The organism is Pseudomonas sp. JAI120 (genome assembly GCF_014207255.1).
In the GTDB taxonomy this organism is placed as follows: domain Bacteria; phylum Pseudomonadota; class Gammaproteobacteria; order Pseudomonadales; family Pseudomonadaceae; genus Aquipseudomonas.
In genome coordinates, this window is the sequence record NZ_JACHCZ010000009.1 from 1 (window position 1) to 113,061 (window position 113,061).

At 61.3% G+C, this 113,061-nt stretch carries 104 protein-coding genes, 1 tRNA gene and 5 pseudogenes (1 of these 110 only partly in view); 54 read left to right on the forward strand and 56 right to left on the reverse strand.

What is annotated here, in order from left to right; translation table 11 throughout:
• Together HDC32_RS30025 and HDC32_RS30030 are read right to left on the reverse strand one after the other, a co-directional pair.
• Positions 1-747: pseudogene (locus HDC32_RS30025) on the reverse strand (type IV secretion protein Rhs); the annotation flags it as partial.
• A gap of 199 nt (positions 748-946) precedes the next feature.
• The gene (locus tag HDC32_RS30030; protein WP_184746465.1) at positions 947-1,561 is read right to left on the reverse strand and encodes a LysE family translocator; all 615 of its coding nucleotides are present in this window, start codon (positions 1,559-1,561) and stop codon (positions 947-949) included.
• 144 nt (positions 1,562-1,705) lie between these two features.
• Between HDC32_RS30030 and HDC32_RS30035 the strand changes: the two genes are divergently transcribed.
• Entirely contained in the window at positions 1,706-2,791 is a 1,086-nt protein-coding gene (locus tag HDC32_RS30035; RefSeq protein WP_184746467.1) for a DUF1615 domain-containing protein, read from the forward strand.
• On the opposite strand, the gene HDC32_RS30040 is transcribed toward HDC32_RS30035, so the two are convergent.
• The gene (locus tag HDC32_RS30040; RefSeq protein ID WP_145337092.1) at positions 2,792-3,586 is read right to left on the reverse strand and encodes a DUF4349 domain-containing protein; all 795 of its coding nucleotides are present in this window, start codon (positions 3,584-3,586) and stop codon (positions 2,792-2,794) included.
• 157 nt (positions 3,587-3,743) lie between these two features.
• On the opposite strand from HDC32_RS30040, the gene HDC32_RS30045 reads away from it, so the two are divergent.
• Entirely contained in the window at positions 3,744-4,163 is a 420-nt protein-coding gene (locus HDC32_RS30045) for a PaaI family thioesterase (protein ID WP_167656649.1), read from the forward strand.
• 102 nt (positions 4,164-4,265) lie between these two features.
• Here HDC32_RS30045 and HDC32_RS30050 read toward each other — a convergent pair whose 3' ends face one another.
• From HDC32_RS30050 to HDC32_RS30060, 3 genes are read right to left on the reverse strand one after another with little or no spacing between them, the layout of a single operon-like run.
• Positions 4,266-5,447 carry an acetyl-CoA C-acetyltransferase gene (locus HDC32_RS30050; RefSeq protein WP_145337094.1) on the reverse strand — a complete coding sequence of 394 codons (1,182 nt, stop codon included), beginning with the start codon at positions 5,445-5,447 and terminating at the stop codon, positions 4,266-4,268.
• A gap of 11 nt (positions 5,448-5,458) precedes the next feature.
• On the reverse strand, positions 5,459-6,118 hold the full coding sequence (locus HDC32_RS30055; RefSeq protein ID WP_027603173.1) for a CoA transferase subunit B: 660 nt from the start codon (positions 6,116-6,118) through the stop codon (positions 5,459-5,461).
• 34 nt (positions 6,119-6,152) lie between these two features.
• Positions 6,153-6,851: a CoA transferase subunit A gene (locus HDC32_RS30060; protein ID WP_131699992.1), complete on the reverse strand. Its 699-nt coding sequence runs from the start codon at positions 6,849-6,851 to the stop codon at positions 6,153-6,155.
• Positions 6,852-6,984: 133 nt separating this feature from the next.
• Here HDC32_RS30060 and HDC32_RS30065 point away from each other — a divergent pair, with 133 nt between their 5' ends.
• On the forward strand, positions 6,985-7,890 hold the full coding sequence (locus HDC32_RS30065) for a LysR family transcriptional regulator (protein WP_145337095.1): 906 nt from the start codon (positions 6,985-6,987) through the stop codon (positions 7,888-7,890).
• A gap of 62 nt (positions 7,891-7,952) precedes the next feature.
• Here the strand turns inward: HDC32_RS30065 and HDC32_RS30070 are convergent, their stop codons facing one another.
• The 6 genes from HDC32_RS30070 to HDC32_RS30095 all read right to left on the reverse strand — a co-directional run bounded on the left by HDC32_RS30070 (position 7,953) and on the right by HDC32_RS30095 (position 15,706).
• Positions 7,953-8,282 carry a hypothetical protein gene (locus HDC32_RS30070; RefSeq protein WP_131699990.1) on the reverse strand — a complete coding sequence of 110 codons (330 nt, stop codon included), beginning with the start codon at positions 8,280-8,282 and terminating at the stop codon, positions 7,953-7,955.
• A gap of 464 nt (positions 8,283-8,746) precedes the next feature.
• On the reverse strand, positions 8,747-9,610 hold the full coding sequence (locus HDC32_RS30075; protein ID WP_184746470.1) for an NAD-dependent protein deacetylase: 864 nt from the start codon (positions 9,608-9,610) through the stop codon (positions 8,747-8,749).
• Between the two features lie 8 nt (positions 9,611-9,618).
• Positions 9,619-10,059 carry a CBS domain-containing protein gene (locus tag HDC32_RS30080; RefSeq protein WP_131699988.1) on the reverse strand — a complete coding sequence of 147 codons (441 nt, stop codon included), beginning with the start codon at positions 10,057-10,059 and terminating at the stop codon, positions 9,619-9,621.
• A gap of 133 nt (positions 10,060-10,192) precedes the next feature.
• The gene (locus HDC32_RS30085) at positions 10,193-12,142 is read right to left on the reverse strand and encodes a DNA topoisomerase III (protein ID WP_184746472.1); all 1,950 of its coding nucleotides are present in this window, start codon (positions 12,140-12,142) and stop codon (positions 10,193-10,195) included.
• A 229-nt stretch (positions 12,143-12,371) separates the two neighbouring features.
• Positions 12,372-13,994, reverse strand: coding sequence for an MFS transporter (locus HDC32_RS30090; protein WP_131699987.1), 1,623 nt, complete (start codon positions 13,992-13,994; stop codon positions 12,372-12,374).
• A gap of 65 nt (positions 13,995-14,059) precedes the next feature.
• On the reverse strand, positions 14,060-15,706 hold the full coding sequence (locus HDC32_RS30095) for a GMC family oxidoreductase (RefSeq protein ID WP_184746474.1): 1,647 nt from the start codon (positions 15,704-15,706) through the stop codon (positions 14,060-14,062).
• 130 nt (positions 15,707-15,836) lie between these two features.
• Between HDC32_RS30095 and HDC32_RS30100 the strand changes: the two genes are divergently transcribed.
• Positions 15,837-16,733, forward strand: coding sequence for a LysR family transcriptional regulator (locus tag HDC32_RS30100; protein WP_184746476.1), 897 nt, complete (start codon positions 15,837-15,839; stop codon positions 16,731-16,733).
• A 39-nt stretch (positions 16,734-16,772) separates the two neighbouring features.
• Here the strand turns inward: HDC32_RS30100 and HDC32_RS30105 are convergent, their stop codons facing one another.
• Genes HDC32_RS30105 through HDC32_RS30115 form a run of 3 tightly spaced genes read right to left on the reverse strand, consistent with a single transcriptional unit; the run spans position 16,773 to position 19,799 of the window.
• Positions 16,773-17,870, reverse strand: a complete 1,098-nt coding sequence (locus HDC32_RS30105) for a DNA alkylation repair protein (RefSeq protein ID WP_184746478.1) — start codon at positions 17,868-17,870, stop codon at positions 16,773-16,775.
• A 13-nt stretch (positions 17,871-17,883) separates the two neighbouring features.
• Positions 17,884-19,230 carry a glutamine synthetase family protein gene (locus HDC32_RS30110; protein ID WP_145337101.1) on the reverse strand — a complete coding sequence of 449 codons (1,347 nt, stop codon included), beginning with the start codon at positions 19,228-19,230 and terminating at the stop codon, positions 17,884-17,886.
• An 11-nt stretch (positions 19,231-19,241) separates the two neighbouring features.
• A complete protein-coding gene (locus HDC32_RS30115; protein WP_131699982.1) occupies positions 19,242-19,799 on the reverse strand; it encodes a helix-turn-helix domain-containing protein in 558 nt (185 codons plus the stop codon).
• A 212-nt stretch (positions 19,800-20,011) separates the two neighbouring features.
• On the opposite strand from HDC32_RS30115, the gene HDC32_RS30120 reads away from it, so the two are divergent.
• Positions 20,012-20,320: an RcnB family protein gene (locus HDC32_RS30120; protein ID WP_167656655.1), complete on the forward strand. Its 309-nt coding sequence runs from the start codon at positions 20,012-20,014 to the stop codon at positions 20,318-20,320.
• Positions 20,321-20,396: 76 nt separating this feature from the next.
• The gene (locus tag HDC32_RS30125) at positions 20,397-21,590 is read left to right on the forward strand and encodes an MFS transporter (RefSeq protein WP_131699980.1); all 1,194 of its coding nucleotides are present in this window, start codon (positions 20,397-20,399) and stop codon (positions 21,588-21,590) included.
• On the opposite strand, the gene HDC32_RS30130 is transcribed toward HDC32_RS30125, so the two are convergent.
• The 5 genes from HDC32_RS30130 to HDC32_RS30150 all read right to left on the reverse strand — a co-directional run bounded on the left by HDC32_RS30130 (position 21,553) and on the right by HDC32_RS30150 (position 26,314).
• The gene (locus tag HDC32_RS30130) at positions 21,553-21,825 is read right to left on the reverse strand and encodes a DUF1652 domain-containing protein (RefSeq protein ID WP_184746480.1); all 273 of its coding nucleotides are present in this window, start codon (positions 21,823-21,825) and stop codon (positions 21,553-21,555) included. The genes HDC32_RS30125 and HDC32_RS30130 overlap by 38 nt on opposite strands.
• A 132-nt stretch (positions 21,826-21,957) precedes the next feature.
• Positions 21,958-23,454, reverse strand: a complete 1,497-nt coding sequence (locus tag HDC32_RS30135) for a PAS domain S-box protein (RefSeq protein ID WP_184746482.1) — start codon at positions 23,452-23,454, stop codon at positions 21,958-21,960.
• A gap of 292 nt (positions 23,455-23,746) precedes the next feature.
• Positions 23,747-24,916, reverse strand: coding sequence for a hypothetical protein (locus HDC32_RS30140; protein WP_184746484.1), 1,170 nt, complete (start codon positions 24,914-24,916; stop codon positions 23,747-23,749).
• A 14-nt stretch (positions 24,917-24,930) separates the two neighbouring features.
• On the reverse strand, positions 24,931-25,818 hold the full coding sequence (locus HDC32_RS30145) for a nitrilase family protein (RefSeq protein ID WP_184746486.1): 888 nt from the start codon (positions 25,816-25,818) through the stop codon (positions 24,931-24,933).
• Positions 25,819-26,068: 250 nt separating this feature from the next.
• Positions 26,069-26,314: a DUF6124 family protein gene (locus tag HDC32_RS30150; protein WP_184746488.1), complete on the reverse strand. Its 246-nt coding sequence runs from the start codon at positions 26,312-26,314 to the stop codon at positions 26,069-26,071.
• Between the two features lie 398 nt (positions 26,315-26,712).
• On the opposite strand from HDC32_RS30150, the gene HDC32_RS30155 reads away from it, so the two are divergent.
• The 8 genes from HDC32_RS30155 (at position 26,713) to HDC32_RS30190 (ending at position 37,168) form a co-directional block, all read left to right on the forward strand.
• On the forward strand, positions 26,713-27,057 hold the full coding sequence (locus HDC32_RS30155; RefSeq protein ID WP_065926228.1) for an FKBP-type peptidyl-prolyl cis-trans isomerase: 345 nt from the start codon (positions 26,713-26,715) through the stop codon (positions 27,055-27,057).
• A 24-nt stretch (positions 27,058-27,081) separates the two neighbouring features.
• Entirely contained in the window at positions 27,082-27,519 is a 438-nt protein-coding gene (locus tag HDC32_RS30160) for a T6SS immunity protein Tdi1 domain-containing protein (RefSeq protein WP_184746490.1), read from the forward strand.
• A 22-nt stretch (positions 27,520-27,541) separates the two neighbouring features.
• A complete protein-coding gene (locus HDC32_RS30165; protein WP_145337115.1) occupies positions 27,542-28,144 on the forward strand; it encodes a GNAT family N-acetyltransferase in 603 nt (200 codons plus the stop codon).
• 514 nt (positions 28,145-28,658) lie between these two features.
• Entirely contained in the window at positions 28,659-31,364 is a 2,706-nt protein-coding gene (gene mgtA / locus HDC32_RS30170) for a magnesium-translocating P-type ATPase (protein WP_167655032.1), read from the forward strand.
• Positions 31,365-31,380: 16 nt separating this feature from the next.
• The gene (locus HDC32_RS30175) at positions 31,381-32,097 is read left to right on the forward strand and encodes an MgtC/SapB family protein (RefSeq protein ID WP_131699973.1); all 717 of its coding nucleotides are present in this window, start codon (positions 31,381-31,383) and stop codon (positions 32,095-32,097) included.
• 268 nt (positions 32,098-32,365) lie between these two features.
• Positions 32,366-32,995 carry a response regulator transcription factor gene (locus tag HDC32_RS30180; protein WP_131698893.1) on the forward strand — a complete coding sequence of 210 codons (630 nt, stop codon included), beginning with the start codon at positions 32,366-32,368 and terminating at the stop codon, positions 32,993-32,995.
• A gap of 1 nt (position 32,996) precedes the next feature.
• Positions 32,997-36,611 (forward strand): transporter substrate-binding domain-containing protein, encoded by a 3,615-nt coding sequence (locus HDC32_RS30185; protein WP_184746492.1) that lies wholly within the window; start codon positions 32,997-32,999, stop codon positions 36,609-36,611.
• 134 nt (positions 36,612-36,745) lie between these two features.
• Positions 36,746-37,168, forward strand: a complete 423-nt coding sequence (locus HDC32_RS30190; RefSeq protein WP_131698891.1) for a chemotaxis protein CheY — start codon at positions 36,746-36,748, stop codon at positions 37,166-37,168.
• 164 nt (positions 37,169-37,332) lie between these two features.
• Here the strand turns inward: HDC32_RS30190 and HDC32_RS30195 are convergent, their stop codons facing one another.
• Positions 37,333-38,409, reverse strand: coding sequence for a 3-deoxy-7-phosphoheptulonate synthase (locus tag HDC32_RS30195; RefSeq protein ID WP_167655030.1), 1,077 nt, complete (start codon positions 38,407-38,409; stop codon positions 37,333-37,335).
• A 624-nt stretch (positions 38,410-39,033) separates the two neighbouring features.
• Here HDC32_RS30195 and HDC32_RS30200 point away from each other — a divergent pair.
• Both HDC32_RS30200 and HDC32_RS30205 read left to right on the forward strand, forming a co-directional pair.
• Positions 39,034-39,783, forward strand: a complete 750-nt coding sequence (locus tag HDC32_RS30200) for a carbon-nitrogen hydrolase family protein (protein WP_184746494.1) — start codon at positions 39,034-39,036, stop codon at positions 39,781-39,783.
• A complete protein-coding gene (locus HDC32_RS30205) occupies positions 39,784-40,215 on the forward strand; it encodes a GNAT family N-acetyltransferase (RefSeq protein ID WP_131698888.1) in 432 nt (143 codons plus the stop codon).
• 35 nt (positions 40,216-40,250) lie between these two features.
• On the opposite strand, the gene HDC32_RS30210 is transcribed toward HDC32_RS30205, so the two are convergent.
• Entirely contained in the window at positions 40,251-40,487 is a 237-nt protein-coding gene (locus tag HDC32_RS30210; protein ID WP_131698887.1) for a DNA-binding protein, read from the reverse strand.
• Positions 40,488-40,569: 82 nt separating this feature from the next.
• On the opposite strand from HDC32_RS30210, the gene HDC32_RS30215 reads away from it, so the two are divergent.
• The 6 genes and pseudogenes from HDC32_RS30215 to HDC32_RS30240 form a co-directional block, all read left to right on the forward strand.
• Entirely contained in the window at positions 40,570-40,935 is a 366-nt protein-coding gene (locus HDC32_RS30215; RefSeq protein ID WP_131698886.1) for a helix-turn-helix domain-containing protein, read from the forward strand.
• A 150-nt stretch (positions 40,936-41,085) separates the two neighbouring features.
• The gene (uvrY, locus tag HDC32_RS30220) at positions 41,086-41,727 is read left to right on the forward strand and encodes a UvrY/SirA/GacA family response regulator transcription factor (RefSeq protein WP_010566015.1); all 642 of its coding nucleotides are present in this window, start codon (positions 41,086-41,088) and stop codon (positions 41,725-41,727) included.
• Position 41,728: 1 nt separating this feature from the next.
• Entirely contained in the window at positions 41,729-43,552 is a 1,824-nt protein-coding gene (gene uvrC / locus HDC32_RS30225) for an excinuclease ABC subunit UvrC (protein ID WP_184746496.1), read from the forward strand.
• Positions 43,553-43,584: 32 nt separating this feature from the next.
• Entirely contained in the window at positions 43,585-44,145 is a 561-nt protein-coding gene (gene pgsA / locus HDC32_RS30230; protein WP_027603207.1) for a CDP-diacylglycerol--glycerol-3-phosphate 3-phosphatidyltransferase, read from the forward strand.
• 60 nt (positions 44,146-44,205) lie between these two features.
• Positions 44,206-44,281 (forward strand) — tRNA-Gly (locus HDC32_RS30235).
• A gap of 235 nt (positions 44,282-44,516) precedes the next feature.
• A pseudogene (locus tag HDC32_RS30240) lies at positions 44,517-45,753 on the forward strand (tyrosine-type recombinase/integrase); the annotation flags it as partial.
• Between the two features lie 161 nt (positions 45,754-45,914).
• On the opposite strand, the pseudogene HDC32_RS30245 reads toward HDC32_RS30240, so the two are convergent.
• Positions 45,915-46,529: pseudogene (locus tag HDC32_RS30245) on the reverse strand (alpha/beta hydrolase family protein); the annotation flags it as partial.
• 15 nt (positions 46,530-46,544) lie between these two features.
• The gene (locus tag HDC32_RS30250; RefSeq protein ID WP_131698884.1) at positions 46,545-47,054 is read right to left on the reverse strand and encodes an Lrp/AsnC family transcriptional regulator; all 510 of its coding nucleotides are present in this window, start codon (positions 47,052-47,054) and stop codon (positions 46,545-46,547) included.
• A 198-nt stretch (positions 47,055-47,252) separates the two neighbouring features.
• Between HDC32_RS30250 and HDC32_RS30255 the strand changes: the two genes are divergently transcribed.
• The 3 genes from HDC32_RS30255 to HDC32_RS30265 all read left to right on the forward strand — a co-directional run bounded on the left by HDC32_RS30255 (position 47,253) and on the right by HDC32_RS30265 (position 49,331).
• Positions 47,253-48,269 carry a 1-aminocyclopropane-1-carboxylate deaminase gene (locus HDC32_RS30255; RefSeq protein ID WP_145337121.1) on the forward strand — a complete coding sequence of 339 codons (1,017 nt, stop codon included), beginning with the start codon at positions 47,253-47,255 and terminating at the stop codon, positions 48,267-48,269.
• Between the two features lie 127 nt (positions 48,270-48,396).
• Positions 48,397-48,861, forward strand: coding sequence for a transketolase (locus HDC32_RS30260; protein ID WP_131698882.1), 465 nt, complete (start codon positions 48,397-48,399; stop codon positions 48,859-48,861).
• A 47-nt stretch (positions 48,862-48,908) separates the two neighbouring features.
• A complete protein-coding gene (locus HDC32_RS30265) occupies positions 48,909-49,331 on the forward strand; it encodes a hypothetical protein (RefSeq protein ID WP_131698881.1) in 423 nt (140 codons plus the stop codon).
• A 46-nt stretch (positions 49,332-49,377) separates the two neighbouring features.
• Here HDC32_RS30265 and HDC32_RS30270 read toward each other — a convergent pair whose 3' ends face one another.
• The 7 genes from HDC32_RS30270 to HDC32_RS30300 all read right to left on the reverse strand — a co-directional run bounded on the left by HDC32_RS30270 (position 49,378) and on the right by HDC32_RS30300 (position 57,416).
• The gene (locus tag HDC32_RS30270; RefSeq protein ID WP_184746498.1) at positions 49,378-50,532 is read right to left on the reverse strand and encodes a M20 family metallopeptidase; all 1,155 of its coding nucleotides are present in this window, start codon (positions 50,530-50,532) and stop codon (positions 49,378-49,380) included.
• Entirely contained in the window at positions 50,529-51,953 is a 1,425-nt protein-coding gene (locus tag HDC32_RS30275) for a M20 family metallopeptidase (RefSeq protein ID WP_184746500.1), read from the reverse strand. The genes HDC32_RS30270 and HDC32_RS30275 overlap by 4 nt, the downstream gene beginning before the upstream one ends.
• The gene (locus HDC32_RS30280; protein ID WP_184746502.1) at positions 51,950-52,939 is read right to left on the reverse strand and encodes an ABC transporter ATP-binding protein; all 990 of its coding nucleotides are present in this window, start codon (positions 52,937-52,939) and stop codon (positions 51,950-51,952) included. The genes HDC32_RS30275 and HDC32_RS30280 overlap by 4 nt, the downstream gene beginning before the upstream one ends.
• Positions 52,936-53,952, reverse strand: a complete 1,017-nt coding sequence (locus tag HDC32_RS30285; RefSeq protein WP_145337125.1) for an ABC transporter ATP-binding protein — start codon at positions 53,950-53,952, stop codon at positions 52,936-52,938. The genes HDC32_RS30280 and HDC32_RS30285 overlap by 4 nt, the downstream gene beginning before the upstream one ends.
• 32 nt (positions 53,953-53,984) lie before the next feature.
• Complete coding sequence (locus HDC32_RS30290; RefSeq protein WP_131698876.1) at positions 53,985-54,887, reverse strand: ABC transporter permease; 903 nt, start codon at positions 54,885-54,887, stop codon at positions 53,985-53,987.
• 9 nt (positions 54,888-54,896) lie between these two features.
• Positions 54,897-55,814 carry an ABC transporter permease gene (locus tag HDC32_RS30295; RefSeq protein WP_131698875.1) on the reverse strand — a complete coding sequence of 306 codons (918 nt, stop codon included), beginning with the start codon at positions 55,812-55,814 and terminating at the stop codon, positions 54,897-54,899.
• Between the two features lie 81 nt (positions 55,815-55,895).
• Positions 55,896-57,416, reverse strand: a complete 1,521-nt coding sequence (locus HDC32_RS30300; RefSeq protein ID WP_184746504.1) for an ABC transporter substrate-binding protein — start codon at positions 57,414-57,416, stop codon at positions 55,896-55,898.
• 186 nt (positions 57,417-57,602) lie between these two features.
• Here HDC32_RS30300 and HDC32_RS30305 point away from each other — a divergent pair, with 186 nt between their 5' ends.
• Together HDC32_RS30305 and HDC32_RS30310 are read left to right on the forward strand one after the other, a co-directional pair.
• Positions 57,603-58,520 carry a LysR substrate-binding domain-containing protein gene (locus HDC32_RS30305; protein ID WP_145337127.1) on the forward strand — a complete coding sequence of 306 codons (918 nt, stop codon included), beginning with the start codon at positions 57,603-57,605 and terminating at the stop codon, positions 58,518-58,520.
• Between the two features lie 99 nt (positions 58,521-58,619).
• Positions 58,620-58,841: pseudogene (locus HDC32_RS30310) on the forward strand (TetR/AcrR family transcriptional regulator); the annotation flags it as partial.
• On the opposite strand, the pseudogene HDC32_RS32180 reads toward HDC32_RS30310, so the two are convergent.
• Positions 58,761-58,937: pseudogene (locus HDC32_RS32180) on the reverse strand (type II secretion system protein GspJ); the annotation flags it as partial. The pseudogenes HDC32_RS30310 and HDC32_RS32180 overlap by 81 nt on opposite strands.
• Before the next feature lie 288 nt (positions 58,938-59,225).
• Entirely contained in the window at positions 59,226-60,983 is a 1,758-nt protein-coding gene (locus HDC32_RS30320) for a sigma-54-dependent Fis family transcriptional regulator (RefSeq protein ID WP_167654959.1), read from the reverse strand.
• A 270-nt stretch (positions 60,984-61,253) separates the two neighbouring features.
• Between HDC32_RS30320 and HDC32_RS30325 the strand changes: the two genes are divergently transcribed.
• The 3 genes from HDC32_RS30325 to HDC32_RS30335 all read left to right on the forward strand — a co-directional run bounded on the left by HDC32_RS30325 (position 61,254) and on the right by HDC32_RS30335 (position 64,583).
• On the forward strand, positions 61,254-62,729 hold the full coding sequence (locus HDC32_RS30325; RefSeq protein WP_131698871.1) for a benzaldehyde dehydrogenase: 1,476 nt from the start codon (positions 61,254-61,256) through the stop codon (positions 62,727-62,729).
• A gap of 57 nt (positions 62,730-62,786) precedes the next feature.
• Complete coding sequence (locus HDC32_RS30330; RefSeq protein ID WP_184746507.1) at positions 62,787-63,554, forward strand: coniferyl-alcohol dehydrogenase; 768 nt, start codon at positions 62,787-62,789, stop codon at positions 63,552-63,554.
• Between the two features lie 81 nt (positions 63,555-63,635).
• The gene (locus HDC32_RS30335; RefSeq protein ID WP_145337152.1) at positions 63,636-64,583 is read left to right on the forward strand and encodes a transporter; all 948 of its coding nucleotides are present in this window, start codon (positions 63,636-63,638) and stop codon (positions 64,581-64,583) included.
• On the opposite strand, the gene mhpT is transcribed toward HDC32_RS30335, so the two are convergent.
• Positions 64,561-65,769, reverse strand: coding sequence for a 3-(3-hydroxy-phenyl)propionate transporter MhpT (mhpT, locus tag HDC32_RS30340; RefSeq protein WP_131698868.1), 1,209 nt, complete (start codon positions 65,767-65,769; stop codon positions 64,561-64,563). The genes HDC32_RS30335 and mhpT overlap by 23 nt on opposite strands.
• 307 nt (positions 65,770-66,076) lie before the next feature.
• Here mhpT and HDC32_RS30345 point away from each other — a divergent pair, with 307 nt between their 5' ends.
• Positions 66,077-67,402: an OprD family porin gene (locus HDC32_RS30345; protein ID WP_184746509.1), complete on the forward strand. Its 1,326-nt coding sequence runs from the start codon at positions 66,077-66,079 to the stop codon at positions 67,400-67,402.
• 5 nt (positions 67,403-67,407) lie between these two features.
• Here HDC32_RS30345 and HDC32_RS30350 read toward each other — a convergent pair whose 3' ends face one another.
• Positions 67,408-67,896, reverse strand: a complete 489-nt coding sequence (locus tag HDC32_RS30350) for a MarR family winged helix-turn-helix transcriptional regulator (protein ID WP_184746511.1) — start codon at positions 67,894-67,896, stop codon at positions 67,408-67,410.
• A 214-nt stretch (positions 67,897-68,110) separates the two neighbouring features.
• Here HDC32_RS30350 and HDC32_RS30355 point away from each other — a divergent pair, with 214 nt between their 5' ends.
• The 6 genes from HDC32_RS30355 to HDC32_RS30380 all read left to right on the forward strand — a co-directional run bounded on the left by HDC32_RS30355 (position 68,111) and on the right by HDC32_RS30380 (position 76,180).
• The gene (locus HDC32_RS30355; protein ID WP_010567568.1) at positions 68,111-68,941 is read left to right on the forward strand and encodes a p-hydroxycinnamoyl CoA hydratase/lyase; all 831 of its coding nucleotides are present in this window, start codon (positions 68,111-68,113) and stop codon (positions 68,939-68,941) included.
• A gap of 76 nt (positions 68,942-69,017) precedes the next feature.
• Positions 69,018-70,466, forward strand: a complete 1,449-nt coding sequence (locus HDC32_RS30360; RefSeq protein WP_131698867.1) for an aldehyde dehydrogenase — start codon at positions 69,018-69,020, stop codon at positions 70,464-70,466.
• 61 nt (positions 70,467-70,527) lie between these two features.
• The gene (locus HDC32_RS30365) at positions 70,528-72,402 is read left to right on the forward strand and encodes a feruloyl-CoA synthase (protein ID WP_184746513.1); all 1,875 of its coding nucleotides are present in this window, start codon (positions 70,528-70,530) and stop codon (positions 72,400-72,402) included.
• Positions 72,399-73,640, forward strand: a complete 1,242-nt coding sequence (locus HDC32_RS30370; RefSeq protein WP_167654955.1) for a thiolase family protein — start codon at positions 72,399-72,401, stop codon at positions 73,638-73,640. Before HDC32_RS30365 ends, HDC32_RS30370 begins: the two co-directional genes overlap by 4 nt.
• A gap of 28 nt (positions 73,641-73,668) precedes the next feature.
• Positions 73,669-75,411, forward strand: a complete 1,743-nt coding sequence (locus HDC32_RS30375; RefSeq protein WP_184746515.1) for an acyl-CoA dehydrogenase — start codon at positions 73,669-73,671, stop codon at positions 75,409-75,411.
• A gap of 55 nt (positions 75,412-75,466) precedes the next feature.
• A complete protein-coding gene (locus HDC32_RS30380; protein ID WP_184746516.1) occupies positions 75,467-76,180 on the forward strand; it encodes a GntR family transcriptional regulator in 714 nt (237 codons plus the stop codon).
• A 6-nt stretch (positions 76,181-76,186) separates the two neighbouring features.
• On the opposite strand, the gene HDC32_RS30385 is transcribed toward HDC32_RS30380, so the two are convergent.
• The 3 genes from HDC32_RS30385 to HDC32_RS30395 form a co-directional block, all read right to left on the reverse strand.
• Positions 76,187-77,137, reverse strand: a complete 951-nt coding sequence (locus HDC32_RS30385) for a PDR/VanB family oxidoreductase (protein ID WP_184746518.1) — start codon at positions 77,135-77,137, stop codon at positions 76,187-76,189.
• Positions 77,138-77,166: 29 nt separating this feature from the next.
• Entirely contained in the window at positions 77,167-78,228 is a 1,062-nt protein-coding gene (locus HDC32_RS30390) for an aromatic ring-hydroxylating oxygenase subunit alpha (protein ID WP_131698862.1), read from the reverse strand.
• Positions 78,229-78,365: 137 nt separating this feature from the next.
• Positions 78,366-79,853 (reverse strand): aldehyde dehydrogenase family protein, encoded by a 1,488-nt coding sequence (locus HDC32_RS30395; RefSeq protein ID WP_184746520.1) that lies wholly within the window; start codon positions 79,851-79,853, stop codon positions 78,366-78,368.
• Positions 79,854-80,116: 263 nt separating this feature from the next.
• On the opposite strand from HDC32_RS30395, the gene HDC32_RS30400 reads away from it, so the two are divergent.
• The 3 genes from HDC32_RS30400 to HDC32_RS30410 are packed head-to-tail and all read left to right on the forward strand — an operon-like array spanning position 80,117 to position 82,422.
• Positions 80,117-81,286 (forward strand): p-hydroxyphenylacetate 3-hydroxylase oxygenase component, encoded by a 1,170-nt coding sequence (locus tag HDC32_RS30400; RefSeq protein WP_184746522.1) that lies wholly within the window; start codon positions 80,117-80,119, stop codon positions 81,284-81,286.
• A gap of 56 nt (positions 81,287-81,342) precedes the next feature.
• Entirely contained in the window at positions 81,343-82,275 is a 933-nt protein-coding gene (locus HDC32_RS30405; RefSeq protein WP_145337158.1) for a p-hydroxyphenylacetate 3-hydroxylase reductase component, read from the forward strand.
• 24 nt (positions 82,276-82,299) lie between these two features.
• A complete protein-coding gene (locus HDC32_RS30410) occupies positions 82,300-82,422 on the forward strand; it encodes a methyl-accepting chemotaxis protein (RefSeq protein WP_131698858.1) in 123 nt (40 codons plus the stop codon).
• A 6-nt stretch (positions 82,423-82,428) separates the two neighbouring features.
• On the opposite strand, the gene HDC32_RS30415 is transcribed toward HDC32_RS30410, so the two are convergent.
• Positions 82,429-83,757, reverse strand: a complete 1,329-nt coding sequence (locus HDC32_RS30415) for a hypothetical protein (RefSeq protein ID WP_131698857.1) — start codon at positions 83,755-83,757, stop codon at positions 82,429-82,431.
• Between the two features lie 291 nt (positions 83,758-84,048).
• On the opposite strand from HDC32_RS30415, the gene HDC32_RS30420 reads away from it, so the two are divergent.
• The 4 genes from HDC32_RS30420 (at position 84,049) to HDC32_RS30435 (ending at position 87,855) form a co-directional block, all read left to right on the forward strand.
• On the forward strand, positions 84,049-85,548 hold the full coding sequence (locus HDC32_RS30420) for an APC family permease (RefSeq protein WP_167654951.1): 1,500 nt from the start codon (positions 84,049-84,051) through the stop codon (positions 85,546-85,548).
• Positions 85,493-86,113, forward strand: coding sequence for a DUF3156 family protein (locus HDC32_RS30425; RefSeq protein WP_131698855.1), 621 nt, complete (start codon positions 85,493-85,495; stop codon positions 86,111-86,113). Before HDC32_RS30420 ends, HDC32_RS30425 begins: the two co-directional genes overlap by 56 nt.
• Positions 86,114-86,229: 116 nt before the next feature.
• Positions 86,230-87,192, forward strand: a complete 963-nt coding sequence (gene feaR, locus HDC32_RS30430; protein ID WP_131698854.1) for a transcriptional regulator FeaR — start codon at positions 86,230-86,232, stop codon at positions 87,190-87,192.
• A 15-nt stretch (positions 87,193-87,207) separates the two neighbouring features.
• A complete protein-coding gene (locus tag HDC32_RS30435) occupies positions 87,208-87,855 on the forward strand; it encodes a TetR/AcrR family transcriptional regulator (RefSeq protein WP_131698853.1) in 648 nt (215 codons plus the stop codon).
• Positions 87,856-87,861: 6 nt separating this feature from the next.
• On the opposite strand, the gene HDC32_RS30440 is transcribed toward HDC32_RS30435, so the two are convergent.
• The 6 genes from HDC32_RS30440 to HDC32_RS30465 form a co-directional block, all read right to left on the reverse strand.
• Positions 87,862-88,632, reverse strand: coding sequence for an SDR family oxidoreductase (locus HDC32_RS30440; protein WP_145337162.1), 771 nt, complete (start codon positions 88,630-88,632; stop codon positions 87,862-87,864).
• Positions 88,625-89,425, reverse strand: a complete 801-nt coding sequence (locus HDC32_RS30445; RefSeq protein WP_184746524.1) for an SDR family NAD(P)-dependent oxidoreductase — start codon at positions 89,423-89,425, stop codon at positions 88,625-88,627. The genes HDC32_RS30440 and HDC32_RS30445 overlap by 8 nt, the downstream gene beginning before the upstream one ends.
• A complete protein-coding gene (locus tag HDC32_RS30450) occupies positions 89,418-90,239 on the reverse strand; it encodes a molybdenum cofactor biosynthesis F family protein (RefSeq protein WP_131698850.1) in 822 nt (273 codons plus the stop codon). Before HDC32_RS30450 ends, HDC32_RS30445 begins: the two co-directional genes overlap by 8 nt.
• 85 nt (positions 90,240-90,324) lie before the next feature.
• Complete coding sequence (locus HDC32_RS30455) at positions 90,325-90,984, reverse strand: helix-turn-helix transcriptional regulator (protein WP_184746526.1); 660 nt, start codon at positions 90,982-90,984, stop codon at positions 90,325-90,327.
• Positions 90,985-91,041: 57 nt separating this feature from the next.
• Positions 91,042-91,407: a cupin domain-containing protein gene (locus HDC32_RS30460; RefSeq protein ID WP_065923953.1), complete on the reverse strand. Its 366-nt coding sequence runs from the start codon at positions 91,405-91,407 to the stop codon at positions 91,042-91,044.
• Between the two features lie 31 nt (positions 91,408-91,438).
• A complete protein-coding gene (locus HDC32_RS30465) occupies positions 91,439-92,737 on the reverse strand; it encodes an FAD-binding oxidoreductase (RefSeq protein WP_184746528.1) in 1,299 nt (432 codons plus the stop codon).
• Positions 92,738-92,976: 239 nt separating this feature from the next.
• On the opposite strand from HDC32_RS30465, the gene hpaR (HDC32_RS30470) reads away from it, so the two are divergent.
• Positions 92,977-93,399, forward strand: a complete 423-nt coding sequence (hpaR, locus tag HDC32_RS30470) for a homoprotocatechuate degradation operon regulator HpaR (protein ID WP_053139663.1) — start codon at positions 92,977-92,979, stop codon at positions 93,397-93,399.
• Positions 93,400-93,478: 79 nt separating this feature from the next.
• Here hpaR (HDC32_RS30470) and hpaI read toward each other — a convergent pair whose 3' ends face one another.
• From hpaI to HDC32_RS30510, 8 genes are read right to left on the reverse strand one after another with little or no spacing between them, the layout of a single operon-like run.
• A complete protein-coding gene (gene hpaI / locus HDC32_RS30475; RefSeq protein ID WP_167654949.1) occupies positions 93,479-94,282 on the reverse strand; it encodes a 4-hydroxy-2-oxoheptanedioate aldolase in 804 nt (267 codons plus the stop codon).
• A 13-nt stretch (positions 94,283-94,295) separates the two neighbouring features.
• Positions 94,296-95,099, reverse strand: coding sequence for a 2-oxo-hept-4-ene-1,7-dioate hydratase (hpaH, locus tag HDC32_RS30480; RefSeq protein WP_184746530.1), 804 nt, complete (start codon positions 95,097-95,099; stop codon positions 94,296-94,298).
• Between the two features lie 12 nt (positions 95,100-95,111).
• Positions 95,112-96,416, reverse strand: a complete 1,305-nt coding sequence (locus HDC32_RS30485) for an MFS transporter (RefSeq protein ID WP_184746532.1) — start codon at positions 96,414-96,416, stop codon at positions 95,112-95,114.
• A gap of 51 nt (positions 96,417-96,467) precedes the next feature.
• Positions 96,468-96,860 (reverse strand): 5-carboxymethyl-2-hydroxymuconate Delta-isomerase, encoded by a 393-nt coding sequence (locus HDC32_RS30490; RefSeq protein ID WP_131698845.1) that lies wholly within the window; start codon positions 96,858-96,860, stop codon positions 96,468-96,470.
• A 45-nt stretch (positions 96,861-96,905) separates the two neighbouring features.
• On the reverse strand, positions 96,906-97,763 hold the full coding sequence (gene hpaD, locus HDC32_RS30495; RefSeq protein ID WP_184746534.1) for a 3,4-dihydroxyphenylacetate 2,3-dioxygenase: 858 nt from the start codon (positions 97,761-97,763) through the stop codon (positions 96,906-96,908).
• Between the two features lie 50 nt (positions 97,764-97,813).
• Entirely contained in the window at positions 97,814-99,274 is a 1,461-nt protein-coding gene (gene hpaE / locus HDC32_RS30500; RefSeq protein WP_145337168.1) for a 5-carboxymethyl-2-hydroxymuconate semialdehyde dehydrogenase, read from the reverse strand.
• A 5-nt stretch (positions 99,275-99,279) separates the two neighbouring features.
• The gene (locus HDC32_RS30505) at positions 99,280-100,050 is read right to left on the reverse strand and encodes a fumarylacetoacetate hydrolase family protein (protein WP_092488325.1); all 771 of its coding nucleotides are present in this window, start codon (positions 100,048-100,050) and stop codon (positions 99,280-99,282) included.
• A complete protein-coding gene (locus tag HDC32_RS30510; RefSeq protein ID WP_053139649.1) occupies positions 100,047-100,715 on the reverse strand; it encodes a fumarylacetoacetate hydrolase family protein in 669 nt (222 codons plus the stop codon). Before HDC32_RS30510 ends, HDC32_RS30505 begins: the two co-directional genes overlap by 4 nt.
• A 179-nt stretch (positions 100,716-100,894) precedes the next feature.
• Here HDC32_RS30510 and hpaA point away from each other — a divergent pair, with 179 nt between their 5' ends.
• From hpaA to HDC32_RS30540, 6 genes are all read left to right on the forward strand, one after another.
• Positions 100,895-101,800: a 4-hydroxyphenylacetate catabolism regulatory protein HpaA gene (hpaA, locus tag HDC32_RS30515; protein WP_131698843.1), complete on the forward strand. Its 906-nt coding sequence runs from the start codon at positions 100,895-100,897 to the stop codon at positions 101,798-101,800.
• Between the two features lie 183 nt (positions 101,801-101,983).
• Positions 101,984-102,406, forward strand: coding sequence for a homoprotocatechuate degradation operon regulator HpaR (gene hpaR / locus HDC32_RS30520; protein WP_074845908.1), 423 nt, complete (start codon positions 101,984-101,986; stop codon positions 102,404-102,406).
• Positions 102,407-102,574: 168 nt separating this feature from the next.
• The gene (locus HDC32_RS30525) at positions 102,575-103,567 is read left to right on the forward strand and encodes a helix-turn-helix domain-containing protein (RefSeq protein WP_184746536.1); all 993 of its coding nucleotides are present in this window, start codon (positions 102,575-102,577) and stop codon (positions 103,565-103,567) included.
• Between the two features lie 68 nt (positions 103,568-103,635).
• A complete protein-coding gene (locus HDC32_RS30530) occupies positions 103,636-104,568 on the forward strand; it encodes a transporter (RefSeq protein WP_131698841.1) in 933 nt (310 codons plus the stop codon).
• Positions 104,569-104,578: 10 nt separating this feature from the next.
• Positions 104,579-105,814 carry an MFS transporter gene (locus tag HDC32_RS30535; protein WP_131698840.1) on the forward strand — a complete coding sequence of 412 codons (1,236 nt, stop codon included), beginning with the start codon at positions 104,579-104,581 and terminating at the stop codon, positions 105,812-105,814.
• A gap of 16 nt (positions 105,815-105,830) precedes the next feature.
• A complete protein-coding gene (locus HDC32_RS30540; protein ID WP_184746538.1) occupies positions 105,831-107,279 on the forward strand; it encodes an amidase in 1,449 nt (482 codons plus the stop codon).
• 62 nt (positions 107,280-107,341) lie between these two features.
• On the opposite strand, the gene HDC32_RS30545 is transcribed toward HDC32_RS30540, so the two are convergent.
• Complete coding sequence (locus tag HDC32_RS30545) at positions 107,342-108,205, reverse strand: sensor domain-containing diguanylate cyclase (RefSeq protein WP_184746540.1); 864 nt, start codon at positions 108,203-108,205, stop codon at positions 107,342-107,344.
• A gap of 220 nt (positions 108,206-108,425) precedes the next feature.
• On the opposite strand from HDC32_RS30545, the gene HDC32_RS30550 reads away from it, so the two are divergent.
• Positions 108,426-109,205 (forward strand): FadR/GntR family transcriptional regulator, encoded by a 780-nt coding sequence (locus HDC32_RS30550; protein WP_131698837.1) that lies wholly within the window; start codon positions 108,426-108,428, stop codon positions 109,203-109,205.
• Here HDC32_RS30550 and HDC32_RS30555 read toward each other — a convergent pair.
• Both HDC32_RS30555 and HDC32_RS30560 read right to left on the reverse strand, forming a co-directional pair.
• Positions 109,145-109,978: an NAD(P)-dependent oxidoreductase gene (locus HDC32_RS30555; RefSeq protein ID WP_184746542.1), complete on the reverse strand. Its 834-nt coding sequence runs from the start codon at positions 109,976-109,978 to the stop codon at positions 109,145-109,147. The two genes, HDC32_RS30550 and HDC32_RS30555, sit on opposite strands and share 61 nt — an antisense overlap.
• Before the next feature lie 81 nt (positions 109,979-110,059).
• Positions 110,060-110,785 carry an oligogalacturonate-specific porin KdgM family protein gene (locus HDC32_RS30560; RefSeq protein WP_131698835.1) on the reverse strand — a complete coding sequence of 242 codons (726 nt, stop codon included), beginning with the start codon at positions 110,783-110,785 and terminating at the stop codon, positions 110,060-110,062.
• Positions 110,786-111,144: 359 nt separating this feature from the next.
• Between HDC32_RS30560 and HDC32_RS30565 the strand changes: the two genes are divergently transcribed.
• Together HDC32_RS30565 and HDC32_RS30570 are read left to right on the forward strand one after the other, a co-directional pair.
• Positions 111,145-112,299 (forward strand): mandelate racemase family protein, encoded by a 1,155-nt coding sequence (locus tag HDC32_RS30565; RefSeq protein WP_131698834.1) that lies wholly within the window; start codon positions 111,145-111,147, stop codon positions 112,297-112,299.
• A gap of 72 nt (positions 112,300-112,371) precedes the next feature.
• Positions 112,372-113,061, forward strand: the beginning of a protein-coding gene (locus tag HDC32_RS30570) for an ABC transporter substrate-binding protein (RefSeq protein WP_145337174.1). It continues 921 nt past the right edge of the window; 690 of the gene's 1,611 nt are visible here — the first part of the coding sequence; it begins with the start codon at positions 112,372-112,374; its stop codon lies beyond the right edge, outside the window.

Below are 113,061 nucleotides of genomic sequence, written 5' to 3' on the forward strand. Positions count from 1 at the left end.
GAGCACAAGCAAACCGTTGGCAATGGTGTCTTTGCCGAGCTTCAACAGTTCATCGAGTTCGGCCTGGGAGATGTAGGCCAACAGCTTTTCGCTGTCGGGCTTGAGATCCGCCAACAGGTCATACAGCTGCGTAACGTTGTCCCACACATTGAAGAGGGCTTTTCCAAGGCCGCTGAAAAACGCTGCTTCCAGCATTCGGCGCCGATCGAGCGGCTTGGCTTCGGCATAGTCTTTCCACTGATCCTGGAAAGTGCCGGCCCACTCTTCACGCAGGCGAGCCTCCAACCCCAGGATCACCGACTGATAAGACCCATACAGCGCCTTGACGTGATCCTTGGAAACGTTGGGGTAGAAACTGATTCGGTACTGCTGGTTGCGATCACACTCGGTGATTTCGAGGATACCGCTGGGGCCGATGGTCTTGTGGATCGGCTCGCCCAACGGGCCGCCATTGGGATCGACGCGTTGCAGCATCACCGGCGTGTTGCCAATGGGCACGGACCGCGTGCTCTGGAACATATGCACCAGGGTCAGGGTGCCATTGGCGGAGCACGTGGCGACGGTGCTGCTGGGGGTGATTGAGCGATTGATCGGCGCGACCAGCGCCACCTCATCGCCGACCTTGAAGACCTGCTCGACCTCCAGTGCCGAGAAGCTCCAGAAGCTTTGCGCCCAGTCATCGAACGTATTCAGGCATTCGCGAAAGTCACGGAAGACGCTTTCAACGTCGACCGTTTTCACATCCATCGGGGTCAGGGCCAGCCTGCCAATGGCCGGGTTCAAGACGCAGCCCCATGAACCAGGGCTTTAACGAAAACAACCATCTGCAATCCCTCGCACTGTGTATTCAGGCGAGGGACTTTGCAGAGGTTTTCAGGCTGGGGCTGTAGAGCTTATCTTGCCGTTACGTGGGATCTTTCAGCGGCTATCGTCCTATCAAAAGCCTTCAGCGCTGTGCAAACGCCAGGTTCAACCCCAGCCCCGCAAACGCCGCCGCAAAACTGCGGCGCAGCCAGTTCTGCACCCGTGGCGACTCGATCACCGCGCGGCGAAACCCGTTGGCCAGCAAGCCGTAGATCACAAACACCGCGAACGTCATCGCCATGAACACCGCGCTCAGCACCAGCATTTGCACGGCAGGTGCCGTGCTGCCTGGCGCCACGAACTGGGGCAGGAAAGCCAGGAAGAAAATGGTCAGCTTGGGGTTGAGAATATTCAGCAGGAAGCCGCGCAGCATCAAACTGCGCGCGGTGGCGACTGTCGGTGCGTCATTCATGGCGAAGGCCGAGCGATCACGCCAGGTGACATACGCCAGATACAACAGATAGGCGACGCCAGCGTATTTCAGGACTTCGAAGGCCAGCGCGCTGGTATGCAGCAGTGCGGAAAGGCCGAGCACGGATGCCAGCAGATGCGGGAGGATACCGGCCGTACAACCCAGCGCGGCGAACACACTGGCGCGCTTGCCGGCGGTGAGGCCCGTGGACACGGTAAAGATCACGCCGGTACCGGGGATCAGTACGACAATCAGGCAGGTGACGAGGAAGTTCAGGCTGAGCATGGCATTCAAACTCCGTGTACGAATGAGGGATGACAGATCCTGTCACGTTCGGCCTGGGTTGGCGAGAAGGCGAGTTGGCGAACCCGCGTTAGACTTACCGGTCCATATCCGCAACGCCTGGCCCATCGTCCTCAAGGAAGCCCCATGTCCCCACGCTGCCTGATCCTCTGCCTTGCCTCCTTGCTGGTGCTGGCCGGCTGTTCCACGTCACGCGGCCCGCAGCAACCAGAGCGCAGCGAAGCCGAGGTGAAGGCCGAGATCGTGCGCCTGCTCCCGGCTAAGGTTCCAGACCGCAACGGCTGGGCCCAGGACATCTACACCGCCTTTGATACTCAAAAGATCTACCCCAGTACCGAGAATATCTGTGCCGTATTGGCGGTAACCGAGCAGGAATCCACCTTTCAGGTCGACCCGCCCGTACCCAACATGGGCAAGATCGCCCAGGATGAAATCCTGCGCCGTGCCGCCAAGGTGCATGTACCGGCGTTTGTGGTGCGCAGCGCCCTGCAACTGCGCTCGCCCACCGGCAAGTCCTACGCCGACCGCTTGAATGCCGCGCGCACGGAGAAGGACCTGAGCGGCATCTTCGATGACTTCATCAGCATGGTGCCCCTGGGCAACACCCTGTTTGGCGGCTTCAACCCGGTGCACACCGCCGGCCCCATGCAGGTCAGTATCGACTTCGCGCAGAAACAGGCGCGGGGTTATCCCTACACGGCGGATGGCACGATTCGTCGGGAAGTCTTCACCCGGCGCGGCGGCATGTACTTCGGTATCGCCCATTTGCTTGGTTACCCGGTGAGCTATGAACAGCCGCTGTACCGTTTTGCCGACTTCAATGCGGGGTGGTACGCCAGCCGTAATGCGGCGTTCCAGGCGGCGGTCAGCCGCGCGTCGGGCACTGAGTTGGCGCTGGATGGGGATCTGATTCGCTACGGCTCATTGCTGCCCGGTACCACCGAACTGGCGGTGCGCTCATTGGGCGCGAAGCTGGACATGCGCAACCCCAGCATTCGCAGCCAGCTGGAACAGGGCGAGCAGCTGGATTTTGAAGACACCACCCTCTACAAACGCGTGTTTGCGCTGGCCGATAAGGCCGCCGGCAAGCCGCTGCCCCGTGCGATCCTGCCGGGCATCGTGCTCAAAAGCCCGAAGATCACCCGCAACCTGACCACGGCGTGGTTTGCCAAGCGCGTAGATGAGCGGTACCAGCGCTGCATGAAGCGCTGATCAGCTGCGGCGCCTGACAAATTTGCGCCACAGCCACACCCACAACCACACCACCGGAAACGCCAGGATCACGAACGGCAGCACATAGCTTGCGCGCTCCAGGGCGTCTGCGGTGCCGTCCACCAGGTTAGTGCCCAGGTTGCTGAACATCCGGCTGAAGCGTGACGGTTGGTTGGCGCCGTCGGAAGAGCGGAAGTTGAGGGTGACGCGGTTGGTATCCAGGCGACGCTGCTGGCCGGCGGCAACCTGGGCGAGCTCCTGCAGTTCGTTTTCAATGCCCGCCTGCTCCTTGCTCAAGGCGATCAGGTCGCTGACGCTGATGTCCTTGCGCTTGGCCAGTTCATCGAGGCGCTGTTGCTGGGCTTGCAGGCGATCCTGGCGGCGGCGTACATCGGCGACCGCGTCGGCCAGGTCTTCGGCGGTGGTGATGCGCTGGCCGAGTTTGCCGCCTTCAGCGGCCATGGCGACCATTGGTTCGACGCCGGTGGGCGCGATCCGCAGGATGATCTCGCCGCCGTTGCTGTCCTCGGTGATGCCAAGGATATTGCACGCGCCAAACCGCGCCGATTCACAAGCCTCGCGGGTCGCCTGCATGCGCGGCGCGAGCAGGGCGCCGGGCAGGGCCAGGGTCAGTTCGTGCTCATAGGCCAGTTGCGCGCCGGCCCGGCCTTGTTCGCCATTGATCACCGTGGCGCGGGAGTGGTCCTTGGGTGAGCAGCCGACGAGAGCCAGACCGGCCAGCAGGATCAACAGGGGCGCGCGAAGCGATTGAAGGTTGCCGTCCGGATGGCGCATTGCAGTTCCTTGAGGTGTGCGGGGGATATTGGCGGCGATTAAAGCGGGTCCGGCGAATTAACGCAAAGTATCGTGCAAGATTTGCAGGGCTGATGGTGATGGCTGCCGTTGGGCGTGTGGCGTACATCTCAAATCCGCCCCCCAAGGAATACTCGCCATGATTGCTCACGCCGTGCCCGAAGGTTTTGTCCCGCTGCCGCGCAGCAGCCCGTTGCTGGATTTGCTTGGCCCGGCGTATTGCCGAGGTGACGGCCTGCAACTGGAGATCGGCCTGCGCGCCGACAATCGCCATGCCAATGGGCGTGGGACTGTGCACGGCGGGGTGTTGGCGACCCTGGCGGATGTCGGCATGGGCTATGCCATGGCGTTTTCCAGTGAGCCGCCGTTGCCGTTGATTACGGCGAGCATGACCGTGGATTACCTAGGGACGGTGCAGGTGGGGGAGTGGATTACGGTGCGCTTGGAACATCACAAGCGAGGGCGACAGATGGCGTTTGCCACGGTGAGCCTGCAGGTGGCGGAGAAGGTGGTGGCGCGGGCGAATGCGGTGTTTGCCGTGCCTCAAGCTGACAGGTAATGAAGATCTGATGTGGGAGGGGGCTGTGTTTCTTCAGGGAAACCGCATAAAGAAAAGGCCTGGCTTTTCGTGGAGCCGGGCCTTTTCCGTGTTGCTCTTTTATCAGTGGCGTTCGAGGGCGAGGGCTACGCCTTGGCCGCCACCGATGCACAGGGTCGCCAGGCCTTTCCTGGCATCGCGCTTGATCATTTCGTGCAGCAGGGTGACCAGCACGCGGCAGCCTGAGGCGCCGATGGGGTGGCCGATGGCGATGGCGCCGCCGTTGACGTTGACCTTGTCCGCATCCCACTCCAGCTCTTTACCTACCGCCAGGGATTGCGCGGCAAAGGCTTCGTTGGCTTCGATCAGGTCCAGGTCGCCCAGGCTCCAACCGGCTTTGTCCAGGCAGCGGCGGGTGGCCGAGACCGGGCCGATGCCCATGATCGCCGGATCGACGCCCGCGTTGGCGTAGCTGGCGATACGCGCCAATACCGGCAAGCCCAGGGCCTTGGCCTTGTCGGCACTCATCAGCAGCACCGCAGCGGCGCCGTCATTCAGGCTGGAGGCGTTGCCGGCGGTGACGCTGCCGTCTTTCTTGAACGCAGGCTTGAGCTTGGCCAGGGATTCGGCGGTGGTGCCGGCGCGAGGCTGCTCATCCACGGCGAAGGCAATCGGGTCGCCCTTGCGCTGGGGAATCAGGATGGGTGTGATCTCGTCGACAAACCTGCCCGCTTCGATAGCGGCGGTGGCTTTTTGCTGGGAGGCGGCGGCGAAAGCATCCTGGGCTTCACGGCTGATGCCGTATTTGTCCACGAGGTTCTCGGCGGTGATGCCCATGTGGTAGTCGTTGAATGCATCCCAGAGGCCGTCGGTGATCATGCTGTCGATCATCTTGGCATGGCCCATGCGCAAGCCCGTGCGCGCAGCAGGCAGTACGTAGGGTGCCAGGCTCATGTTCTCCATGCCGCCGGCGATGATGACCTCGGCGTCACCGCAACGTATGGCCTGGGCGCCCAAGTGCAGGGCTTTCAGGCCTGAGCCGCAGACCTTGTTGAGGGTCAGGCTCGGCACGGCGTGGGGCAGGCCGGCGAGGATCGAGGCCTGGCGTGCAGGGTTCTGGCCGGAACCCGCGGTGAGTACCTGGCCGAGGATGACTTCATCCACTTCGGCCGGGTCCAGACCGGTTTGCTCCAGCAGGCGACGGATCACGGCGGCGCCCAGCTCCGGTGCCGGAATGCTTGCCAGCGAACCTTGAAAGCTGCCCACGGCGGTGCGGGTGGCAGCAACAATCACGACGTCTTGCATGGAATCTGTCCTCACTGGAAGTGCATTTCTGGAACGTGGTCCGGGACGATCAGTTTACCGGCGGTCTTGCTCACAATCTCTTCAACGCTGACGCCAGGTGCGCGTTCCTTGAGGACAAAAGCGCCATTTTCGATTTCCAGGTACGCCAGGTCCGTCAGCACACGCTTGATGCAGTTGGCTCCGGTCAGCGGCAGGCTGCATTGGCTGAGCAACTTGGACTCACCGTCCTTGGAGGCGTGGGTCATGATCACGATGATGTTTTCCGCACCGGCCACCAGGTCCATGGCGCCGCCCATGCCCTTGACCAGTTTGCCGGGGATCATCCACGAGGCGATGTTGCCGTGTACGTCCACTTCAAAGGCACCGAGTACGGTGAGGTCGACGTGGCCGCCGCGAATCATCGCGAAGGATTCGGCGGAGGAGAAGATCGAGGCGCCGATGCGCGCCGTCACGGTTTGCTTGCCGGCGTTGATCATGTCGGCATCGATGGTGTCTTCGGTAGGAAACGGGCCCATGCCCAGCAGGCCGTTTTCCGATTGCAGCATCACTTCCATGCCTTCGGGAATGTAGTTGGCCACCAGGGTCGGAATGCCGATGCCCAGGTTGACGTAGAAACCATCCTGCATTTCGCGGGCGACGCGTTGAGCCATTTGTTCGCGGGTAAGAGCCATTTTAGGAGTCCTTATTGTTCGGGCTGGGGGCGGATTATTTGCGCACGGTGCGCTGTTCGATGCGCTTCTCGAACGTGCCGCAGATGATCCGGTCGACGTAGATGCCAGGGGTGTGGATCTGCGCCGGGTCCAGCTCGCCCGGTTCGACGATTTCCTCGACTTCGACCACGGTGATCTTGCCGGCGGTGGCGGCCAGCGGGTTGAAGTTCTGGGCGGTGTGGCGATAGATGACGTTGCCGAAGTGGTCGGCTTTCCAGCCTTTGACGATGGCGAAGTCGCCGGTAATGGATTCTTCCATCAGGTACGGTCGACCGTTGAATTCGCGGGTTTCCTTGCCTTCGGCGACCGGGGTGCCGACGCCGGTGGCGGTGAAGAAGGCCGGGATACCGGCGCCGCCTGCGCGCATTTTTTCCGCCAGGGTGCCTTGGGGGGTCAGCACCACTTCGATTTCGCCGCTGAGCAATTGCTTCTCGAACAGGGCGTTTTCACCGACGTAGGAGGCGATCACCTTGCTGATCTGCTTTTCTTCCAGCAGCACGCCGAGGCCAAAACCATCGACGCCGCAGTTATTGGAAACCACGGTGAGGTCACGGGTGCCTTTGCGCTTGATCTCGGCGATGAGGTTTTCCGGAATTCCGCACAGGCCGAAACCACCGGCGAGCACGGTCATGCCGTCTTCCAGGCCTGCCAGTGCTTCTTCGTAGGACGCCACGCGTTTATCGAAACCTGCCATATGCACCTCTTTTATTGTTTGTGGGCCAGCCAATAGATCGAGTGTTGCGCCGGCGGATTGATTTGTTAAGTTGTTTTTTAAGGTTGATTGATTTAGAAAACAGCATAGTCGACCCGCCGCCCGGAGTAGCGCCATGACCGTTAAACAGATGCGTGCCTTTCTTGCCGTGGCCCAAAGCCTGAGTTTTGCCGCTGCCTGTGAGCGTCTGCACCTTTCTCAATCGGCGCTGAGCCTGACCATCAAGGGCTTGGAAGAAGGGCTGGGCGGGCGCTTGTTCAGCCGTAATACGCGCAATGTGGCCCTCACGCCCGAGGGCGAATCCCTGCTGCCGCTGGCCCGTCGGCTGATGGCCGATTGGGACAATACCGAGGACGAACTGCGTCAGCTGTTCACCCTGCAACGCGGTCGGGTCACCGTGGCGGCGATGCCGTCGTTTGCCGGCAACCTGCTGCCGCCGATCCTGAAGATATTCCGCGCGCGTTACCCCCAGGTGAACGTGACGGTGCATGACTTGATCAATGAGCAAGTGCTGGAGATGGTTCGCGACCGCCATGTGGAACTGGGCGTGGCGTTTGAACCCTCGGAGGGTTCGTCGCTGGCCTTTACGCCGTTGTACCTGGACCGTTTCATTGCGGTGGTGCCCGGTGATTCACGGCTGGCGCAGTGTGCCGAGGTCGACTGGAAAACCTTGCTGGAGCACCCGTTCATCACGTTACAGCGGCCTTCCACGGTGCGAGTGATGTTGGAAGAGCATCTGGGGGCCTTGAAGATGAAGTTGCCGGTGGCGTTGGAAAGCCATCAATTGGCAACCGTGGGCAAGATGGTCGCCAGCGGCCTGGGTGTCAGCGCCGTACCGGCCTTGTGTGCGCAGCAGATGCAGGAGGCGGGGGCGCACTGCATCACCTTGACCGATCCGGTGATCGAGCGGCCGATTGGCGTGTTGACCAAGCCCGGGCATGAACTGTCGGCGGCGGCGCAGGTGTTGTTTGATATTTTTCGGGATGAGGCGGGGAAGGGCAGGTTCCCGGCGGTGTTATAAAAGAGGTATTAAAAAGCCCGCTCGAATAAACGAACGGGCTTAAATTTAAAGGTGCACTGTTATCAGCAGTATCTATCAATCACTTTAACTTGCGATTGGTCTTTGAGGTTCTGCCATTCGGTATTAAGTGTGTGGAACACTTGCTCGATAAAGTTGCGGTCGGCCGCGGCTTTCTTACCGACATAACCCTGGCCACGGCGGTACATCTTCAGGCGCGCCGCCAGTTCACGGTTATTGCGGTCGAACTCGGCTTCTTCGGTATGGGGCGCCAGGCAGTCAATTTGCACTTCGCCCGATTTGCCAATCCACAGGATATGGTCGTCGAGTGTGTCTTTCTGCGCTGCGAACATCTCAGCCAATTCATCGATAGTTGGTTGGTTGTTCAGATTCATGTGTAAGCCCCTTGACCAGTTGGCGATCTATCAGTTGATTCCGTTAAAACTGCTTAGTTGTCTCCGGCTTGGAAAACCGGGCGTCAGTGACGGTCTGCCGAATACGGGCAGGGTCTTGAACCTGATGCATGTAGTCTTGCTGATGAACTGCTACGCAATGGTTTCATAACGAAGACAAGTCGCGTTTGAGCGCCTTGTACCGATCCTTGCGGGCCGGTCAGCTTCATCAATCTGCCTTGTGGGCAGTGCACATCCGGAAAAAACAGCTCGGCGGTCAGACGAGCTTGTTCAAAACGCTTGTTACCAACGCTCCCGATCCGGGAGACGTCTAGATCATGCAAGGACAAAAAGGTTACGTCAACGGTTATGTAGTGATTATTTTTGATCACTACATAATTCGCCGTAGGTATGGGGAGATACGGCAGGTGCGTGACTTGAGCGTCATTTTTTGCGCTGGACGGTCGCTATGGCTGAGGAGGAGTTGACTGCAGGCGCTCTGCCAGCAAGGGCAGAAGCTGCTCGCACGAGGTTTCGATCTTTACCTGCAACAACTCATCACCCCGGGTCTTGCCCAAGTTGATGGCGATCACCGGCTTGCCCTGTTCGACCATCGCCTTGCACAGGCGAAATGCGGAGTAAGCCATCAGCGACGAACCCACCACCAGCAACCCATCGGCATGCGCTACCGCCGCCATCGCCCTGGCAGCCGTCGCTGGCGCGACGTTCTCGCCAAAAAACACCACGTCCGGCTTCAGTCGTTCACCCTCGCAATGGGGGCAGTGGGGGACCTGGAAGCGCTCTTCAAACGCGGGGTCGAGCAAGGTGTCACCATCAGGTGCCTGTACCGCATGGACTTGCGCCAGGTACGGGTTATCGACTTCCATCTGCCGCTGGATCACATCGCGCGTGCTGTGCAGCTGGCAATCCAGGCACAGTACCCGGTGCAGGCTGCCGTGTAGTTCGATCACATCGTGACTGCCGGCCTGGTCATGCAAGGTGTCGACGTTCTGCGTGATCAGGCCGGTGATGTGCTGGCGCTGTTGCAGGGTCGCCAGTGCCCGGTGAGCATTGTTCGGCTGCGCGATACGTACCCTCGGCCAGCCCAGCATCGCCCGTGCCCAATAGCGGCGCCGCGCCTGCGCGGTGGCGAGGAATTCCTGATACATCATCGGCGCCTTGCCCCGGCGCACGCCTTCGCTGTCGCGGTAGTCGGGGATCCCCGACGACGTGCTGATGCCTGCACCGGTCAACACCAGGAAGCGCCGTTCGGCCATGGCGCGGTGCAGGGTATCGAGGTGATCTTCCTGATGTTCCAGCGTGTCGAGCATGGTGTCTCCTATTCGCCGCGGATGTACTGCTCCAACTGCCTGATCAGGTCAGCCTGTTCGGCAATGGCTTCCTTGACCAGGTCACCGATGGACAGCAGGCCAAGCAGCTTGCCGTCTTCGACCACGGGCAGGTGGCGCAGGTGGCTGTCGGTCATGATGTTCATGCACTCTTCGACACTTTTGTGGGTATCGACGGTGATAACAGGGGAACTCATCACCTCGTGGACCTTTGTGGTGACCGACGACAGCCCCTTGAGCATGATTTTGCGTGCGTAATCGCGTTCGCTGATGATCCCCACGACCGCGCCTTCCTTGACCACCGGCAAGGCCCCGACGTTTTTCTCCGACATCCGGACCAGCGCTTCAAACACAGTGTGGTCCCATTGGATGGTGTGAACGTCCTGGTTTTTCTGGTCCTTGGCTTTGAGCAATTGTGCAACGGTCTTCATGGCGGCCACTCCGGTGTTGTTGTTAGGAAGTCAGCAAGTTCCCTACAGAATCCTAGACGGGCTGCGGCGCTGCAAGGACCAAAGCGGCGTTAAACCCGTCGAAAAACGTCATTCACAGGGTTTTTTTCACTTTTCATCCTGCATTCGCCGGCTTTTTGGCGCGTTTGGTCGTGCCGGCTGCCTTGCGGGGGGCGGCCTTGCGTTTCTTTTTCCACGGCGCAGCACCTCGACCCGCCGGGCTGGCCGGCCCGGTGATGGTCATGCGCATGCCGTTGCAACGCGCCACTTGCTTGCTCATCCACGCCGCCTGCTTGGCAACGAATTCTTCCAGGCTCATCTCGCCGCTTTGCACCATGTCCAGCGCCTGCTCCCAGATCGCGGTGGTGCCAGGGTCGGCGATGGCACGGGGCACCGCGTCGATCAGGCTGAAGGCTGCCGGGGTCGCCGACAGCGCCTTGCCGTTCTTCACCAGGTAACCGCGGTCGAGCAGGCCCTGGATAATCCCGGCGCGGGTGGCCTCGGTGCCGATGCCGGTGGTGTCCTTGAGCTTTTGCTTGAGCAGCGGGTCTTCCACCAGCTTGGCGACGTTTTTCATCGCCTTGATCAGGTCACCTTCGGTAAAGGGCTTGGGCGGTTGGGTCCACAGGTCCTTGAGGTTGACCTTGGCCACCGCGTAATCCTGGCCTTGCACCAGTGTCGGCAAGGCCTGGGGTGCCGGTGCTTCGCGGCTCTTTGCCGGTGCCAGGGCTTCGGGCAAGGCACGTTTCCAGCCCGGCTCGATCACCACTTTGCCCACCGCGCGCAACGCCTGGCCCGCACAGTCGAAGTCCGCCTGGGTGCGATCGTATTCATGGTTGGGCAGGAACTGCGCCAGGTAGCGCGCGCGAACCAGGGTGTAGACCGCACGGTGCTTGCCGGTGAGTTGGCCAACGTCCTTGCCGGCGCCGGTGGGAATGATGCCGTGGTGCGCGCTGACCTTGGCATCGTTCCAGGCCCGTGAGCGGCGCAGGGGATCGATATGCGGCATCAACTCATTGACTGCCGCATCCGCACGGCCCAATGCGGCGAGGATCTTCGGCGCCTCACTGTGCTGGCTCAACGGCAAGTAGCCACAGTCACTGCGCGGGTAGGTGATGACCTTGTGGGTTTCGTACAGGGACTGGGCGATATCCAGGGTTTCCTGGGCACCGAGGCCGAGTTTCTTCGAGCAGATTTCCTGCAGGGTGCCGAGGTCGAAGGGCAGGGGCGCCACCTCGCGCATGCGTTCGGTGCGCAGCTTGATCAGCCGCGCGCTGGCGGCGTTGGTCATGGCGTCGGCAGCGTCCCGGGCCAACTGCGGGTCAAGGCAGCGGCCCTGGTCGTCACAGGCATCCTCGGTCGCGCGCCATTGTGCGGTAAACGTCATGGATGGGTGGCGCAGGTCCACATCAATGGCCCAGTAAGCCACGGGTACGAAGTCGGCGATGCTGCGGTCGCGGTCCACCACCAGGCGCAAGGTCGGTGTTTGCACCCGGCCTACCGGCAGCACGCCCTGATACCCCGACTGACGCCCCAGCAGGGTAAACAGGCGACTCATGTTCATGCCGATCAGCCAGTCGGCGCGGGAGCGGCCCAGGGCCGAGTGGTACAGGCTGAAGGTTTCGGCGCCTGGCTTGAGTGCCGCCAGGGCCTTGCGGATGGAGGCATCGTCCAGTGCCGACAGCCATAACCGCTGGATCGGCCCGCGATAGCGACAATGCTCGACCAGTTCGCGGGCGATCATCTCGCCCTCACGGTCGGCGTCGGTGGCAATCACCAGTTCCTGGGCTTCCCCCAGCAGGCGCTTGACGGCCTTGAACTGGCTGGCGGTCTTGGGCTTGACCAGCATCTTCCATTTTTCCGGGACGATCGGCAGGTCGGCCAGTACCCAGCGTTTGTATTTGGCGTCGTAGGCGTCGGGCGGGGCGGTTTCCAGCAGGTGGCCGATGCACCAGGTGACGGTGACCCCATTGCCCAACCAGCAACCGTCGCCGCGGCGACTGGCGCCGAGCACGGCCGCAATGTCCTTGGCCTGGGAGGGTTTTTCACAGAGGTACAGCCGCATGGTCATCACATCAGATCGGGTTGATGCTTTGCAGGATGCTCAGTCAGAGGGATTTGAGCAACTGTTATCTGTATGGATGTACAGCAATTCGTGTAAGCGTTGCCGGAATAAATGTGGGAAGGGGATTGCTCCCGATAGCGCCATATCAGTCAACGCAGCTGTGACTGAACCACCGCTATCGGGAGCAAGCCCCCTCCCACAAGGGATCTCCTGTGTTCAGGAGATCGGTTTAATTGTTGTCGAGATCCACATGCCGCGTTTCTTTAAGGCAGAACAATCCGACAATCAGGCTCACCCCCGTCACCACCACCGGGTACCACAAGCCATAGAAGATATCCCCGGTGTACACCACCAGCGCAAACGACACGGTCGGCAGGAACCCGCCAAACCAGCCGTTACCGATGTGGTAGGGCAGGGACATCGAGGTGTAGCGAATACGCGTCGGAAACAGCTCCACCATCAGTGCCGCCAGCGGGCCGTAGCACATGGCGGCGATCAGGATCAGCACCACGATCAGCACTACCACCATGACCTTGTTGACCTGGGCCACATCCGCAGAAGTCGGGTAGCCGGCCAGGGTCACTGCACCGCGCAGCGCGGCCTCGTCGAAGCCGTCGATGCGCACTTCACCCACGCTGACCTGCACCGGGCTGCCGGCCGGGGCGGCGGCGCTGCTGTACGGCAGGCCTTGCTTGACCAGGAAGGTCTTGACCTTGTCGCACGGGCTGTCAAATTTCGCCTTGCCTACCGGATCGAACTGGAAGGTACAGGTGGCCGGGTCGGCCAGCACGGTGATCGGTGCCTGGCGGCTGGCCTGGTCCATCGCCGGGTTGGTGTAGTGCGCCAGGCCCTTGAAGATCGGGAAGTACAGCGCGGTGGCCAGCAGCAGGCCGAGCATCAGCACCGGTTTGCGCCCGACCTTGTCCGACAGCCAGCCAAAGAAGACGAAGAACGGCGCGCCAATCACCACGCTGATGATCAGCAGCATATTGGCCAGGGCCGGGTCCATCTTCAGGAACTGCGTGAGGAAAAACAGCACATAGAACTGCGACGCGTAGAACGTCACCGCTTGCCCACCGTTGATGCTGAACAGCGCGATCAGCACCACCTTGAGGTTTTCCCATTTACCGAAGGACTCACGGATCGGCGCCTTGCTGGACTTACCTTCCTCTTTCATTTTCAGGAATGCCGGCGACTCGTGCAGGCTCATGCGGATCCAGGTGGAAATACCCAGCAGCACAATGGAAAACAGGAACGGAATACGCCAGCCCCAGACTTCGAACTGATCGCCGGTGAAGTACCGGCATGCCAGCACCACCAGCAACGACAGCAGCAAACCGAGGGTCGCGGTGGATTGAATCCAGCTGGTGTTGAGGCCGCGTTTGCCGGCCGGTGCATGCTCGGCCACATAAGTGGCTGCGCCGCCGTATTCACCACCCAAGGCCAGGCCTTGCAGCATGCGCAGTACGATCAGGATGATCGGTGCCGCGATACCGATGCTGGCGTAGGTCGGCAACAGGCCGACGCAAAAGGTCGCCACGCCCATCAAAATGATGGTCACCAGAAAGGTGTACTTGCGCCCGATCATGTCGCCCAGGCGGCCGAACACCAGCGCGCCGAAGGGCCGCACCACAAAGCCGGCCGCAAAGGCCATCAAGGCAAAGATAAACGCCGTGGTGTCGTTGACCCCGGCAAAGAACTGTTTGCTGATCACCGCCGCCAGGGCGCCGTAGAGGAAAAAGTCATACCACTCGAACACCGTCCCCAGGGACGAGGCGAAGATGACTTTTCTTGATTCGTTACCGGTGCTCGCGTTGGTCGCCGAGCCCAGGGGTTGAGCATGTTCTGACATCGGGAAGCCCTCACAGTGATTATTTATTGTTGTTCCACTGTCGGCGCCAGGGTTGGCGCCGCTATTCAGATTGCATGAACCAGTTCTTTCTCCGGGGCGAGACTCCTTGTGTTCGGCGAAAGGATCAGCTGCGCGGCTTTTTCCGCGATCATCAGCGTGGGTGAACAGGTATTGCCGGAGGTAATGCGCGGCATGACCGAGGCATCGGCGATACGCAGGCCGGGCACGCCATGCACGCACAACTGGGCGTCGACCACCGCGTCTTTATCGCTGCCCATGCGGCAGGTGCCGACCGGATGGAAGATCGTCGTGCCGATACGCGCGGCGGCTTCATGCAGTTGCTCTTCGGTTTGCAGCGCGTCGCCGGGCAGGTATTCCACCGGTTTGAACTGGCTCAGGGCCGGTGCGGCGACGATGCGTCGGGTCAGGCGAATGGCGTCGGCGGCCACCCGCAAGTCTTTTGGATGGCTGAGGTAATTGGGCCGGATCAGCGGCGCATCCGCCGGGTTGGCCGAGCGGATATCGATGCGGCCACGGCTTTGCGGGCGCAGGTCGCAGACCGAGGCGGTAAACGCCGGGAACCCGTGCAGCGGTTCGCCAAAGCGCTCCAGGGACAGCGGCTGCACGTGATATTCAAGGTTGGCCGAGGTCTGTTCCGGGCCCGAGCGGGCAAACGCGCCGAGCTGGCTGGGCGCCATCGACAGCGGGCCGCTGCGGTCGTACAGGTAGCGCAGGCCCATGCCCATCTTGCCCCATACGGTGCCGGCGATCTGGTTCAGGGTGCGGGCGTTTTCCAGCTTGTAGATCAGCCGCAATTGCAGATGATCCTGCAGGTTGCCGCCGACGCCCGGCAGTTCATGCAGCACATCGATGCCCAACGGCTTGAGCACGCTGGCCGGGCCGATCCCCGAGCGTTGCAGGATGCCCGGCGAGCCCACGGAGCCGGCGCACAGCACGATTTCCTTGCGCGCCTTCCAGCGCACTTGCTGGCCGTTTTGACGCCCGATCACGGCCGAGGCGCGGCCGTTTTCCAGCACCACGCGGTCCACCTCGACTTCGGTCAGCACGGTGAGATTGGGTCGCTGGCGGATCGGTTTGAGAAATGCCTTGGCCGCATTCCAGCGCACTCCAGCCTTTTGGTTGACCTGGAAGTAGCCGCAGCCTTCGTTATCGCCCTGGTTGAAGTCGCTGATCGTGGCAATGCCGCTTTGCGCTGCGGCGTCCCGAAAGGCGTCCAGGATCGGCCAATGCAGCCGCTGCTGCTCGACTCGCCATTCGCCGCCGTCATTGTGGAATTCCGAGCTGCCGGCAAAGTGGTTTTCGCTCTGCTTGAACAGCGGCAGCACGTCTTTCCAGGCCCAGCCATCGTTGCCTGCCGCCGCCCAGCCATCGTAGTCCTGGGCCTGGCCGCGCATGTAGATCATGCCGTTGATGGAGGAGCAGCCACCGAGCACCTTGCCCCGTGGGTAACTCAGCGCACGGCCTTGCAGGCCTTCCTGGGCCTCGGTCTTGAAGCACCAGTCGGTGCGTGGGTTACCGATGCAGAACAGGTAGCCGACGGGAATATGGATCCAGGGGTAGTTGTCGCGGCCACCGGCTTCGAGCAGCAGAACGCGGTGGGAAGGGTTGGCGGACAGTCGATTGGCGAGCAGGCAGCCTGCGGGGCCGGCGCCTACTACCACATAATCGTATTCAGCAGCTGCAATGGGCATCTGAGGTCTCGCTTGTTTTTCTTATTGGCTCCATCCTAGTTGTTAGTTTTCGTCTTAAAAATGTTAGTTTTTACCCAGCTGCTGTGCGTTTTTAAACAGCGCTGCCTGGGGCTCATGCAATGGAGGCGACATGTTCGACTGGAATGACCTGCGGTATTTTCTTGAGTTGCAGCGCAGCGGTCGCCTGCTCACCGCCGCGCAGCGCCTGAAAACCACGCATGCCACCGTGGCCCGGCATATCGAAGCCATCGAGAAGAGCCTCGGCACCGCGCTGTTCGTGCAGCACGCCCAGGGTTACGAACTGACCCCTGCCGGCGAAGCCCTGCTCAAACACGCCGAAGCCATGGAAAACGTCGCGCTGCTGGCCGAGGACGAACTGACCCACTCCGCTGCGCCCCTGGGCAAGATCCGCCTCGGGGTGGCCGAAGGGTTGGGGGTGATGTTCCTCGCCGGGCGCATGGGCGGGCTGTTCGACCGCTACCCCGGATTGGAAGTGGAACTGGTGGCGGTGCCTCGCTTCGTCAGCATCCTCAACCGCGAAGCGGAAATCAGCATCCACCTCGAACGCCCCAGCGTCGGTCAATTGGTCACGCGTAAACTCACCGATTACCGCCTGGCACTCTATGCCAGCCGCGCCTACCTGGCGCGCACCCCACCGATTGAAAAACGCGAAGATCTCGCGGCCCATTCATGGATCGATTACGTCGACGACCTGCTGTTCAGCCAGGAATTGAAGTTCCTCAGCAGTTTCTGCCGTAACCCCAAGGTGGTGTTCCACAGCACCAGCGTCATCGCCCAACACCAGGCCGCGCGCTCCGGTTTGGGGATTGCGGTGTTGCCGTGCTTCATGGCGTCGGGCGACCCGGAGCTGGTGCCGTTGCTGCCGGCGGAGGGGATCCAGCGCAGTTACTGGATCAGCTCGCGCCGGGAACTGCACAAGTCGGTGCGATTGCGGGTGTTGTGGGATTACGTGGTGGAGTTGTGCGCGCGGGAGCAGCCACTGTTGCTCGGCGAATCCAACGGATAAAACCCTCCCACAGTGATCTGTGGTGTGGGTGACATCGGGTTAATCGCGCAATTCGAATTGCGCACTGCCCAATCGCTCCCCGTTCACCAACACATGCACCGTATGCCTGCCGGGATAGTGCTTGCGCGTGGTCAACGCGCGAATATGCTGCTCGCGGCGCAGGCTGTGCTGTTCACCTGCGCCGAGCGTAAACGCCTTGAGCTTGAACACCTTGGCCGCGCTGTGCCCGGCGCTTTTGACGTAGTCGATGGCGTAGTCCACCACCAGTTTTTGCGCTGTGGCAGCGGTGGATTCCAGGTTGAACGACAGGGTGATCCGCTCGCCCAGGGTGATCACCGCCGGGGTCACGCTCAGGTCATGGAGCTTCACCTCGGCCTTGGCGCCGGCGCCCATGATGGTCAGCGCGCGGGTGTTGCCCTGCTTGATCAGGCTGCGCAGCGCATGGCGGGCGATCCAGGCGGTGTACGGGTTATCCAGGTTCCAGCCTTCGATCAGGCTGAGTACCCAATCCGGGTGGTCCTTGGTGATGTCATTGAGGTGGTTGGCCACGGATTTGCGTACGTAGAGGCTGCTGTCGGCCTTGAGGTTGTCGAGGATCGACGCACACAGCTCGGGGTTGGCCTGCACCGCGGCCAGGCGAAACGACCACGGCAGGCGCGGGCGCGAGCCTTCGCTGGCGAGGCGGCGCACGTGTTCGTTGTCATCCAGCGACCACGTTTGCATGATCGCCAGGGTGCGTTCGAAGTCGTGGAGCAAGAAGTGTCTTATGGCGAATTCAGCCGAGCCAAAGGTGGTGAAGTATTTGAGCGCGGCCATGGAGCGCTTGAAGTCATCCAGGCCGTAGCTCGCCACGTAGTGCGGCAGGCATAGGCTGACAAACCCGCTGTTCAGGCGCGGTGCCAGGGCGTAAAGCAGCTTGAGGCTCTGGGCATAGTCCAGCGGGATCACCGCGTGCAGGCTTTCGCTGACCCGCGCCATACGCTGCATCACCGACAACTCGGCCAGCCCGGCCTTGGCATGCTTGAGAAACCCCTTGGCGTCGAACGCCGGGTACACCGCCGTCATTTCGCTGGCGATGTGTTGCAGGCGTTCGACGTTAAAGATTTCCTTGAGGGCCGGGGCGCTTTGTTCGGTCATCGTTATTCCAGGGTTAGAGAAACCAGCGGTATTCCCGCGCGTTGATTTCTTGTTGAAAGGCCAGGTGGTCCTGGCGTTTGTTTTCGCAGTACACGTCGATAAATTCAGCGCCCAGCTTATCGCGCAATACCGGCTGATGCTGCATGGCGCGCACGGCATCGAGCATTTCCACGGGAAAGTCGGTGCCGCTGCTGCGGTCCTCGTTCAGTGGCGCGATAGGTTCGCGCTTGGCTTCAAGGCCATGCTCAAGGCCGACCAGGATCGCCGCCAGCACCAGATACGGGTTGGCGTCGGCACTGGCCAGGCGATGTTCGATCCTCAGGTTGCGCGGGTCGGAATCGGGGATGCGCACGCACGCATCGCGGTCTTCAAACCCCCAACTGGCGCGGGTCGCGGCGTTGACCGTACCGCCCAGGCGACGGAAGGCGTTGTGGTTGGGCGAGAAGATCGGCATGCAATGGGGCAACAATTCCAGGCAACCGGCCACGGCGTGGCGCAGCGGTTGCTGCTGGTGCGCCGCGAGCACATTGTTGCCCGCGCCGTCATACAGGCTGACATGCACATGCATGCCGCTGCCGGGAAATTGCAGGTAAGGCTTGGCCATGAAACTGGCGCGGTAGCCGTGTTTCAGCGCCACGCCGCGGGTGCTGCGGCAGAACAGGGCCGCCCAGTCGGCGGCGCGCAGGCCGTCGTCTAGGTGACCGAAATTGATCTCGAACTGACCGGGGCCGAGTTCGGCGGTGATCACGGTGATGTCGATGCCCTGGTCCTTGGCGGTCTGCGCCATATCGTCCAGCACCTCGCTGAAGCGCGACAGCCGTTCGATATGCAGGTTGGGCTGGTCGTCGGTGTCATTGCTCAGCGGGTCGCGGGCGAATTGCGGCAGGCCGTTGTCGAGTTTTTTGTCGAACAGGTAGAACTCCAGTTCGAAGGCCACCACCGGGTGAATGCCTTTGTGGTGCAGGCGTTCCAGCACCTTGGCCAGGACTTCGCGAGGTTCGAATTCGATCGGCGCTTCGGTGCCGTCCGAGGTGATCAACATCTGCCCCAACGGCTGCGACTCCCAGCTCACCGGCTTGAGCGTGCCGGGCACCAGGCGACGGTTGGCATCCGGGTCGCCGTCGTGGAAGCAGTAGTCGCCGATCTTGAACAGCCCGCCCTGAACCCCCAGCAGCACGGCGTTTTGCGGCAGCTTCAAGGGGCTGCCGGCGGCGACCTTTTCGAGCATCTCGATGGGGTAGCGCTTGCCGTAGAAATGCCCGGGGATGTCCAGGGCGATCAGGTCGACATAACGCACGTCGGGATGGTTCTGGCGAAAGGTCCGTACTTCGGCCAGTAACGTGGAGGCTTGGCTTTTCACGGGTGTTGCTCCTAGTTGTAAACCCACAGCACGCGGGCGGGCAGGTCGGTCAGGTTGGCGTAGCGGCAGTGGGCGAAACTGGCCAGGTGGAAGCTGTCACCGGGGCCGAGGGTGACCGAATCGGCCTCACCCTCTACCCACAGCGTCAATTCGCCTTCCAGTACAAATCCGGCCTGCTCGGCGCGGTCGCTCATGGTCTGTTCACCGCTGTTGGCACCGGGTGCCAGCAGGCTGTCGAGCATCGAGAAGGCACCCTTCATGCTGGGGGAAACCAGGATGTCGGTGATGCCGTTGGCGTAATACACCGTGCGACGTTCGTTGGGGCGGGTGACCCAACTCACGGCCTTGGGTTTGGACAGGCTGTAGAAATAGGTGGTGGGCACATCGAGGGCATGGCTGATGGCGGTGAGATCCGCCACGGTCGGACGCGACAAGCCGCGTTCCACCTGGGACAGAAAGCCCACCGAACGCTCGATCTTCTGTGCGAGTTGGGCGAGGGTGAGCTTCTTGTGCTTGCGCAGGTCGTGGATCAGGATCGCGAGGGCGTCGAGTTCTTCTTGCTGGTTCATGAAATTTATATCTAATAATTTCATGAAAAATTACAGGATTTATTTCATGGTGGCAATGGGCGGGGCGCGTAAGCCACAGGGAGATTTGTCAGGGGCTGAAAAGTTGTGAAGATACCGATGCTCATCACAGGGGATCAAGGTTCAGAAGGCTGAATGATTTCATGCGCCCGCGGTCGGAACCTGGGTACGCATCATTCATTGAAGGAGCACCCATGAAGTCCAAAACCCTAGCCGCCTGTGTCCTGGCCGCCGCCAGCCTGTCCACCGCCAGTTTTGCCGTGCAGGCCGGCGATACCCCCCAGGAAACCGTGCAGCCTTCGAACATCAATACCCGTGATTTGAAAGAAGGCGACCGTGCCCCGGACATCCTGATGCGCGAGGAGTCGGCGGTCAGCGACTGGAAGAAACGCGGTCTCAAGCAGCCTGAAGCCGACAGCCAGTGGGCCCGTGTGGGCGATAAGTTCGTGCTGCTCAAAACCACCAACGGCACCATCCTGGAGATCACGCCCGTCAAGAAATGACCCGCGTTTTTTTTCGGCTCTTGCGTTAAGGTAACCGGCCATCAAGACCGTGTTACCTTCAAAGAAAGAGAGCAGGATGCTTGCCACAATAAGAAACTACCCCCGCGCCGTGAACCTGTTGTTGTCCGCCACGTTGCTGCTGACGCTGGCCAAGGCCATTACCTTTCCTTACCTGGTGATCTACCTCACCCGCCACTTTGCCCTCGACATCACCCAGGTTGGGCTGGTGATCGGCAGCTCGTTGATCGTCGGCTCGCTGCTCAGCGTGTATGGCGGTTTTCTGGTCGACCGCATCAACAGTTATCGGTTGTTGCTGGGGTTGAGCGTGCTGTTTGGGCTGGGGTTTATCGGTACGGTGTTGGCGCAGAACATCTGGGCGTTCTACAGCTGTCTGATCCTGATCAACCTGGCCTACGCGGTCATCGATATTGCGGTAAAGGCCGGTTTTGCCAGCTTGCTGCCGGAGGATGCGCGCAGCGAAGTGTTTTCCATCAAGTACACACTGACCAATATCGGCTATGCCGCGGGGCCGTTCTTTGGGGCGATGGTGGCCAAGCTGGACATCAGCCTGCCGTTCATCTTGTCGGCGCTGTTGGGGGCGGGGTTTTTCCTGCTGTACTGGCGTTGGGGCGATCGCACCCTGGCGACCGTCGATGTCACGCAAAAGCCGGTGCCGTTCCTGGCCGTTGGTCGCGTGCTGCTGCGTGACCATCGCCTGGTGTGCTTCACCCTCGGGGGTGTGCTCAGCGCCGTGGTGTTCGGCCAGTTCACCGCCTACCTCTCGCAGTACCTGGTCACCACCACCAGTGCTGAATACACCTACACCGTTATCAGCGCCGTGCTCACCACCAACGCCGTGCTGGTGATCGCCTTGCAGTACGTGATTGGCCGACGTATTTCCCACCGCTACCTCAGCCAATGGCTGATCGCAGGCCTGGGCATGTTCATGTTGGGCTTGATCGGTTTTGCACTGTCCACCAACGTGCTGTGGTGGGTGCTGGCGATGGCGGTATTTACCGTGGGGGAAATCATCGTGTTCCCGGCCGAATACATGTTTATCGACCGGATCGCCCCGGACCACTTACGCGGCATGTATTACGGGGCGCAGAACCTGTCCAACCTGGGGGCTGCGCTGGGGCCGGTGTTGTGCGGGCTGGTGCTGGCCAGCCTGCCGGCCCACTACATGTTCTACATGTTAGGCGCGTTCATCGTCGCGGGCGGGGTGTTCTATTTCATTGGTTCGTCGTTGAAGGCGCGTCTTCCCGCGTGACGTTGCCCATGTTGTTGCTTTGCAGTTCGTAGCGCAGTTCTTCCACCATCTTTTCCACGTCTTGCGGGGTCTGCAGCCGGTTGGTGCTGATCCCCGTCACCACCAGGTCCACCCGGCCGGTGTCGGCGTCGTAGACCTTGAGGGTCAGCGACGCATCCCGGCACAGGGTGAACTCGCATGTCAGCGGCGCGAGGCCTTCTTCGATGCAATTTCGCAGTTGAGAGAGTGTAAACATGTGGGTTCCTTCAAGGTGTCGTTTTTACGACGGCACAGGTTAAAAGCCCTGTACTCACACCCTGAAGGTTAGGGATTGCGACTGCGCTGGATAAGGCGAATTCGCACTAACTGTACTAGTGCATTTGCACTTTTATCGGCTTTTCTTAACCCGCAGTTCACCGGCAAACAGTCCGCGTTCACGAGCCCAGACGATCGCTGCGCTACGGCTATGCACCCCCAGTTTCGAGTACACCGTAGCCACATGGTTACGCACGGTATTGGGCGCCAATTTCAGGCGTGAGGCGATCTCCTTGTCGGCCAGGCCCTCGCAGATCAGACCGAGTACATCACGCTCACGGGCGGTCAGGTCGGTGAAGGCCACGTTCGGCAGGTTGGGGCTGTTGACGCTCTTGGCATTGGCCAGTTTCTCGATCAGGGTCTGGCTGAACCAGGACGCGTCCTGCATCACTTCCTCGATGGCCGCCACCAACTCCAGTTCCGAGCGCTTGCGTTCGGTGATGTTCATCATCACCAGCAGATAGCAGGGCACATCTTGAATGATGACCGTGTCGGCCGAGACCACGCAGTCGATGACCTCGTTGCCTTTCTTGCGCACCCTGAGGTCCTGGCCATCGAGGTTGCCGGCTTTCTCCAGGGTGGCGAACAACTGGGCGGCTGTCTCCTGGCTGTCAATGAAGTTGATGTCTTCGGTGGATTTACCGATCAGCTCTTCACTGGTGTACCCGGTCATGGCCATGAATGCTTCGTTGACATCCACCACCTGCCGATTGTCGGCGCTGCACACCAATGTGGGCACCGGCGTCAGGCGAAACGACTTGGCGAAGCGCTCTTCACTCTGGCGCAGAGCGATTTCGGCCTTGCGGCGTGGCTCCAGGTCGGTGAAGGAAAACAGCATGCAGTCTTCTTCGTTCATGTCCAGCGGCTGGCCGGCGACAATCACCAGTTTGCTGCCGCCTCCGGGCAGTTTCAGCTCGGCCTGCATCTGCGGGATGGTCGCGCCTTCACCGAGGCGCTGAACGGCCAGGTCCCTGCGCTCGGCATGCTCCAGCACGTCCAGCTCATACACTGAGCGGCCGATCACCTGGTCACGGTTGTAGCCGGTCATCTCCAGGAAGCCCTGGTTCACTTTGATATAGCGCAGGTCGCTGAGGCGGCAGATCACCGCCGGCGCCGGGTTGGCGTTGAAGGTTTTTTCGAAGCGCTGTTCGGCGCTGGCCCATTCGGTGGCGTCGCTGAGGATCAGCACCAGCAATTCAGGCGTGCCATGGGAGTCGCTGATGACCAGGCTGCGCAGGCGATGCACCCAGGTTTTTTCTTCATCGGAGGTGGGCATGACCTCCACCACCACGTCGCTGAATTCATCGCCTGCCGCCGCGCGGGCGAGGGGGTAATTCTCCAGGGGCAAGGGATGATTATTGCGATAGCGCAGGGCGAAGCGTTCGGCGTATTCCCGGGTATTGCTGCCCAGTGCCGCGACCTCATTCACCCCGTGCATGGTCAGCGCGGCTTCATTGGCCCAGAGGATGGTCTGGTCGACCTCGGCCAGGATTATCCCGTCGGACAGCCCGGAGATGATCTGCTGCAGTTGGCGGCGGTTGGTTTCTTTGGCAAGGACATCCTGGGTCATGATTTCTCCGGGTTTCAGGCGCATGGAAGTACGACAGCCCGGTGTCAGGATAGTGCGGAGCAATTGGCCGGCATGGGGTGCGAATGCATCAGATGGCGTAGTGCATTTGTGCGAGGACGAGGAGCTGAAGCCACAGGCCGAGCAGGGATCCCGTGAGGTGACGCCCAAGCAGCTGTCGCGTGCGGCGTTGAGTTTCTTTGTGGGTCGAGTGGCGCTGACGATGCGTCGGGTAACGTTGGCTTGATCGGTTGATGTGTTCAAAGGTGGTTAGGGGGGGCCCTAACCACACCTTTCAAGTTGCCAGCCAACCTATGATCGGCACAATCATCAACGTACTCAAGGCCATTGAAACTACATTGCCAATGTATGGATGAAAATGGGCAGGCAGTCTCGCTGCAATTGCACAGGCCAACGGCGGTGCGACCAGTGCGCCCAGCAATGCACTTGAAGTCACCACCATCCAACTGCCACCGTGGGTCAACACCGCTGCCGGTACCACAGATACCAACGGTACATAGGTGGGATACCAACCCCGCTTTATCCATTGATGGCGCCAGATCACTACGCCAAAAGCCGACGTCAGTGCCTGCGCTCCTACCATGTGCAAAAGCAGGCCGGAGCCATAAGCCGGGCTCATGGGGTTGAGGGCATAGGCAAGTAACACGCCTGCCAACAGTCCGAGACTGGCCAACTCATTTCCAAAAAAGGGGGCTTCGGAAAAGTCCGCCAGCACTCGGCGCAGGCTCCAGAACACTCCGTAACTGGGCGGGGTAACAGGTATCGGTCGGTCTGGAGCGATAGCGTCCGAACGCACCAGCGAGGGCACCCGACGACACAGTGCAAATGCGATGACGCTTCCGATAGCCATGCCCAGCACATTACCGACCACGGCTGGTAAACCCAGTGGCACACACACCAGATTGACGATCAACAAGCACAATGGAGTAACCAGCAATGCTCCCAGCACTGCACCATTGAGGGCGACCTTCCAACCGCTGCCAAACATGAGCACTATCGCTGCTGGCAATGAAACAAACGCCGCAAACGTAGGCTGCCAGGTTTCGGCGGTAACGCTCCAACCCCACAGCAGGTTGCTCAGCAACAGCCCGATCAACGAACTGGTCACCACCCAAGGCCATAATCCGGTGCCATAGCAAATGGAAAAGCCCTGCCAGGCTTTGCCGCGCTTGCTCGCCCACCAAGCCAGATAGGCACCACTCAATAGGCCCAGTGACGCGAGTTCATGCTTGTAGAAGGCAACTTCGCTGATATCTCCCACTACCCACCGCAACCAGGCGGCGGGGTGGGGTAGGGCCGTCACCATCTCACTGTATCCTGGCCACGAACCCCGATGACTGGCTACAACCCATACCGCGAGCAAGGCTGCGACCAGTCCCAGTGCAACCACTGTGATATCCACCCGTGAGCAGATCGGTGTTTTCTTGGTAAATAACCTTTCCATAATGTGCCCTCCTCTCAGCGAGGCAGGGCAGGGTGTTGGGAATACCCGAGCATCTGATCATAAAGATCATTGCGGCGGTCCCGCTGCAGATCATTGAGGCTGTTCCAGATCGGCGCGCTGCGGGCGCTGGTGATGTCAATGTCGGCGAACAGGATCTCCTGGCGATTGGCCGAAGCCACGGCACCGATTGGCCAGCCATTTGTCCCCGCAATTAGGGAGCAGCCTAGATAGCGGGCGTCTCGCTCTTCACCAATGCGGCTCGCGGCCGCGATAAATACGTTGTTCACATGTGCAGCTGTCATCGTCAGGTACGACGCCATGCACTTTCCTGCCTCATCGAACAACGGTGGGGGTGTCCACACCCAATTGTTCAAGCTGCAAATGATATCGGCGCCTTGCTGGCTCAAAATGCGCGGCACCTCCGGGAACCAGATGTCCCAGCAGATCAGCAGGCCGATACGACCGATCGGCGTTTCAAACACTGGAAAGCCAGTATCCCCCGGCGTGAACCAAAGCTTTTCCAAGTTCCATAAATGGGCTTTGCGGTATTTGCCTATGAACCCGTTGGGCCCCAGCAACACGGCTGTGTTGAACAACTGCATACCATCGATTTCGCTAAGACCGGCGACCAGATACACCTGATGCTTGCAGGCAAAGTCGATCCATTCCCGCACACTCGGTCCGTTCGGCACTGCCTCTGCATGATCAAACGCGTCCTGGCGGCTGCTGAAGAAATAGCCGCAGTTGGAAAGCTCCGGCAGCACGATCAGATTGGCGCCGCCGTTTACTGCTTCAGTCGCCAGTAGAAGACTTTGACGCAGGTTGTCGCTTCGGTTGGCTATACCGACCTGTGGGTTGAACTGAATGACGGCGACGCGGGCAGGGCTTGTTGGTTCGTTCATGGGGGTGACCTCTTATTGTTATGCAACCAGGGTTGGTTGGATGTTTATAAGAGGTGACGAGATGTTCGAAGAGAAGTCGGACGGTTCCTGCTGCGTTGTAGTTAAGTTCTCTAACGCTGCGTTAGCTGTTTGTGCTGAAACACCATGCCGAGCAGTGGGGCCCTTAGGTTAGAGAGGTCGTTGCTAAGCAATGGGCTGCTGCGCAGCCCAGCGGGAGCAAGCCCCCTCGCCACAGAGACCCACTGTGCTTTTAGCGTGGCTGCACACACTCCAGTGACCGGTCAACCATCACACTGGCCATGTCCACCAGGTGCATGACCGACAGCACCTGCGTGCGTGAAGGGCCGTCCAGTTGATCCCCCGCCGTCTGTGCGGCAACGGCGGCGCAACGTAGCACACTGCTGGCGTGGGCCAGGGCGTCTTCGAAGCTGAGGTCTGGGGTGGTGGTGAAGAATTGCAGTGCTGGGGCGGGTGGGGCGGGGACGAGTTTGTCCATGGGTTCAACTCCTAATCTAAATTGGAATGTCACCACCATCGCTACCAAACGATGTTTAGGGTGGTGACCGTACGCAGATTGGTAGACCGGTGATTAGGACCCGGTGCACCCGAAGGTGCCCTGCGCACGGCCACCATAACGCAGGGCCGAAAAAAAGCGCCTTGCAGAAGGGGGCGCTTAGCGCCTAATCACTCGTGGTCTACCAAACCCCGAGTCACTGAATTGGCAGTGACCGCCGAAGACTAGCCACGTGATTTGAGCGGCGCAAGCGCTTGGGATTCTCTCGGAAACGTCCTGCAAGTTAAAGGGAAATGTCACGGCTGCGACTGTTCCTACACTTGCCAAACCCCACCGATTCTGGGAAAACCCCAGCCTTTACGCCTTCAACGAGAACTACCATGAGCCCCGACGAACTCCAGATCACCGACACTCGCCCAGGCACCGGCAAAGCCGTGGTCAAGGGCGCGCTGATCACCACCCAATACACCGGCACCCTGGAAGACGGTACGGTCTTCGATTCGTCCTGGGAGCGGGGCAAGCCGTTCCAGTGTGTGATCGGCACCGGGCGGGTGATCAAGGGCTGGGACCAGGGATTGATGGGCATGCAGGTCGGCGGGGTGCGCAGGTTGTTTGTGCCGGCGCACCTGGCCTATGGCGAACGGTCTATGGGCGCGCATATCAAGCCCAACAGCAATCTGCGCTTTGAGATTGAGTTGTTGGAAGTGCTGACGCGGGATGATTGAGTCGTTTCGACGCAAGGAGGCTGCATGAACATACTTCACGCAATACGCGACAGCTGGGGTTGGGCGGGCATTGACCCTGTTGAGGTCGTAGGCGCTACGGCGTTTGGCAATTTGATGGTCGAGGACGAACAGGGTAGCTACTGGCGAGTGTGCCCCGAGGCACTTTCCTGCGAAGTGATCGCCCAGACCCGTGAAGCCTTGGAGGAGGTCTCCAGGGATCAGGCCTTTCTGCACGACTGGTACCTGCAATCGATGGTGGATCAGGCCGAGGAGATGCTGGGGCCGTTAGCGCAGGGCAAGGTTTACCATTTCGTTATTTCGCCGGTGCTGGGCGGCGAGTACGCCATCGACAATGTGCGTCAACTTGATCATATCGAGCAGCTTCGGTTCTGCGGTGATCTGGCGCGTGAGATCAAGGATTTGCCCGACGGCGCGCAAGTGAAACTCAAGATTATGGATTAGTCGCTTGTAAGGACAGCCCCTCATGGATGTGGATTGCATGACTCAACTTCCTCTGAACACCTTCCCCGATATTCGAGTCGTGGCGCTTACCCTGGCTGACGAAGTTGAGCTACAGCAGTTTTTTGAGCACGCGCCGGATTACTTCATCGCGGTCAACGGCGAGCCTGCCACGCTGACCGAAGCGTGCGACGAATTGCAGGTGCAATTGCCGGCGGGGTGGGCGTGCAGTCGGATGCACTGGCTGGGTTATCGCGGTACGGACGAGACGCTGGTCGCCGTGGTGAATATCGCGGCGGATCTGCTGGCTGATGGGGTGTGGCATATCGGTTTGCTGCTGGTCGATTCGCGCTGGCATGGCACCGGGCTTGCCCAGCAGCTGCATTCAGACCTTGAACGTTGGGCGTTGGAAAATGGCGCCCAGTGGCTGCGGCTGTCGGTGGTGGTCGGCAATACCAAAGCCGAACGCTTCTGGCCCAAGCTTGGGTATGTATCCGTGCGCACGCGGGACGGGATCACGATGGGGCGGCAGGTGAACAGGGTGTCGATTCAGGTTAAGGCGTTGGCGGGTGGACAGGTTAAGGATTACCTGGCGTTGGTTGAGCGGGATCGACCCTGTACACCGTAAGTGTGGGAGGCCCCGCTCACCACAGGAATGCGCTCGACTGAAATGGCTTACCCTCCTTTGATCTTCGCCAGGTTCAGGATGACCGCTTCCTGAACCCTCCCTGAAGAATCTTCTTATTCACCATATGGAAACTTTCCTACGGTTTACTCTCCTTAAATCGGGGCGTAAGCTTCGCGCGTTTTCATCAATAGCGGAGACCCTCAGTGGGTACTTGTTCGAGTGACAGTTGTCGGCCGGTCTCGGTAACCGGCACATACTTGGCAAGATAACGCGCATTTTTTCGATGCCGTTGTCTCGCCACCTAGCGAGAAGCGGCATCCCGGCAGCGGCCAGTCCTGGCTGTTGTCCGATCCCTCTCATCGACGCTGACCAGCACCCGGTTAACCTCGGGATGCTACGGACGCGCCTGCCTTTTACGGCGGGCGGGCCGGGCTGACTGTGCCTATGAAACGGGCGCGGTGGGACAGGCGGTACCTGCACGACGGTTTTTTTCCTCGCGCAGGAGTAACACACCATGAACCTCACTCTGTTGAAAGAGTTCTTCGCCGGCTTTCTGCGGACCCGGCATATCGCCCGGCATTTCCGTCGCCTGGCGATGCTCGAAACCGTGACCGATGCCAGCGTCAGCCGCGAAGTGCCGCCCACTCTGGCGCAAACCCTGGTGGTCGCGGCCAATAGCAGTGCCGTGCAATTGCTCGGCACGTTGGGCAGCCATACCGAGGGCTTGAACAGCCTGGAAGCCGACGCCCTGCGCGTGCAATACGGCCTCAATGAAGTCGAGCACGAGCAGCCGCTGCCGTGGTGGGTGCACCTGTGGCACTGCTATAAAAATCCGTTCAACCTGCTGCTGACCTTGCTGGCGGTGATTTCCTGGCTGACCGAAGACATGAAAGCCGCCACGGTGATTTTCTCCATGGTGGTGCTCTCGACCCTGCTGCGCTTCTGGCAGGAGGCCAAGTCCAACAAGGCCGCCGATGCCTTGAAAGCCATGGTGAGCAACACCGCCACGGTACTGCGCCGGGATGATGCCAAGCGCGTCGAATTGCCGATCAAACAGCTGGTGCCAGGTGACCTGATCGTGCTCTCGGCCGGTGACATGATCCCCGCCGACTGCCGCGTGCTCAGTGCCAAGGACCTGTTCGTCAGCCAGGCGGCGATGACCGGTGAGTCGATGCCGGTGGAGAAGTTCGCCCAGCAGCAGGACGCCAGCACCCGCAACCCGCTGGACCTGGAGAACATCCTGTTCATGGGCACGAACGTGGTGTCCGGCGCCGCGACGGCGGTGATTTTGACCACCGGTAACAGCACCTATTTCGGTGCGCTGGCCCAACGTGTGACTGCCACCGACCGTGCAACCACCTCGTTCCAGCAGGGCGTCAACAAGGTCAGCTGGCTGCTGATCCGCTTTATGTTCGTGATGGCGCCGCTGGTGTTGTTCATCAACGGTTTCACCAAGGGCGACTGGACCGAAGCGCTGCTGTTCGCGCTGTCGATTGCCGTGGGCCTGACCCCGGAAATGCTGCCGATGATTGTCACATCCACGCTGGCCAAGGGCGCGGTATTCCTGTCGCGCAAGAAGGTTATCGTCAAGCGCCTGGATGCGATCCAGAACTTTGGCGCGATGGATGTGCTGTGCACCGACAAGACCGGCACCCTGACCCAGGACCGGATTTTCCTGGCGCGTCACGTGGACGTGTGGGGCGAAGAGTCTGACGATGTGCTGGAGATGGCTTACCTCAACAGCTACTACCAGACCGGCCTGAAAAACCTGCTGGATGTGGCGGTGCTGGAGCATGTGGAGGTGCATCGCGAGCTGAAGGTCGGCACCGCGTTCCAGAAGATCGATGAGATCCCGTTCGACTTCAACCGCCGTCGCATGTCGGTGGTGGTGGCGGAGCAGGGCCAACCGCATTTGCTGATCTGCAAAGGCGCGGTGGAGGAGATCCTCTCGGTGTGCAACAGCGTGCGCCATGGCGAGGTCAACGAAGCGCTGACCGACGACTTGCTGGCGCGCATTCGCCAGGTCACTGCCGCGTTCAACGAAGAAGGCCTGCGGGTGGTGGCGGTGGCCGCGCAACCCATGATGCCGGGGCGCGATACCTACAGCCTGGCGGATGAAAACAACCTCACGCTGATCGGCTACGTCGCCTTCCTCGATCCACCCAAGGAAAGCACCGCGCCCGCTCTCAAGGCGCTGAAAGCCCATGGTGTGGCGGTCAAGGTGCTGACCGGCGACAACGAGCTGGTCACCGCCAAAATCTGCCGCGAAGTGGGCCTGGAGCAACAGGGCCTGTTGATGGGCAACGACATCGAGGACATGACCGACGCCGAGCTGGCCAAGGCCGTGGAAACCACCAATGTGTTCGCCCGCCTGACGCCAAGCCACAAGGAGCGCATCGTGCGTTTGCTCAAGGCCAACGGGCATGTGGTGGGCTTTATGGGCGACGGCATCAATGACGCGCCGGCGCTGCGTACGGCCGACATTGGTATCTCGGTGGACAGCGCGGTGGACATCGCCAAGGAAGCCGCCGATATCATCCTGTTGGAAAAGAGCCTGATGATCCTGGAGGAGGGCGTGCTGGAGGGCCGGCGCACCTTCGCCAATATGCTCAAGTACATCAAGATGACGGCCAGCTCCAACTTCGGCAACGTGTTCTCGGTGTTGGTGGCCAGTGCGTTTATCCCGTTCCTGCCAATGCTGCCGATGCACCTGCTGGTGCAAAACCTGCTGTATGACATTTCGCAGATCGCGATCCCGTTCGATAACGTCGACGAGGACATGCTCGCCAAGCCACAACGCTGGCAGCCGGGGGACGTGGGGCGGTTCATGCTGTTTTTCGGGCCGATCAGTTCGATCTTCGACATCACCACGTTCGCACTCATGTGGTACGTCTTCGATGCCAATACGCCTGACCACCAGACCCTGTTCCAGTCCGGCTGGTTCGTGGTGGGCCTGCTGACCCAGACGTTGATCGTACACATGATCCGCACCCCGAAAATCCCCTTCCTGCAAAGTCGCGCGGCGATGCCGTTGATGGTGATGACCGGCGTGATCATGGCCGTGGGGATCTTCCTGCCTATGGGGCCGCTGGCGCATTACTTCAAATTGCAGGCGCTGCCGTCGCTGTACTTTGTGTTCCTGCCGGTGATCCTGCTGGCGTACATGGCGCTGACCCAGGCGGTGAAGGGCTACTACATCCGTAAATTTGGCTGGCAATGAACAGGGACGGTTTCCCATGCAAGCAATCAACAACATCAACCTCAACGCCCTGATCGACACCCTGGTCAGCCTTACCGCCGCGTTTATCCTCGGTGGCCTGATCGGCTTCGAACGCCAGTACCGCCAACGCACGGCGGGCCTGCGCACCAACGTACTGGTGGCGGTGGGGGCGGCGATTTTTGTCGACATGGCCAACCGCCTCGGCGGTGCGGAAGGCGCGGTGCGGGTGGTGGCGTATGTGGTGTCGGGCATCGGCTTTCTGGGGGCCGGTGTGATCATGCGCGAGGAAGGCAATGTGCGCGGTCTCAACACCGCCGCCACGCTCTGGGCGTCGGCGGCGGTGGGGGCATGCGCGGGGGCCGACCTGGTCCTCGAAGCGTTGCTGGGCACGCTGTTTGTGCTGGCGGCCAATACGCTGCTGCGGCCCATCGTCAATAACATCAACCGCCAACCGCTGGATGTGGTGTCGGCGGAGGTCACCAACATCCTCTATGTGATTGCCCGGCGTACCCAGCAAACCGCGGTATTGGCGTTGCTGGAAGCTGAACTGGCGCGCTGTAACTACCCGGCCAGCGATGTCGATGTACGACCGTTCGGCGCCGAGGAGGTTGAAATCGAAGCCACACTGGCAGTGACCTCGGTAGATGGTGACGAGTTGGACGCCCTGGTGGCGCGAATTTCCAGGTCGACCCTGGTGGTACAGGCCTTCTGGAGCCCCAGCACCACCGAGTAGCTCCTGGAGGACTCTGAGGAAAGGTCCTACATTTAGTCGAGATTATCCCTTCATTGGAAAAAGCACGCGGTTGCTAAGGTTGCGCGCTTGCGCCTGTTCAGGAATCAAGGCGTGGCTGCACATGTTTACTGTGTTTTGCAAAAGGAGGGGCCTTACTGCCTGAGGTGTTGTACGGAGTATTCAGTACCGCTTGTCGGAACTGTTACTTTTCACAGGTAGTGAGGTCTCGCGTGATATGTAAGCGTACTGATCTTCCCAGGGGAGTCTTATGAGCAACAAAGCTTTAATCGTGGATGATCACCCTTTTATACGCGCCACCGTGAAGTATCTGTTGAAGCAGGAAGGCTTCGATACCATCTACGAAGCGGGTAATGGCGCTGACGCCATGCAGATTGCTCGCGAAGAACGTCCGGACCTGGTCGTTCTCGACCTGGCGATGCCCAAGCTCGGTGGGTTGGAGGTGATCAGCCGGATCAAGGCGCTGGAGTTGCCCTGCAGGATCCTGGTGCTGACCTCGTATCTGGCGGTGTTCTTTTCCACTCGTTGCATGCGCGCCGGGGCGATGGGGTTTGTCGCCAAGACCGGTGAACTGGATGAGCTGCAAAAGGCGATCAGGGCGATCAGGTCCGGCTACAGTTGCTTCCCCAGCCTGCCCACCAGTTCGGTGCGTCGCGACGACCTGCAATCGACCGAGCAGGAGTTGGTGGGGGCGCTATCCGATCGCGAATTGACCGTCCTGCAAAAGCTGGCCCTGGGCCTGGGCAACAAGGAAATTGCCGAGGACATGCTGTTGAGCCACAAGACCATCAGCACCTACAAGACGCGGCTCAAGGAGAAGTTGAGTATGTCGTCGGTGGTGCATCTGTCCAAGTTTGCCCAGCGCAATCATCTGATCTGAAATGATCACCTCCCGGCGGGTGAAATGCGCGGCCATCCTGCTGATGGGGCTGTTGCCCTGGGTGGTGATGGCCTTGGAGGAACCGCACGATCTGAAACTTCTGGGCCACTCCACCCTTGAGAACCCTTCCCTGGTATTGGACGAAGCCGACTGGCGCTGGTTGCGCGAGCGCCGCACGCTGTCGATGGGGGTGTCGGCTCCCGACTACGCGCCCTTTGACCTGAGCAACAACGAGGAGCTTGAAGGCATCACGGCAGATTATGCGGCGTTGGTCGCCCAGGCGCTGAATATCACGATCGACGTGAAGCGCTATGACACCCGCGATGAGGTAATCGATGCCCTCAAGGCCGGCGCAGTGGATTTTGTGGGGTCGGCCAATGGGTTTGAGGCAGCCGACCCGAAGCTGGTGCTGTCCCGTTCCTACGCCAATGACCAACCCGCGCTGGTGACGCGCGCAGGGGAGAACCATGCGCTGAAGGCTGACCTTGCGGGCAAGCGCGTGGCGATGCTCTATCACTACATGCAGCCCGAGGCTGTCCAGGCCTTTTACCCCGATGCGCAATTGCTCTTGTTTGCCTCGACCTTCGAAGCCATTGGTGCCGTTGCGTTCGGCCAGGCGGATGTGTACCTGGGTGACGCCATCAGCACCCGCTACCTGATCAACAAGAACCATCTTAATAACGTGCGTATGGCGAATTTTTCCGCGTTGGAGGTCAACCCGTTCGGGTTCGCATTCGCCAAGGACAATACCCGCCTGTTGGGCATCATCAATACCGCGCTGGCCGCCGTTCCGGCCAACCAGCAGATGGAAATCCTGCGCCGTTGGAGTGCCGGCGGCAGCGGATTTCTGGAGGCCGAGCAACTGCGTTTGAGCGAACGTGAGCAGCGCTGGCTGGAGAAGCACCCACGAGTGAAAGTGGCGGTGCTCGACAAGTTTGTGCCGTTGTCTTTTTTCAACGAACACGCGCAATTCGAAGGGTTGAGCTCCGAGGTGCTGTCGCGCATCAGTTTGCGCACAGGCTTGAAATTTGATGTGGAGCGGGGCAGTTCGCTGCCTCAGCAAATTGACCAGGCCAGTGTCGGTCGCGTGGACATGCTGGCGGTCGTCACCCCAAGTGACGAGCGGTCAGAAAAAATCCGGTTTACCCGACCTTATTTGTCCAGCCCCTACGTATTGGTGGTACGCGCCGACGATGAGCATCTGGTGACCCTGGAAGATATGCCAGGCAAGCGCATGGCGATTATTCGCGGCAACAGCCTGGCCGCGCAAATCAGCCGGGACTACCCAAACATCGGGTTTGTCGATGTGGAGAACCCAGAGCAGGCCATGGAATTGGTGGCCAAGGGCAGCGTCGATGCGACGGCGGTTTCACTGATCAGCGCGCGCTACATGATCGCCCGCAATTACCGCAAGCGCCTGCGCATCACCAGCACCGTCGGGAGTGAGCCAGCTCGCATTACCTTCGGGGTCAACCGCAGCCAACTGGAGCTGTACTCGATCCTCGACAAGGCCTTGTTGAGCATTACCCCTGAAGAAATGGACGAGCTGACCAACCATTGGCGCAGCGAGATCATCATCGAAGACAACTATTGGATGCGTCACCGCAACATCATCCTCCAGGGGTTTGGCTTGGCCGCGCTGCTGCTGCTGGTCACGCTGGGATGGGTGTTCTACCTGCGTAGCCTGATTCGCAAGCGCGCCCAGGCCGAGCGTGCCTTGAGCGACCAGATGCGTTTTATGAGCGTGCTGATCGATGGCACGCCGCACCCGATCTATGTGCGCGATCGCCTGGGCCGCCTGATGGCCTGCAATAACGCCTACCTGGATGTGTTCGGCTTCAAGTTGGAAGACGTTATCGGTAAGACCGTGGTGGAAACCGACACGGGTAACCCGCCCCAGGCCCAGTCGTTCCATGCCGATTATTTGCGTTTGATGGAGTTGGGCGAGCCGCAGGTTCATGACCGTGTGCTCAAGGCGCCCGGCGGCGAGGTGTTGACCATCTACCAATGGATGCTCCCGTACCGTGATAGCAATGGCAACGTTGTGGGTATGATCGCCGGCTGGGTGGATGTCAGCGAGCGCCAGCGCTTGCTGGGGCAGTTGCAGGAAGCCAAGGACGAGGCCGACGCCGCAAACCGTGCCAAGACCACCTTCCTGGCGACCATGAGCCACGAGATTCGCACTCCCATGAATGCGGTGATCGGCATGATCGAACTGGCCCTGAAGAATGCCGAGCAGGGCGTGGCTGACCGCGATGCGCTGGAGGTTGCGTCGGTGGCGTCCCGGAGCATGCTGGAGTTGATCGGCGATATTCTCGACATTGCGCGAATCGAATCCGGCCACCTGTCCCTGAGCCTGGAACCGGCCAATCTGTACGAACTGCTGGCCTCAGTGGCTCGGGTGTTCGAGGGGCTGGCGCGGGACAAGGGCCTGGTGTTGCAGGTGGAGCTCGACCCATTGATCGATCGGCCGGTGCTGGTTGATCCGCTGCGCTTCAAGCAGGTGGTGTCCAATGTGTTGGGTAACGCGATCAAGTTCACCACCTCCGGCCAGGTGCGCCTGGGTGCCCGGGGGGCGCCGGTGTTGACCGACGACCAGTTGCACCTGCGGTTGTGGGTGGAGGACACGGGTATTGGCATCAGTGCCGAAGATCAGCAGCGTTTGTTCAACCCGTTTATTCAGGGCAGCAACAACGAACAGCCAGCGCGAAGCGGATCGGGCCTGGGGTTGGTGATCAGTCGTAACCTGTGCGAGATGATGGGCGGTCAATTGCACTTGAGCAGTGTGCTGGGTAAGGGCACGCGGGTGGATGTGACATTGACGCTGGCGCTGACAACGGCGGCGCCGGTCAGTGTCCCGGTCCCGCACATTCCGCCAGCACGCGGGTTGAACATTCTGGTGGTGGATGACTACCCGGCCAACCGCTTGTTACTGGCGCGACAGCTGAGTTTCCTGGGGCATCGCATCACTTTGGCCGAGGACGGCGCCCAAGGATTTTCACTGTGGCAGGTCGGGCATTTTGACGGCGTGATCACCGATTGCAATATGCCCTTCAAAGACGGTTACGCGTTGGCGCGTGATATTCGCGCACAGGAACGCCAGCGTGGGCTGGCGCCGTGCCTGATCCTCGGGTTCACCGCCAATGCCTTGTCGCAGGAAGCCGAACGCTGCCGGCAAGCAGGCATGGACGGTTGCCTGTTCAAGCCGACCGGGCTTGAGGACCTGCGCCTGGCCCTGGCATCACGGACCGCTGGTGCGCTAACGGATGAAGTGGAAGTGGCGTTTGATTTAAGTTCACTGATCGTGCTGACGCAGGGCGATAAGGATGCCCTCAACGAGCTGCTGACGCCGTTGCTCAGTAGCCTCGAAGAAGACCGTGCGCTGTTGCCGCGCCTGAAATCGCCGGCTGATTTCGCCAGGCTCCATGACCTGGCTCATCGCGTCAAAGGGGGCGCGCGCATGGTCAAGGCCCAGGTGTTGATCACGTGCTGCGAAACATTGGAGAGCGTGTGTGAGCGGCATGACAGCGATGCAGCGGGCGCTGCGGTAGAGGCGATGGACGTGGCCATCGAACAGTTGCATCACAGCTTGAGCCGCTACGGCAATCAGGCTTGACTGCGGGAGTTGGCCATTCGGTTGATTTGGGAGAACTCCTACACGAAGGGGGAACATGCCTGATTTTGTCTTCGGGATATGTCTGGACAATGGGCCTCGCTCACTGACGAGCGCTGCCTGCCCAGGGGTTTGCCATGCCGAACAAAGCACTGACCATCCTGATTGCTGATGAACAACACCTGCAACGGTTGTACATCGAAAAAATGCTCAATCAGTTGGGGTACCACCGGATCGTGCCGGTGCAAACCTTCGAAGAAATCCAGATTCTCACCGCCATCCCGGCCGAACCCTTCGACGTGCTGATCATCAATGCGGGACTGACGGCCCATGCCTGTGGGCCTCAGCCCCAGGTGCGCCATGTATTGGTCTACGATCACCTGGATATCGGCGCACCCCCCGGCGTAACGCCGGCGGTGCTGGTGCGGCTGCCCGGTGTGCCGGACAACGTCAATCTCGAACATTTCATGGACATCATCGACCCACCCGCGGCCACTGCCGGCCTGCGGGTGTTGCCGTGGCTGCGCGAGTTATCCCGCGCACCGGTGGCCGGGGCTTAGTCCCACTTCGGCGCAATACCCTTGGGGCTGGTCGAGCGCTGGCCCCGCTCCGAAACACCGTCGAATCCGAAAAGGACTCTTGACTGCACGTCACGAATGGCCAGTGTGCCGGACGCTGTCATGAGGCGCCGTACCTGCGGCAGCAGCGCCTTGATCGATCAGCCTTAAGCGCGCAGGCGCTCGGCAGCCGCACGCAACAACTGCTCGGTGGCGGTCCAGCCCAGGCAGCCATCTGTCACCGACACGCCGTATTTCATCGACGGGCTCAACGGCTGGCAGCCTTCGAACAAATGGCTTTCGAGCATCATGCCGATCAGCGAGGTGTCACCCTGCAAGCGTTGCTCCAGCACATCGTTGAACACCGCCGGTTGGCGCAACGGGTCCTTGCCGCTGTTGGCATGGCTGCAGTCGACCATGATCCGAGGGGTGACCTTGGACTTGGCCAGGTCGTGTCTTACCCGCGCCACGCTCTGCGCATCGTAGTTCGGTCCACGGTGACCGCCACGCAGTACCAGGTGGGTGTCGGGGTTGCCTGGGGTCTGGATGATTGCCGGGTGGCCTTGGCTGTCGACGCCGAAGTGGCGGTGTGGGTGGGACGCCGAGCGCATGGCGTCACAGGCAATCGCGACACCGCCATCGGTGCCGTTCTTGAAGCCCACGGGCATGCCCAGGCCGCTGGCCATCTCGCGGTGGATCTGCGACTCCGTGGTGCGCGCGCCAATCGCCACCCAACTGAGCAGGTCATCGAAGTAGCCGGCGGCCATGGGTTGCAGCAGCTCGGTGGCGACCGGCAGGCCCAGGCGCAGCATTTCGCGCATCAGCTCGCGGGACAGGGTCAGGCCGGCGGCCATGTCATCGCTGCCATCCAGGCGGGGGTCGTAGGCCAGGCCTTTCCAACCGACAGTCGTGCGTGGTTTTTCGACGTAGGCGCGGATGACCAGCAGCATCTGGTCGCTGACTTCCAGGGCCAGCTTCTTCAGGTTACGGGCGTATTCCATGGCCGACTCCGGGTCATGGATGGAGCACGGACCGACAATGACCAGCAAGCGTGAATCTTCGCCATTGAGGATGGCGCGCACGGCTTGGCGATGGGCGTGGATCTGCTCGTTGAGGAACGGGCTGAGGGGCAACTGGTGCTTGAGCTCAAGTGAGCTGGGCAGGCGCTGGGTCAGGGCTTCATTGGCGCTGGCCAGGGCGCTGTTCAAGGCAGAGAGGGGCAGGGCGGCGACGGAGGAGTTCATATTCAAGGCTTCCTGGGCAAGCGGCGGGCTATTCCCGCACGCTTGGCCTACTGGGGTGTTCGACAATTCGCCGTATCGGCTACGTGTGTTGGTTTGCCACCGATAGGTGACCGATCGGAGGCGGCAGGCTGTCCCGAGCGGAGCTTGCTAAATCGCCATGCAGTGCAGGTGTCGTAGCGGTAATAGGTGGTGTAGTTCATGTCGTGATTCCTTTAAGTGTTCTTGATCAAGCTGAAAAGTTTATGGAGACCTGAAAAAACAAAACCCCCGGTCGGGGAGCCGACCGGGGGTTAGATTTCTCTGGAAGGCGACCCCTTGAGTAGTGGGCGCCGATTTCAGGTATCAGGCGCGCCAGTGGCTAAACCAATACCCAAAATAAAAGCTGGCCAGTGCGCTCGAACCGTTCACACGGGTAGCCGACACCGAGCGCTGGGCGCTGGCAGCAGGGCAAACCTGAGTGTGGGTGAGTTGCAACATGGTGTGTCTCCAAATGTATGGGGGGAGCTTACTCGAGCCACGCAGGGAGATTCAATCAGTAATTTCTATTGCGGTGGGGGACTTACGGCTATGGGGTGAGTGCCGATATGCTGTTTGCACTTTGATACTGATTGCTTGGACGCGACCATGACTGCCCTCACCCTTGCTGCTGCTCAATCCATTTCCATCGCGGGCGATGTCCCAGCCAATATTGAACGGCACCTCGCATTTATGCGCACGGCGGCGGAACAGGGTGTGCAATTACTGGTGTTCCCCGAGTTGTCGTTGACAGGGTATGAGCCGTCGCTGGCCGCTGAATTGGCGATTGCGCCAGAGGACAAGGTGCTGGCGCCCCTGCGCGAGATGGCGCGTGAGCTGCAACTGACGGCGGTGGTGGGAATGCCGATCCGACTGACGCCCGAGGCGGGTGTGCTGATCGGTGCGTTGGTGCTGGGAGCGGAGGGTTCCCTGGCGGTCTACACCAAGCAGCATCTGCATGCCGGCGAAGAGGCTGTGTTCGTTGCAGGGCAGGGCGGTGCGGCCCTTGAGTGGGGGGATGAGCGGGTTGCGCTGGCGGTGTGCGCAGACTTTTCCCATGCCAGTCATCCTCGTGCCGCGGCGCGAGCGGGCGCCACGGTGTATGCCGCCGGCGTGTTGATCAGTGAGGGCGGCTACGCCACAGACAGTGCGCTGCTCCAAGGTTATGCCGCTGAACATGGCCTGCTGGTGTTGATGGCCAACCATGGTGGTCCTTCGGGTGGCTGGGCCTGCGCCGGTCGCAGTGCGATCTGGGCCGCCGATGGCAGTTTGCTTGCCGCGGTACCTGGCGTGGGCGATGCGTTGCTGATTGCTCGCCGCGATGGCGGGCGTTGGGCTAGCCAAGTGATGGCTCTGTAAATGGCGTTTCACCTGCGCGCGGCAACGGACCAGGACCTTCCATTTGCCCGGAAGCTGACCCACGAGGCCATGGCTCGCTACTATGTGGAGTATGGGTTGTGGTGGTCTAACGAAGGTTTCGATACGGCCTGGGCCGGCCGGGAAAACTGGCTGATTTGCCGGGACGACAGTGTCTTCGGCTTTATCAGTCTGAGCCGCGACAGTCGGGCCCTCTATATTCGCGAGTTACATATGCTGGAGGCGTATCGCGGATCAGGCGCGGGTAGCTGGGTGTTGGAGCAGATGGCGCTCAAGGCGCAGGTGCTGGGACTGTTGCGTTTGACCGTATTCAAGACTAACCCGGCCAGAAGCCTCTATCAGCGCATGGGGTTCAGTATCGTTGGTGAAGACGACTGCTTCTGGCGTATGGAGCGTGTTTGTCGCTCAAGCTAAAACGTGCACCTATTCCTTAGAAGCGCATACTGGTCTCAGTCGATTTCATGATCGTTGTTCAGGCCTGCAGTCTCAGCAAGGATGATCCCTTCTTTCATGCCCAAAAGGACCGCTACCTTATGGGCCTCCCCACGCCGTCCCTTTTTGCGCCCAGCGAGCACTTGATAGGTGGTTGCCGGATCAACGCCATGTTCACGGGCGAACGCTTGAACTGACTTTCCCTGATGTTCCAGCCAGGCCTTGGCTTGTGCAGCGGTACGGATTCCGGGCATAGTTCAAAACCGTTCAAGTTTGTTTAATAAAGAGATGAGCGTGTCACCTCTCGGGGTGTGCCAAATAGGATCATACATCCAAATGAGTGGAATCGGTTCGCGTTTAAGGCAAGAAAGAGAGCGGCTTGGCTTGTCGCAAAAAGTGTTTGGTGAGATCGGGGGTGTTGAAGCCAACGCACAAGGTAAATACGAAAGTGGAGGGCGTGCACCTAAGGCCGATTACTTGTCTCGTGTCGCCGAAAGAGGTGTGGATGTGTTGTACGTATTGACTGGCGCAGCCACGCCCATTCAATGGGAGAATTTGAGTCAGATCGAAGAGAAAGTTCTCGGGGACTATCGCGCAATGTTCAAGGAGGACCAGGCTGCAATCCGTCGCCTGACCTCAACGTTGGCTGAACACTCGATTGCGATGAATGGAAAAGCCAAGCCACAGCCCCAGGATTCCTGACGCCTTGCCCAGCAATTGAGCCATCCGCCGCTCGGCGGATGGCTATCGCTCAATCAATCTCTCTCTATATGACGCGTGCTATTAGGTCTGCGCCTTGGTTTTTTGCTAAGGTGTTCAGCAACCTATAAGACCATTTCGCGAGGTGTCTGCTTGATTAGGGTGCTAGTAGTCGATGACCATGATCTCGTTCGTACAGGTATTACACGAATGCTGGCTGACATCGATGGCCTGCAAGTAGTCGGTCAGGCCGAGTCAGGTGAGGAATCCCTGATCAAGGCCCGGGAGTTGAAACCCGATGTGGTGTTGATGGACGTCAAGATGCCTGGGATCGGCGGTCTTGGCGCTACTACCAAATTGCTACGCAGCCATCCGGACATCAAGGTCGTGGTGGTGACCGTGTGCGAGGAAGATCCGTTTCCGACACGCTTGCTGCAGGCCGGCGCTGCGGGATACCTCACCAAAGGTGCGGGCTTGGCGGAAATGGTCCAGGCCATTCGCCTGGTGTTTGCCGGCCAGCGCTATATCAGCCCGCAGATCGCCCAGCAATTGGCTATCAAGTCCTTCCAACCCACCAGCGACTCACCGTTTGATGCGCTGTCGGAGCGGGAAATCCAGATTGCCTTGATGATTGTCGGTTGCCAGAAGGTGCAGGCGATCTCCGACAAGCTGTGCCTGTCGCCCAAGACCGTCAACACCTACCGTTATCGCATTTTCGAGAAGCTCGCCATCAGCAGTGATGTCGAATTGACCTTGCTCGCGGTGCGCCACGGCATGGTGGACGCCAGCGCCTGACATGACCACACCTTTTGATCCGAGTGCCTTCCTTTCAACCTGCAGTGGCCGCCCTGGCGTGTACCGCATGTTCGACAGCGAGGCGCGCCTGCTTTACGTCGGTAAAGCCAAAAACCTCAAGAGTCGTCTGGCGAGTTACTTTCGCAAGACCGGTCTCGCGCCGAAAACCGCCGCCCTGGTGGCGCGTATCGCCCAGGTCGAAACCACCATCACCGCCAACGAAACCGAAGCGCTGCTGCTTGAGCAGACGCTGATCAAGGAATGGCGGCCGCCCTACAACATTCTGCTGCGTGACGATAAATCCTATCCCTATGTGTTTTTATCCGACGGTAACTTCCCACGCCTGAGCATTCACCGTGGGGCGAAGAAGGCGAAGGGCAAGTACTTTGGGCCTTATCCCAGCGCCGGGGCCATTCGTGAAAGCCTGAGCCTGCTGCAAAAAACCTTTTTTGTGCGCCAGTGCGAAGACAGTTTCTATAAGAACCGTACCCGGCCCTGCCTCCAGTACCAGATCAAGCGCTGCAAGGCGCCCTGTGTGGGGTTGGTTGAGCCGGCGGAGTACGCCGAGGATGTGCGCCATTCGGTGATGTTTCTCGAGGGACGCAGCAATGCGCTCACCGATGAGCTTTCCACAGCCATGGAGCAGGCGGCCAGTACCCTGGATTTTGAACGGGCCGCCGAGCTGCGCGACCAGATTTCGCTGCTGCGCCGTGTTCAGGACCAGCAAAGCATGGAAGGCGGCACCGGCGACGTCGATGTGATCGCGGCCTTCGTCAACCCGGGCGGTGCCTGTGTGCACCTGATCAGCGTGCGCGGCGGGCGGGTGCTGGGCAGCAAGAACTTCTTTCCGCAGACCGGTATTGACGAGGAGGTCGCCGAAGTCATGGCTGCTTTCCTGGGCCAGTATTACGTGAGCAGCCCCGAGCGCGACCTGCCGTCGGAGTTGATCGTCAATGTGGTCCACGAAGACTTCCCCGCGTTGATCGAAGCGATCCACGAACTGCGCGGCCGCGAGCTGGACATCAGCCACCGTGTACGCGGGACCCGCGCGCGCTGGCAGCAACTGGCGGTGACCAACGCCGAGCAAGCCCTGAGCGCGCGCCTGGCTAACCGGCAGCACGTCGCCGCCCGCTTTGACGCCCTGGCTGAAGTCCTTAACCTGGAAGAGCCGCCCCAGCGCCTGGAGTGCTACGACATCAGCCACTCCAGTGGCGAGGCCACGGTGGCGTCCTGCGTGGTGTTCGGACCGGAAGGGCCGATCAAGTCCGATTACCGGCGCTACAACATCGAAAGCGTCACCGCTGGCGATGACTACGCCGCCATGCACCAGGCCCTCACGCGCCGCTTCAGTAAGTTGAAGGACGGGGAGGGCAAGTTGCCGGATATCCTCCTGGTCGACGGCGGCAAGGGCCAGTTGTCGATGGCCCGTGATGTGCTCAACGAGCTGGCGGTGCCGGACCTGATCCTGCTGGGCGTGGCCAAGGGCGCGACGCGCAAGGCGGGTTTCGAGACGTTGTACTTGAATGATGCCGCCCATGAGTTCACTTTGAAGGGCGACTCACCCGCGTTGCATTTGATTCAACAGATTCGCGACGAAGCCCACCGTTTCGCCATTACCGGCCACCGCGCCCGTCGTGGCAAAACCCGGCGAACCTCAACCCTGGAAGGGGTGGCAGGGGTAGGGCCGACGCGGCGTCGCGACTTGCTTAAACATTTTGGTGGCTTGCAGGAGCTGTCCCGTGCCAGCATTGACGAGATAGCCAAAGCACCCGGTATCAGTAAAAAGCTCGCTGAGCTGATTTATGCGAATCTGCATAGCGAATAGAATGCCTTTCCACCTCGTAGCCAGTTGTGCCGATGAATATCCCTAATCTGATTACCGTTCTACGTGTCCTGCTCATCCCGATTTTCATTTTGTTGTTCTATTTACCGTACGAATGGAGTTATCTGGCCTCCAGTTCAGTGTTTGCCTTTGCGGCCGCCACCGACTGGCTCGACGGTTACCTGGCGCGCCGCCTGGAGCAGAGCACGCCCTTCGGCGCGTTCCTCGACCCTGTGGCTGACAAGCTGATGGTGGCCGTCGCCCTGGTCCTGCTGGTGCAGGAGCACGGGAACCTGTGGCTGACCCTGCCGGCCGCCGTGATCATCGGCCGCGAGATCGTCGTGTCGGCCCTGCGCGAATGGATGGCCGAAATCGGCGCCCGTGCCCACGTGGCCGTGTCCAACATGGGCAAATGGAAAACCGCCGCGCAAATGCTGGCGCTGGTCATCCTGCTGGCCAACCCATCGGATTTCTCGTTCTGGGTACTGACTGGCTATGCCTTGCTGCTGATCGCAGCGGGCCTGACCCTGTGGTCGATGCTCCAATATCTGCGCGCCGCCTGGCCGCATCTGCGCACTACCGTTGAAAAGAAATAAAACTTTTTTGAATCAAGGGGTTGACGGGTGCTGAGGATTCTATAGAATGCGCATCACCAAGCGGGAATAGCTCAGTTGGTAGAGCACGACCTTGCCAAGGTCGGGGTCGCGAGTTCGAGTCTCGTTTCCCGCTCCAAATATTGCGCTGCAGAGTTCCATTGAATTCTGTAAGTGATTGAAATAAGGACCTTCGGGTCCTTTTTTCGTTCCTGCGGGAACCACTGCAATCCAGCTCCATCCAGTGCTTTTAAGTCCCGATTTAAGTCCCAAATGAGGATCTTGGGTTTGGATGTGCACTGAATCGGTTTTTTGCTGGAGAAGCTTGGATAGCGAGACGAGCATCCGGTCCTGACTCTGTTCAGCAGCCTGCTATGGCACTCTCGGATACGACCGTTCGGCAAGCCCGAATCACCGGCAATGACTACACGATAGGCGACACGGATGGGCTTGCGCTCAACGTGACGGCCCGCGGTGGGAAAATCTGGCGTTTCGATATTACTGGGCGGGCGTGCAGAAGCGCATGTCTCTCGGTAGTTATCCGCAAATCAGCCTTAAAGAAGCCCGTGCCCGACGTGATGAGGCTCGCGCCTTGGTCGCCCAAGGTATCAATCCCTATGAGCACCGTAAACAGCAGCGTCGTGCTGTTCGTTTTGCGGCAGAGCACACCTTTGAGGCCGTGTTCAATCAGTGGGTAGAGTTCCGCAGGCTGAGCCTGAAGGAAGGGCGCCAGAGCACGCTCTCGCAGATCTTGCGAATCTTCAACAAAGACGTCTTGCCCGTACTGGGTGGACGGTCCATCTACGATATCAGTCGCCACGATCTGCTGGATTTACTGAGCAGGATCGAACAGCGCAAGGCCTTAACGACAGCCGAAAAATGCCGGACCTGGTTCAACCAGTTGTTCTGCTATGCGCTGGTGAATATTGAGGGGCTGGAACACAACCCCGCTTCAGGCCTCGACGTTGTCGCACTCCCCAAACCGCCTGTTACGCACAACCCATTTCTTCGTATGGACAAGCTTCCGGGATTGATGGTTGCTCTTCGAATTACGGCGGTGCCAACCAAACACGGCTTGGCCTTCGGTTGTTGTTGCTGACCAGTGTCCGCACGGGTGAGTTACGGTTGGCGACACCCGACCAGTTCGATCTGGAGAAGCGCTTGTGGGTCATACCGGCGGAAGTGGTAAAGCAGCTCCAGTTAGCGATGCGGAAGCCAGGTAAGCAGATTCAAAATGTACCGCCCTACATTGTCCCGCTGTCGGTTCAGGCGCTGGAGATTGTGCGTCACTTGCTGGACCAGGTTGTTCCCGCGCAGCGCTACTTGTTTGCGCATCGAAGCGACCTGAGCAAGCGTATCAGTGAGAACACGCTGAATGGTGCGTTACGCCGGATGGGGTACGCCGATCAACTCACGGTCCATGGGACGCGGGCGACGATCTCGACGGCGCTGAACGAGATCGGATATCCAAAGATATGGGTGGATGCACAGCTTTCTCATGCTGATCCGGATGAGGTAAGTGCGGCTTACAACCATGCGGAATATGTCGAGCAGCGCCGGACGATGATGCAGGACTGGGCGAATCGTCTGGATCTTTGGGGGCAGGGTCAGCCAGGGAAATATTATCTGGAAAAGGTTCACTTGCCATGTTGCCGGTCGAGTTGAGGTTTAAGCCCAGCGATCGGAGCTCACAAGATCCCACTAATGGAGAAGCAACCTCGCGAGTCGCGCCGGGCCAATACCAGCCGAGAGTCTAACAAGTTAAGCATCTGTCATTCCGTTCGACCGCCGAGTACTTCAGCCACCCAATCGGCGATATATTGTCCGGCATTGATACTGTTGTCGAAGCTCGAATGCTGCACGCCCCCCTCACGTTCGGTGAAAATTTTCAGCTCGCGTTTTGGACTGTTGACCAACTGTTCGTAGGTGCGGTGGGCCCACTTCAATGGAATCTGCGAATCCTTTTCACCGTGGGTGACCAGGAAGGGGACATTGATGCGGTCCAGGATGCCGTCCAGATGAACGTTCTCGGCGATGGTCATGAACTCGTCCGTGTCCTTGGCCCCCCAGACCCAAGACACATGCGACCAGTAATGCGGCACCGGGAAGCTGCCTTCCTTTTCCAGGCGACGTTTCTGTACATCACGCCAGTCATGGTTGGCGCCCCACACCACGCCGCAAGCGAAGCGCGGCTCGAAGGCTACCGCGCGCGGGCAGTAGTATCCGCCGAGCGACACACCTTCCAGGCCAATGCGTTTGGCGTCGACATCGTCGCGGGTTTCCAGCCAATCCACCACGCGGCTGGCCCAATGTTCGCTGTCGAAGCGCGCGGTCAGGTTGTGTAGGCGCAATGCTTCGCCGGTGCCGGGTTGGTCGATGATTAATGCTCGACTAGCGACGCTTCAAAGGGGAATGTGGGTGGTCGACAAGACCTGACGCAACCCCATGAACGATCGAATCTGGCGAACCCCAGGCAGGTAAAGCAACTGCTCCGCGTGGAGCCGGTTGAAACTGTTGCTGTCCTTGGTTCGTATCAACATGAAGTAGTCGAACTCCCCCGTCACCACATGGCACTCCATGCAGCCGGACACTTTTTGTGCGGCTGCCTCGAATGCGGCGAAGGATTCCGGTGTGGAGCGGTCCAGCACCACGCCGATCAACACCACCATCCCCGCATCCAGCGCCACAGTGTCCAGCAGTGCAACGATGCCTTTGATCAGGCCAACTTGCTTGAGCCGCTCGACGCGCCTGAGACACGCCGGTGCACTCAATTTCACCTTCTCTGCCAGCGCCACATTGGAGATGGAGGCATCTCGCTGCAGGGCCTTGAGAATGGCGCGGTCGGTTCGATCCAGCGGCTGCGGCATCGGGGTTGATACGCTTGGCTTCCTGCGAGTATTTATTGCGTTCATAACTGTTTATTCGCAATTAAAGTATGTTCGATATTTATAGCGAGAAATTATAGTTCTTTAAGTGCTAGAAGTTTGCAACACATCTTTTTTGAAATCTTCTTAATATTGAACTCATCGAAGCCCGTGTGAAAGAACCTGGAAGGCAACCTTTGCCTTTCGGTCTGGCGCTTTGATGTCCAGTAATCAAGGAGCAGCGTCATGAACCTGAATCGTTTTAAACGTTATCCGTTGACCTTCGGTCCTTCTCCCATCACGCCCTTGAAGCGCCTCAGTGAACACCTGGGTGGCAAGGTCGAGTTGTATGCCAAACGTGAGGACTGCAACAGTGGCCTGGCCTTCGGCGGGAACAAAACGCGCAAGCTGGAATATTTGATTCCCGAAGCCATCGAGCAGGGCTGCGATACCTTGGTTTCCATCGGCGGTATCCAGTCGAACCAGACCCGACAGGTGGCCGCCGTTGCCGCTCACCTGGGCATGAAGTGCGTGCTGGTGCAGGAAAACTGGGTGAACTACTCCGATGCGGTGTATGACCGCGTTGGCAATATCGAAATGTCTCGCATCATGGGCGCCGAGGTACGACTGGACGCCGCCGGGTTCGATATCGGCATTCGGCCCAGCTGGGAGAAGGCCATGGACGATGTGGTGGAGCGGGGCGGCAAGCCGTTTCCGATACCGGCGGGTTGTTCCGAACACCCCTACGGCGGCCTTGGGTTCGTCGGCTTTGCCGAGGAAGTGCGAGAGCAGGAAAAACAACTGGGGTTCACGTTCGACTACATCGTGGTCTGCTCTGTGACCGGCAGTACCCAGGCCGGCATGGTCGTCGGTTTCGCCGCGGACGGCCGTTCGAAGAACGTTATCGGCATTGATGCCTCGGCCAAGCCGGAGCAAACCAAGGCACAGATCCTGCGTATCGCCCGGCACACCGCAGAGTTGGTGGAACTGGGCCGTGAAATCACCGAAGACGACGTCGTGCTCGATACACGTTTTGCCTACCCGGAATACGGCTTGCCCAACGAAGGCACGCTGGAAGCCATTCGTTTGTGCGGGAGCCTGGAAGGTGTGCTGACCGATCCGGTGTACGAGGGAAAATCCATGCACGGGATGATTGAAATGGTCCGCCGTGGTGAGTTCCCCGAAGGCTCGAAAGTGCTGTATGCGCACTTGGGTGGGGCGCCTGCGCTGAATGCCTACAGCTTCCTGTTTCGCAACGGCTGATTAACGCCAATAACGAGGGAGCTCACGAAGCGATGGGTGAGTCGGCATCAATATTGAATGTCACGATCCCATCGTCGAATCGCCACCCGGAGCACGTTGCTCCTATCCAACCGCCGGGAGTACCGCCATGCATGCGATAACGCAATCCGCAGTCTGGATCAAGGAGCCTTCGGCGGATGCCGGAGTGGTGATCGTTACCAGCGCCGCGTTGCCCCCGTACATGATCGACAAGCTGCATGTGGCGATAGATGAGTGGGACCAGGTGGCTTATTTAGCCGTCAAACAATCCGAGGCGTTGAGGCTCGACTGGTTGCGGGCAGGGTCCAGCCCGGAGCCGTCTGCCGGGGGCTACGCGTGCCATGCCAGCCAACTGCTGCGCGGCGTCTCCCACGGCAGCTTTTTACTGGATGTCGAAACTGGCACGGATGCCGGCATGACCTGGCTGGGATCCGTCTTTGGTCATCCGTTGCGCGTGGTCGAACTTGGAACAATAGCTTCCTCCACTGCGCACATGGATCAACAGGTGGAGGCGGTGTTAGCGGCGACCCGAAGCCTGGCGAAAAGCGTGTTGCAGGCACGCGGCGTCATTTAACTGATGTCCTGGTCAATTTGCCTGTTGAAACAATAAAGGCATCGCTTATGAGCCAAACTGCCGATTGTCGTCCCAACGCAATGAAGTGGATGCGCGAGCCGTCAAGTTGCACACGCATCGTGGTCATCGTGTGCGGACTTGATAGCGTTCATATTGACTTGATTCATCAAGGGTTCAGCTGTTTTGACAATGTTGCGCTGCTCCATGTCGATACGGTGGACACCGTGCCTGGCAAGCGGGTTGATGTGCAAGTGGTCAAGAGTGACTGTTCTTTTGTAGTGCTCGGTGAACTTGATGAACATTTATTGCATGGCCTTTCCATGGGCAAACGATGCATCTACTCCATAGCGCCAGACGGGACGGCCGAATGTTCGGTCATTGCAGCAGTAGAACAGGTCAAAAACTTTGCCCGAGTGAGCCATTCGCGCCACCTTGAAGCGATACCCGACAGCGGCAGGAGCTGCCTGTGAGCCTGTCGGATCCCCTGACCTCGGCGACGCGTAGAAACCCATGACCTCAAACGCTGTCGCCGACCGCCAGAATGGTCGCCACCAGGGCCAGGGCGCGAGGCACCAGGGTGTCCAGTTCCAGGTATTCACGCTCAGTGTGGACCTTGCCGCCCACCGGACCGAGCCCGCACAGGGTTGGAACGCCCAAGCTGGCGGTGAAGCCGGAGTCGGCGCAACCACCGGTGAATTCGCCTTCGACGCTGAAGCCCAGCGCCAGTGCTTTTTGTTGGTAGAGGTGCAGCAGTCGTTCGCTGTGGCGTGCTTCCATCGGTAGAAAGGTCGTCGCTTCCTTGAGGACGGCGCGGGTGCCGATCACTTCTTCTTCGGCGACGATGGCCTGGATTGCGCTGAAGATCCGATCCCAGTGCTTGAGTTCGATGAAGCGCACGTCCAGCCGCGCGCAGGCGCTGGGCGCGACGGTATTGCTCGACGTACCGCCGGATATCAGCCCAACGTTAGTGGTGATGCCTGCCGGGTAATCGGTCAAGGCATGCAGCTTGACGATCTTGCGGGCCAGGGCCTCGATGGCGCTGGCCCCGTCGGCATGGTTGACCCCGGCATGCGCCGCGCGGCCGCTGACTTCGATGATCAGCGTAGCGCCGCCTTTGCGTGCGCTGACCACGTTGCCGCTGGCCCGGCCGGGTTCGGTATTGAGCACGGCGCGGGCGGCACGGGCGGCGTTTTCGATATGGGGCCTGGCGCTGCCGGAGCCGATTTCTTCGTCGCCGGTGTACAGGACCTGCACCGGATAGGGCAACCGGCCGGCGCGCTTGAGGGCCATGAGGGCGAAGCAATTGAGCACCAGGCCGCCTTTCATGTCGGCGACACCAGGGCCATAGGCGAGGTTGGCGTCGCGGCTGTAGCCGCGAGTCGTGGTGGTGCCTTTGGGGAACACCGTGTCGCGATGGCCCAGCAACAGCACCGGTTTTCCAGAATCGCCTGGCACTTCGGCGAGCAGCACGTCACCAAAACCCTCGACCGGCATGCGCTTGAGCAGGATGCCGTCGGCTTGCAGTTCAGCCGCGAGCAGCGCGCCCACAGCGTCGACGCCCGCCTTGTCATAGCTGTTGGAGTCGGTGTCGACGATACGCTGCAGCAGCGCCTCCATGGCTTCGCGCTGGTCAGCAAGCCAGTCCAGGGCCTGTTGTGGCGTGGCGCTCATTGCGCCTGCTCCCGTAACTGATGTTCCCGCGTCAGGCGTGCCGCGTCGTTGCCCAGGTCCCAGAACAGCCCGGCCATGATTTGCAGGCTTTCCTTGACCACCGGTGCCAGCAAGTGCTCGTTCGGCGCATGTTGCGAGCACGCCGGGTACGAGTGCGGCACCCACAATGTTGGCAAACCGAGCACGTCCGCGAACACGTCGTTGGGCAGCGAGCCACCGAGGTTTGGCAGCAGCGCAGGTTTTTTGCCGGTGGTCTGTGCCAGGGAGCTGAGCGCCCAATCGACCCAAGGGCTCTGCGGATCCAGCCGAGTGGCATGCATCACATCAATGCGGCTTTGCTTGACCTCAACATTGTTGAAGCCATGCGCATCCAGGTGGGTACGTACCGCCGGGATAAAGGTCGTGTAGTCGCTGTCGACCACGAAGCGGATATGGCAGTGGGCGTTAGCCTTGCCGGGAATCGCATGCACCGGGGCGTCTGGGTTGCCGGTCTTGAAGGCGATGACGTCGAGGGTGTTCCAGCCGAACACCTTTTCGCTCAGCGAAAGCGTCGGGTTACCCCAGTTGGCGTCGATGTCCGGATCGCCCGGTCCGCCACCAACGGCAATATCGGCCAGTGCCTGTCGAACCGGCTCCGGCAGTGTCTCGGGCATCAGGCCTGCAACTTTCACCCGACCGTGTTCATCGACCATGCTCGCGATGGCATTGGCCAGGATGATGCCTGGATTGGCCAGCAACCCGCCCCAGTTACCGGAGTGATGAGCGCCTTCACGCAAATTGACCACCAGCTCGAAGTTGAACACCCCGCGTGAGCCGAGAAAAATCGTCGGGCGTGATGCCGCCAGGCGCGGGCCGTCCGAGGCGATGAAAATATCCGCTGCAAGCTCTTTGCTGTGCGCGGCACAGAATGCATTCAAGCCCGGCGAGCCTTCTTCTTCGCCCATTTCCAGCAGCAGCTTGACGTTGAAACCCAGCTTGCCATCGCGCGCCTTGAGCGTTTGTTCCAGGGCGGTCAGGTTGATCAGGTGCTGGCCTTTGTTATCCGCCGTGCCGCGGCCGTACCAGCGATCGCCTTCGGCAATGACTTGCCACGGCGACAGTCCTTCGCGCCATTGCGCCTCATAGCCGCGCACCACATCACCGTGGCCGTAGCTGAGCACGGTCGGCAGGTCCGGGTGTTCAATGCGCGTGGCGATCATGAAGGGGCCGCGTTCTGCCACCGGGTTGTCATGGATCTTGACGCTGAAACCCATCGCCTCGACATGCGGGGTGATGAACTCATTGAGGTAGCGATACAGCTCGGGCTGGCTGTCCGCTGCCTGGCTTTCGGTGTGCAAGGCGACGCTGCGTTGGAGCAGATTGAAGAATTCGCCGTTGTCGAATTGCGCTGTGGTGTTGCTGATAGCCAGTGAACGACTCATGAGTGGACAAGCTCCAGTGTTTGGGCAGAAGTGTCGTGAAGGTGGCAACGCACGTTGCCGCCGATAAGCGGACCGTTGGCCGGGTAGGCCGTTTTGCAGGGAGCGAAGCAGCTCGGGCAGCGCGGATGGAAGGCGCAACCGGACGGCGGTGACATAGGGTTGGGGAAGGTGCCATGCAGACCGATGTCGGGAATGCCCAGGCGCGGATCGGGCGTGAGCACCGAATCCAGCAAGGCGCGGGTATAAGGGTGGCCGGGTTGAGCGAACAACGATTCGCGCGTGCGTTCTTCGACGATGCGCCCCAGGTACATCACGGCGACCCGGTCGGCGAGGTGTTCGATGACCGCCAGGTTATGGCTGATCAGCAGATAGGTCAGGCCGAATTCGCGCTTGAGGTCCTGCAGCAGATTGAGGATCTGCGCCTGCACCGACACATCCAGCGCTGAGGTGGGCTCGTCACAGATCAACACGTCAGGGCGCATGATCAGCGCTCGAGCAATCGCGACCCGCTGGCGTTGCCCGCCGGACAGCTGGTTCGGGTAGCTGTCGATCACCCGCTTGGGCAGGCCGACCACATCAAGCATCGCCTCGGTCTTCCTGCGGCGCTCGGCGGTGCTGCCGATGCCATGCACGATCAGCGGCAGGGTAACGATTTCGCGCAGGGTCTTGCGTGGATTCAGCGAGGAATACGGGTCCTGGAAAATCGGCTGAATACGCCGGGACATTTCCTTGCGATCAGTCGCCGCGAGGTGTTTGCCATTGACCAGCACATCGCCGCTGGTGGGCGGCAATAGACCGAGCAGCATCTTGGCCAGGGTACTTTTGCCGCAACCGGACTCGCCCACCAGACCGAGGGTCTCGCCACGCATCAGGCGCAGGGAAACACCATCCACGGCCTTCAGGGTGGCGGCGGGTTTGAAAAAGCCCGTGTTGATCCGAAACTCGCGGCGGATGTCACACAGCTCCAAAGCGATGTCTTTTTTCATGACCTTGCACGCTCCTGAAGGCGAATCGGTGCCGGGGCCGGGGCGGCGAGCAGGCAGCGCGCCATGTGCCCGTCCTGTTCGACTTCGGGGATGTTTTGCGCGCAGGCCGGCATCGCCTGGCCGCAACGATTGCGGAATGCACACCCTTGCTGTTCGCCGACCAGACTCGGCACCAGGCCTGGAATCGAACCCAGCGCCTCACCCGGTTTGGTCCGGCCAGGGATTGGAATACTCGCCAGCAGACCCCGGGTGTACGGATGCTGCGGGTTCTCGAACAGTTGCAGGGCAGGGGCGGTTTCGACGATTTCCCCGGCATACATCACGGCGACCCGGTCGGCGATCCGTGCCACCAGTCCAAGGTCGTGGGTGATGAAAATCACCGCCAGGCCGAGTTCTTTCTGAATGTCGCGGATCAAGCGCAGGATCTGCGCTTGAATGGTCACGTCCAGCGCCGTGGTGGGCTCATCAGCGATGATCAGGTCCGGTTCGCACATCAACGCCATGGCGATGATCACCCGCTGGCGCAGCCCGCCGGAAAGCTGATGCGGATACTGACGCAAGCGCTCGGTGGCATTGCTGATCCCGACCTTCTCCAGCATCTGCGCGGCGCGCGCCAGGGCCTCCTTGCGTGAGACCTTGCGATGCTGAGTCAGTACTTCGCTGAGTTGATCGCCAATGCTGTAGGCCGGGTTCAGCGAGGTCATCGGCTCCTGGAAGATCATCGCCAGGCGGTTGCCGCGCAGGTCGCACATGCGCCGCTCGCTCTGGCCGAGCATGTCGATGCCGTCCAGCGTCAGCCGGGACGCGGTGCGTTTGGCCTTGCGTGGCAACAGGTCCATCAACGCCAACGAAGTCAGGGATTTGCCGCAGCCGGACTCCCCGACGATGCACAGCATTTCACCGCGCTCGACTTCAAAATTCAGACCGCGTACGGCATGCAGCATGTCATCCGGCGTCGGGCTGTTGCCCATGGGGATGTCCACGCGCAGGTTTTCCACATGGAGTAGTGCCATGTTCGGTGCCCTCTATCAGTTACGGCGGTCTATCAGTTACGGCCGTCGGGCAGGATCAGGTCGCGCAGGCCATCGCCGACGAGGTTGATGCCCAACACCAGAATCATCAGGGCGACGCCGGGAATGGCGATGACCCACGGGGAAAAGAACATGTAGGGCTTGCCTTCCGCGATCATCAAACCCCAGGACGGCGTTGGCGGTTGTACGCCCACCCCGAGGAATGAGAGGGCCGACTCCAGCAGGATCGCGTGGGCCATCTCCAGCGTCGCGACGACGATCAGTGCGCCGACCAGATTGGGCAGGATTTCACTCACCAGGATGCGCAGTGTCGAGCAGCCGAGCGCCTGGGCCGACGCGACATATTCAGCATCGCGAATCTGTTGCACCGAGGCCCTGACCACCACCGCGAAGCGATCCCATAACAGGCAGCCGAGCAGCACGATCACCACCTTCAATGAGCCGCCCATCAGCGAGGCCGAGGCCAGCGCGACCATCACCACCGGCATCGCCAGCCGGGTAGTTATCAGGTAGCTGATAAACCCATCGACCTTGCCGCCGTAGTAACCTGCCAACAGCCCCATGACCGTGCCGATAAAGCCGGAAATCAGCGCCGCTGCAATGCCGATGAACAGCGAAATACGTGCGCCGTAGAGCAGCCTCGACAGGTAGTCACGGCCCAGCTTGTCGGTGCCGAGCACGTATTCCCAGGTGCCGTTGGCCATCCATACCGGTGGTTTCATGCGCAGCATCACGTCTTGCGCATAAGGGTCGTAAGGTGCCAGCCACGGCGCGAACAATGCACCCGCGAAGATGATCAGCAACAACACCGCGCCGATGGCGAAACCACGATGACGCAAGCTCTTGCCAAGTACTCGGCTCAGGCTGCTCGGTGGTGGCAGGTAGTCATTGATCGCGAGGGTAGTGGGGATGCTCATGTAGTCCTCCTAGCGCACACGAATGCGCGGGTCGAGCAGTGCGTTGAGCACATCGGCCAGCAACGTGAGGATGATGTAGATCACTGCAATCAGCAGGACCACAGCCTGTACCACCGGAAAGTCGTCACGGGCGATAGCGTCCCAGGCAAGTTGCCCGATGCCCTGCAGGGAGAACACGGTTTCGATCACCACCGAGCCGCCGAGCATGAAGCCGAACTCCACCGCCGCCAGCGCGACGACCGGAATCAGGGCGTTGCGCAGTGCATGCTTGAACAACACGCGGGCAGGGCGCAGGCCCTTGGCGCGGGCGGTGCGGATGTAATCGGAACTGAGCACATCAAGCATGCCGGCGCGGGTCAGGCGCATGATTGCCGGCGTCGCGTAGTAGCCCAGGGCAATGGCCGGCATGACGAAGTGCAGCAGGGTCGAGTTGCCGGACACCGGCAGCCACTTGAGCGTCACCGCGAACACCACGATCAGCATCAGCGCAAACCAGAAACTAGGCATCGCCTGACCCAGCACCGCGATGCTCAAGGCCAGCCGGTCAATCCAGGTGTCGCGTTTGACCGCAGCCAACACGCCCAGTGGAATGGCCACCAGCAAGGCGATCCCCAGCGCCATGGCACCCAGCCCCAGGGTAATCGGCAAGCGGCTGGCGACGAGGTTGTAGACCGATTCCTGAAAGAAAAACGAGTTGCCCAGGTCCAGCCGCAGCAAATCGCCCAGCCAGTTGAAGTACTGAGTCGGCAGCGGTTTGTTCAACCCGTACTGCACGCGAATCTGCTCGATCTGTTCGCTGGTGGCTTCCGGTCCGCCAATGGCAGTGGCGAGATCTCCGGACAGATGCAAAAGAGAAAAGCTGATCACCGACACGGTAATGGCAACGCAAACAGCGATGCCCAGGCGGCGCAGAAGGAATCCAAGCATGGCAAGTTTCCTCATATCCAATGGATGACAAGTGTGAGGATGTATCCGTGGCGCACGAGAGTCCGTGCGCCCGGTTACGTATTACTTCCACGTGGACTCGACGAAACGCGGCAGCTCATCCGGGTACGGCGTGAACGCAAGTTCGGAGGTGTAGGCGTAGTTCATCGAGTAGTTGAACAGCGGCGCCCAGTAGGCCTGTTCGCTGATGCGCTGCAAGGCCTTGCGGTAGTTGTCCTTGCGCACTTGCGGGTCGAGGGCATTGTCGGCGGTCTGCAACCAGCCCTGGACTTGTGGGTCCTTGATGTTGTCGTCCGGATTGCCCTTGAACCAGGTACCGGCCGACGCCGAGGTGTCGAGGATCGAGAACGAGCCCCATGCCTGAAACGACATGGGCACCTTGCCGCCACGTTGCTGATCGCGCAGGGCGGCGTACTTCAAGTAGCGCAGCTTGGCGTTGATGCCCACTGCGCGCAGGTTGCCGATGATGGCTTCGACGTAATCACGGTCGCGATAAGCGAAGATTTCTGTCTCGAAGCCATTTGGGTAACCGGCTTCGGCGAGCAGCGCCTTGGCCTTGGCGGGGTCATAGTTGTAGACCGTAGCCGCAGTGGTATCGCAACCGAACTGGCCTGGATAACAGGCAACCTGCAAAGGCTTGGCTTCGCCACCCACCAATTGCGTGGCCAGCGCATTGCGGTTGATCGCATGGTTGATGGCCTGGCGTACCTTGAGGTTCTTCATCGGTGAGTTTTCAGTGGAGGTGCCGCGTGCATCAAGAATCAGGAAACCGATGCGCATGGTTTCGCCACTGGTCACGGTCAGGTTCGGCATACCCTTGAGGTCGACCGCCTGATCCGAGGTCACACGCCAGGTCCAGTCGACACCCTCGGTCATCAACTCGGCCAGGCGGGTTTCTGCATCCGGGATCACGCGGAACTTGAGGTGGCTGATATGGGGCTTACCTTGTGGGCTGTCCGGGAAGTAGTCCTTGTTGATCTCCATGCTCACGCCTTCGCCCGCCACCACGGACACGGCTTTATACGGCCCGGTGCCCATTGGCTTGCGACTGAATTCGGCCAGGCCGACCTTCTCGAAGTACTGCTTGGGGAACATCGGAACGGCGTTGGACAGGTATTCCAGTGCCGGTGGGAAAGGCTTCTTCAAATACAGGCGGACGCTGTAGTCACCGGTTTTTTCGGCGCTCTTGATCCAGTCTACGTTTTGCACGGTAACGACTTTCGCTTCGGGCGACACCACGTAGTTGAGGGTGAACACCACGTCGTCGGCGGTGAAGGCGTCGCCGTTGTGAAATTTGACGCCTCTGCGCAGCTCAAAGTCGATGGTGGTGTCGTCGACCTGCTTCCAGCTGGTGGCCAGCATGGGTTTGTATTCGCCGCTTTTGGGGTCGCGGTAGATCAGGCTGTCCCAGATCAGCCGGCCGAGAATCACGCCTTCGCGTAAATCGTTGTGATAGGGGCTGATGTTTTCAGGCTCGCTGTCGGAAGCGTAAACCAGGGTGTCGTTGGCTTTGCCGGCATGCGCCGGAAAGCTGCTGATAAGGCCCATCAGCGCAATACTGCAGGCGAAACCTTTGATGCCCATGCCGTCGTCTCCGTTGGCGAGAGTGGTTGAATCAAAGGGCAGCGAATCGCAAATGCGTAAAGGAGGAGGAAAAGGTCGGGCACTGTTTTTTTTGGTCTGGACACGAATGTAGGGAAGGGCTATCAATGCCACAAGCACAATATTTCGATACTTCCTTTGCCGAAAAGGCAATCCATGGGGGCTCCGATGCAGCTGTATGGCGTGCAGTCCACGGCACTGCGCTATTTTCTTGAAGTCGCGCGATGCGGATCGATCAGTGAGGCCTCAATGCGGCTGAATGTGGCGGCATCAGCGGTGAGTCGACAAATTTCCAAGCTTGAGCTGGCCCTGGATGCCAGCCTGTTTGAGCGTCGTGCCCGCGGCATGGTGCTCAGCGAGGCAGGGGCACGACTGGCGGCTTATGCGCGTAAGTCGCAACTTGAGGCCGAGCAGGTGGTGCTGGAAATTACCGAGTTGCATGGCTTGCAACGCGGCCATGTGCATGTCGCCTGCTCGGAAGGATTTGCCCTGGAATACATGCCCAGGAGCATCAGCGCGTTCAGGCGTGAGTACCAGGGTATTCATTTCACGCTGGAGGTCTGTGCGCCCGCTGAAGCGACCGAGAAGGTTCGCTCCGGTGAAGCCGATCTGGCGATGACGTTCAGCCTGACGCCGCAAAAGGAAATCAAGGTCGAACATATCCTGAGCGGGGCGATTTTTGCCGTGGTCTCCAATGCTCATCCCTTGGCCGGGCGTGAATCTGTCAATCTCGCTGAGTTGCAACCCTGGCCCATTGCGTTACCCAAGGCTGACACTACGATACGGCAACTGTTCGACATCTGTTGCGGCGTACAGGGGTTGTTGTTCGATCCGGTATTGACCACCAATTACGTTGCCGCGCTCTACAGTTTCGTCCGTGAAGAGGGAGGCATCAGCCTGGCCAGCGAAATGACCTTGCACCAACAGGTGGCGGACAAGCAGTTGCAATGCTTGCCGATCCTTGATGAAGGCATGCAGGCAAGGCGCATCGAGCTGCAAAGCATGGCTGGGCGCAATCTACCTGCGGCGGTTTCTGCGTTCAGGGATTTTCTGATCGCTGAGCTGACGAAGGCGAAGCGTCGTTGAAAAGAGGAGGCTGCTCGCTGTTTCTCATTGCGAGTTAGTGACGAAGGTATAAAACGGTCATCCGTTGTCAAGCGCTTTTCGGATGCGTAAGCTAGCCGTATTAACAAGACATCAATAGCTTCCCCCAGCATCCGTGGCCCCGCCGATCATGAGATCCGAAACCAGATCGTCGCGGCGGCCAATCAGCACTTCAGTCAATACGGCTATAGCAAAACTACGGTTTCCGACCTGGCCAAAGCAATCGGGTTTTCCAAGGCGTACCTGCAGTTCACTGATGCCGGACAAGACGGCCACCGCTTTTTTGGGGGCCGGCAACGGGTATCGATCACTGGCCGCTGATGTGGCGCGGTACAGCGTGTCACCCTCCAGCCACCAGCGCACCCGTTGCAGGCCGTTTTCGGGAAGGGCTGCGGGGCGACTCTTTATGTCGAGGCCAACGAGTCGTCCTGTGCAACCCGCGTGGCACCTGCGCTGATGCAGGGCTTCCCGGCCGAGCCGAAACACCGGGTAACGTGGCAGAACTGGATGCGCGCACCCTTCAGCCAGTGGGAGTTTCTTCAATAGCTTGCCGGCGTTCGGCTTTCTGACGTTCACGCAGTCCGCTCACAGGAGATCCTTGTCACGGTTAAATAAGCGGGCATTGGTCACCCGGATGCCCATGCAAAATACTTAATTGAACAAAGCTTTTAAGGCACTAATTGCCCATCAAGGGCTTTGCCGCTGGTGCTTCTTCAGCCGATAGGCAAATTGTGCACGGCTGAGCCCCACAAGCCTGGCGGCGGCGGCCAGGTTGCCGGCGTTGCGTTGCAGGGCTTCATTGAGCAGGCGCGATTCAAGACCTTCGATGGAAAACCCCGGTTCCAGTTGGCCAAGGGTGTCGAACAGGGCCAGGCACGGCGGTGGTGCGCTGTTGGACAGGCTGCCATGGTCGTCCAGGCCATAGGGATCGGCGGGCATAGGCTCGTTGCGAAACAGGTGCACGAGGTCAATGGGTTGGCCTTCGTCACTGGCGATCAGGCCGCGTTCGATCAGGTTTTGCAGTTCGCGCACATTGCCCGCGAAGTCATAGCGCAGCAGCGCTTTCAGGGCGCGCATGGTCAGGCCCATCGGGGTTCGGGCGTATTCCTGGCAGAAGCGTGTGAGGAACGCATTGATCAACAGCGGGATGTCGTCCCGGCGTTCGCGCAGCGGTGGCAGGGCGATGGGGTAGACATTCAGGCGGTAGAACAGGTCTTCACGAAAGGTGCCGTCGGCCACGGCTTTACGCAGATCGATATTGGTGGCGGCCACCACGCGCACATCCACCTTGATCCCGCGCACCCCGCCGACCCGTTCGATTTCCCGTTCCTGCAAGGCCCTCAGCAACTTGCTTTGCCCGGCCAGGCTGAGGCTGGTGATTTCATCCAGAAACAGCGTGCCGCCCTGGGCCCGTTCGAAACGTCCAGGCCGCGAGTGCGTCGCGCCGGTATAGGCGCCGCGTTCGACACCGAACAGTTCGGCCTCGATCAGGTTGTCCGGAATGGCAGCGCAATTGAGTGCCACGAACGGGCTGTCCTGGCGGCGGCTGAGCTGGTGCAACTGGCGCGCAAACATCTCCTTGCCCACCCCCGACTCACCGCTGATCAACACCGTTGCCGGGGTCAGTGCAACGCGTTGCAGGGCTTGTGTCGCGGCGTTGAAGGCCGCACTCGCCCCCACCAGTGTTTGTGGCGGGTTGGCCCTGGCACTGTGGCTCACCGGGTGATCGGGTGTGGGCGCGACCGTGGCGTTGGTGACGGCCTGGGACACATTCAGGTAGCGCAGGTCCTGCTCGACGTCACCCCATTGCTCGGCCGTCTTGCCGATTACCCGGCAGCTGCGGTGGCCCATGCCACGGCATTCCACTTCGCGGAAAATCACCATTTGCCCGAACAGGCCACTGACGAAACCAATGGCATAGCCGGTTTCAGTCCAGCACACCGGGTCCTGGCCGATGCCGTAGGCGCCCACATGTTCATCGGCCTCGCACGAGTGGTGCCAGAGGAACTCGCCTTCATAGAACCCCGAATCGGCATCGAACTTGAAGTGCAGCGGTTCGACCTTGGTCATGCCTTCCAGGGTGTGCAAATGGGTCCCGGCGCGAAACACCGCGGCGGCATCGGCCTGTGGCCAGCGCTCGCGGATCAACCGCGCATCCCGCGCGCCGGAGGCATAACCGGTGCGGGTAAACAGGCCACGCGCCTGTTCCAGCCCCAGGCGCTCGATGACCTCCCTGCGCAGGGCGCCGAACGACGAACTGTGCAGCAACACCATGCGTTGATCGTTGAGCCAGATACGTCCGTCTTCGGGCGAGAAGAACAGGCAGTCGGTCAGTTCCGCCGGGGTGGGCGAACTGCTCTCACTGAGTTGGCGGCTGTCGCCGCGCGGATGGTAGGGCGCGATGGCCACCCGGTCGTCGGGCAGCGCGCTGGGGGGATTAGTCATTGTTATGCCCCTGCAAAGCGAGTGATCGATATGAGTAACTGCTCAGATAGTTATTAAACATAACCTTATCAATTGAACAAGTGGCAGCGCGCCGGTTTTTGCAGTCGATCGGCGGGTGAGGTATGGGCGGTGTGTGTGAGGCCCCGTCCCAGAGCCCTCGACGCTTTATGTCAGCGACGTTGCGTGCAAGCGGCACAGCCTTTGCTCAAGGCTTGATGCGGCGTTTGCACCCTGTGCAGGCGATGACAATTACAAGAACCGGGAGTTGCCATGTCAGTGTCTGAAACCACCCACTTTCTACAGCGGGCCATTGGGTCCGAATGCCTGTTCAACGGCGATTGGATACCCGCTTCGGGATCCGTGATCCCGGTGATCGAACCCGCCACCGGCGAACCCCTGATGCGCTGCGCCATGGCCAACCCGGCCGACATCGCCATCGCCTGCCGCAGCGCGGCCCTGGCCCAGCCGGCCTGGGCTGCACTCGGCCCACGGGAGCGTGCCGAGGTGTTTCGCAAGGCGGCGGACCTGGCCCAGCAGTCCTTTGCCGAACTGGCGCTGTACGTCGCGCGGGAAACCGGCGGCGCGTTGTTCAAAGGCGAACACGAAGTGCGCGAGGCGATTGTGCTGCTGCATCAAGCGGCGGGGCTGTTGTCCCAACCTCACGGACTGGTACTGCCCAGTGCTGCCGGTCGCCTGTCCTATGCCCGGCGTCAGCCCCACGGCGTGGTCGGGGTGATTTCACCGTTCAATTTTCCGCTGGTGCTGTCGCTGCGCTCGGTGGCACCGGCCCTGGCGGCGGGCAATGCGGTGGTGCTCAAGCCCGACCCGCAGACGCCGGTCAGCGGTGGTTTTCTGATCGCCCGGCTGTTCGAAGAGGCGGGCTTGCCCAAGGGCCTGCTGCAGGTATTGCCCGGTGCCGCGCCGGCGGGGGAGGCGCTGTGCCGCGATCCGAATGTGCAGATGATTGCGTTCACCGGGTCGACGGCGGCGGGGCGCAAAGTCGCCGAAGTGGCCGGACGACACCTGAAAAAAGTCGCGCTGGAACTGGGCGGCAAAAACCCGCTGATCATTCTCGAAGACGCCGACCTCGACCTGGCCGCGAGCAATGCCGCCTGGGGCGCCTGGCTGCACCAGGGGCAAATCTGTATGGCGACCGGCTTGATCCTCGCCCATGAGTCCATCGCCGAACGCCTCACGCGCAAGCTGGTGGACAAGGCCCGGGCGCTCACCGTGGGCAATGCCGCCCGCGGTGAAGCCGCACTCGGCCCATTGATCAACCAGCGGCAATTGCAGCGCGTGCACGAGATCGTCAGCGACAGCCTGCAAGCGGGCGCGCGGTTGGAGGCGGGCGGCGACTATGACCGCTTGTTCTATCAGCCCACTGTGCTCAGTGGCGTGCGTCCGGGCATGCGCGCGTTTGAGGAAGAAATCTTCGGCCCGGTGGCCACGGTGGTCAGTTTTGCCACGGACGAGGAGGCCATCGAGCTGGCCAACCGTACCGAGTACGGCCTCTCGGCCGCGATCATCTCACCGTCGGTCGGGCGTGCCATGGCCATCGGCGAGCGGCTTGACTGCGGCCTGCTGCACATCAATGACCAGACCGTCGCCGACGAATGCATCAACCCCTTTGGTGGGCGCGGCGCTTCCGGCAATGGCGGCAGCGTAGGCGGGCCGGCCGACTGGGACGAGTACAGCCAGTGGCAGTGGGTCACGGTGAAAAACACCCCGCCTGCCTATCCGTTCTGAGTCCCGGCGCATCGATTTGATTTACCCATGCCTATACAAAAATAAGAGGGCTTGAACATGAACCTGCACAACAAAACCCTGATCGTCACCGGTGTCGCTTCCGGCATTGGTGCCGAGCTGGCGCGCCTCGCGCGTTTCCAGGGCGCCACGGTGATCGGCGTTGATCGCCATGAACCGCAACTGACCCTGGATGGCTTCTTCCAGGCTGACCTGGGCGATCCGGCCAGCATCGATGCCCTGGTGGCACGCCTGCCGGCGCGGGTCGACGGGCTGTGCAACATTGCCGGCGTGCCCGGTACGGCGCCCGTGCAAGCGGTGGCCACGGTCAATTACCTGGGGTTGCGGCACCTGACCCAATCGCTGCTGCCACGCATGCCGGCGGGCGGCAGCATCGTCAATGTCGCCTCGGTGCTCGGCGCGCAATGGCCGCAACGCCTGGAGCTGCACAAGGCCCTGGCCGCGACGCAAAGCTTCGACGCCGGGCAGCAGTGGCTGGCGGCCAATCCGGTGGAGCAAGCCAGCTGTTATCAGTACTTCAAGGAAGCGCTGATCGTGTGGAGCTTCCAGCAATCCCAAGGCTGGTTTCGCGATCATTCGGTGCGCATCAACTGCGTCGCGCCGGGGCCGGTGTTTACCCCGATTCTCGGCGATTTCGTCAGCATGCTCGGGCCGGAGCGGGTGGCTGCGGACAGCCAGCGCATGACCCGTCCAGCCCTGGCCGATGAGGTGGCGGCGGTGATTGCCTTCCTCTGCTCGGACGCCGCGCGCTGGGTCAACGGCGTCAATCTGCCGGTGGACGGTGGGTTGGCGGCGACCTACGTGTAAGGGTTGCAACAGTGGTAAACCCCGGCGCGGATCCACCGTGCCGGGCGTCTTGAACAACAACAAAAATACAGGACATACAAGATGCTCAAGCCTATCTTGCGGACGGTTGCGGCCACGACGTTTGTCGCACTGACATCGACTGCTTACGCTTATGATTTGCCCGGACTCAACCTGGGCAGCACCAGTTTCTACGACGGCTCACCGGCCCCGGCCGGCCCGGGCTGGTACCTGGAGGAATACCTGACGTACTCCCGGGCCAGCCGCTTCAATGATGCCAACGGCAACAAGCTGGCGTTGCCCAAGCAGGACCTGGAAGTGGTGGCGCCTACCACGCAGATCATCTACGTCGGCCAACCCCTGGCCAATGGCGCGATGCCGGGAATCACCCTGATCAACACCTCCCTGGCCCATGTGGATGTCGACGATGGGTTGAACAATGCGGCGCTGAGTTCTCGCGCTGGCTTTGGTGATGTGATTGTGGGGCCTTTCCTGCAACTGCCGACCCTGAGCCGCGCCGATGGCAGCCCACTGTTGACCCAACGTGTCGAAGCCGATATCTCGGTGCCGGTGGGTGCCTATGACCGCAAGCGCTCGATCAACCCAGGCAGCAACTTCTGGTCATTCAACCCGTATTACGCGGCGACGTACTGGTTCAGCCCGAAGTGGTCGGCGAGCGGGCGTTTCATGTACCTGTGGAATGGCAAGAATGATGATCCGCAGGCAGGCTTTGGCGATGTTTCCGATACCCAGGCCGGGCAGGCGTTGCATGCCAACCTGACCTTGCAATATGCCTTGAGCCAGCAACTGAGCGTGGGGGTTAACGGCTATTGGTTGAAGCAGATCACCGACACCAAGGTCGATGGGCACGCCGTGAGCGGGCGTCGGGAGAAGGTCTGGGCCATGGGCCCAGGCCTGGTCTATGCGTTCAGCAAGGAAGATGTGCTATCGGTAAACGCCTACTTTGAACAGCAGGCGGAGAACCGCACCGAGGGCAACAAAATGGTGCTCAATTGGCTGCATAAGTTCTAGTGGGCGCCGTACGCACCATCACGCTGATGATGGTCAGTGCGGCAATCACCACCCCGGGGGACGTCGCCAGCAGTACCCCCGCGGTGCCGGCGCCGGCGGCGAGCAGTTGCCCGGCCGCCAGCGGCCCGGCGACCGAACCCAAGCGGCCGACGGCCACTGCTGCACCGACACCGGTGGCGCGCACCGAGGTTGGGTAGGAGGGCGGTGCCGACGCATACAGCACCAACTGCGCGGCCATGACGAACAGGCCGGCGGCAAAACCGGCAATGGCCATGGGCACGATGCCCACCGACAACCCGACCCCTGCCAATGCCGCCAGCAACCCGGCATACACGGACAGCACCACTTTGACGGCATTGCACCGGTCCAGCAGCACGCCACCGAGCAGCGAACCGAGGGCGCCGCCGATATTGAAGAGCATCTGCACCATGCCCGCCTGGGGTTTGCTGAAGCCTTGTTCCAGCAACAGCGACGGCAGCCAATTAAGCAACATGTACATCACGGTCAGGGTGAAGAAGTAACTGAGCCACAAGGCCAGTGTGGTGCGGGCGCGACCTTCGCCGAACAGCGCCTGGCCGCTGGAGAGACGGGCGCCAGGCGTGTTGTCGCGCTGTTGGCGAAAGGCAGTGGATTCCGGCAGCAGCAGGATCATCAACGGTACGGCCAGCAAGGGTGCCAGGCCGCCGATGATAAAGGTGGTCTGCCAGTGCTCACTGGAAAACATCGCCACCACTGCGGCCAATGCACCACCCAGCGGCACCCCGCAGTACATCACGCTGATAGCCGTGCCACGGTTGCGTTCGCTTACCGCTTCGGCGCACAGCGCGATCAGGTTGGGCAGCGCGGCACCCAGGCCCAGGCCGGTGAGGAAGCGCACCAGCAACAGGCTTGAGTAGCTTTCGACAAACGCGGTGCTCAGGGAAAACAGCCCGAACAGCAGCACGGCGCTCACCAGGATTTTCTTGCGCCCGATGCGGTCGGCGACCCAACCGCCGAAGAATGCCCCCGGCAGCAGGCCAATGATGCCGACGCTGAACACCCAGCCGAGCATCTTCGGATCCAGGGCGAACGTTTGACGTAACCCGGCGGCGGCAGTGCCGGCGGCCTGCAGATCGAATCCCTCGATCAGCGCAACGATAAAGCACAACGCAATAGTCAGCGTCGAACGACGCGATGGACTGTCCATGGGCAAACCTCATTGTTGTTTTTGTTGTGGTGGCGAGCGCGAGTGGCTGCTGGTGATTAAGATAACAAAGATAACTAAAAAATGAATCGTGGATTAATCTGCTCATAAATCATGAATAAATCCATAAAATTCAAAAACTTGGCATATAGATCCATATGCACCTAAAAAATAGATAGTTTTATTAATGTTCGATTATCGCTCAGTTGCGGTTGACGGGCACCGACGGCTGTTTCCATTCTTGGCTCGCGAAGCCGACCCGGCCGAGCGTGTGCACCCCAAAAACAACAACAAAAAATGGACATCGAACATGCCAGAACTTCCTATGGAGCACGCCGTTGCAGCGGCGCCCGTCGCCTGTGTGTCGAACACCACTCCACGCCTGCTCATGGCATGCCTGGCCTTGAGCGTGCTGCCCGCTCCGCTGTGGGCCGCCGGCTTTATCGACGACAGCCACGGCACCTTGACCTTGCGCAATTACTACCTGGACCGCGACTACAAGGACGACGGTGCGAAGACTGCCGCGCGGGAATGGGCCCAGGCGTTCATCCTCAACCTGGAATCGGGGTACACCCCAGGCCCGGTGGGCTTTGGCCTGGATGTACGCGGGCTGATGGGGGTCAAGCTCGACTCCTCGCCAGACCGCAGCGGCACCGAGTTGTTGCCGGTGTCGGCCAGCGACAAGCGTGCCGCCGATGAGTACTCGCGCCTGGCCCCGACCGCCAAGCTGCGGTTTGCGCAAACCACGGTGAAGGCCGGCGATGTGTCGATCTTCCTGCCGTTCGCCTTTGCCAGCCCGTCGCGCCTGCTGCCGCAAACCTTTCGCGGCACCACCTTGAGCTCCAAGGACATCGATGGGCTGACCCTCAACACCGGCTACATCGACCGCATCAACAAACGCGACTCCACCGACTACCAGGCCATGACCATCGCCTCGCCCAACCGGCGTTTCAACGCCACCGCCACCACGTCGCACCTGGCGTATGTGGGCGGTGACTATCAGGTCAACAAAGACCTCAGCCTGCGCGTCTATCACTCCCAGGTCGCGGACCTCTACCAGCAGGACACCCTGGCGTTGCTGCACAACCTGCCGCTGGGAGATGGCGTGCTCACCAGCGACCTGCGCAGTTTTTTCAGTCGCGAAGACGGCAGTGCCAAGGCGGGCAAGGTGGATAACCGCAACCTCTCGGCGCTGTTCGGCTACCGCCTCGGTGGCCACCGCGTCAGCCTTGGCTACATGCACTCAAGCGGGGAGACGGCCACGCCCTATATCTCCGGGACGGAGTTGATGGGCATGAGCGAACTGACCATGAGCTCGGACTTTCTCAACGCCAAGGAGCGCACCTGGCAGGCCATCTACGACTACGACTTCGCCGCAGCGGGTGTGCCGGGGTTGAAGACTCGGCTGCGCTATGTGCGTGGCGACAACATCGAACTGGCCGCTTTCAACGCCGAGGATCGCAAGGAGCGCGAGTTCCAGATGGAGTTGGGCTATGTGATCCAGGACGGCCCGCTGAAGAACGTCGGGTTCATGGCGCGCAAGTCGATCTACCGCAATGACTTCCCCAGCGGCGCGGCGTTTCGCGATGAAAACCAGACCCGTTTCCTGGTGCTCTACACCGTGGCGCTCTGGTAAGCCGATCAGTCCTGGTAGACCTTCTTCAGCAGGCGCAGCAGCTCTTCACGCTCCTGGCCGTCGAGGGCGGCCGTGGCGTCCAGGTCACTCTGGGCGGCGATCGCCTTGAGCTCCTTGAGCAGGGTTTCGCCGCTCTTGCTGAGGAAGATCCCGTAGGAGCGCTTGTCTGGCTTGCAGCGCACCCGCACGGCGAGGGCGCGGCTTTCCAGCTTGTTCAGCAACGGCACCACCTGGGGCGGCTCGATCGCCAGTGCGCGAGCCAGGTCGGCCTGCATCAGCCCGGGGTTCTGCTCGATGATCGCCAGGGCCGAGAACTGCGCAGGGCGCAGGTCGTGGTCCGACAGCCGGCCGATCAGGTTCTGGAACAGCTTGAGCTGGGCGCGACGCATGGCGTAGCCGATCAGATCATCCAGGGCCGAATCCAGCGGCGCGCGTACGTCGGCGTTATCGGGCAGGGCCTGGCTGGCGTCGGCGAGTTTGGAAGGCTTGGCCATTAACAGTGCAATCCTCAAAAGGTGGAGGTTAAGAAGGCTATCTAGTTTGCCGAGGTTGGCGAGCCATGGCTATGCCGGCTTTTCACAACGCCTGGAAAACGCAGGTTTCACCGCGTAAAAATATTGGTTATCCATGTTAATAGTTAATTGACATAACTATATTTGCGGTTTAATTTCGAATCATCTTCAAACCCCAGAACAAGAGCGTACCGCCATGAGCAATTACGAAGGCCGTTGGACCACCGTCAAGGTTGAGATCGAAGAAGGCATCGCCTGGGTCATTCTCAATCGTCCGGAAAAACGCAACGCCATGAGCCCGACCCTGAACCGGGAAATGATCGATGTCCTGGAAACCCTTGAGCAGGACCCTGCCGCCGGCGTGCTGGTGCTGACCGGCGCAGGCGAAGCCTGGACCGCCGGCATGGACCTCAAGGAATACTTTCGCGAGGTGGATGCCGGCCCGGAAATCCTCCAGGAAAAAATCCGCCGCGAAGCCTCGCAATGGCAATGGAAACTGCTGCGCATGTACGCCAAGCCGACCATCGCCATGGTCAATGGCTGGTGCTTCGGCGGTGGCTTCAGCCCGCTGGTGGCCTGTGACCTGGCGATCTGCGCCGACGAAGCGACCTTCGGCCTCTCGGAAATCAACTGGGGCATCCCGCCGGGCAACCTGGTGAGCAAGGCCATGGCCGACACCGTGGGCCATCGCCAATCGCTGTACTACATCATGACCGGCAAGACCTTTGGCGGGCAGAAAGCCGCCGAAATGGGCCTGGTCAACGAAAGCGTGCCGCTGGCTCAACTGCGCGAAGTGACCATCGAACTGGCGCGCAACCTGCTGGAGAAAAACCCGGTGGTGCTGCGTGCCGCCAAGCATGGCTTCAAACGCTGCCGCGAATTGACCTGGGAGCAGAACGAGGATTACCTCTACGCCAAGCTCGATCAGTCGCGCCTGCTCGACACCGAAGGCGGTCGCGAGCAGGGCATGAAACAGTTCCTCGACGACAAGAGCATCAAGCCTGGCCTGCAGGCGTATAAACGCTGAAGGGTGCGGCCGCCTGGCCGCGCCGTTGTACCCTGCTTGAACGTATTCCCGATAAAGATAATAAAGAGGAATCACCATGCTGGACGTGCCCCTGTTGATCGGCGGCCAGTCGTGCCCCGCCCGTGACGGTCGAACCTTCGAACGTCGCAACCCGGTGACCGGTGAAGTGGTCTCGCGGGTGGCCGCCGCGACCCTGGAAGATGCCGACGCCGCCGTAGCGGCCGCCCACGCCGCGTTCCCCGCGTGGGCTGCGCTGGCGCCCAACGAACGCCGCACCCGCTTGCTCAAGGCTGCCGAGCAATTGCAGGCGCGCAGCGCCGAATTCATTGCCGCCGCCGGCGAGACCGGCGCCATGGCCAACTGGTATGGCTTCAACGTGCGCCTGGCGGCCAATATGCTGCGCGAAGCGGCGTCGATGACCACCCAGATCACTGGTGAAGTGATCCCCTCCGATGTTCCCGGCAGTTTCGCCATGGCCTTGCGGCAGCCGTGCGGCGTGGTACTGGGCATCGCGCCGTGGAATGCCCCGGTGATCCTCGCCACACGTGCCATCGCCATGCCGTTGGCCTGCGGTAATACCGTGGTGCTCAAGGCCTCGGAGCTGAGCCCGGCGGTGCACCGCCTGATTGGCCAGGTGTTGCAGGACGCCGGCCTGGGCGATGGCGTGGTCAACGTCATCAGCAATGCCCCGGCGGATGCCGCTGCGATTGTCGAGCGGCTGATCGCCAACCCGGCCGTGCGCCGGGTCAACTTCACCGGCTCGACCCATGTGGGGCGGATTGTCGGCGAGCTCTCGGCGCGTCACCTCAAGCCGGCCTTGCTGGAACTGGGCGGCAAGGCGCCGTTGCTGGTGCTCGACGACGCCGACCTCGACGCTGCGGTCGCGGCGGCGGCCTTTGGCGCCTATTTCAACCAGGGCCAGATTTGCATGTCCACCGAGCGCCTGATTGTCGATGCCAAGGTCGCCGATGCGTTCACCGCCAAGCTGGCGGCCAAGGTCGCGACCCTGCGCGCGGGCGATCCCATTGCAGCGGATTCGGTCCTGGGTTCCCTGGTGGACGCCGGCGCCGGCACACGCATCAAGGCCCTGATCGACGATGCCCTCGCCAAGGGCGCGCGGCTGGTGGTAGGTGGCCAACTGGACGGCAGCATCCTGCAGCCGACCCTGATCGATGGCGTCACCGAACACATGCGCTTGTACCGCGAAGAGTCCTTCGGTCCGGTGGCGGTACTGCTGCGCGGTGACGGCGATGAGGCGTTACTGCGCCTGGCCAACGACTCCGAGTTCGGCCTTTCGGCGGCGATCTTCAGCCGTGACACCGGGCGTGCACTGGCCCTGGCCCAGCGTGTCGAGTCGGGCATTTGTCATATCAATGGCCCGACCGTGCATGACGAGGCGCAGATGCCGTTCGGCGGGGTCAAGTCCAGCGGCTACGGCAGCTTTGGCGGCAAGGCCTCGATCGAGCACTTCACGCAATTGCGCTGGGTGACCTTGCAGAACGGGCCACGGCATTACCCGATCTGAGCAGGCGTCGCGACATAACAATAACAAGGCGGCGTTGACCGCCTTGCTGGAGGACACCCTTGTGAGTTCCGAATTCAGACCGCAACCCCAGCCCGCACCGCGATACCGCGAGGTCTCCATCGGCCACGCACCGGTGGCGGTCACTGAAGAACACGGCGTGCTGCATATGCGCTCCCTGGAGCCCCTGGCCGAGTTGCCGACGCGCTTGCTTGATCGCCTTGTGCATTGGGCCCAGGTGCGGCCCGAGCAGACGTTTATCGCGGCACGCCAGGCCGGTGGTGATTGGCGCCGGGTCAGCTACCGCGAGATGCTCGACAGCGTGCGTGCGATTGCCCAGGGCCTGTTGAGTTATGGGCTCTCGGCGCACAAGCCGCTGGCCTTGCTGTCGGGCAACGACATCGAGCATTTGCAGGTCGCCCTCGGCGCGATGTACGCCGGTATTCCTTATTGCCCGGTATCGCCGGCGTATTCGTTGTTGTCCCAGGATTTCGCCAAGCTGCGGCATGTGTGCGACCTGCTGCAACCGGGGCTGGTGTTCGTCAGCGATGCGGCCGCTTACCAGCGCGCCATCGATGCTGTCTTGCCGGCCGAGACTCCGCTGATCAGCGTGCGCGGCCACGTGCCTGGGCGCACTCAGGTCAGCTTCGCCAGCCTGCTGCAAACGCCGGGCGGCGCCGAGGCCGACGCGGCATTCCAGGCCACCGGCCCCGACAGCATCGCCAAGTTTCTTTTCACTTCGGGCTCGACCAAGTTGCCCAAGGCGGTGATCACCACCCAGCGCATGCTCTGCGCCAACCAGCAAATGCTGTTGCAGACATTTCCGGTGTTCGGTGAAGAACCGCCGGTACTGGTGGACTGGCTGCCGTGGAACCACACCTTCGGCGGTAGCCATAACGTCGGCATCGTGCTCTACAACGGCGGCACCTTTTACCTCGACGACGGCAAGCCCACGGTTCAAGGCTTTGCCGAGACCCTGCGCAACCTCAAGGAGGTTTCGCCCACGGCCTATTTGACGGTGCCCAAGGGCTGGGAAGAATTGGTCAACGCCCTGGAACAGGACGCCGAGTTGCGCGAACGGTTTTTTGCGCGCATGAAACTGTTCTTCTTCGCCGCCGCCGGCCTGTCGCAAAGTGTCTGGGATCGCCTCGACAGCGTGGCCGAACAGCACTGCGGTGAACGTATCCGCATGATGGCCGGGCTGGGCATGACCGAAGCCGCGCCGTCCTGCACCTTCACCACCGGGCCGTTGTCCATGGCCGGCTATATCGGATTGCCTGCGCCGGGCTGCGAGGTGCGCCTGGTGCCGTTGGACGGCAAGTTTGAAGGGCGCTTTCGCGGGCCGCACATCATGCCGGGGTACTGGCGGGCGCCCGAGCAAACCGCCGAGGTGTTCGACGAACAGGGTTTCTACTGTTCCGGTGACGCGATCAAGCTCGCCGACCCGCACCAGCCGCAATTGGGGCTGATGTTCGACGGGCGGATTGCCGAGGATTTCAAGTTGTCTTCCGGGGTGTTCGTCAGTGTCGGCCCGTTACGCAATCGCGCCGTGCTCGACGGCGCGCCCTATGTGCAGGACCTGGTGATTGCCGCGCCGGACCGCGAATGCCTGGGAGCACTGGTGTTCCCCCGGCTCTACGAGTGCCGGCGGCTGGCCGGCTTGAGCGCCGACGCCAGCGACGCCGAGGTGTTGGCCAGCGCGCCGGTACGCCAGTGGTTCGGCGACTGGTTGCAGCGCCTCAACCGCGAGGCCACCGGCAATGCCAGTCGCCTGGAATGGATTGCCCTGCTCGACGAGCCGGCGTCCATCGACCGTGGGGAAATCACCGACAAAGGCTCGATCAACCAGCGTGCCGTGCTGCAATGGCGCGCGGCCAAGGTCGAGGCGTTGTATCGCGGTGAAGAGGCCACGATCCTGCGCGCCGGGCCCAAGCCTTGAGCAGCGCCGGGCAGTACTCGGCGTTTGCCGATGCGGCGATTTTCGAGGCGGTGCGCACGCCTTGGGTCGACCTCGGGGGCGCACTGTCCCAGGTGTCGCCCATCGACCTGGGCATCAAGGTCGGCCGGGAAGTATTGGCCCGTGCCGGCATCGACCCCCAGGCGGTGGACAGCGTATTGGCCGGTTCCATGGCCCAGGCCAGCTTCGATGCCTACTTGCTGCCACGGCATATCGGCTTGTACAGCGGGGTGGCGCAAGCGGTCCCGGCACTGGGGGTGCAGCGCATCTGCGCCACCGGTTTCGAGCTGCTGCGCCAGGCCGCTGAACAGTTACGCGACGAGGTGCAACTGGCCCTGTGCGTGGCCAGCGAGTCCATGTCGCGCAACCCGATTGCGGCCTACACCCATCGGGATGGGTTTCGCCTCGGCGGCGAGGTGCAATTCAAGGATTTTCTCTGGGAGGCCCTGTACGACCCGGCCCCTGGTCTGGACATGATTGCTACCGCCGACAACCTGGCGCGCCGTTATGGCCTGAGCCGCAAGGCCGTGGACCGCTACGCCTGCGACAGCCATCAGCGTGCCTTGCAGGCGCAACGTGACGGCGCGTGGGCGGAAGAAATCGTCACGGTCGATAACCAGGTGTTCGAGCTTGAGGGGTATCAGCCCAGGGGCATCAGCCTGGCGCGTCGGGCGAGTGCCGTCAGCGCCGACAGCCACCCACGTCCCACCGACCTTGAAGCCTTGACGCGCTTGCGCGCCGTGCATCCAGGTGGCGTGCAAACCGCCGGCAACAGTTGCGCGGTGGTCGATGGTGCGGCGGCGGCTTTGGTGGGGCGTGCCTCGGCCTGCACGCGGCCGGCCCTGGCGCGGCTGCTGGCCAGCGCGGTGGTCGGTGTGGCCCCCGAGTTCATGGGCATCGGCCCGGCACCGGCGATCCGCCTGCTGCTGCAACGCAGCGGGTTGAATCTGGATGACATCGGCCGCTTCGAGATCAACGAAGCCCAGGCCGCCCAGGTACTGGCGGTGGCCCATGAACTGGAGCTGGACAGCACCCGCCTCAACGTCCAGGGCGGCTCGCTTGCCCTGGGGCATCCCCTGGCCGCCACCGGCCTGCGGCTGGTGATGACCCTGGCCCGACAACTGCGCCAGCACAACCTGCGCTACGGGATTGCCGCAGCGTGTGTGGGCGGCGGGCAGGGCATGGCGTTGCTGATCGAGAACCCTGTCTACCGCGCTTGAAGGTTTTTTTAGTCGATGAGGTGTTCCGATGTGGAGCTATGAGGCGCCCCTGGGCGATATGCAATTTGTCCTGGAACACTGGTTGCAGGCGCCCGACACCTGGCAGCGCCACCCGGCGTTCGCGGCCCTGGACCTGCCGCTGGCGGTACAGGTGCTGGAGGAGGCGGCACGCTTCAGTCAGGGCGTATTGGCGCCGTTGAATAGCAGCGGTGATCGCCAGGGCTGCCGCTGGCAGGCGGGCCGGGTCAGCACCCCGGACGGCTTTGCCGAGGCCTATCGCGCCTATGTCGACGGCGGTTGGCCGGCGCTGGCGTGTGCCGAGGAGCAGGGCGGGCAGGGCTTGCCGCAACTGCTCGATGCGGCGCTGCAAGAGATGCTCTACGCCAGCAACCACGCCTGGGCCATGTACACCGGGATCGCCCACGGCGCCTACCTGTGCCTTAAGACCCACGCCGCTCCGTGGTTGCAGGCGCGCTACCTGCCCGACATTGTCAGTGGCCAGGTCTTGCCCACCATGTGCCTCACCGAGTCGCAGGCCGGCAGCGATGTCGGCTTACTGCGCTGTCGCGCGCAGCCCCAGGCGGATGGCAGTTATCGCCTCAGCGGCAGCAAGCTGTTTATCTCCGGCGGTGAGCACGACCTCACGGCCAATATCCTGCACCTGGTGCTGGCGCGCCTGCCCGATGCGCCGCCGGGCAGCCGTGGCATTTCACTGTTCCTGGTGCCCAAGCACCTGGACGATGGTCAGGCCAATGGCGTGCACTGCGACGGCATCGAACACAAGATGGGCATCAAGGGCAGCGCCACCTGTTCCCTGGTGTTCGACGCCGCCCAGGGCTGGCTGATCGGCGACGCCAATCGCGGCCTGGCGGCGATGTTCGTGATGATGAATTCCGCGCGCCTGCATGTGGGCCTGCAAGGCCTGGGGCATGTCGAGGCGGCTTGGCAGAACGCCCGCCAGTACGCCGCCGAGCGCTTGCAGATGCGCGCACCGTCAAGGCCGGAAGAGGTGGTGGCCCAGGCGGCTGACCCGATCCGTTATCACCCGGCCATGCGCCGCGTGTTGCTGGAACTGCGCACCACCAGCGAGGGCATGCGTGCCATCGGCTATTGGGCGGCGCACCTGCTTGATCAGGCCGAACATGACCAGGACTCGTCGGCCGCCCAGTTGGCGCCGTTGCTGACGCCCATCATCAAGGCGTTTTTCACCGAACAGGGCTTTCGCCAGGCCAGCCATGCGCTGCAGGTGTTCGGCGGTTACGGCTACGTCACCGAGTTCGCCATCGAGCAAACCCTGCGCGACAGCCGCATCGCGATGATCTACGAGGGCAGTAACGAGATCCAGGCCAATGACCTGTTGCTGCGCAAGGTGCTGGGGGATGAGGGCCGAGCCTTTGGCCTGCTGCTGGCCGAGTTACGCGCCGAGGCCGCGCAGGGCAGACAGTATGTCGAATGCGCAGGCTTCTCCGGTGCGTTGGGCAGCCTGTGCGACGCGTTGGCCAGTGTGGTGAACGCCATACGTGAACGCGCGCACGAGGACAGTGAATACCCCTATCGGGCAGCGCCGGATTTCCTCCAGCTCTGTGGCGTGGCGTTGCTGGCCTTTGCCTGGGCGCGGGCCGCGCGCGTCTCCAGGGCACTGCCCGACGATCACCCCTTGCGTGCCGCCAAGCTGCAAAGCGCCGGGTTCTTTTTCGATTACCTGCCGTCGCGGCTGGCGCAGCACCTGGGCGCCATAGATGGGGCACGGGCAGCGCTGGCGTTCATCTGACGCGGCCAGGTGCTTGCGATACTATGGCGGCTCACGTTTTCTGGAAGTCGCCTGGATGAGTAAACCCGGTCAATTGGTGCTGGTTGCACTGCGCAAGATGATTGCCAGCGGGGAGTTGGCGGCGGGCGAGCGGCTGATGGAGATTCCCACGGCGCAGCTGTTCGGCGTGTCGCGCATGCCCGTGCGCATGGCCTTTCGCACCCTCGAACAGGAAGGACTGCTGGTGCCGTTTGGCGGGCGCGGTTATCAGGTGCGTTCGGTCAGCCCCAGCGACATTGCCGGCGCCGTCGAAGTGCGCGGCGTGCTTGAGGGCCTGGCAGCGCGTCAGACCGCCGAGCTGGGTTTATCCGATACGGCACGTGCGGCGCTGGAGCGCTGCCTGGTGGAAGGCGATCAACTGTTCGAAAAGGGCTACGTGACCGAGGATGACCTTGAGGTCTATCACGACCTGAACATGCGCTTTCACCAGGTCATCGTCGAAGGCAGCCACAACCCGGCAATCGCCGACGCCCTGGCCCGCAATGATCACTTGCCGTTCGCCTCGGTGACCGCGCTGGCGGTGGATCGCGAGGACATGGCCCGCGAGTACCGACGCTTCAACTATGCCCACATGCAGCATCACTCGGTCTTCGACGCCCTGGTCAATCGCCAGGGCGCGCGGGCCGAAGCCATCATGCGTGAGCACGCCAATGCGACCTTGCGCTATGCCGAGATCTTCAGCTCGGCCACCGCCGCCGCGCGCATGAAGGTGATTTTGCCCGCGTCGTGAACCCTGTCAGATATCGAGCACCAGCAGCGGGGTCTTCGAGCGTGAACAGCAGGGCGTGAACTGATCATTCAGCGCCTGTTCCTGCTCGGTGAGGAACAGGTCGCGGTGCTCCGGTATGCCCTCCAGCACACGGGTCAGGCAGGTGCCGCAAATCCCCTGTTCGCAGGACACGGCAATCTCGATGCCATGGCTTTCCAGGACCTGGACCACGGTCTTGTCGGCGGGGATTTCGAAGACCTGGCCGCTGCTGCCGAGCTTCACCGAAAAGCCGCCGTCGAGGCTGCTGTCCACCGGTGCCGCGCTGAAGTATTCGCGGTGCAGGCAGTCTTCCTGCCAGCCCTGTGCGCGTGCGCTGTCGAGCACATGCTGCATGAACCCTCCAGGGCCGCAGACATACAGGTGCACGTCGTCTGCGGGCGCCGCCAGCACCTGGGCAGCATTCAAGGCCGTGTGCGGCTGCTCATCGAAATGCAGGAACACCCGCTCGGCAAACGGCGACGCGTTGAGCCGCTGCACAAACGCCGCACGCTCGCTGGCACGGGCGCAGTAATGCAGTTCGAAGTCGGCCCCTGCGTGGGCCAGGCGTTCGGCCATGCACAGGATCGGGGTGATGCCGATGCCACCGGCAAACAGCAGGCTGCGGCGCGCGTCGTGGGCCAGGGGAAACAGGTTGCGCGGTTCGCTGATCGTCAGGCGCGTGCCCTCGTGAACCTGCTCGTGCAAGCTGCGCGAGCCACCCCGGGAGGCCGGGTCCTTGAGCACGCCGATCAGGTAGCGATGACGTTCTTCGGGGTGATTGCACAGGGAGTATTGCCGGATCACCCCATCGGGCAAGTGCACGTCAATGTGCGCACCGGCACTGAAGGCCGGCAGCGGCTGGCCATCGACACTGGCCAGTTCATAGCTGCAAATATCCTGGGCTTCGTTGTTACGGGATACCACCACCACATCGATCATGTTCAGTCCTCGCAAAGTTGTCGCGCTGTTCAGGCGGTGGTGGTGGCGATCAGTTGCGATTCGGCGGCGCGTTCCCTGGCAATCAGTCGCTCCAGGATCTTGCGCGACTGCACGCCGCCCGCGTCGATATTCAACTTGAGCAGGTTGCGCTGCGGGTGGGCCAGCAGGTTCTGTTGCTGGCGTTCGAGCATCTCCAGGTCTTCGCTGAAAATCTTGCCTTGGCCCTCGCGAATGCTCGCGGTGAGCGCCTCATCGTGGGGGTTGAAGTTGCGCGCCATGCCCCAGAAGTACCAGATCGAGGTCTCGGTTTGCGGGGTGATGAAGTCGACCACGATGCTTGAGGCCTTGTGTTCGGGGGCGGCGTTATAGCCACCTTTGCCGGCGTGGGCCACGCCGACTTCGATCAATACATGGCTGGGCGGGGTGAAGCGGCAGATCTGCCAGCGGTCCACCGGCACGTCATCGGCGAGGTTATTGCCGCGCAGGGCCATGCGCCAGAACGGCGGGGCCATGATGTTTTCCATGTGCCGGGCAGTGACGACTTCATCGCCGTCCACCGTGGTCACGGGCGGCGCTTCGTCGATTTCCTTCTGGCCGATACTGGAGGCGTGCACGTAGGTTTCGTGGGTCAGGTCCATCAGGTTGTCGATCATCAGGCGGTAGTCGCACTGGATATCAAACAGCCCGCCACCATAGGCCCACTGGTCACTCTCAGCCCATTCCAGATGGTGGATCAGCGCCGGGTCGGCCTGGGCCTGATCGCCGGGCCACACCCAGATGAAGCCGTAGCGTTCAACCGCGGCAAAGGTCTTGTTGCACGGAAAGCCACGCACCCGCTGGCCGGGCATTTCCACGGTCTTGCCATCGCCGCCCATGACCAGGCCGTGGTAGCCGCAGACCAGGTTGCCGTTCTCGACATAACCCAGCGAGAGTGGCGCACCGCGATGGGGGCAGAAGTCCTCGACCGCCACCACGGCGCCTTCCTGGCCACGATAAAACACCATCTTCTCGCCGCAGATCTGTCGACCCAGGGGCTTGTGCGCGATTTCATCGGGGGTGCAGGCGACATACCACGTGTTCTTTGGGTACATGATGACTCTCCAGGCGGCGGATTGTTTTTATTTAATGGATCCATTAAATGGCTGGCCTGATGGAGAGTCAATCTGTTGTGGTTGCTTTATTGGGCGATTATCGGACACTTACATATCAATGGATCCACTGGTTGGATTTAGTAGCGAATCATCACTGACTTCAACTCGGTGTAATCCTCGATGAAGGCGCTGCCGAACTCCCGGCCTATCCCCGAGGATTTGTTGCCGCCAAACGGCACCGCCGGGTCCAGCATCGTGTGCATGTTCACCCACACCGTGCCGGCCTCGATGGCGGGCACCATGCGCAAGGCTTTGCTGAGGTCGTTGGTCCACAGGCTGGCGCTCAAGCCGTAGGGGGTGTTGTTCATCAAGGCCAGCAGTTCCTCTTCGCTGTCGTACGGTAAGAATGTGGCAATGGGGCCGAAGGTCTCCTCGTTGAGCAGGGTGTCGTTGACGCTGTTGGCGAGGATGATCGTCGGCTCGACGTAACAGCCCGGACGGTCGATCAGGTTGCCACCGTGAATGATGCGGTTGTTTTCGGCGCGGGCTTTGGCGAAGAACTCGCCGAGTTTGAGTTGGTGCTGGCGGTTGGTTACGGGGCCGAATTCGGTGCGCTCGTCCAGGGGCGAGCCGATGTTCAGCGTGCTCAGGCGCTGGGCCAGTTTGTCCATGACCGTTTCGATCTGCGAACGGTGCACAAAGAAGCGTTCGGCAGCGGCGCAGATTTGCCCGGAGTGCAAAAAGCCCGCTTCGATGATGCCGTTGACGGCCTTGTCCAGGTCCACATCGGGCAGGAACCCGGCCGAGTTCTTGCCGCCCAGCTCAAGGGTGGCGCGGGTCAGCCCGGCGCCCATGGCACTCTGGCCCACCGCAATGCCGGTCGGCACGGAGCCGGTGAACGACACCTTGTCGGTGCCGGCGTGTTCAATCAGGCCTTTGCCGACGCTGCCGCCGCCGGTCAAGACGTTCAGCGCACCGGCGGGAAGGCCGGCGTCAATCGCCAGTTCGGCGATGCGCAGGATGGTCAGTGGCGTGAACTCGCTGGGCTTGATGATGATGCTGCAACCGGTCACCAGCGCCGAAGCGAGTTTCCAGATGGCGATCATGGTCGAGAAATTCCACGGCACGATGCCGACCACCACTCCGACCGGCTCGCGCAGGGTGAACGCGGTGTAGCGCTCGCCGGCGAAGGAGGGCAACGATGGGGTGATGGTCTGGCCGCTGATCTTGGTGGCCCAGCCGGCGTAGTAACGCAGGAAGTGCGCGGCCTGGTCGACTTCGAATGCGCGGGAAATCTGGATGATCTTGCCTGACTGGCAGGTTTCGATCTGTGCCAGTTCTTCGCGGTGTTGCTCCAGCAAGTCGGCCAGTTTGAACAGCACGTTGCCGCGCACCGCTGGTGCGACCTGCGACCACTGTTTGAAGCCTCGGCTCGCGGACGCCACGGCCGCGTCAATGTCGGCCGGGTCGGCGGCGGCGACGTCGGCAATGACCTGGCCGGTCGCCGGATTGATCACCTCCAACCGCTGACTGGAATGGCTCTCGACGTAGCCACCGTCAATGAACAACGCATGGGTTCGACGGAGGAAGGCTTCAACCTGGGGCAGCAGTGGAATATCGCTCATGGGGTTTTTCCTGGTGGCAGACATTGAAAAGCCCGAGGTTAATCCCAGTGGCCGGAACGGGCTTGACTGTGGCTGCCCAGTGGCATGTCTGTGGCTGCCAGCGCCTGTGCGCGACGGACCAGCCTGAGCCTTTGAAAAGTACAATCTTGACTCTGGAAGGTGCATGTCCTGCCAGGAAGGCACGCTCCATACTGGCCCTGCATCCGGCGCCACGCCTTGATTTCTGGCGCTGCCCGGACATCCAATAATAAGCAGGGCCATCCATGAAAAAGCCAAACCCGCTCCTTGAAGACCTCAAGTCCATCCTGCCGACCATCGCCGCCAATGCCTTCGTGGCCGAGCAGGACCGCCAGGTGCCCGCCGAGAATATTGCGCTGCTCAAGAGCATCGGCATGCACCGTGTGTTTCAGCCGAAAGTGTTCGGCGGCATGGAGTTGTCGCTGCCGCAGTTTGCCGACTGCATCGCCTTGCTCGCCGGGGCCTGCGCCAGCACGGCCTGGGCCATGAGCCTGTTGTGTACCCACAGCCATCAATTGGCACTGTTCTCGGCCCAACTGCAGCAGGAGGTCTGGGGCGCTGACCCTGATGCCACTGCGAGCAGCAGCATCGCGCCGTTCGGGCGCACCGAGGAAGTCGAGGGCGGCGTGCTGTTCAGCGGAGAAATGGGCTGGAGCAGCGGCTGTGATCACGCCGATTGGGCGATCGTGGGTTTCCGCCGCAACAACCCCCAGGGCGCCCAGGATTACTGCTTCGCGGTGCTGCCGCGCAGTGACTACCAGATCCGCGATGACTGGTTTTCCGCCGGCATGAAAGGCAGCGGCACCAAGACCTTGATCATCGACAAGGCCTGGGTGCCGGAGCACCGCATCCAGAAAGCCAAGGACATGATGGAAGGCAAGTCCGCCGGCTTTGGGCTGTACCCCGACAGCAAGATTTTCTATTCACCGTACCGGCCTTACTTTGCCAGTGGCTTTTCCACCGTCAGCCTGGGCGTCGCCGAGCGGATGCTCGAGGTGTTCCGCGAAAAGACCAAGACCCGCGTGCGCGCCTATACCGGGGCGGCGGTCGGTGCCGCGACCCCGGCGTTGATGCGCCTGGCCGAGTCGACTCACCAGGTGGCCGCCGCGCGCGCCTTCCTCGAAAAAACCTGGAACGAACACGCCGAACACAGTGAGCAGCAGCGCTACCCAAGCCGCGAGACCCTGGCGTTCTGGCGCACCAACCAGGCCTACGCGACCAAGATGTGCATCCAGGCGGTGGACCGTCTGTTCGAGGCCGCCGGCGGCAACGCCTGGTTCGAGCACAACGAGATGCAGCGCTTGTTCCGCGACTCGCACATGACCGGCGCCCATGCCTACACCGACTACGACGTCTGTGCACAGATCCTCGGCCGCGAGTTGATGGGCCTGGAACCCGATCCGAGCATGATCTGAACGCGCTTTTGAAAACAACAATCAGGGCTGCGCCTGACGCAGCCCGGGAGTCTTGCATGTCTGAATCGACCTTCGACCCACGCGCCTTTCGCCGGGCCCTGGGCAACTTTGCCACAGGCGTGACCGTGGTCACCGCCGCCGACGCCTCCGGCCGCAAGGTGGGCGTTACCGCCAACAGCTTCAACTCGGTGTCCCTGGACCCACCGCTGGTGCTGTGGAGCATCGACAAACGCTCCAGCAGCCACGGGGTATTCGAGGAGGCCAGCCACTTCGCGGTCAACGTGCTGGCGGCGGACCAGATCGACCTCTCGAACAATTTTGCCCGGCCCAGGGACGACCGCTTCGCCGAGATCGCCTATGAACCGGGGGAGGGCGGGGCGCCGGTGTTCGCCGATTGTTCGGCACGTTTTCACTGTGAAAAATACCAGCAGGTGGACGGCGGTGATCACTGGATCATGATCGGCAAGGTGGTGGCCTTCGACGATTTCGGTCGCTCGCCGCTGCTGTACCATCAGGGCGCCTACTCCATGGTCCTGCCCCATACGCGGATGACCAAGCGTGACGAAAGCCAACCGCCGAGCAGCCACTTCCAGGGGCGCCTGAGCCATAACCTGTATTACCTGATGACCCAGGCGGTACGCGCCTACCAGTCCAGCTACCAGCCCCGGCAACTGTCTACCGGCCTGCGCACCAACGAGGCACGGATGCTGATGGTGCTGGAGAACGACGCCCGCCTGAGCGCCAGCGACCTGCTGCGGGAGGTGGCGATGCCGGTGCGGGAAATCGACGACGCGGTGGCCAACCTCAAGCGCAAGGGGCTGGTCGACGACGATGAACACGGCGTACGCCTGACCGCTGCGGGTATCGAACAGACCGAAGACCTCTGGGCCATTGCACGGGAACAGCAGGACAAGGTGTTCGCCGAGTTCAGCCAGGACCAGATCGAAACCTTCAAGACGGTGTTGAAGCGACTGATCAGCCACTGCTGATTGCCTGAATCAAGGATGAACACCATGCCGGTGGTGGCCGATGAGGTGCGCAAGCTGGCGGAAAACATCCGTCAGGCAACCCATCAGATCCAGACGATGCTGCATCAGCACGAACGCTGGGAGGGAGCTGCGTTACGCAGCTCCTGAGGCCGGTCAGAAGGGCACGGCCACGGTCAGCTGGCTGTAGAGGTTGGTGCCGTTGCCACCCACCTGGTTGCCGCCGGTGTCGGCAGCCTTCTTGGGTTGGTAGATGCCCACCAGCGGGCTGATGATCAGGTGGCTGTTGACCGCCCATTCGGCGTACAGGTCAAGCTCCCGGGCGTCGAGGTTCAGCGCGTCGTGTTTGCGCAGGGTATTGAAGTCGAAGTACAGCGCGCCGACCGTCAGGTTCTCCAGGGGTGTCGCCTTGAGACCGACGTGATGGATGCCGGTATTGCTGTTGAACGGGCCGGCATAGTTGGAGGCGACTTCACCTTGGAACCAGGTGCCGTAGCCGGTGCTGAGCCCGGTGAACAGCGGGTCCCATTTTTGCGAGTAGCGCGTGTAGCGGTAGGTCACTTTCGGCGACCAACCGATATCGGCAAAGGTGTAGCCGGCCTCGGCGTACCAGGCTTTTTCCGGCCCCGCGTCTTTGTCTTGCCAGGCGTATTCGAAGGCGAAGCTGGCATTGTCGATACCGGCGCTGCCTTCGCCGCGCACGCTGTAAGTGTCCAGGCCCTCACGCTGTTTCTGGAAGTCGCTGGCCCACTGGTCGGTGACGTTCATGCCGTGGACCCAGGTCAAGCCCAGCGTGCCGGCGGCGGCCGTGTAGTCGAGGGTGCCCGCCGCCAGTTCGGTTTCAGCCTGGGCGCGGTTGTCCGACTTGAGCCACAGCACCGAACCGTGCAGGCCCTCTTGCCCGCCCAGGCGCAGCACCGCAGTGCGGTCGAACGCGTGGCGTGCCGCCAGGTAATAGGCGCCGCCACGGTTCAGCGCACCGTCAGCCGGGCCTTTGCCCAGGTTGGGGCCGTCGTCGTTGATCAGGAAACCCCGGCCGATCTTGACCACCTGGCGCCCGACGGAAAAATCCACACCGTCCTTGCCCAGCGCCGGGAACAGGTCGGCCGAGCGCCATCCCAGGTAGGCGTCTTCGATTTTGGTGGTGCGTTCGCTGCCATCGGTGTTGCCCGCCGCGTCGCCATCGCCCCAGGTGCCGGAGCTGACCCAATTGAGCGCGCCATACGCGGTGCCGTGCCCGGCCAGGCCCTGGTCGCCGCTCACCCCGTACTTCATGAAACCCTCGCGCCAGGTCGAGCCGCCCGCTGTGCCGTCGTAGTTGTGACGGCTGTTGAACAGGCCGTAGACCGCCAGGAAGTCCGCATTCAAATGGGTGTCCTCGTCGGCGTACAGCTCATAGGCCTGGGCCGATGAATGGCCGATCAACAGCGCGATACCCAGGCCGACGGCCAAGGACAGCGTGCGTGGTTTCAGTGTGTGCTCCATTTTTATATTCCCCAGCATGGTTAGGTCGAGGGCGCATTAAGATGACCGCAGGCGTGGGAAGTCTTTCACCTGCGTGCCATGGAATTGATCCTGCCCGCCAAGTCGTATGCCTTGGCAGGCAGCAACAAAAGCCACGGCAGACATGGGCAAGACGATCAGCGCTCGGGAGGCGCACAGTGATTTTGCGCACGATGCCGTTTCGATCAGGGACTGGCTGGGGAGGGCTTTATCGCCAGCTCCTTGTACGGCTCGATGCATCCACTCAGAAATCCGCTTTCGAGGATCCGTACCATGTCGATCAATGACCGGCTCACACAGCATTTGAAACGCGGCAGCGTCGGGTTTCCGACCGCGCTGGCCAGCACCATTGGCCTGATCATGGCCAGCCCGGTGATTCTCACCGCAACCATGGGCTTCGGTATCGGCGGCAGCGCCTTCGCGGTGGCCATGCTGATTGCGGTGGTGATGATGCTGGCCCAGGCGACCACCTTCGCCGAGGCCGCCTCGATCCTGCCGACCACCGGCTCGGTCTACGACTACATCAATTGCGGCATGGGTCGTTTCTTTGCGATCACCGGCACGTTGTCGGCGTACCTGATCGTGCATGTGTTCGCCGGCACCGCCGAGACGATTCTGTCCGGGGTCATGGCCCTGGTGAACTTCGAACACCTCAATACCCTGGCGGAGTCTGCCGGCGGTTCCTGGTTGCTGGGGGTGGGGTTTGTCGTGGTGTTCGGCATTCTCAATGCCTTTGGCGTCAGCGCCTTCGGCAGGGCCGAGATCATCCTGACCTTCGGCATGTGGACCACGCTGATGGTGTTCGGCGTGCTCGGCCTGATCGCGGCACCGGCGGTGCAACTGGAGGGCTGGTTCGGCGTGTCGCTGGTGGGTACCGACCTGATCACCATTCTGTCGCTGGTGGGCATGGCCATGTTCATGTTCGTCGGTTGCGAGTTCGTCACCCCGTTGGCCCCGGACCTGCGCAATTCGGCCAAGGTCATGCCCAAGGCCATGATTTTCGGTTTATTGAGCGTGGCGACCTGCATGTTCATCTACGGCGCTGCGATGAAGCGCCAGGTGGAAAACGTGGTGCTGGATGCCGCCACCGGCGTGCACCTGCTCGACACGCCCATGGCGATCCCAAGGTTTGCCGAGCAGGTCATGGGGCATGTCGGCCCGCTGTGGCTGGGGATCGGTTTCCTGTTCGCCGGTGCCGCCACCATCAATACGCTGATGGCGGGCGTGCCGAGGATTCTCTACGGCATGGCGGTGGACGGCGCGTTGCCCAAGGTCTTCACTTATTTGCACCCGCGCTTCAAGACGCCGCTGCTGTGCATCCTGGTGGCGATGCTGATTCCGTGCCTGTATGCCCTGTGGTTGGGTGGCAACACCGACAACATCATGCACCTGGTGCTGGCGGCGGTGTGTGCATGGAGTTTCTCTTACCTGCTGGTGACGCTGTCGGTGGTGATCCTGCGCATTCGTCGTCCGGATCTGCCACGGGCCTATCGCTCGCCGTTCTTCCCGTTGCCACAGATTCTTTCCAGCGTCGGCATCTTGCTGGGCATGTGGTTCATTACCCCGCCGGGTATGAACCCTGCGGACATTTATGTGCCGTTCGGGGTGATGCTCGGGATCACGGCTTCATACGCGCTGTTCTGGACACTGGTGGTACAGAAGGTCAATCCATTCAAGCCGGCTTCGGTAGAAGAAGTGCTGGCCAAGGAGTTTTCCCATGAGCCTGGCAACCCTCACAACCGTTATATCGAGCAGGCTGCAAAAGCTGTCTGAGCTGTTCAGCGCCCAACGGGCCCCGTCCGGTTACCGGCCTGGGGTCACGCTTGAGTACGTGCGGCGCAACCTCGGGCTGGCGAGTTTCACCTCGACGGGGCCAGCCCAGGCAAGGTTTTGCCTGGACGACATCGGCCTTCAGGTCGACGTTGCCGAGCGCACCGAAGCGCAATTGCTGATGCACCTGGTCATGACCGAATTCATGTTCACGGTGCCCGCCTCAGAGCAGGGCAATGCGTGCTTTGAACTGCACCACAGCGGGTCGATCCGGCGCACGGGACTGGCCTGTCGGCAACGGGCTGGAGCGCCGGTTTTGCTGGCCAGGCTCCAGGCAGCCTTGAACGACGATCCCAGCCTGCATCAAGCGTTGATGGGGCTTGACTTCAAGCGCCTGCACCTCGATTTGAATGGGCAGCAATGGCACGTACGGCTTGAACACATGGGCGGCAGCGAGGTGGTCAACCGTATGCCGGCGTTCCGGCGCTACATCCCCTTGAGCGGCGCGCAGCGGGCCGGGCTGCTCACGGTACTGGCGGGTTTGCAGCGGGTATTGGGCGCGATCTGAGTTGAGGAATTGGCATCATTAGTGCTTCTACAGTCGGTATCACGGACTTGTTGCGCCTATATAGATAACATGTTAACTATTAGCCAACAAAAACAAGAAACCATTGTGGAGATGCCATGAGCACCTATCAGTCTGCGCACTATGGGTTGGAAACCTGGACTCGGGATCTGCGAGCGGCCTGCGGCCATTTCGACACGGAACTGGCCTTCAACCGTTCACTGTTCATCGGTGAGGTTTCCAAGCACTCCCGGGGCGGCCTGTCACTGGCCAACCTGCGCACCAATGCCGGCCTGATCAAACGCGAGCGGCCCAATGCCGATCACGATATGGACCAGCATTGCTTCCTCGTCAGCCAGCGCAGCGGCTATTGCCAGATCACCCAGAACGGCCAGGTCATTCAATTGGCCCCCGGCGATATGTTGCTGATGGACTCCACGGGTTCGATCGAGATCAGCCCGTTTGGCCTTATCGAACATGCCTCGCTGTCACTCTCGCGCAATGAAGTGTGCAAGCAACTGGGCAGCGCCTCGAAAACCTTCGGCAAGATCTCTTCGAGCAAGGCCTGCGGGCGCATGCTCCACGTGTTGATGGACCAGCTGTGCCGCGAGGGCCTGGAGGGTCAGGATTCGATTGAAGAGGCCGAGGCCCTGCAAGCGGCGTTTGTCTCCCTGCTCGGTTCAGCCTTTGAACTGCATGACGCCCCAGGCGACAGCACCGTGTCCTTGCAGGGCAGCAACCTGCGCAGTTATGTGCAGAAAGTCATCGACGAGTCCCTGACCCAACCCGGCCTGAGCCCGGTGGGCCTGGCCAGCCGCTTGAACATCTCGGTGCGGCATTTGTACCGCTTGTTTGAAGAGCAGGACGACAGCGTCTGCCGCTACATCCAGCGTGCGCGGCTCAAGCGCAGCGCGGACGATCTGACCAACCCCTTCCTCAAGAGCGAGTCGATTACGTCGATTGCCTACAAGTGGGGCTTCACCGATTCCGCACACTTCAGCCGCTCGTTCAAGAAGCAATTCGAGCTGTCGCCCAAGGATTTTCGTTCCACTCATCTGCAGCTAGCGGTCGGTGCGGCGTAAGGTATCCATCGATCAATGAAACCGCTCACGCTGTCGGCCCATAACATTTGCGCAGTCGCGGTCGAACACTTTGCCGCCCACGGTTACGACGCTTCATCGCTGAACGAAATCGCGGTCGGGGCGGGCATGCGCAAGGCGTCTCTGTATGCGCATTTTGTCAGCAAGAACGCGCTGTTTCAGACGGTATTCGAGATTGCCCTGGCCCATGAACACCAGTACATCGCACAGTGCTTCAAGGAAGAAGCCGCCCACACCGGCGTGCCGGGGCAATTGCACCTTGAGCGGTTGAGCGGGCGCTATGAAGGGTCGGCGCACCTGCGCTTCCTGTTGCGCACGGCGTACTTTCCGCCGGCGGAAATTCGCAGCGTCATTACGGCAGGATTTGAGGGGTACCTGGCCAGCATTCGCGAGGATTTTCAGCGTGCCGCGCAAGGGCGGTACAGGATGGTACGACCCGAGGCGCTTGAGGTGTTTTGTGACGCTTACCTGGGTATCGTCGACAGCTTGCATGTGGAGCTGATCTATTCGACGCCCCAGGGTTACGTCAAACGGCTTGCGGCGTTGTCGCGGGTGTTCAGTGATTCACTGTCGCTGCTTGAAGGGGCCGAGCGCTATTCAACGGATACACCGACCCTCCCACATTTGATCCGATTTACAACCTGATGGAGGTCATTTCACCTCAGGCAGCGTCGACCCGCCGTCCACCACGATGGTCTGCCCGGTGATGTAGGTCGCCAGGTCGGAGGCCAGGAACAGCATCGCCCCGGCAATATCCTGAGCGGCACCCAGCCGTCCCAGCGGCACGCGGCTGGCGATGTCGGCATTGACCTGGCTGTCGCCCAGGTTGTCCATGGCCGGCGTGGCAATCATCCCTGGCTCGACGCCGTTGACGCGCACCTGGTAAGTCGCCAGCTCCAGCGCAGCATTGCGGATAAAACCGTTGACCCCGGCCTTGGACGCCGCGTAGTGACTGAGCCCGGCATAGGCGACCCGTGGCCCGGTGACCGATGAGGTGACCAGCACGCAGCCACCGCCCTGGCGTTGAAACATCGGCAAGGCGGCCTGGGTCAGCCAGAACAGGGCCGAGAGGTTCACCGCCAGCGTGCGTTCAAGAACGGCCGGGGTGATCTGCGCGAACGCTGTCAACGGAAAGTAGCCGGCGTTGTGCACCAGGATATCCAGGCGGCCCCAGTCCTGTTCTATGGCCTTGATGCCCTCGAACACCGCAGTCGCGTCGGCCAGGTCGAGCGCGATGGCCTCGACCTGGCAGCCTCGCGCACGCAGGCCTTCGGCCAATGCCTGGGCTTTTGCCTGGCGCAGGTCTGCGATCATTACGCGGGCGCCACGCCAGGCGAATGCCTCGACGATGGCCTGGCCGATGCCCTGGGCGCCGCCGGTGACCAGCACGGTCTTGCCGCTGAAATCCAAGTCTTCAGGCATGTGCACGCTCCATATGGACGTAAGCCAGTGTGGGCACATCGACGATGCTCGAACCGCCATCGGCGACCACGTTGGCGCCGGTGATGATCGCGGCATCCGGGCTGGCCAGGAAGCGGCACACCTTGGCGATTTCCTCGGCGCTGGCGGGACGCCGCAACGGCACGTCGGCGCACACGCGGGCATAGGCCTGCTGCAGGGTGTCACCATGGAAGCTCATCAGCGGCTGCATTTCCTCGTCGGCCATCGGCGTGGTAACCCACCCCGGGCACACCGAGTTCACCCGCACGCCGCGTGGGCCGTAATCCCGCGCCAGCGAACGGTTGAGCCCGAGCAACGCATGCTTGGCGGTGGTGTAGCCGCACACGTCGGGGCCTGCGGCCAGCGAGGCGATGGAGCCGAGCAGCACGATATTGCCAGCGCTTTCGATCAGTAGCGGCAGGCAGGCGCGGGCGCTGTAGAACGCGCTGTCCAGGTTGCTGCGCAAGGCCGCCTCCCAGGTGTGTGGGCTGGTCTGGGTGGCGCTGCCCACGCCATGCCCGCCGGCGCAGGCCAGCAGCACATCGAGGCGACCGTAGCGCTCACCAATCTGCGCGACTAAACCCTCCCAGGTGGTCGGGCAGGCTGCATCGCCGACCAGCACCAGGCCGCCGGTGTCCTGCGCAACCTGCTCCAGCGGCTCGCGGCGACGGCCGATGAGCACCAGGTTGGCCCCTTCGGCGGCGTACAAGCGCGCGCAGGCGGCACCGATGCCCGTGCCGGCACCGGTGATGACAACGGTGCGTGGATCAGGCATCGGGATACTCCGTGCGGTTGAGCACTTGGCAGTAGGAGCTGACCGGAAAGTTCGACAGCTCATCGAACGACGCACCGGCATAGCCGAAGATCTTGCCATCGCTGCGGTGCTGTTGCAGGTCGATCAGCACCAAGCCGAGGGTCGGTATGATCTTTTCACGCCAGACGAACAGGTACAGCTGATCGGCGATCTTGTAGTAGTGGCAGCGATCGGTATCGCACAGGCCTTGCTCCACGCCCTTGAGGCATTGCCAGGCATAGAACTGATCGTTCAGGTAGATGTGCTCATAGACTTCGCTGGGGCTGTAGCGATACAGGTTGCGCAGGCCGGTCAGTTCCTGGGTGGGCGCGTGCGGGCATTGGCCGGGCTGCCAGGCTTGATCCAGGCTGCCGTGCAGGAAGTCCACGTCAACCGAAGTCAGGGCCTTGCCGGCCAGGGCGCGGCTGTAGAGGCCTTGCTCGGTTTGTTCGCGGTCCGGCATGCGCCCGATCACGGCGGTGAACGACGACGTGGTGGTGTCCAGCACCAGGCTGATCGACCAGGCCTGGCCGGCTTCATGCTTGATGAAGTCGACCAGGTACAGGCCCGGGCGTACCGAGGTGGCGCGGTAGGCTGCCGAACCGCTGGAGTGACCGTCGGCGGCGTGCCAGTGCAACTGCTCGGTGTCGAATCGATGCTCGATCTGCCAGCCGTTGGCGAAGTGCAGGGTGAAGGCCTTGCCGTTGAGGTCGGCAAGGTTGGGCAGGATAAATGCGTCGGGGGCAAAACCGTCGGCGAGGGCGCCTACGGTGATCCAGTCGGATGAAGTGGTCATTGCATGGCTCCGGTTGAGGGAATGGACACCCCGGATCATGCGGTTGGCAACCTGGCTCGCCTATCAACCAAAGGGTTGAGGCGGCTTAAAGAAACAGCGCGGCGACCAGTTCGGTACGGCTGCTCACACCGGTTTTGCGAAACAGGTGGATCAAGTGCGTCTTGATGGTCGGCAGGCCGACGTCCAGCTCCAGGGCCAGTTGCTTGTTGCTCGCGCCCTGACGTAATAACCAGGCAATCTGCCGCTCTTTGGGCGTGAGACCGGCCAGCGCATCGTCGCAGGGCTGCATATTGGCTACGGCCATTTGCAGCAACGCCTGCAAGGCATTGAGCTGAGCCAACTGGTCGATGGTGAACACCCCTTGCTCCGCCGTGCGCAGCAAGGAGATGGCCGCCTGGGGCTGGTTGGCGCGATGGGCGACGATCTCCACCACATCGACCACACCGTAGCGCTGCAGGAAGTCTTGATAGCGGCGACTGTCACGCAGCGGCTGGCGGGCCATGGCAAAACCCAGCGGCACCACCGCCAGCCCGCTGGACAGGCAATTGCGCGGTTGCAACGGGTCGAATTGGCGGTAGTTGTCCAGGTAGTCGCGGTGCATCTCACCGCTCATGCCTTGCAGCCTGAAATCGCGGGCTTGCAGCTGGCGGTCGACACAATAGAACGCTGCCTGGCTGGCGGGCACCAGTTGAGTGAAAGCCTGCAGGCAATGGCCGGCGACTTCCTGAGCGGGGATGGCATGCATGGTCAGTCACCTGCGCCGGAACAAACGCTGCCGGCCGAAGCCGGCAGAGGGGAGCGATCAGACTACCGCGAAATAGTGCTTCACAAAACTCTCGCTCACCACCTCCCACAGCACCGGCGTGCCCTTGGTCACGAACCAGCTGTCGCCCGCCTTGTAACGGGTGCTCTGGCCAGTACTCTCGTCGGTCAGCACCACTTCACCGGTGACCACCGTAGCTTGTTCGGCGAACGGGTAGACCATCCGGAACTTGCCTTGGGTAGTGCCGAAATAGGCGCTGCTGACGGCGTCGGTCGGTGCGCCGAAGGTCATTTTGCCAAAGGCTTTGACTTCACCTTCGAGGATCTCGGAACCGAGATCGGCAACGGTGCCCCAGGCATCGAGGTCCGATAATTGGATGTCTTTCTTCAGGGTGGTAACGGGCATGGCAGTTCTCCTGTGAATGAAACAGCGGGGCTCAACGGCGACCGTTGAAGTAGCCCGAAAGTTGATGAAGGCTTTTGCCGGCCGTGAGCAGCAGCGGGCGGATATGGTCCTTGCCCAGGATCTGCGCATGCTTGACCGCGCTGATCAGGTCGTAGCGCGACGAGCCTTCGCTCATGCCCTCGGCCAGGACCTTGCAGATGATGTGGCTGGGCGTGACCCCGAAGCCGGCGTAGCCCTGCACATAAAAGGCATTCGGGCGTCCGCTGAGCGTGCCGATCTGCGGGAACAGGTTGGCCCCGGTCGCCATCGGCCCGCCCCACGCCAGGTCGATCTTCACGTCCTTGAGGTAGGGGAAAATCTTCAGCATCAGGTTGCGGTTCCAGGCTTTGAGGTCCAGCGGGATGTGCTCGACGAAAGGCGTGGCGGCACCGAACAGCAAGCGGTTTTCGTTGGTGACCCGGTAGTAGTCGATCACCGGGCGAATATCGCTGTAGGCGCCGCGTATCGGGCTGATGCGGTTGATCATCTCGTCCGACAACGGCTCGGTCATCAACTGGAAGGCATAGGTATTGACGGTGGTCTTGTGCAGTTCCGGTTCCAGCTTGTTGAGAAAACTGTCGCAGGCCCACAGCAACTTGGAGGCTTTGACCGAGCCTCGGCCGGTGCGCACGGTGATGCGTTCGCCATAACTGACTTCCAGCGCCGGGCTGTGCTCAAAGATGCGCACACCGTGGCCGGCCAGGGCCTTGGCTTCGCCCAGCAGCAGGTTCAGCGAGTGCACGTGCCCGCCGCCCATGTGCAGCAGCGCGCTGGTATAGGCGTCTGAACCAATGATCTGCTTGACCTCGGACCCCGCCATAAAGCGGATTTCGTCCTGGGTGTTGATCGACTTGAAGTCCTTCTCCCAGGCGCGCAGGGTTTTTTCCTGGCGGGCGTTGAAGCCCATGTAGCCGTAGCCGTGGCAGAAGTCGGCGTCGATCGCGTACTTGGCGATGCGATCCTTGATGATGCCGGCGCCCAGCTCGCTGATTTCAAAGATCTGGCGCAGGCCTTCGTCGCCGACTTGTTGCTTGATCTTCTCCAGGTCATGGCCGATCCCTGCCATGATCTGCCCGCCATTGCGGCCCGTACCGCCGAAGCCCAGGTAGCGCGCTTCGAGCACCACAATATTGGTGATGCCTTTTTCGGCGAGTTCCAGTGCGGTGTTGATGCCGGAGAAACCGCCGCCAATCACCACCACATCGGCTTCCACGTCCTGTTCGAGGGAGGGGAAGCTGAGGTTGTATTTCCTGGTTGCCGAGTAGTAGGTCGGCGTTTCGATATTGATCATGGCGCAGCCTGGAAAAGTGAAGGGAAACTCATTGCAGAGCCGACAAGAAGCTCTGTACCTGTTGGGGTGTATTAAGTGCCTTCCGAGCGGTAGGTGTCTTGATTCTGTGTGCCGCCGCTCTTGACCGTGGCTGCCAATAATCAACCCTGAATCCGGTCGCGCGGTAAAGCCGCACACGGGGAACAATTGCCAATGCTAGAATGTTGTTAATCTGTTAACTAATTGCGACGCCACCCCCCATGTCCAAACCGCGCCAATCCCTGACCCTCACTTTGCTCCATGCGCGTGAAGCCGCCATGGGGTTTTTTCGTCCTTCGCTCAATCAACACGGGTTGACCGAGCAGCAATGGCGGGTCATTCGGATCTTGAACCAGCACGATGAGCTTGAGATCAACCGGTTGGCCGAGCTGGCGTGCATCCTCAAGCCGAGCATGACCGGGGTGCTGGTGCGTATGGAAGCGGCGGGCATGGTGGAGCGGCGCAAGGCGCAACAGGATCAACGCCGCGTGCTGGTGCGGCTGGCCGAGAAGGGCCAAGCCTGTTTCGACTCGATGAGCCAGAGCATGGAAGCCAATTACCAGCGCTTGCAGGCGGGGTTTGGCGAGGAGAAGTTGCAGACGTTGCTGACCTTGCTCAACGAGCTGAAAACCCTCAAGCGCTGAGCCGAGGCCGGCATGTCGGTCAGATAAGCCTGTGGCGAGCGGGCCTCCCTCGCCACAGGTCACTTTTCGTTCGCACTCCCTAATAGATAGCGCCGGCCGCGCTGGCAGGCGCCGGTGAATCCTTGAAGGCCGCCGCCAGGCTTTGCAGCCCGCGCATCAGCACGGTGGTGTCCACGCCCACCGCCACGAACGCCGCGCCCAGGTCGATGTAGCGTCGGGCCAGTGCCTGGTCGGCGCTGAGAATGCCGGCGGCTTTGCCGGCGCTGCGGATGCGCGCGATGGCGTCTTCGATTGCCGCCTGCACCTCAGGGTGGCCGGGGTTGCCGCGATGGCCCATCGAGGCGCTCAGGTCTGCCGGCCCGATAAACACACCGTCGACGCCTTCCACCGCCGCAATCGCATCCAGGTTGGCCAGGCCTTCGCGGTTTTCGATCTGCACCAGCAGGCACATCTGCTCATCGGCTTTGTCGAGGTAGCCGGCAATGCTGTTCCAGCGTGAAGCCCTGGCCAGAGCACTGCCGACACCACGTACGCCGTGGGGTGGATAGTGGATGGCTCTCACCAGTTCCCGCGCCTGTTCTGCGCTTTCCACCATGGGCACCAGCAACGTCTGCACGCCAATGTCGAGTACTTGCTTGATCAACGCGGTGTCGCCGATCACCGGGCGAATCACCGGATGGCTAGGGTAGGGCGCCACGGCCTGGAGCTGGCCGAGCATGCCGCGCAGGTCGTTGGGCGCATGTTCGCCGTCGATCAGCAGCCAATCGAAACCGGCATTGGCGGCCAGTTCCGCGCAATAGGCATCGGCCAGACCCAGCCATAGGCCGATCTGGGCTTCACCGCTGCGCAGGCGACGTTTGAAGGTGTTGATAGGCATGTCCATGGGCACTCTCCCGTTAAACGAATCGGCAGGCAATCGACCCGAGCATGTCGTAGTCGACATGGAAGGTATCGCCAGGGTTGGCCGCCACCGGGCGGGTGAAGGAGCCACCCAGGATGATTTGCCCGGGTTGCAGGGTGACGTCATAGGCGGCCAGTTTATTCGCGAGCCAGGCCACGCCCTTGGCCGGGTGATTGAGCACGGCGGCGGAGACGCCGGACTCTTCGATCACGCCATTGCGGTAGAGCACCGCCGGCACCTTGCGCAAGTCGATCTCGGAGGGGCGCACGGCCCGCCCGCCCATGACCACGCCGGCGTTGGCGGCGTTGTCGGAGATGGTGTCGAACACCTTGCGGGTCGCCTTGGTGTGCGGGTCGACCTGCTGGATGCGCGCATCGATGATCTCCAGCGCCGGGATTACCCATTCGGTGGCGTCGAGCACATCGAACACCGTCACGTTCGGCCCCTTGAGCGGTTTGCCCAGGATAAATGCCAGCTCCACCTCGACGCGCGGCACGATAAAGCGCTCGAAGGGGATGTCGGTGCCTTCATCGAAGAACATATCATCGAGCAACGCGCCGTAATCCGGCTCGGTGATGTTGGACGAGACCTGCATGGCCCGGGAGGTTAGGCCGATCTTGTGGCCGACCAGCTTGCGCCCGTCCTTGATTTTTTGCGCGACCCAGGCGCGCTGGATGGCATAGGCGTCGTCGAGGGTGATCGCCGGGTGATCGAGGGAAAACTGGCGCACCTGCTCGCGTGAACGTTCGGCCTGGTCGAGGCGCGCGGCGGCTTGCAAAATGAGTGATTGATCAAGCATGGCAAGAGTCTCTTATTGAGGGTTGACGATGGCCGCTCGGGTGCGCAGCACCAGCAAGCCACCGAGAGCAATGAGCAGCGCCAGGACGTACAGGGCCAGGCTGGCGCTCTGGGTGGTGTCGCGCATCCAGCCGATCAGGTAGGGCGCGAAGAATGACGCGATGCTGCCGAACGAACTGATCAGGGCGATCCCGGCGGCTTGGGTGCTGTTGGACAGGAACGCCGGGGGCAGTTGCCAGAACATCGGCAACGCCGCGCTGGCGCCCATGCCGGCGAGAATCAAGCCGCCCAGCACCACGGCCGGGTTGGCGGGGGCGAGCCCGGCGATGGCAATACCGGCGGCCGACATCAGCAAGGGCACGCACAGGTGCCAGCGGCGTTCACGCTGGCGGTCGGACGAGCGCCCACAGCCAATCATGAAGAAACACCCGGCCAGGTACGGCACCGCACTGAGCAGGCCGACCTTGCCGTCGCTGCCGATGCCGGCGCCATGGATCAGCGTCGGCATCCAGAACGCCAGGGTGTTGACCGCCAGCATCACCGCGAAGTACACCGCCACCAGCAGCCACACCTGCGGGTTGCTGAGAATCGCCGAAAACGAGGTGATCGATTTGCGGTGTTCTTCCCGGTGCAGTTGCTCGCGCAGTTGTTGCTTCTGTTCCGGCGCCAGCCACTTGACCGTCTCGAAGCTGTCCGGCAAGCACTTGAGCACCACCAGCCCGAGAAGAATCACGGGGGCGCCTTCGATGACGAACATCCATTGCCAGCCGCGCAGGCCGCCCAGGTCGTGAAAGTGTTCAAGGATGCCGCCGGAAAGCGGACCACCGATTACCCCGGCCATCGGCACTGCGATGGCAAACAGGGCGGTAACCTGAGCGCGACGGCCGGCCGGGTACCAGCGGTTTAGAAACACCAGGATGCCCGGGAAGAAACCGGCCTCGGCCACCCCCAGCAAAAAGCGCAGCACATAGAAACCCATGGCGCTGTCGATCAGGAACATGCAGGTCGACAGCACGCCCCACACCACCATCAGCGTGGCAATCCAACGCCTGGGGCCCACTCGGTCCAGGGCCATGTTGCTGGGCACGCCGAACAGCGCGTAGGCCACGAAGAACAGGCCGGCGCCGAAGCCATAGACGGTGTCGCTGAAGTTCAAGTCCGCGCTCATCTGCATCTTGGCGAAGCCGATGTTGATGCGATCGAGATGGGCGAAGAGGTAGCAGATCAGCAACAACGGCATCAGCCGCCAGGTGATGGTGCTGTGAGTACGGTCGCGTGCGACCTGGCCGAGGTTGTCGGCGGTATGGGCTGTGCTCATGGTTTTATACTTTTTATCTGAGAGGCCGAGGGTGTGAACGGGCAGGGTGTCTTAACCGACCTGCGCCTTGAGGAACGCATGCACGTTGTTCTGCTTGAAGTTGAGTTGCTCGTGCAGTTCGATCATTTCAAACGACAAGGCCAGCAGGCGCTGGGCCTGAAGATCGGCGAAGTGCTGGGTGATGACCTCGAACAGGCGCTCGGCGACGTGCTGCCGTGTCGCCAGGTCGCGGCCATGGCCGACCTTCAACGTCATGTGCACGAAGGCGTAGTCATGCTTGCCGTCGGCCATGCGCCAGGTGTCCAGGCGCACGCCACGGCTGCGGATGCCGCCCAGGGGAAACACGCCGCTGTCGCCCAGGCTGGCGTGGACTTTTTCGAACAGGCCCGGCAGGTCTGCCTGCTGTTCGATGTTGTCGGTGTATTCAGCGATGAAGTGGGGCATGAACGGCTCCTTCAGGCCGCGCGGGGATGCCGCGCGGCCATGCGGTCAAACAGGGAAAATGGCGTTGATCTGCCCGGTGCCCGAGCTACCGAAAGGCGCGGTGATGATCTCGGCCGGCTTGTCGTAGTCCGGCCCGCCGAGCAAACCCAGGAGCATGGCGGTGTCGTGCATCTTGCCTTCGCCAAAGCAATGCTCGGCGTAGTCCGGGAGCATGGCGCAGAACTCTTTCCAGCGGCCCTGGCGCCACAGTTCCACCACATGCAGGTCGACCTGTTTGTCGAACTCGCGCGTCCAGTTATGGATATTGGCTTCGGCATTGCGGTCGTCGGAGAAACGGTGCGACAGCGACCCCGAGGCCAGCACCACGACTTTGCGGTCGCTCTTCTCGATGGCCCGGCGCACGGCGGCGCCGAAGGTGAAGCTGTCTTGCAGGCGATGCCAGGCACACCAGGCGGCAATCGAAACGACGTTGAATGTCTGCTCGTCCGGTACGCCCATGTGCATGTAGCGCATCGGTACCAGGGTGCCGTATTCCAGTTCCAGGCTCGGGATGTTGTGGGCCAGGGTGCGCACGTCGGCGGCGTTGGCCTCGGCGGCGATCAGCTCGCCCAGCTCCGGGCAGCCGGGGTATTCGTACGCCATGTTCTTGATGAAGTGCGGCAGTTCGTTACTGGTGTAGATGCCTTTGAAGTGCTTGCCGCTGTTGACGTGATAGGCGCTGTTGACCAGCCAGTGCACGTCGAACACCACGGCGGTATCGGCGCCCAGCTCGCGGGCGCGCCGACCGATTTCCTTGTGCCCGGCAATCGCCGCTTCGCGGCAGCCGTGGTGCTTGCCAGGCAGCTCCGACAAATACATCGAGGGAACGTGACAGATTTTCGCCGCCAGGACGACTTCGCCCATGATGATTCTCCTGAAATTGTTGTTGTTTTCTTAGGGGCTTCGGGTGTTGCTCAGAGGCCCCAGCGTGGAATGTGATGGCTGCCCATCGAGATACACACGTTCTTGATCTCAGCGAACACCTCAAAGCTGTACTGGCCGCCTTCACGGCCGGTGCCGGAGCCCTTCACACCGCCGAACGGCTGGCGCAGGTCGCGCACGTTCTGGCTATTGATGAATACCATGCCCGCTTCGATGCCATAGGCCAGACGATGCGCTTTGCCGATGTCCTGGGTCCAGATGTAAGACGCCAGGCCGTACTCGGTGGCGTTGGCCAGCTGCAGCGCTTCGGCTTCGTCCTTGAACGGAATCAGGCACACCACCGGGCCGAAGATTTCTTCCTGGGCGATACGCATATTGTTGTTCACGTCAGCGAACACCGTGGGCTGGATGAACTGGCCTTTGCTCAGGTGCGCCGCCAGGTTGGCCGGGCGCTCCAGGCCACCGGCGAGGAGGGTGGCGCCTTCTTCGAGGCCGATCTTGATGTAGCCGGTGACCTTGTCGTAATGGGCCTGGGTGATCATCGAGCCGACCTGGGTTTTCGGGTCTTGCGGGTCACCGACGATCAGGCGTTTGGCGCGCGCGGCGAACTCGGCGACGAACTGCGGGTACACACTTTCCTGGATAAAGATCCGGCTGCCGGCGGTGCAGCGTTCGCCGTTGAGCGAGAAGATGGTGAACAGCGCGGCGTCGAGGGCACGTTCCAGATCGGCATCTTCGAAGATCAGCACCGGCGACTTGCCGCCCAGTTCCATGGAGTACTTTTTCAGCCCGGCGGTCTGCATGATCTTCTTGCCGGTGGCGGTGCCGCCGGTGAATGAAATCGCGCGTACATCGGGGTGGCGCACCAGGGCGTCACCGGCGGTCGCGCCGTAACCCTGGATGACGTTGAGCACGCCTTTTGGAATGCCGGCCTCCACCGCCAGGCGCCCCAGTTCATTGGCGGTCAGCGGCGACAGCTCGGACATTTTCAGCACGGCGGTATTGCCCAGGGCCAGGCATGGCGCGGTCTTCCAGGTGGCCGTCATGAACGGCACGTTCCATGGCGAGACCAGCGCGCAGACACCCACCGGCTGGTACAGGGTGTAGTTGAGCATCTGGTTATCGACCGGGTAGCTGTGGCCGTCCATGCGCGTGCAGACTTCGGCGAAAAAGTCGAAGTTGTGCGAGGCGCGGGGAATCAATACGTTTTTGGTCTGGTGGATCGGCAGGCCGGTGTCGAGGGTTTCCAGTTCGGCCAGGTGCGGCACGTTCTGTTCGATCAGTTCACCTAGCTTGCGCATCAAGCGCGCACGTTCCTTGGCCGGGGTGCCGGCCCATTTCGGGAAGGCTTCCTTGGCTGCGGCCACGGCTTGCGCGACTTCCTCGGCACCGCCGCTGGCCACTTCGCCGATGGCTTCGCCGGTGGCCGGGTTGTAGTTGACGAACACGTCTTTGCTTTCGACCTCACGGCCGTTGATCCAATGTTTGATCATGCTGCTTAAGCCTCTTTACGGGCGCTGAAGAACGCCGCTTCGCTGACAATTCGGTTCACCAGGCGGCCTACGCCTTCGACTTCCACAATCACTTCATCGCCAGGCACGACGTCCGCCAGGCCTTCGGGCGTGCCGGTGGCGATCATGTCGCCGGGTTGCAAGGTCATGAAGCTGGACAGGTATTCGATCAGGTAGGGAATGTCGAAAATCATGTCCTGGGTGCTGCCTTCCTGGCGCAGCTCGCCGTTGATCCAGGTGCGCAGTTTCAGGTTGCCTGGGTCCGGCACATCGGCTACATCGACGATCCACGGGCCGACAGGCGTGGTGGCGTCGCGGTTTTTCACGCGCAGGTTGGGCCGGTAGTAATTTTCCAGGTAGTCGCGAATGGCGTAGTCGTTGCACACCGTGTAGCCCGCCAGGTAATCCAGGGCGTCTTCGCGCTTGACGTTGCGCGCCGGCTTGCCGATGACGGCCACCAGTTCGCACTCGTAGTGCATGTAGGCGACGTTATCCGGGCGCCAGGTCACCTGGTTGTGGCCGGTGTACGTGCCCACGGACTTGATGAAGGCCAGCGGTTCGGTCGGCGGCTTGAAAGCCAGTTCAGCGGCGTGGTCGGCATAGTTCAGGCCCAGGGCGAACATGCTGCCGGTCGCCGGTGGCAGCCATTGCACCTGGTCTTCGGCCAGCAGGCGGCCGTCAGCCAGGCGTACGGCGTTTTCAGCTTCGACCTGTACCGAATGGACTTCACCTTCAAAGCGAATACGGGCGTGTTTCATGAGAGCTCCTCCGCCTTGATGTGATTGACCAGGCGGCCCAGGCCACTGATCTCGACCTCCACGGTGTCGCCAGGCTGCACATCCACCCGGCCTTCGGGAGTGCCGGTTATCAGCACATCGCCCGCGTGCAGGGTCATGAATTCGCTGATCTCGGCGATCAGCAATGGAATGTTGCGCACGAAGTTGGCCGTGGTGTTTTGCTGGCGAATCTCGCCGTTGACGTACAGGGTGATCGCGAGATTGTGCGGGTTCGAGACCTGCGCCGTGGGTATCAGCTCGGGCCCGATGGCGCAGAAACCATCGCGGCATTTGGCTTTGACGGCGGGGCGGTAGTAGCTGTCTTCCGGCAGGCTGAACTCATTGACGAGGGTGTAGCCGGCCACGTAATCGAGGGCTTCGGCCGGGCTGACGCGGCTGGCGCTCTTGCCCATGACCACCCCCAATGCCGGCCCAGGCTGCAAGCGTTCGCCCTGGCCTGGATGCACCACCTCGGCGCCGTGCTGGTTGCGGGTGTTGGGCGTCTTGATGAACAGCACCGGTTTGACCGGCGGTTTCTGATACGGCGGCTGTTCGAACTCGGCGAGGCGCTGCTTGAGCAGCCCCTGGTAGTTCAGTGCGACACCAAAAAGGGTGCCAGTCGCGACGTCATGCAAGGCGCGGCTCATGCTTTCTCCTGGCAGAGCCGTGGGGGCCCTGTATTTAGTTAATGTGTTAACAGTTATAATTAAGATGTTAACTATCGTCAAGGGTGGCAGACTGTTTGTGCGGTGGTTGTGCCGCCCAAATCGGTGCAGGATGAGCGCTGCTGCACTGCAGCAATCACAATAAAAACGAGTAGCGTGCGATGAGCGACCGTCAACCCATCCCGAACATCAACATTGGCCAGGTGTACGACCAGCGCTACAGCGACGCTGAAGTCCACTACGACAAACTGGCGAACCTGGCGGATTTCTTCGGGCGCAACATGCCCGTTCACCGGCATGACCGGTTTTTCCAGGTTCACTACGTAAAAAGCGGCACCGTGCGCGTGTACCTGGACGACCAGCAATACGTCGAATCCGGGCCGATGTTCTTCCTCACGCCACCCACGGTCCCGCACTCGTTTGTGACCGAGGCCGACAGTGACGGGCACGTGCTGACGGTGCGTCAGCAGCTGGTGTGGCAACTGATCGAAGCCGACGCCAGCCTGGCACCGGCCGGTGCGCAATTGCCGGCCGCGTGTGTCGCCCTGGCGCAGTTGGAGCCGCAATACGCGGGGGATATCCGCCGCTTGGATTATCTGTTCGAGGAACTGAGCGAAGAAGTGAAAGCCCAGCGTTCCGGGCGCAGCGCGGCCCTGGACAGCCTGACGCGGTTGATCATGATCAGCCTGTTGCGGCTGTGCTCCCACTCGTTGAAAGCCACGCCCGCCAGGCACGAAGACTTGAAAATCTTCCACCGCTTCAATGAGCTGATCGAAGTGCACTATCAGCAACACTGGCCGTTGTCGCGGTATGCCCAGGGCATTGGGGTGACAGAAGCACGGCTCAACGATGTATGCCGACGTATTGCCGACTTGCCGTCCAAGCGCCTGATCCTGGAGCGCCTGATGCAGGAAGCCAAGCGCCTGCTGCTGTTTACCGGGAGCTCGGCCAACGAGATCTGCTATCAGTTGGGGTTCAAGGATCCGGCCTATTTCAGTCGTTTTTTCCAGCGTTACGCACAGCTCACGCCGGGGGAGTACCGCCAGCGCCAATCGGGTTTGCGTTGAGCCAGGCATAGGGGCTTCGCGCCTTGGTCTTGTTGATCTTGTAGGGATCATCATGCGCATCGGCGCGCCGCGACAGAATGGCTTTTACGCGGAACCGATTGTACTTTTCACAGCGCCAACGCCGCTTGCAGCCGCTGGCCGGCGACACTAAGCTGCCGACTCGCCCATTCAAGTGGTGCCGTCATGGCCAACCCCAGACCTTCGCTGACACTGACCCTGCTGCAAGCCCGTGAAGCCGCAATGGCTTTCTTCCGCCCGGCCCTGAACAAGCATGAACTGACTGAGCAACAGTGGCGGGTCATTCGCATCCTGCGCCAGCAGGGCGAACTCGAAAGCCATCAGCTCGCCCAGCAGGCCTGCATCCTCAAGCCGAGCATGACCGGTGTGCTGACCCGCCTGGAGCGCGACGGCCTGGTGCGTCGGCAGAAGTCCAGCCAGGACCAACGCCGGGTATTTGTGGGCCTCACCGAGCGCGGCCAGCAATGCTTCGTCTCCATGAGTGAGGGCATGGAAAGCAACTACCAGAAAATCGAAGAGCAGTTTGGCGCCGAGAAAATGGAGCAGTTGCTGGGCTTGCTCAATGAGTTGAAAAACATCAAGCCTTGAACAGGCAAAAATTTCATTAATAGGTGAACGTCTTTGTCCGTGGATGGCATCGCGGTCGCGAATCCTTACTATCCATTTTCGGCACACCTGCACGAGCTGCTCTGGGTTCGGAATGGAACTTGCGTGCGATATGACCTGTAAGCCTTGCAACTGAAAAAGGTTGGGTCAATGAACAATAATAATGTGCTGACGCCTGTGGCCTCGGTGGTGCTTGCACCGACGCTGCCCCTCCAGCGTTTTCTGACCAGCGACATCGATGAACACGCGCGCAATATGGACGGCTGGCAGGTTCGCTACGATCAGTTATCCCCCGGCCCCTTTACCGGTGAGTTGGTGGCGTTCCGTTCGGACTGGATGCAACTGGTGCGCGACCGCTCTAACCAGGCCATGATCAAACGGGGCGCGGCCTGGGAAGGCGCAATCACCTTCAGCATTCCCTTGAGTGCCGACGGCCCGGTGTATTGCTCGGGGCACCCGATCCACGAGCCCAGCCTGTTGGTGGCCCACGGTGAAAATCTTCCCGAACTGCACACCCCACAGCACTTGGATCTGCTGGGCGTGGCCATCGAAGAGCACGCACTCGAACATGTGCTAGAGCGTCAAGGCAGTCAGTTTCGAATTACCGATCTTCCCAAGTGTTACCGCTTGGGCCATTCATCCGTGCAACGTGACCTCGCGGCGTTGTTCGATGAATTGGCAGGCTGCGATCAGGGCCGTGATGCCGTGCTGGGGCACGATTCGATCCGGCGCGACATACGCGATGCGGTGATGCTGCATGTGCTGGAGTTGATCGCGCCGGACCAGGCGCCACCCCTCAACCCCACGGCGCGCAAAAGGATGGTCGACCGCGCCCGCGAGTACGCGTTGAGTCACCTCGACGAACCGCTGTCGATCCTCGATCTGTGCAATCACATCGGCGCCAGCCGGCGCAAACTCCAATACTGTTTTCAGGAAACCCTGGGCATCAACCCGGTGGCTTATCTGCGTGCACTGCGCCTCAATGCAGTGCGCCGCGAACTGCGAACGAGCACCCAGGCCCATGGCGTACAGGAAGTGGCTGCGCGTTGGGGTTTCTGGCATTTGAGCCGGTTCTCCGGCGATTACCGCACCCTGTTTGGCGAAAGCCCTTCACAGACCCTGCGCCGCACGCAACTCTGCTGAAAACGGATAACCGGCTCACGTCGCGCGTTACTAGGATGGCCCACACCACTTGATGGGAGGGGCATTCGATGATTCATAACAATAACGCAAGCGCCGCACGCATGACGCTGTTCACCCTGGGTCTGCTGGGTTGCTGCGCCAGTGTCCAGGCCACCGAGAACGGTGCGCCGACGACGGCCGTCGGTGTCTATGACTTTGGCGCAGGGATGATGCCGCCGGCCACGCCTTTCGGAACTGTAGGGCTGCGCACGGCATTCTATTCGGCCAACGTGCAGAAGGATCGCCAAGGGCGCGCTGTCGACAACCACTTCTCACTGGATGTGTTGTCCATCGGCGTTGCCTATATGCGCATGACCGATTACACCGTATTGGGCGCCACCTATGGTTTCGGCGCCGTGGTGCCGTTTTTCAAGATGGACGCTTCCGTCAAGGTGCAGACGCCGGTGGGGCCGCTGAGCCTGGAGGCCGATCCGTTTCGAATGGCCGACGTGCAACTGTTGCCGGTGATCCTGCAGTGGAACCTGTCGCCGAATCTGTTTATCAACACGCAGTTGCAGATCCAGACGCCCACCGGTGACTACGACAAGAATCGTTTGATTTCTCCAGGGCTCAATCACTGGACGTTCTCGCCGATCGTCAACGCCACCTACATCACCGACAGTGGCTTCGAGGTTTCTTCCAGCTTTGAAGTCGACGTCAATACCCGTAACCCCGCGACCGATTACAAGAACGGTGTCGAGTACCGTCACGAGTTTGCCGTGGGCCAGCACGTGGGGCCGTGGACTCTTGGCCTGGGTGGCTATTACTACCGCCAGTTCAGCGATGACGACGCGCCCGGGCTGCAATCGGGCAACCGCGCGCGGGTGCTGGCTGTCGGTCCTGCAGTGAGTTATTTCAAGCCCGGCCTGCCGCCCGTGTGGCTGCATGCCTATAAGGAAACCGATGCCCGCAACCGTGCCGAGGGTTACACCGTGGCGCTGCGCATTTCTCAAAGTTTCTAAGGGGCTGGCCATGAACTCATCACATTCCGATTCCCCATCACCACGGCAAGCCACCGGGCGCCGTGAAGGGCTGGTGCTGATGCTGGGCAGCAGCCTGACCATCATGGGCGCGGCCATGGTGGCGCCGATCCTGCCCAAGCTGGGCGCCGAGTTCGGTGCGCTGGAACCGCGTGCCGACTTGTTGGTGCCGTTGGCGGTCACCGGGCCGGCACTGGCGATTGCGCTGTGCGCGCCGCTGGCCGGCTGGTTGGCCGACCGGGTCGGGCGCAAGGCGTTGCTGGTGATCGCCACCCTGTTGTATGCCGTGCTCGGGGCTATCCCGGCGCTGCTGGATAACTTGCCCGCCATCGTCGGCGTGCGCCTATTGTTCGGTGCGGCGGAGGCTGCGGTGATGACCTGTTGCGCCACGCTGATTGCCGACTATTGGCACGGCGAGGAGCGGTTGCGCTATATCAACCGGCAGGTGGTCACCATCGGTTTGGTCGGCTCGCTGTTCTATGTTGTGGGCGGCGCGTTGGGCGAACACTCCTGGCGCCTGCCATTCCTGCTGTACCTGCTGCCACTGTTGTTGGTGCCGATGATGATCAAGGTGCTGTGGGAGCCCGCCGCAGCCGCTCGCCAGCCCGCCGAGGTGGCTGAACAGGGCAGGGTGGCCGTGCTGCCCCTGGTGCTCGGTTATCTGCTGATCCTCAGTGGGATGGTGCTGAGTTTTATCGTGCCGATCCAGGCGCCGGTTTTACTCGTCAGCCTCGGCATTACTTCAAGCACGATGATCGGGCTGTCGGCGGGGGGCAGTCTGCTGGCAACCCTAGGTGGTTCGTTAGCCTGGCCGCTGCTGCGCCGACGCATCGGTATCCCCGGCTGCAATGCGCTGTTGCTGAGCCTGTTGGGCCTGGGATTGTGGCTGCTGATGCGCGCACCGAGCTACAGCATGGTGTTTGTGGCAGTGCTGATCCATGGCCTGGGCGCCGGGCTGCTGGTGCCCAACGCGATGGCGCCGGTGATGAATGCCCTGAGCGCGAAAACCCGTGGGCGCGGCTTGGGTGGGTTCACGGCGTTTCTGTATTTCGGTCAATTTGTCAGCCCGCTGGTGGTGGCCTTGCTCAGCGTTTACTCGGGTGACGTACGTCGTTCAATCCTGTGGCTGGCCTGTGCCAGTTTTGCCTCGGCCCTGGCCTGGGCACTGGCAGGCCTGCAAGCACGGCGCAAAGCGCTGACCCAGGCATTCGGATCAAGTCATTCATAATCAATAGGAGACGAACATGGACATCCACAACCTGCTGGACAGCGAGGACGCCACCGGTTTGGCCGAATGGGTCAGGCGCGGTGAGGTGCAGCCCGGCGAGCTGCTGGAAGCGGTGATTGAGCGTATCGAACGGGTCGAACCGCAGCTGAACGCGGTGGCCGAGCGGCTTTACGATTCGGCGCGGCAGTCGGCACGCGCATCGCGCCCCGGCCACGGTGTGTTTGCCGGGGTACCGACCTTGATCAAGGACCTGTTTTCACCGGTTAACGGCGCGGCGATGACCAATGGCTCGCAGGCGTTGGGAGGCGCTCGCGCTGACTTTGAAGCTGAACATGTAAGCCGTATCCGTCGTGCCGGGTGTGTGATTCTCGGCACCAGCACCTCACCCGAGTTCGGCACGTCGTACTCCACCGAGTCCAACCGCTTTGGCGCCACACGCAACCCCTGGAATATCGGCCACAGTGCCGGCGGTTCCAGCGGCGGCGCGGCAGCCTTGGTGGCGGCGCGCGTCGTACCGTTTGCCCATGGCAACGATGGCGGCGGTTCCTTGCGCGTGCCGGCGTCCTGCTGTGGGGTGTTCGGCTTCAAACCCAGCCGTGGGCTGTTGCCGTCCGGGCCGATGATCGGCGAGGGCTGGGCCGGCATGGGCACCCCCCATGCGATTACCTTGTCGGTGCGTGACAGCGCCGCGCTGTTGGATGCCACGGCCGGGATCGACCTGGGCGCACCTTATGCCGCGCCGCTGCAGGCACAGCCCTATGTCACCGCGCTGCAGCGTGATCCCCGGCCGCTGCGCATCGCCCTGGTTGAGCACCTCGGGCCTTGGCCGACTTCCAGCGAAAGTGTGGAAGCCGTGCGCCAGGCCGCCAGGTTGTGTGAATCCCTGGGCCACCGCGTTGAACCGGTCAGCTTGCCGGTGGTGTTGCCGACGTTTCTTGATCAGGTCTTCACCATCATTGGTGCAAGTACTCGCCACTATGTTGATGTGTTGGGCCAGATGCGCGGTTTCGCTGTGCAGCCTGAAGAGCTGGAAGCTCGCACCCGCATCATTTTGCGCAGCAAGGGCGATGTCAGTGGTGCGCAGTACGCGGGGGCCGTGGAGTGGATTCATGCCTTGGGTCGGCAGTTGGCGGTGTTCATGCAGGATTACGACCTGATCCTCACGCCGACCCTGGCACGCGAGCCGGTGCCAATCGGTGAGCTGGACCTGCAAGACGACCGTCTGAGCCTGGAAGATCTGATTGAACAGTTCCACAGCTACTCGCCGTTCACGGCACTGTTCAATGCCAGCGGGCAACCGGCGATGTCGGTGCCGTTGTACTGGAGCGCTGCCGGCTTGCCGATGGGCGCTCATTTCGCCGCGCGCTTTGGCGAAGAAAGTACCTTGTTTGCCCTCGCGGGGCAGTTGGAGCGGGCCCAGCCCTGGCGCGGTCGGGTACCGCTGGTCAATGCCTGTCGGTTGTAAGCTTCAGAGGGGGTTCTGCATTGGGCGGGTGACCGACCTGCCCGATGCGAAACCCCGCCTTGTCACTCTGCCGCAAATCGGCGCCTTTTTACCCGGTACATATCTCCGTCCGCATGGCTGAGCAGGCTATCGGCGTCCTCTCCGTCCTGGGGATAAACCGCCACGCCGATACTGCAGGACGGCATCACTACCCCGCCAAACTCTGGGCCCAGCGGCTCGGCCATGACCGCGAGTATCTGCACCACCTTGGCAGAAATAGCCTCCCGCGACGGGATGTCCGTCAGCAGCACCGTGAACTCATCACCGCCCATCCTCGCCACCAGGTCGCTCTCGCGCACGCAGCGTTCCAACCGTCGGGCAATCACACACAGCACGCGATCGCCCATGGCATGGCCATGCACATCGTTGATGCCCTTGAAATCATTGACGTCCAGAAACAGTAACGCCAAGTTGCGGTTGTGGGACTGTGCCAGGTGCAGGGCGCGGTCCAGCCGATCATTGAACAGCGAGCGATTGGTCAGTGCGGTCAGCGGATCATGATGGGCAAGGAAGCGCAGTTCTTCTTCGGCCTGGGTGAGCGCCGTCACATCCCGGGCGACCCCGATCCGTGCGCCCACCTCTTGGGACCAGAAGGCTGCCCATAGGATGTGCACGACACTGCCATCCTTGCGTAGATAGCGGTTGCGGAAGTCGACATGGGATTGGCCATTCATGACCCGCACAATCGAGGCCCGGGTGCGCGCCAGGTCTTCAGGGTGCATGTAGTGGGTGATCTGGGTGCCGATCAGTTCGTCGGCACGGTAGCCGAGCAGGGCCTCACAGCCATCGCTGACGAAGACAATCTGGCTGTCACCGTCGACGACAAAGACCGTATCCAGCATCAGGTGGATCAGTTTCGGGTAGAGAGCTTGCAGATCAACAGACATGGGGCGTTGGGCATCCGGTTCATATCGGCCGATCATAGCCCGATCATGCACCGAGGCGTTGAGCAATCCTGCACATTTTTAGTCCGCTCAGTAACCGTCGAGAGCGGCCTGGCAGAGTCTTTCGTGTAGGCGAAGGCGCTGCGAACGGACAGGAAAGGTTGTCGTACAACCGAATGCGCTATGATGCGCGTTCCTCCGCTAACCGAGATACCCGTTCTTGATGGACAACCCGAACGTCCAGCCCACCGTTCGACGCCGGCACCGCAGCCTGGCTGAAGAACTGGTCACCGAGCTTTCCCGGCGCATCTGTTCCGGTGAGCTGCCGCGTGCCACCAAGCTGCCCACCGAATCCGAAGTGATGGCCGAACATGGCGTGAGCCGCACGGTGGTGCGCGAGGCCATTTCGCGCCTGCAAGCCGCAGGCCTGGTGGAAACCCGGCACGGCGTCGGCACCTTTGTGAAGGATATCCCCAGCCCCAGCGGGTTTCGCATCGACCCGGACAGCATCGTGACCTTGCAGGATGTGCTGGCCGTGCTGGAGTTGCGCATCAGCCTGGAGGTGGAGGCCGCCGGCCTGGCGTGCGTAGGGCGCACCGACGAGCAGTTGCGGGTGATGCGCGACTCGCTGGATGCGCTGAACTCGCGGGCGGTGAGTGCCGACTATGCGGTGTCGGCAGACTTTCAGTTTCATCAGCAGATCGCGTTAGCCACGGGCAATCGCTACTTCACTGACATCATGTTGCACCTGGGGGTCAACATCCTGCCGCGCACACGCCTGCACTCAAAACGCTTGGCCAACGACAACAAGGAGCCCTTCCTGGAGCGCTTGAGTCGTGAGCATGAGGACATCTACAAAGCCATCCTGCGCCGTGACGCCGATGCGGCTCGGGCGGCGATGCGCCTGCACCTGTCCAACAGTCGCGAGCGCATGCGCCGGGCCTATGAAGCCGCCGCCGCCGAGTTGTCGAACGGCCCGGCCGCGGTGAATGCGCCGCCCTGAAGCCGGCTGCCTGGTTCATCAGCCGGCGCTGGCGGTTGTTGCTCGACCTTGGCGCGAAACGCTTCCGAACTGTCCTTGGGTGCAAAGCCCAGGTGCTCGGTGTGCCGAGTGCTCCACCAGCGATCGCGATTGGCCGAGACGCCATACACCACACTGTGTCCCACATCCTTGGCCAGCAGGGCGCGCGCAACCAGATGGTCCAGGTCGGTGTAGCTAAGCCACGTCGAAAGCATCCGCCGGTTGCGCGGCTCGGGGAACGACGAGCCGATGCGCAAACTCACGGTTTCAATCCCGTAGCGGTGAAAGTAGAACGCCGCCAGGTCTTCGCCGTAGGCCTTGGAGAGGGCGTAGTAGCCATCCGGGCGGCGCGGTGAGTGCACGTCCAGTTCAACGTCCTGGGGATAGAAACCGGTGACGTGGTTGGAACTGGCAAACACAATCCTCTTGACCCCCTGTTGTCGCGCCGCCTCATAAATGTGGAATGTGCCGCGAATATTGGCGTCGAGAATCTCCTCGAACGGCCGCTCCACGGAAATCCCGCCCAGGTGAACGATGGCGTCGACGCCGTTGACCAACGCCGCAACGGCGGCCTTGTCGGCCAGGTTGCAGGTGATCACTTCGTCGTGCTCACCACGGCTGGGCGCCATGGGGCTGATGTCCGAGGCGCGGACGATGCCAGCGTGGGCCTGCAAGGTGTTCCGCAGGATTTGCCCCAGGCCGCCGGCGGCGCCGGTGAGCAAGATGCGCGTGAAGGGTTTGGGTTGTGTGGTCATGGTCAGGTCTTCCATTGAACGCTGAATGCAGGTGGCTTGCCTGTCGAGCGATGCGCACTCGCCAGGCAAGTCGTGGAGGCTTTACATGAAGTTGTACTGGATGCCCAGGCGCCACCGCGCCTGGCGGTCTTCGGACGTGGCGTTGACCTTCACATCACCAATCTCCATGAACGGGGCCCATTCCTTGTTGAGCTTGTATTTGACGCTCAGGTTCTGTTCGTAATCGCTCTTCTTGTTGTCGTAGCGGATGTAGTCAGTCTTGAAGTAGATGAACTGATATTCGTACGCCCACTTACTGGCCGGCGTGTAGCCGAGCCAGCCCTCGAAACGATGGGTGGTCTGGTCATCCTTGATGTGGTCGGGCAAGTCCTCGTCGACCTGATCGCGGTCCAGCTTCTTGGCATCCAGGCGATAGCGCGTGGCGGCGTAGAAGGCGTCGTTGATCTTGTAGTTGTACTTGAGGCCGAACTTGTAGGTGGTCGAGTCTTTCGAGCTGTCCATCTGGAACGCCGGGGTCAACGTCGATTGCGCGCTGAGTTTGTAGTTGTAGCTCACGGTGAACTCGTGCCCGTTGTTGACCATGTTGTCGTAGGCGACGTCTTCACGGTCTCCGGCGGTGCGGTATTTCATTTCCGCTTCAAATCCCAGGCCACTGTCCAGGCGGTAGTTGAGCTTGATTCGGTCAGCGTGGGCGCTGTCCTCCTCGGTGAACTGGTGGCGGTAGTTGATGCTGGCAGAGTCAGCGCTGACATACAGCGGCAGGCCGAGGGTCAGGGCAGTAACGAGCGTGCGTAGGGTGGTGTTCATACGGTCTTCTTTTTTGTTTTTGTTAGGGTCGTTTGACGGTTGCTACGGCAGTGCTTTGTTGCGTATGGATCTCATCTAAGGTGCCGATATACGTTATCGTACGACAAGACGACTCGTCTATGGGTTATCGGTGGTTTTGAAACACTTTGAAACATATGTGCCCAATGAATAGGGCTTTACAGCAATCCTGGTTATTCCTTAGTTGTCTTTAAAAATAAGGGTTTTGTCGGGATTTACTGAAAATGTACGCAGGCGAGAGGCGGGTTATTGGGTCTTTTCAAGCGTTGTACGATGACCTATGATCGATCGCAACAGACGACACTTCCGTCACAAATCCAATAAGAAGGCTTACGACGTCCATGAGAATCACAGCAGTCAACGTCCAGGTATTTTCCTACCCGACCCGCCGCGCAGTGGACAGCGCCGGCCATGCGCACCCGGGTGATGTCACCCAGGCGCAGATGGCTTTGCTGCGCATCCAGACCGAAGACGGTCACGAGGGTTATGCCTTCGGCGCCCCTGAACTGATCCGCCCGTATGTGCTTGATGGTTTCGTGCGCAAAGTGCTGGTGGGGCAGAACGCCTTCGATCGCGAAAAAATCTGGCATGACCTCGCGCATTGGCAGCGTGGCAGTGCCAGCCAGTTGACCGACCGCGCCTTGGCGCTGGTGGAGCAGGCCCTGTGGGATTGGGCTGGGCGCAAACTGGGTGTGCCGGTGCACAAGTTGATTGGTGGTTTCCGCGACAAAGTGCCGGCCTACGGTTCCACCATGTGTGGCGACGAACTGCCCGGTGGCCTGGCGACCCCTGAAGACTACGGGCGTTTTGCCGAGACCCTGGTGCAGCGCGGCTACAAGGCCATCAAGCTGCACACTTGGATGCCGCCGGTGTCCTTCGCCCCGAGCCCGCGCATCGACGTCCAGGCTTGTGCTGCGGTACGCGAAGCAGTCGGCCCGGACATCGCCCTGATGCTCGATGGTTATCACTGGTACAGCCGCACCGAAGCGCTGTACATCGGGCGTGAGCTGGAGAAGCTCGACTTCGCCTGGTTCGAAGAACCGATGATGGAAGAGTCCGCCGAGTCCTATGCCTGGCTGGCGGGGCAGTTGGACATTCCGGTGCTGGGCCCGGAAACCCTGTCCGGCAAACACCTGAGCCGCGCCAGTTGGGTCAAGCACGATGTGTGCGATATCTTGCGCGCCGGTGTGGCGGGTGTCGGCGGTATTGCGCCGTGCCTGAAGGTTGCGCACCTGGCTGAATCCTTCGGCATGGATTGCGAGATTCATGGCAACGGCGCCGCCAATCTGGCTGTCGTCGGCGCGATCAAGAACTGCACCTGGTATGAGCGTGGCCTGTTGCACCCGTACCTGGATTACGACGAAGTACCGGCCTACCTCAAGCGTCTGGTAGACCCGATGGACAGCGACGGTTTTGTGCACCTGTCCGACTTGCCGGGCCTGGGTGAAGACATCGATTTCAACTTCATCGAGACCAATACGCTTAAAAGCTTCTGACGTGTACACGGTCAGTCCGGCATAAGTCGGGCTGATCAAGAGCCCTATAAATATAAAAAAGGCACTCTTGTTATGAACATTTTCCCCTCGCTGTGGGCGCGGGTATTCGTCGCCGCCCTGGCCGTTACCGCCGTACCTGCAAGCTTTGCCAAGACACCGGCCGATCAGCTGATCGTCGGCATGAGCATGATCAACCTGCTGTCCCTCGACCCGGCGGCGGCCACCGGCCTGGACGTGTCGGAGATCAACGCCAACCTCTATGACATGTTGCTGGTGCAGGACGTCGCCCAGCCGGATCGCCTGGTACCGGCGCTGGCCGAGCGCTGGCAGGTCAGTGATGACCGCAAGACCCTGACGTTCAACCTGCGCACCGGCGTGAAATTCCAGTCCGGCAATGACCTGAGTGCCGAAGACGTTGCCTGGTCGTTGCAGCGCGTGCTCAAGCTCAACCTGGCGCTGGCTTCCACCTGGAAGGCCTACGGCTTTACCGCCGAGAACGTCGAGCGCTACATGCGTGCCACGGATGCCGCGACCTTCGTGATCGAACTGCCTCGGCCGACCGACCCGCTGTTGGTGCTCAATACGTTGGCGACGTCGCCGAGTGCGTTCATCCTCGATCGCAAAAAAGTCCTCGAACACCAGAAAAACAACGACATGGGCGCCGCCTGGCTGGTGACTCACGCCGCCGGCAGCGGTGCGTTTGTGCTCAATGACTGGCGCGCCAACGACGTGATCCTGATGACCCGTTTCGACGGGTACTGG

Coding starts and splice junctions, on each gene's coding strand:
- HDC32_RS30060 (WP_131699992.1), bottom strand. CDS start 6,851: ATGGCAGGTTTCGATAAACGCGTGGCGTCCTACGAAGAAGCACTGGCA.
- HDC32_RS30075 (WP_184746470.1), bottom strand. CDS start 9,610: ATGCTCGACACGCTGGAACATCAGGAAGATCACCTCGATACCCTGCAC.
- HDC32_RS30305 (WP_145337127.1), top strand. CDS start 57,603: ATGCAGCTGTATGGCGTGCAGTCCACGGCACTGCGCTATTTTCTTGAA.
- HDC32_RS30155 (WP_065926228.1), top strand. CDS start 26,713: ATGAGCCCCGACGAACTCCAGATCACCGACACTCGCCCAGGCACCGGC.
- HDC32_RS30535 (WP_131698840.1), top strand. CDS start 104,579: ATGAACTCATCACATTCCGATTCCCCATCACCACGGCAAGCCACCGGG.
- HDC32_RS30115 (WP_131699982.1), bottom strand. CDS start 19,799: ATGAACCAGCAAGAAGAACTCGACGCCCTCGCGATCCTGATCCACGAC.
- HDC32_RS30065 (WP_145337095.1), top strand. CDS start 6,985: ATGACCGTTAAACAGATGCGTGCCTTTCTTGCCGTGGCCCAAAGCCTG.
- HDC32_RS30295 (WP_131698875.1), bottom strand. CDS start 55,814: ATGCTTGGATTCCTTCTGCGCCGCCTGGGCATCGCTGTTTGCGTTGCC.
- hpaA (WP_131698843.1), top strand. CDS start 100,895: ATGAGCGACCGTCAACCCATCCCGAACATCAACATTGGCCAGGTGTAC.
- pgsA (WP_027603207.1), top strand. CDS start 43,585: ATGAATATCCCTAATCTGATTACCGTTCTACGTGTCCTGCTCATCCCG.
- HDC32_RS30270 (WP_184746498.1), bottom strand. CDS start 50,532: ATGAGCGCCACGCCACAACAGGCCCTGGACTGGCTTGCTGACCAGCGC.
- HDC32_RS30165 (WP_145337115.1), top strand. CDS start 27,542: ATGGATGTGGATTGCATGACTCAACTTCCTCTGAACACCTTCCCCGAT.
- HDC32_RS30490 (WP_131698845.1), bottom strand. CDS start 96,860: ATGCCCCACTTCATCGCTGAATACACCGACAACATCGAACAGCAGGCA.
- mgtA (WP_167655032.1), top strand. CDS start 28,659: ATGAACCTCACTCTGTTGAAAGAGTTCTTCGCCGGCTTTCTGCGGACC.
- hpaH (WP_184746530.1), bottom strand. CDS start 95,099: ATGCTTGATCAATCACTCATTTTGCAAGCCGCCGCGCGCCTCGACCAG.
- HDC32_RS30190 (WP_131698891.1), top strand. CDS start 36,746: ATGCCGAACAAAGCACTGACCATCCTGATTGCTGATGAACAACACCTG.
- HDC32_RS30525 (WP_184746536.1), top strand. CDS start 102,575: ATGAACAATAATAATGTGCTGACGCCTGTGGCCTCGGTGGTGCTTGCA.
- HDC32_RS30400 (WP_184746522.1), top strand. CDS start 80,117: ATGAAAAAGCCAAACCCGCTCCTTGAAGACCTCAAGTCCATCCTGCCG.
- HDC32_RS30145 (WP_184746486.1), bottom strand. CDS start 25,818: ATGAACGAACCAACAAGCCCTGCCCGCGTCGCCGTCATTCAGTTCAAC.
- HDC32_RS30120 (WP_167656655.1), top strand. CDS start 20,012: ATGAAGTCCAAAACCCTAGCCGCCTGTGTCCTGGCCGCCGCCAGCCTG.
- HDC32_RS30435 (WP_131698853.1), top strand. CDS start 87,208: ATGAAACCGCTCACGCTGTCGGCCCATAACATTTGCGCAGTCGCGGTC.
- HDC32_RS30090 (WP_131699987.1), bottom strand. CDS start 13,994: ATGTCAGAACATGCTCAACCCCTGGGCTCGGCGACCAACGCGAGCACC.
- HDC32_RS30415 (WP_131698857.1), bottom strand. CDS start 83,757: ATGGAGCACACACTGAAACCACGCACGCTGTCCTTGGCCGTCGGCCTG.
- HDC32_RS30460 (WP_065923953.1), bottom strand. CDS start 91,407: ATGCCCGTTACCACCCTGAAGAAAGACATCCAATTATCGGACCTCGAT.
- HDC32_RS30505 (WP_092488325.1), bottom strand. CDS start 100,050: ATGAAACACGCCCGTATTCGCTTTGAAGGTGAAGTCCATTCGGTACAG.
- HDC32_RS30485 (WP_184746532.1), bottom strand. CDS start 96,416: ATGAGCACAGCCCATACCGCCGACAACCTCGGCCAGGTCGCACGCGAC.
- HDC32_RS30380 (WP_184746516.1), top strand. CDS start 75,467: ATGAGTAAACCCGGTCAATTGGTGCTGGTTGCACTGCGCAAGATGATT.
- HDC32_RS30205 (WP_131698888.1), top strand. CDS start 39,784: ATGGCGTTTCACCTGCGCGCGGCAACGGACCAGGACCTTCCATTTGCC.
- HDC32_RS30130 (WP_184746480.1), bottom strand. CDS start 21,825: ATGTTTACACTCTCTCAACTGCGAAATTGCATCGAAGAAGGCCTCGCG.
- HDC32_RS30195 (WP_167655030.1), bottom strand. CDS start 38,409: ATGAACTCCTCCGTCGCCGCCCTGCCCCTCTCTGCCTTGAACAGCGCC.
- HDC32_RS30280 (WP_184746502.1), bottom strand. CDS start 52,939: ATGAAAAAAGACATCGCTTTGGAGCTGTGTGACATCCGCCGCGAGTTT.
- HDC32_RS30255 (WP_145337121.1), top strand. CDS start 47,253: ATGAACCTGAATCGTTTTAAACGTTATCCGTTGACCTTCGGTCCTTCT.
- HDC32_RS30100 (WP_184746476.1), top strand. CDS start 15,837: ATGTTCGACTGGAATGACCTGCGGTATTTTCTTGAGTTGCAGCGCAGC.
- HDC32_RS30030 (WP_184746465.1), bottom strand. CDS start 1,561: ATGCTCAGCCTGAACTTCCTCGTCACCTGCCTGATTGTCGTACTGATC.
- HDC32_RS30410 (WP_131698858.1), top strand. CDS start 82,300: ATGCCGGTGGTGGCCGATGAGGTGCGCAAGCTGGCGGAAAACATCCGT.
- HDC32_RS30085 (WP_184746472.1), bottom strand. CDS start 12,142: ATGCGGCTGTACCTCTGTGAAAAACCCTCCCAGGCCAAGGACATTGCG.
- HDC32_RS30530 (WP_131698841.1), top strand. CDS start 103,636: ATGATTCATAACAATAACGCAAGCGCCGCACGCATGACGCTGTTCACC.
- HDC32_RS30375 (WP_184746515.1), top strand. CDS start 73,669: ATGTGGAGCTATGAGGCGCCCCTGGGCGATATGCAATTTGTCCTGGAA.
- hpaD (WP_184746534.1), bottom strand. CDS start 97,763: ATGGGCGAAGTCGTCCTGGCGGCGAAAATCTGTCACGTTCCCTCGATG.
- HDC32_RS30140 (WP_184746484.1), bottom strand. CDS start 24,916: ATGGAAAGGTTATTTACCAAGAAAACACCGATCTGCTCACGGGTGGAT.
- HDC32_RS30055 (WP_027603173.1), bottom strand. CDS start 6,118: ATGGCTCTTACCCGCGAACAAATGGCTCAACGCGTCGCCCGCGAAATG.
- HDC32_RS30035 (WP_184746467.1), top strand. CDS start 1,706: ATGTCCCCACGCTGCCTGATCCTCTGCCTTGCCTCCTTGCTGGTGCTG.
- HDC32_RS30390 (WP_131698862.1), bottom strand. CDS start 78,228: ATGTACCCAAAGAACACGTGGTATGTCGCCTGCACCCCCGATGAAATC.
- HDC32_RS30445 (WP_184746524.1), bottom strand. CDS start 89,425: ATGCCTGATCCACGCACCGTTGTCATCACCGGTGCCGGCACGGGCATC.
- HDC32_RS30080 (WP_131699988.1), bottom strand. CDS start 10,059: ATGAAGACCGTTGCACAATTGCTCAAAGCCAAGGACCAGAAAAACCAG.
- HDC32_RS30175 (WP_131699973.1), top strand. CDS start 31,381: ATGCAAGCAATCAACAACATCAACCTCAACGCCCTGATCGACACCCTG.
- HDC32_RS30160 (WP_184746490.1), top strand. CDS start 27,082: ATGAACATACTTCACGCAATACGCGACAGCTGGGGTTGGGCGGGCATT.
- HDC32_RS30285 (WP_145337125.1), bottom strand. CDS start 53,952: ATGGCACTACTCCATGTGGAAAACCTGCGCGTGGACATCCCCATGGGC.
- HDC32_RS30265 (WP_131698881.1), top strand. CDS start 48,909: ATGAGCCAAACTGCCGATTGTCGTCCCAACGCAATGAAGTGGATGCGC.
- HDC32_RS30405 (WP_145337158.1), top strand. CDS start 81,343: ATGTCTGAATCGACCTTCGACCCACGCGCCTTTCGCCGGGCCCTGGGC.
- HDC32_RS30425 (WP_131698855.1), top strand. CDS start 85,493: ATGAGCCTGGCAACCCTCACAACCGTTATATCGAGCAGGCTGCAAAAG.
- HDC32_RS30355 (WP_010567568.1), top strand. CDS start 68,111: ATGAGCAATTACGAAGGCCGTTGGACCACCGTCAAGGTTGAGATCGAA.
- HDC32_RS30350 (WP_184746511.1), bottom strand. CDS start 67,896: ATGGCCAAGCCTTCCAAACTCGCCGACGCCAGCCAGGCCCTGCCCGAT.
- HDC32_RS30275 (WP_184746500.1), bottom strand. CDS start 51,953: ATGAGTCGTTCACTGGCTATCAGCAACACCACAGCGCAATTCGACAAC.
- HDC32_RS30040 (WP_145337092.1), bottom strand. CDS start 3,586: ATGCGCCATCCGGACGGCAACCTTCAATCGCTTCGCGCGCCCCTGTTG.
- HDC32_RS30260 (WP_131698882.1), top strand. CDS start 48,397: ATGCATGCGATAACGCAATCCGCAGTCTGGATCAAGGAGCCTTCGGCG.
- HDC32_RS30200 (WP_184746494.1), top strand. CDS start 39,034: ATGACTGCCCTCACCCTTGCTGCTGCTCAATCCATTTCCATCGCGGGC.
- mhpT (WP_131698868.1), bottom strand. CDS start 65,769: ATGGACAGTCCATCGCGTCGTTCGACGCTGACTATTGCGTTGTGCTTT.
- HDC32_RS30105 (WP_184746478.1), bottom strand. CDS start 17,870: ATGACCGAACAAAGCGCCCCGGCCCTCAAGGAAATCTTTAACGTCGAA.
- HDC32_RS30440 (WP_145337162.1), bottom strand. CDS start 88,632: ATGCCTGAAGACTTGGATTTCAGCGGCAAGACCGTGCTGGTCACCGGC.
- hpaR (WP_053139663.1), top strand. CDS start 92,977: ATGTCCAAACCGCGCCAATCCCTGACCCTCACTTTGCTCCATGCGCGT.
- HDC32_RS30215 (WP_131698886.1), top strand. CDS start 40,570: ATGAGTGGAATCGGTTCGCGTTTAAGGCAAGAAAGAGAGCGGCTTGGC.
- HDC32_RS30135 (WP_184746482.1), bottom strand. CDS start 23,454: ATGACCCAGGATGTCCTTGCCAAAGAAACCAACCGCCGCCAACTGCAG.
- uvrC (WP_184746496.1), top strand. CDS start 41,729: ATGACCACACCTTTTGATCCGAGTGCCTTCCTTTCAACCTGCAGTGGC.
- HDC32_RS30125 (WP_131699980.1), top strand. CDS start 20,397: ATGCTTGCCACAATAAGAAACTACCCCCGCGCCGTGAACCTGTTGTTG.
- HDC32_RS30565 (WP_131698834.1), top strand. CDS start 111,145: ATGAGAATCACAGCAGTCAACGTCCAGGTATTTTCCTACCCGACCCGC.
- HDC32_RS30555 (WP_184746542.1), bottom strand. CDS start 109,978: ATGACCACACAACCCAAACCCTTCACGCGCATCTTGCTCACCGGCGCC.
- HDC32_RS30045 (WP_167656649.1), top strand. CDS start 3,744: ATGATTGCTCACGCCGTGCCCGAAGGTTTTGTCCCGCTGCCGCGCAGC.
- HDC32_RS30300 (WP_184746504.1), bottom strand. CDS start 57,416: ATGGGCATCAAAGGTTTCGCCTGCAGTATTGCGCTGATGGGCCTTATC.
- feaR (WP_131698854.1), top strand. CDS start 86,230: ATGAGCACCTATCAGTCTGCGCACTATGGGTTGGAAACCTGGACTCGG.
- HDC32_RS30210 (WP_131698887.1), bottom strand. CDS start 40,487: ATGCCCGGAATCCGTACCGCTGCACAAGCCAAGGCCTGGCTGGAACAT.
- HDC32_RS30180 (WP_131698893.1), top strand. CDS start 32,366: ATGAGCAACAAAGCTTTAATCGTGGATGATCACCCTTTTATACGCGCC.
- HDC32_RS30345 (WP_184746509.1), top strand. CDS start 66,077: ATGCCAGAACTTCCTATGGAGCACGCCGTTGCAGCGGCGCCCGTCGCC.
- hpaR (WP_074845908.1), top strand. CDS start 101,984: ATGGCCAACCCCAGACCTTCGCTGACACTGACCCTGCTGCAAGCCCGT.
- HDC32_RS30250 (WP_131698884.1), bottom strand. CDS start 47,054: ATGAACGCAATAAATACTCGCAGGAAGCCAAGCGTATCAACCCCGATG.
- HDC32_RS30290 (WP_131698876.1), bottom strand. CDS start 54,887: ATGAGCATCCCCACTACCCTCGCGATCAATGACTACCTGCCACCACCG.
- HDC32_RS30450 (WP_131698850.1), bottom strand. CDS start 90,239: ATGACCACTTCATCCGACTGGATCACCGTAGGCGCCCTCGCCGACGGT.
- HDC32_RS30455 (WP_184746526.1), bottom strand. CDS start 90,984: ATGCATGCCATCCCCGCTCAGGAAGTCGCCGGCCATTGCCTGCAGGCT.
- HDC32_RS30325 (WP_131698871.1), top strand. CDS start 61,254: ATGTCAGTGTCTGAAACCACCCACTTTCTACAGCGGGCCATTGGGTCC.
- HDC32_RS30320 (WP_167654959.1), bottom strand. CDS start 60,983: ATGACTAATCCCCCCAGCGCGCTGCCCGACGACCGGGTGGCCATCGCG.
- HDC32_RS30550 (WP_131698837.1), top strand. CDS start 108,426: ATGGACAACCCGAACGTCCAGCCCACCGTTCGACGCCGGCACCGCAGC.
- HDC32_RS30420 (WP_167654951.1), top strand. CDS start 84,049: ATGTCGATCAATGACCGGCTCACACAGCATTTGAAACGCGGCAGCGTC.
- HDC32_RS30050 (WP_145337094.1), bottom strand. CDS start 5,447: ATGCAAGACGTCGTGATTGTTGCTGCCACCCGCACCGCCGTGGGCAGC.
- HDC32_RS30360 (WP_131698867.1), top strand. CDS start 69,018: ATGCTGGACGTGCCCCTGTTGATCGGCGGCCAGTCGTGCCCCGCCCGT.
- HDC32_RS30545 (WP_184746540.1), bottom strand. CDS start 108,205: ATGTCTGTTGATCTGCAAGCTCTCTACCCGAAACTGATCCACCTGATG.
- HDC32_RS30335 (WP_145337152.1), top strand. CDS start 63,636: ATGCTCAAGCCTATCTTGCGGACGGTTGCGGCCACGACGTTTGTCGCA.
- hpaI (WP_167654949.1), bottom strand. CDS start 94,282: ATGGACATGCCTATCAACACCTTCAAACGTCGCCTGCGCAGCGGTGAA.
- HDC32_RS30540 (WP_184746538.1), top strand. CDS start 105,831: ATGGACATCCACAACCTGCTGGACAGCGAGGACGCCACCGGTTTGGCC.
- HDC32_RS30070 (WP_131699990.1), bottom strand. CDS start 8,282: ATGAATCTGAACAACCAACCAACTATCGATGAATTGGCTGAGATGTTC.
- HDC32_RS30395 (WP_184746520.1), bottom strand. CDS start 79,853: ATGAGCGATATTCCACTGCTGCCCCAGGTTGAAGCCTTCCTCCGTCGA.
- hpaE (WP_145337168.1), bottom strand. CDS start 99,274: ATGATCAAACATTGGATCAACGGCCGTGAGGTCGAAAGCAAAGACGTG.
- HDC32_RS30150 (WP_184746488.1), bottom strand. CDS start 26,314: ATGGACAAACTCGTCCCCGCCCCACCCGCCCCAGCACTGCAATTCTTC.
- HDC32_RS30465 (WP_184746528.1), bottom strand. CDS start 92,737: ATGATCAATATCGAAACGCCGACCTACTACTCGGCAACCAGGAAATAC.
- HDC32_RS30185 (WP_184746492.1), top strand. CDS start 32,997: ATGATCACCTCCCGGCGGGTGAAATGCGCGGCCATCCTGCTGATGGGG.
- HDC32_RS30095 (WP_184746474.1), bottom strand. CDS start 15,706: ATGCCCATTGCAGCTGCTGAATACGATTATGTGGTAGTAGGCGCCGGC.
- HDC32_RS30330 (WP_184746507.1), top strand. CDS start 62,787: ATGAACCTGCACAACAAAACCCTGATCGTCACCGGTGTCGCTTCCGGC.
- HDC32_RS30385 (WP_184746518.1), bottom strand. CDS start 77,137: ATGATCGATGTGGTGGTGGTATCCCGTAACAACGAAGCCCAGGATATT.
- HDC32_RS30560 (WP_131698835.1), bottom strand. CDS start 110,785: ATGAACACCACCCTACGCACGCTCGTTACTGCCCTGACCCTCGGCCTG.
- HDC32_RS30510 (WP_053139649.1), bottom strand. CDS start 100,715: ATGAGCCGCGCCTTGCATGACGTCGCGACTGGCACCCTTTTTGGTGTC.